Here is a 110,421-nt window from a genome sequence, read left to right on the forward strand (position 1 = left end):
GGGCAAGGGGTGGCATGAGAGGAGTGGGGGGCGGAGCCATTCCCTCGTCAGCATCCGCTGCCCGATATTCACTGTCCGCGACGCTTTACGGCAGGCGGTTGGCCTTCTGCAGCAACTGCTTGGTCTGGTCGTCGGTCAGGCCCTGCAGAAAATCGTCCATCTCCGGATCGATCAGTCCGGCGCGCCGTGCGACGACGTACCAGGCGCCGGCAAGGATCGGATCCGGATCGGTGCCGATGCCGCCCATGTATAGCTTGGCGAGGCGGTTCTGGGCGGCGACATTGCCGCCCTCGGCGGCCTGTTTCATCCAGCCGAAGCCGGACTTCAGGTCGCGGGCGCCACCGCGTCCCTCGATCATCCAGGCAGCGAGATCGATCTGCGCCGTATCGTAGTTCTGCCTTGCTGCCTGCGCCAGCAGGCCGCGCGCCTGGGCATCGTCGCGCAGCTTGCCGCCGACGCCATTGGCATAGACCTGCGCCAACGCATATTGCGCGTCGGCAAGGCCGGTCGCGGCGGCGCGCTGATAATAGGACACGGCCTTTGCGATGCCGGCATCGCCGGGGTCCTGCCGCACCAGCAGCTGCGCGAAATTGAACTGCGCCAGACGGTTGCCGGCCTCGGCGGCGGCCTGCATCAGCGCGTAAGCCCCTTTCTCGTCCTTCTTGACGTAGCGGCCGTCGAGCAGCATCAGCGCATATTGGAACTGCGATTCCGGTATCCCCTGCTCGGCGGCAAGCGCGTACCACTTGGCCGCCTCCGCCGCGTCGACCGGCACGCCAAGGCCGCGCGACAATATCTCGGCGACCAACGTCTGCGCCGCCGGATCGCCGTTCTGGGCGCGAACCAGAGCGAGGTTGTAGGCCGTCTTGTAAAGGCCGCGCTGGAAGGCGCCATAGGCAGAATCCGACGGCTTTGCACCGAAGCGGTCGGGATTAATGGCGTCGGCCGACGGCAGCGGCGCCGTGGTGGCGGGCTGCGGCAGCGGCGTGGCGATCGGCTTGTCCGTGCTTGCAGCGGTGTCGGGCTTCGGTTGCGGCAATGGGACGGTTTCCGCCACGGCGACCTGCACCGTGAGCTGCGCAAGCAAAGCACCGAAAAGGATTGTCGGCGCTGGCACGTCAGTCCTCGAAACGCGGCGCGGTTTCGTCGAGCAGCGCGTTGGCGCTGGCGACTGCCATCTTTGGGTCGATGCCCTCGGCAAAGACGGCGCTGGACAGCGCCACGAATTCGGCGCCGGTGGCAGCCACCGCTTCCACCGAAGTGATGTCGGACCCGGCCATGACGATGCAAGGGATCTGGATCACATCCGCCCACCATTGCCCCAGCGACAGGTTGCGTGGGTGCGGCTCCGGCTTGTTGTCGTAGCCGAAGCGGCCGAAGAAGATGTAGTCGGGCCTGAGTTCGCCGAGTTCCAGCGCATCGTCGCGGGTCTTGGCGCCGCCGGTGCCGACCATCATTTTTGCCTGGAAACGCTCGATCGTCTCGGCGAGTTCGGCCTTGCCGGCCTCGACATGAAGGCCATCGGCCTGGACGCGGCCGGCGATGCGGGTGTCGCCGGCAATGATGACAGCGATGCCTGCCGCTTGCGCCGCCGGCACGATCTGTTCGGCGAAGGCCTGGAAGGAGGCTTCGTCCATGTCGTTTTCGGGCAGGATCAGCGAGGCGACGTCGCCGCCCTCGAACGCCGCGCCGATGTGCTCAGCCGGCATGCCGGGCGGCGCGATCAGCACGATGCGGCAGCGATTTGGAGGCGTCGCGTCGTTCATTGGTTTTTGACCCCGGTTTTCGCCTATGCCGGGCGAAGATGGTTGCATTGCGGCATAGAGCAAAGTGCCGGCCTTGAACAGGCGGGCGGCCAGGACCGTTGGCGCATGATTGTCGCACGGCGACGTTGTTGCCTCACTTGATTGCCTGGGTGCTCTCGGCTGGGGTCTTCGATTTCCACAGCGTCCAGCCAAGATTCATGCCGGCGGCGGCGACCAGGATGGCGGCGCCGCCGACCATCTGGGCCGGATGCAGGCGGTGGCCGAAGGCGACGACATCGACCAGGATCGCGACCACAGGGTAGATGAAGGACAGCGACCCCTGCAGATAGGTTGGCAGTTTCTGAATGGCGCCGTACATCAGGATGTACATCAGGCCGGTATGGACGACGCCAAGCGTCGCCAGCATGCTCCAGCTCCACACGTCGGCGGGAAGGTGGGAAAGGTTGGCGAAGGGTGCCAGGATGACGACGCCGACGCAGACCTGGATGAGGGCGATCAGGTGCGGCGACGTGCCTTTGAGCTTCTTGGTGACGATGGCGGCGACGGCCCAGAAGAAAGCCGCACCCAGCGCCATCGCGATGCCGATAAAATAATCCGTGCCGACATTACCTGTATTGGGGCCTGCATCGGAGCCGGCATCAGGCGAGCCTTGCACGATCAGCAGCATGCCGGCGAAGGCGATGCCAAGCCAGGCCAGCTTTGTCAGGGTCAGCCGCTCTGAGAAGAAGAGCGCGCCAAAGCCGACCAGCATGAAGGGCTGCGTGTTGTAAACAGCCGTGGCGATCGAGATCGAGGCGCGGGAAAACGAGCTGAACAGCAGCAGCCAGTTGATGACGATGGCCGCGCCGCCAAGGGCCGCAATCGCCACGATGCGCAGTGACAGCGTGCCGCGCAGCAGCCCCAGGGCAGCGCAGATGATCAGCAGCGTTATAGCGCCGAAGGCGCAGCGCCAGAAGACGACGTCCATGATGGGCTCGCCCGACATGACGACGAACCATCCGATCGTGCCGAGGATCACCATTGCGGCCGTCATTTCGACCGTGCCACGCACCGCGCTGTCCATGAATATTGCCTCTCGAAACGCTGATGGTTGATAATCCCATGCCACATCAGCGCTTTCAATAATTTGCGCCGGGTGATATGCCCGTTATGCCTAATTAAATAAGGTGAAGATGGCCTTTTCCTTGGGAATGTCAAATGCTGGACGATCTGGACCGACGCCTTCTCGAAAGCCTGATCAAGGATTCGCGAACCTCATTGAAGGAACTGGCCCAGCAGGTAGGACTGTCATCGCCGAGTGTCGCGGAACGCCTGCGTCGGCTGGAGGATCGTGGCGTTATCAGGGCCTTCACCGTCGAAATCGATCCCCAAGCGCTCGGCTACACTTTGCAGGCGATCGTTCGCATCCGGCCCTTGCCGGGCAAGCTGCATATTGTCCAGAAGCTGATCGAGGAGATTCCGGAATTTGGCGAATGCGACAAGGTGACGGGCGACGACTGCTTTGTTGCCCGGCTGTTCGTGCGCTCGATCGGCGACCTCGACAAGCTTCTCGACCGTATCGCCGACAAGGCCGAAACGAGCACAGCCATCATCAAGGCGCAGCCGATCCGCAGGCGCCCGCCGCCACTCGGCGCAACTGCCTCCTCAAAACCGTGACAGGCCTCAGCACGAACGACCACAGCGTCGTGTGCGCATTTGCAGTCGCGGCGCGAAGGTTTATCGGCTATTCCAGCGTCTACACGCTTTCCCTCCAACTGCTCCCCGACGATGTCAGGCTTGCTACTCGATCCGTGGTTCTATGCCGCCGCCATTCCAGCCGTCATCCTGGTCGGTCTGTCCAAGGGCGGCTTTGGCGGCGCGGTCGGTTTCGTCGGCGTGCCGCTGATGGCGCTGGCCATGCCGCCGGTGCAGGCAGCCGCCATCTTGCTGCCCATACTGTGCCTGATGGACATCGTCTCGGTGTGGACATGGTGGGGGGTCTACGACCGCAAGATGCTTGCGGACATGATGCCTGGGGCAGTGATCGGCATCGGCCTCGGCTGGCTGACCGCGGCGCTGGTGACAGCGGAAATGGTGCGGCTGATTGTCGGCGCCGTGGCGATTATCTTCGTGCTTCGCTGGGTCTATCTACAGGTGCGGCACGGTGCGCGCCACTCGGCCGAGCCCAACCGCGCGGCTGCCGCACTCTGGGGGACGGTCGCCGGCTTCACCAGCTTCGTCGCCCATGTCGGCGGCCCGCCCTTTCAGGTCTATGCGCTGCCGATCCGGCTCGATCCGAAAGTGCTGTCGGGCACCGCCGCAATCTTCTTTGCCGCCACCAACGCGTTGAAGCTCATCCCCTATTTTGCGCTCGGACAGTTCGACACCACCAACCTGACCGCATCGGCGGTTCTGGTACCGCTGGCGCCGCTCTCGACCATCGCCGGCGCCTGGCTGGTGCGGCGGATGCGACCGGAACTGTTCTACCCCTTCACCTATGCGACCGTAGCGGTCGTCGCGGTCAAACTCCTGTGGGACGGGATCGCCGGCCTTCTCTAGATTGCCAGCCGATGGAAGTTGCCGGCAGCCGAGCCGTCAGCAGCGTCACGGCGGTTTCAGGCGGGCGCGATGCGACATCGTCCAGAAACATTGCCGATGCTAATGCGCCGATGCCGGGGACCCGGTGGCGGGGCGACCGCCTGATCTCAACCCATTCCCATGACGGGAAAAGGCAATTCGGGGCATAACATGCAAAAGGTAGCACGAAACTTCTTCACGCTGGCCGTCTTCTACGCACTCGCCGGGATGGCGCTCGGCCTACAGATGGCGATCAGCAAAGATCATGCGCAGATGCCAACCCACGCCCACATCATGGTGGCCGGATGGCTGATGTCGGCGGTGTTTGCATTCTTCTACCATCTGTTTCCGGCAGTCGCGGAAAAGACGCTTGCCACCGTCCATTTCTGGTTGACGGCAATCAGTGGCACCGGACTGTTGATCGGCCTTTGCATCATGCTTGCCGGCAACCCGGCGATCGAACCGCTGGTGGCAACATCCTCGATGGGCTTTTACGCTGGGCTGCTGCTGTTCGCTTACATCGCGCTGCCGGTGGTGTGGAAAGCCGAACGGCATGCTGAGACGCAAAAGGCCTGAGTCCAAAGGTCTGGGCCCCAAAAAGCCTGGAGTTATTGTGCTGTTACGGCACAGGCGGGCGACGCTTGATCAAAAAATATCCTCGCCGTTAAGGCTTCATTAAGCTTTACAGGCGTTTACTATGCGCATCCAGTGATCTGGATTCTTACCGAGTGGTTGGAGCCACTTTGTTTGACGCCTCCCTGTTAAACTCCTGAGAGCCGCCTTATCCGCGGCTCTTTTTTTTCGGCGACCCGGATTGCCGGTCGCCCGCGCCGCTGCGTCGCCGTTAACCGTTTGTTAAACATGTGCTTGCCTTCACCGGCGGCGAAGCGCATTTTCAAGCCTCGGTCATTTAGGGTGCAGGCGTGGCGGCGATGACGCCGATTCGGCCGGCTGTTAGGCAAGTGCAGGGCGTATCGATGAACGATCCTTCGAAGGGAAGCGCGAAAACCATCAAGCTGGCGGAGCGCCGGGTTTTCTCCCAATCCTTCAAGCCGCTCTACCAGGAAGGCATGGGCCTGGTCGAGCAGGCGGCCGAATATCTGGACGGCAAGGGCCGGGCCGAGGCGAAGAAACTGTCCAGGCTGGCGGCGACGCTCTATGCGGCCGAGTCGATGCGACTGACCACGAGGCTGATGCAGGTCGCCTCCTGGCTGCTTCTGCAGCGCGCCGCGAATTCCGGCGAAATGACTCGCGATCAGGTTGCTTCCGAAAAATCCAAGGTGCGTCTCGACACCGCTTCCGCCAACAACGATGCCGCAGGCTGGGTCGAGCTGCCCAAGGATTTTCTTGACCTCATCGACCGCTCGCTGCGCCTGCAGGCACTGGTGCGCCGCATGGACGAGGAAATCTACGGCGGCGCCGTGGCCGAGGCTGCGCCATCCGGCCGCCGCACCAATCCGGTTTCCGACCAGATCACGCTGCTCAACACGGCTTTCGCCCGCGGCTGACAGACTGCTCGATATCGAAGATGTTCGAAGGCCATCCACACTTTACGATCTTCCCCTGCGATGCCGTGGACGTGATGCCGCTTCTTGGCCCCGATCCCGACGCATGAGGGAGTGCCATGACCGAGCATCGAATCTATTCCATGAGCTTTGCCAGGGTCTATCCGCACTATGTCGCCAAGGCAGAAAAGAAAGGCCGCACCAAAGCCGAGGTCGATGAGATCATCCGCTGGCTGACGGGCTACACCCAGAAGCGGCTGGACGCCCAGCTGGGGAAGAAAACCAGCCTGAAGGATTTCTTTGATCAGGCGCCTCAACTGAATCCTTCTCGGAATTTGATCACGGGGGTGATCTGCGGTGTCCGGGTGGAAGACATCGAAGACCCGCTGATGAAGGAAATCCGCTACCTCGACAAGCTGATCGACGAGCTTGCCAGGGGCAAGGCGATGGAGAAGATCTTGCGGAAATGACGCGATCGCACGATCGCATCGACTGCGATCCGACAATGACGCGAACGAGCATCGTGGGGCCGGAAGCGGAACGTTCGCTTTCGGGATGATGGCGCTAGAAAGCCGACCTTTTCATCCAGCCGACCGCCTTGCGCCAGAAGCTGGCCTCCGTGATTTCATATCCAAATATCGCGTTTCAGATCGGATACCTGAAGAACGCCGTTGGCGAGGGTAGCGACGGCATCGACAACGATGGACACAGCGAATCGACATCGACACAGGGCGGCTTCGGCCGCCACGTTTGATGGCAACGGATGACGTTCAGGGCTAGTTGCACGGCGGCGACGAGCCCGACACGATGTCGCAGGCGAATCCACGCGACGGGCAGCAAGGGCCGTCGCCGACTCTATGTTCCCTTCACGATTCTCGGCTTTGGTGGTCGGCGGGATTGAGCCGCACTCTCAAGGGGCAAGGCCAGCCGCTTCTCGTCTTCGATGGCGCGATCGACTGCCTCGATTTCCTCTTGGAGTTCCTTTAGCTTGGCTCCGTAGCTGGAGCCGTCGCTGTCCCCGATCTGAAAGCCGCTTGCCCGCATTGCGTCGCGGGTATGGTGCACGTTACGGACTCCTTCGCGTCGAGTCGCGACCAGGATTTCCCTGAACTCTCCAAGACGTTCAACGTGATTTCGAGTCATTGCGTTCTCCTATTTCGTCGTCATCGGCGCTGACGGCGATTCAGCACGGCTAAAACTTACGGCGCAGAAGGTTTAAGCGACTCTAAAGAGATACGCTCGACAAAACATGAATGCGGAAGCTCAAATTTGACCCTTGCAATAAAGTGGAGCGCGGGAGGCGGCGTTCATCCATTGTGCGGTAGCCTTCCGGGCTCAGGAAGAACTTCGACGCGCATCGGATGCTCTCCGCGCACCAGAAGCGGCGCTGGCCCCTGGTCGAGACGCCCGAGCCGGATCAGGCCGCGCGACCACCGATAGGGACCATGAAACATCGCAAGATTGCCCAAGGGGCGTAGTAGCAAAGATCGCCAACCGCCTCGTTCCCGAAGCGACCGCCGCCTTCCGGCGCAATCGACGCTCAGCCATACAATCAAGCAGCTCGAAGCGCGCATGGGCATCCGCCTGCTGACCCGCACCACGCGCAACGTCGCAACGACGATCGCGGGCGAACGGCTGCTGCAGACAATTGCGCCGAGCATCGCCGAAATCGACGACGAGATCGCGGCGCTGACGGCGCTCCGCGACAAGCCGTCAGGCTCGATCAGGCTGACCCTGTCCGACCATGCACTCGAAAGCGTGGTCTGGCCCAAGCTCAAGCCGGTGCTTGTCGCCTATCCCGATATCAGCGTCGAACTGATCCTGGACAGCACCTTCCGCAACATCGTTGAGGAAGGCTTCGACGCCGGCGTCCGGATTGGAGAGAGCGTTGAGAAGGATATGATCGCGGTGCGCATCGGTCCCGACTGGCGTCTGGTCGCCATTGCTTCGCCTGCCTATCTCGCCGCGCATGGTGTGCCCGAGCACCCGCAAGAACTGATTCGGCATCTCTGTATCAACATGCGTCATGAAAGCGCCGGCGGCCTTTACGCCTGGGAGTTCGAGAAGGATGGGCAGGGGCTCCGCGTTCGAGTGAACGGTCAACTGACCTTCAATAATACTTATGCCATGATCGATGCGGCGGCCAGTTGATACGGCATGGCCTACGTCCCGGAGAACATCGTCGAGCAGCACATCGCACGTGGCAAACTGGTTCAGCTTCTGGACGATTGGTCGCCGTTTTTTGAAGGCTATTTCCTCTACTATCCGAGCCGTCGTCAAAATCTTCCCGCGTTCAAGGTCATCGTCGATGCGCTACGACATCGGAATTGAAGCGAGGGGATCTAAACCGTGCGATTGGCTCACGCCCTATTAGGACGCAGCGGAACCGTTTCTGGTTTGTTCACATTTCGCTGGCATCGCTGTCCGCCACGGGTAAACTTGGCGGATGGGGGAAACGATTCGCATTATCGGCATCGATCCGGGGCTGAGGCGCACCGGTTGGGGCATCGTCGAAAGCCTCGGCAACTCGCTGCGCTTCGTCGCCTCCGGCACCGTGCGTTCCGACGACAAGGCGACGCTGGCGACACGGCTTTGCCAGTTGCATGACGGACTTGCCGAGATCCTGCATGCCGCCATGCCGCACGAAGCAGCGGTTGAGCAGACCTTCGTCAACAAGGATGCGGCCGCGACGCTGAAGCTCGGCCAGGCGCGCGGCATCGCCATGCTGGTGCCGGCGCTGGCCGGCCTGGTCGTTGCCGAATATGCGCCCAACGCCGTCAAGAAGGCGGTGATCGGCGTCGGTCATGGCGACAAGAAGCAGATCCACATGATGGTCAAGGTGCTGATGCCGAAGGCGACGTTCGACACCGACGATGCCGCCGACGCGCTGGCCATTGCCATCTGCCACGCGCATCACCGGCAGAGTGTTGTCTATAGGTTGGCGGCGCTGGCATGAGGGACCACACATGATCGGCAAGCTAAAAGGCACGCTGGACGAGGTCGACGAGGATTCCTGCATTATCGACGTGCATGGCGTAGGCTATGTCGCCCACTGCTCGACGCGCACGCTGGCCGCCTTGCCGGCCCCCGGCGAGGCGGTGGTGCTGTTTATCGAGACCTATGTCCGCGAAGACATGCTGCGGCTGTACGGTTTCCAGTCGGTGCTGGAGCGTGAATGGTTCCGGCTGTTGATGAACAATGTGCAGGGCGTTGGCGCCAAGGTGGCGCTGGCCATCCTGTCGACGCTGGCGCCGGCCGATCTCGCCAATGCCATCGCATTGCGGGATATTGCCATGGTCAGCCGCGCGCCCGGTGTCGGCAAGAAGGTGGCCGAGCGCATCGTCACCGAACTGAAGAACAAGGCGCCGGCCTTTGCCGGCGCTGCCTCCGGCACCATCGGCCTGAAGCAGGAGCTTGGCGAAGGCGTCGCGCCGGCGCCAATCACCGACGCCGTCTCGGCGCTGGTCAATCTCGGCTATTCACGCGATACCGCCGCCAATGCGGTGGCGGCGGCGCTGAAAAGCGCCGGCGAGGACGCGGATGCGTCGAAGCTGATCCGCTTCGGACTGAAGGAACTGGCGCGGTGAGTCTGCGCTTGTCCCGTTCTCTGCCCTGTGCAAGGAAGGCGGCATGAGCCTTTCGCCACGCCTCATTGCTCCCGACAAGCGCGGCGAAGATGCCGAGCAGACCTTGCGGCCGCAGACGCTCGGCGATTTCGTCGGCCAGGCGGCGGTGCGGGCCAATCTCAAAGTGTTTATCGAGGCCGCCAAGGGCCGCAGCGAGGCGCTCGACCATGTGCTGTTCGTCGGGCCGCCCGGCCTCGGCAAGACGACGCTGGCGCAGATCATGGCACGCGAGCTCGGCGTCAATTTCCGCTCGACCTCCGGTCCGGTCATCGCCAAGGCCGGCGATCTCGCAGCACTGCTCACCAATCTCGAAGACCGCGACGTGCTGTTCATCGACGAGATCCACCGGCTCAACCCGGCGGTCGAGGAAATACTCTATCCGGCGATGGAGGATTTCCAGCTCGACCTGATCATCGGCGAAGGGCCGGCGGCGCGTTCGGTCAAGATCGATCTTGCCCGCTTTACCCTAGTCGCTGCCACCACCCGGCTCGGCCTTTTGACCAATCCGCTGCGCGACCGCTTCGGCATTCCGGTCCGCCTCAATTTCTACTCGGTCGAGGAACTGGAGCAGATCGTGCGCCGCGGCGCCCGCATCCTTGCCATGCCGCTCGGTGACGATGGCGCGCTGGAGATCGCGCGGCGCGCGCGCGGCACGCCGCGCATCGCCGGCCGGCTGTTGCGCCGCGTGCGTGATTTTGCCTCCGTCGCCGGCGACGGTCACGTCGACCGCCAGATCGCCGACGAGGCGCTGACGCGGCTGGAGGTCGATGCGCTCGGCCTCGACGCGCTCGACCGCCGCTATCTCTCGATGATCGCTCGGAATTTTGGCGGCGGGCCGGTCGGCATCGAGACCATCGCGGCAGGGCTTTCCGAGCCGCGCGACGCCATCGAGGACATCATCGAGCCCTATCTGATCCAGCAGGGTTTTGTTCAGCGCACGCCGCGCGGCCGCGTGCTGACCACCAATGCCTGGCGGCATCTCGGCCTCGATGCGCCGAAGGACCTGGCGCAGCAACAGATCAGCCTGTTCCAGGAAGAGTAGCGTCCGCGCGGCGTTGCGGTCTTTGTTGCTGCGCAAATTTCCTAATCCTGGTCAGCTTGCCGGCGCATTTGCGGGCTCTAACGCTTCGCTGTGGGGACCGTCGGTTCCACGAGCGACGGGGTTGAGCAATGATCACCAGACGCGGCTTCCTGCGACTCATCGGCGGTTCCTTTTTATCTGCCGTGTCGCTCAGTACTTATGCGGTTGGCCTCGAGCCGATGCTGCTGACGCATGTAAAGCGCTATTCATTGACCCCGCCAAACTGGCCTGCAGGGTTTCGGCTTCGCGTCCTCGCTCTCGCCGATATTCATGCCTGTCGGCCATGGATGACGCCGGAGCGGATCAGGTCGCTTGCCGAACGGGCGAACAGCCTGCAGCCGGATCTGATTGTCCTGCTTGGCGACTATGCAGCCGGCACACGCCTGGTCACAGACTGGGTGGCTTCCTCCGAATGGGCGCCGGCCTTGTCAGGCCTGAAGGCGCCGCTCGGCGTGTGGTCCATCCTTGGCAATCACGACTGGTGGGAGGACCTTTCCGCGCAGAAGGCCGGGTTGGGGCCGACGGTGGCGCGCCGGGCGCTCGAGAGCGCCGGCATACCGGTCCTGGAAAACGATGTGGTGCGCCTGGAAAAAGACGGGCATGGCTTCTGGGTCGCCGGACTTGCCGACCAACTTGCGCTGCGGCCGGGCAAGGCCTGGGGCCGCAGCAGGTTCAAAGGACTGGACGATCTGCACGGCACGCTGGCAAAGGTAAGCGACAAGGCTCCTGTTATCCTGCTGGCACATGAGCCGGACATTTTCCCGAAGGTCCCGCCACGGGTATCGTTGACCCTTTCGGGTCATACCCATGGCGGACAGGTGCGGTTGCTCGGCTATTCTCCGGTCGTGCCGTCCCGCTTCGGCAACCGTTTTGCCTATGGCCATGTCGTGGAGGAGAACCGTAACCTGATCGTCTCCGGAGGTCTCGGTTTCAGCATCCTGCCGGTGCGTTTCGGGATGCGCCCAGAGATTCTCTCGATCGAATTGGGTTCGGCGCTTCAATGAAGTGACCTGATCGCATCCATCACATCCGGCTCGACCTTGTCGCCGTCGAAAGCGTCGACGATGCCGAAGGCGCCGCCATAGCTCCAGACCGACCATGCGAAGTCATGGGCTTCGGCGCGCGCGATCATGTCCCTGACATAAGCGGCACGGCATTCGGCCGGCATCTCGTAGGGATTGCCGTATTCCTGGCGGATCATGCCGAATTCGCCGAGCGTGATGTTCTCCGGTTTGATGCCGTTGGCCTTTGCCCAGGCCTCGACCCTGGTGAACGGCGCCTCCATCGTCTCGCGCAGCTTCTCATCCGTGTCCAGGCTGGCGACCTGCTCGTCGAGATAGGCAAGCAGGCCGCTCTGGCGCGCCCATGGCGCCTCGGCCTTGATCCTTGCGCGGATCGTATCGAGCGCAGCATCCAGTTGGGCGCGCGGGACGGCGCTGAGCGGATAGGGCAGGCCGGTCACATAAGGGATGAAGTCGCCGGCCCAGGTCGCGCCCTGATGGGTCAGCAGGAACGGCTCGTAGGAGTGAAAGGTCCAGATGATGTTGTCGTCAGGGATCGCCTTCGGATCGATCTTTGCCAGCGATGCCGCATTGGAATAGCAGGCGCCGGTCAGGATCAGGGTGAGCCTGGTGGCTGACGAACGCGCCGCCGCGAACAGTTTCTGCTGGCGCTCCGGCCACAGGCCGGTGCCGTCGGCGTCGCAGTCGATGACCGGCTCGTTCATCGGCTCGAAAGCGACTTGGCGCGGATCCTCGTCGGCCAGCGTGCGCGCCATCTTGCGCACCATTTCGACATAGGCGTCGAACATTTGTGGATCGTCCATCACCTCGCCCATGCCGATCTTGCGGCTGCTGCCGCCAGGGATCAGGTGCATGTCGACGATCACCTTCAAGCCGGCGCGATTGATCATGCGCACCGAGGCCAGCACACTGGCATAGAGCTCGTCGCGCAGCGTCAGCGTCTCGCCGGACAGGAACGGCGACGGATCGACCGGCATGCGCAGGAAATCGAAGCCGGCGCTCTTCAGCGCCTTGAGGTCGTCGTCGTTGAGGAACTTGCGCCATTCCGGATAGGGCAGGATTGCCCGTGGGTCGCCCCATTTGTCCTCGCCCGGCCATGTCGTCCATTGGTCGAGATTGAGGCCGCGCTTCATCATAAAGCTCGCCGCCTGGCCCGACGGCACCAGCGCGGCCAGCGCAAGCAGCGCTGCCATTAAGGTCTTGATCATCGCCGTCAACAGTGCCATCGGGTTCATGCGCCAAGTTAATGTGTGTCGCCCAAACTGTGTAGCGGTTTTGGGACAACGACGCGCCCGGAACCTGAACCGCGTCGCGCTTTAGGTGCCCGGTCAGGCCAAAAAAGGAAAGCGCGATGGACGATCATGGGGAATCAGCGGCGCTCTGCGCCGGGCTTTCCGGCGCGTTGACCGAATTCGGCCACCGGCTGATGGCGCGGGTCTATTATGCCGATACCGATTTCTCGGGCGTCGTCTATCACGCGCGCTATCTCGAATTCTTCGAGCGCGGCCGTTCCGATTATCTCAGGCTTGCCGGCGTCCACCACACCGAGCTCGCCGACGGCAAGCATGGCGAAAGAATAGTCTGGGTGGTGCGGCGCATGGAGATCGACTTTCGCGGCTCCGCCCGCATGGACGATGTCTTGACCATCGAGACGCGCACCGATGACATTTCGGGCGCCCGCATCTTCATGGCGCAGCAGCTGAAACGCGGCGGCGAAGTGCTGGTCGAGGCGCGGGTCGAGGCGGCGATCGTCGGCGAGAACGGCCGGCCAAGGCGCTTTCCGAAGGAATGGGTCGCAGCCTTCATGCCCAACCAAAATCGATAAGTTCAAATCGGCAAGCTTCCGACGCCAATGATCCGCTGACCATGCCAGGCGGCCCGCCTAAAGCGCGTCAATGCGCCGCGCTGTGAGTCCTAACCCATCCTTAACCATAACGGTTCATGAAGAGAGTGGTGAAGATTGGAGGAATCCAGCGCCTTCCTTTCACCAAGATTTGCCCTGAAAAGGCCGCCAACGGTGCATTTTGGGGTTATTCCGCAAGCTTTGCGCGAACGGATTACAAGGGATGCCGATGGGCCAGCCGCCAGCCGTGCCCGGAAAATTCTTAAGGACGTAGCCATGGAAAATATCGCACTCGCCGAACCGGGCGCGCATTTGTCGATTTGGGCGCTGTTCACGCAGGCCGGCTGGGTGGTCAAGCTGGTCATGATCGGGCTGCTCTGCGCCTCGATCTGGACCTGGGCGATCATCGTCGACAAGCTCGTCGCCTACGGCCGCATGCGGCTCGCGCTCAATCGCTTCGAACAGGTGTTCTGGTCGGGGCAGTCGCTGGAAGAGCTCTACCGCACGCTCGCCGACCGCAAGACGACCGGCATGGGCGCGATCTTTGTCGCCGCCATGCGCGAATGGAAGAAGAGTTTTGAGAAGGGGGCGAAATCGCCGCTTGGCCTGCAGACCCGCATCGACAAGGCGATGGACCTGGCGCTGACCCGCGAAATGGAAAAACTGGAAGGACGGCTTGGCTTTCTCGCCACCACTGGCTCGGCGGCGCCGTTCATCGGCCTGTTCGGCACGGTGATCGGCATCATGACCTCGTTCCAGGCGATCGCCGCATCCAAGAATACCAGCCTGTCGGTGGTCGCACCCGGCATTGCCGAGGCACTGCTGGCCACGGCAATAGGCCTGCTGGCGGCTATCCCCGCCGTCATCGCCTACAACAAGCTGTCGTCGGACGCGAGCAAGATCGCCGTGCGCATGGAAGGGTTCGCGGACGAGTTCTCCGCCATACTCTCGCGCCAAATCGATGAAAAAGTCGCGCAGAAGACCTGAGGAACAATCATGGGAATGTCTGTAGGCGCGGGTGGCGGAGGACGCGGTGGTCGCGGCCACAGGCGGCGCGGCCGTCATCACGCCATGATATCGGAAATCAACGTCACGCCGATGGTCGACGTGATGCTGGTGCTGTTGATCATCTTCATGGTCGCCGCACCCTTGCTGACGGTCGGCGTGCCGATCGACCTGCCGGACACGCAGGCCAAGGCGATGAATGTCGACACGCAGCCGATCACCGTTTCCATCAACTCCGCCGGCCAGATCTATCTCCAGGAGACTGAAATCCCGGTTGAGGAGCTGGTGGCGAAGCTGCAGGCGATTTCGAAGACCGGCTATGACGAGCGCATCTTCATCCGCGGCGACAAGTCCACCGACTATGGCACGGCAATGAAGGTGATGGCCCGTATCTCGGCCGCCGGCTACAAGAACATCGGCCTGGTTTCGTTGCAGGAACAGGATCAGTAGACGCTAGATGAGAACCGGCCTCACCACATCGGTGATCTTGCATGCGGTCGCGATCGGCTTCGGCCTGTTCACGCTGTCGGCGCCGGCGGCGTTGCCGGCGTCCGATGCCGAGTCTCTGGCGGTCGAAATCGTGCCGATGGAAGCTATCGCGCAGATACAGAAAGGCGACAAGAAGGCTGCGGTGAGCGAAAAGCCGGCGCCATTGCCGACCCAGCGCCCGGATATCGTTCCCGACGCGAAGACGGTCGGTGACAACAGCGTCGATACCGACAAGCCGCCGACGCCGGAACCCAAGCCCCAACCGGTCGATATGGCTGAGGCGCCGCCGCCCGCGCCGACGCCGAAAGAGAAGCCGAAGCCCGAGGACGTGCCGAAACCGAAGGAGCAGCCGAAGCCTGTCCCGGCGACCGAGGTCGCACCGGTGCCGCAGCCGAAGGAAGAGGTCAAGCCCGAGCCGGTCAAGCAGGCGGAGCCCAAGCCGACACCGGCCAAGGAGCCGGAGCCAACGCCGCCGCAGGACAAGACCGCCGCCATCGACCCGAAGCCTGAGGTCAAGCCGGACGCCGTTGCCGAGGCCATTGCCCAGGAGCCGCCCACCGACACGACGCAGCTTCCGGACTCGGCGCCCGCCCCGCAGGCGCGGCCGAAGCCGCAGCCGGCCCAGGCCGAAAGCGCCAAGGCGCCCGAGCGCAAGGACGCCGACAAGCCGGTCAAGGAAGCCTCGTCCAAGCCGAAATCCGAGGAGAAGCAGTTTGACGCCGATGAGGTCGCTGCCCTGCTTGACAAGCGGAAGCCATCCGGCGGCGGCGCCAAGCGCTCAACCCAGCAGGCATCGCTCGGTGATGACAAGGATCAGGGCCAGAAGTTGTCGAAGTCGGAGGAAGGGGCGCTCCGAGATCAGCTTGCCGGTTGCTGGTCAATTCCTGCTGGCGTCGAGGGCTCGGAGAGCTACGTGGCCGTGATCCGCTTCAATCTGGACGCGTCTGGCAAGCTGGATGGCCGGCCTGCTGTCGAAAAATCGAGCGGAAGCCGCCCGTTCGACGAGAGTGCCGTACGCGCGGTTCAGAAATGCGACATGGCCGGTCTGCAGGTTCCCGCCGGCAAGCAGGACATCTGGGCCGACGTCCGGGTCACTTTCGATCCGAGGGAGATGCTGGGCCTGTAGGCCTGGCGCCCGTAGAATCATTGAAGAGAAGCGAGAAGACATGAAATCCATCCTCAAGCCGCTCCTGATGATCGTAGCGATGGCGCTGGGCATGACTGCCGCCGCCACCTTGCCGGCGCGGGCGCTCGTTGAGCTCAACGTCAACAAAGGCAATGTCGAGCCGCTGCCGATCGCCATCACCGATTTCCAGGGCGGCGATGCGTTGGGCGCGGAGATTTCCGGCATCGTCAGCGCAGACCTGAAACGCTCCGGCCTGTTCGCGCCGATCGACAAGAGCGCCTTCATCGAAAAGATCTCGAACCCGGATGCCACGCCCCGCTTCGAGGACTGGAAGGTGATCAACGCCCAGGCGCTGGTCACCGGCAGCGTCAGTAAGGAGGCCGATGGCCGCGTCCGTGCCCAGTACCGGTTGTGGGACACCTTTGCCGGCCAGCAGATGTCGGGCGAGCAGTTCTTCGCCAACGACGCCAACACAAGGCGCGTCGCCCACATCATCGCCGACGCTATCTACGAGCGGCTGACCGGCGAGAAAGGCTATTTCGACACGCGCGTCGTCTTCATCGACGAATCGGGCGCAAAGAACGCGCGCAAGAAGCGCCTCGCCATCATGGACCAGGACGGCGCCAATATCCGCTACCTGTCGGACGGCAGATCGATCGTGCTGACCCCGCGTTTCTCGCCAAACCGGCAGGAAATTACTTACATGTCCTATGAAAGCGGCCAGCCGAAGGTCTATCTGCTGCAGATCGAGACCGGGCAGCGCGAACTGGTCGGCGACTTTCCGGGCATGACCTTTGCGCCGCGTTTCTCGCCCGACGGCCAGAAGGTGATCATGAGCCTGCTGCGCGAAGACGGCAATTCCAATATCTTCGCCATGGATTTGCGGAGCCGCTCGACGACCAGGCTCACCAACTCGACGGCCATCGACACCTCGCCGTCCTATTCGCCGGATGGCAGCAAGGTGGTGTTCACCTCCGACCGCGGCGGCCGCGCGCAGATCTATGTGATGGGCGCCGACGGTTCGGGCCAGACCCGCATCTCCTTCGGCGACGGCGTCTATTCGACGCCGGTGTGGTCGCCGCGCGGCGATCTCATTGCCTTCACCAAGCAGACTGCCGGCGAGTTCCAGATCGGCGTCATGCGCGTCGACGGTTCGGGCGAGCGCATCCTTTCAACCGGCTTCCAGCAGGAGGGGCCGACCTGGGCTCCCAACGGCCGGGTGCTGATGTTCTTCCGCGATTCTGCCGGCGGCCCGAAACTCGTTTCGGTCGATCTCACCGGCCGCAACGAACAGTCGATCCCGACCTCGAATTTCGCTTCGGACCCGGCCTGGTCGCCGCTGCTGGAATAGGCTGGAAGGGGAATTGAGGAATTGAGGAACTGACGAGTTGAAGAGCTGAAGGATGGAGAGGGCAGCGGCCTACATCGAGCACGCGAGGGATTTGGAAGTCTATAAGCGTGCCTATGCAGTTTCCCTTGGGGTACACAGAGCCACTTGCTTTTCCGAAAATGGAGCAATACGCGCTCGCCGATCAACAACGTTCCAGCAAGGCGATCTGCGCCAATTTGGCTGAGGGTTTTGCTAAACAGACCCGCTCCAAGCCCGAATTCGCACGGTTCATTTCGATGGCGATAGGGTCATGCAGTGAAGTGGAGACGTGGATTTCGTATGCGTTCGATCTGGAGTATATCACCCAGGCGCAACGCGACGAGTGGTTGTAATCCTATGCCCGCATCTACGGAATGCTGGTCAATCTCAGAGAGAAGCTGAGGTGACCTCTTTCCTCAATTCCTCAGTTCTTCAACTCTTCAATTCGCTCTTTTCCACGGCTTGGTCGCGTTTCAGCCGCATTTCTGCCTACGGTCCGCGCGCATTGTTGCCTCCTCGGATTCCCCTTGGGCAAAACGGCTGTGGACGGCAGCCGAAACCAAATTTTAACCGTGTTTCTTGAACGCCGGTTAACTCAAACGTGGTTACTGGACGATCAACGAAATCACTCGAATTGCGAAGGAGAGGCGGCATGGGCCGTATCGCAGCACTTACCAGAAACCCGGCGATGATCGCGCTGGTGGCATTGCTCGCCATCGCCGGCTGCGCCTCGAAGAAGAACCTGAACAGCGCCGCCGATCTCGGTCTCAGCGGCGCCGGGGCGGCAACGCCCGGATCGGCCCAGGATTTTACCGTCAACATCGGCGACCGCATCTTCTTCGACACGGATTCCTCCTCGATCCGCGCCGACGCGCAGACGACGCTTTCGCGCCAGGCGCAATGGCTGAACCAGTACAGGCAGTATGCCATCGTCATCGAAGGCCATGCCGACGAGCGCGGCACGCGCGAATACAATCTGGCGCTTGGCGCCCGCCGTGCCGCCGCCACCCGCGACTTCCTCGTCGCCAGGGGTGTTTCCGCCCAGCGCCTGAAGACCATTTCCTACGGCAAGGAACGTCCGGTCGCGGTTTGCGACGACATCTCCTGCTGGTCGCAGAACCGCCGCGCCGTCACCACGATCAGCGGCGCCGGTTCCTGATCGGCAATTTTCCGATCGGCAGAAATGCAACACCTACGTGTGAAAGGCGGCTGCGGCCGCCTTTTTCATGTCCGGCGCCCGGATGTGGGACTTGAAACAAAATTTGGCCGAAGTCCTGCGTCCTTGGTAATAACCGAGGCGCCTGACGGTCCACTCCGATCGGAAGGCATGCAACAGGCAAACAATCCACGGCGAGAGGCACATGCATTTCAGATCGGTCTTGAGCGGCACGCTTGCGTTGCTGCTCGTATCAAGCGTCGCTGCCCCGGCAGTAGGCAATGAGCAAGGCACAGAAAAAAGCGGTTTTTCCTTCCGCCTGCCGACGCTCGGCATTTTCAGTGAAAAAAAGAAACCGGATCAGGTGCAATTTGCGCAGGATGGCACCGGCACTACCGCGCTGGAGGAACAACTCCGGCAAATGAACGGCAAGATCGAGGAGCTCAACTTCCAGGTGCTGCAGATGCAGGAGCAGATCCGCAAGCAGCAGGAAGATAACGAGTTCCGTTTCCAGCAGCTGGAAGGCGGCTCACAAGGCGCGCAGCAGCCACGCGAGCAGAAGAAGTCGGACGCCACCACCAACACCGACAGCAGCGTCGCCGAGGCTCCGGCGACGCATGCGCCGGCCGATGCGGGCACACCGCCCGCCGGCGGCCAGGAGGTCATCGTCGAATCACCGACAGGCGAACCCGGCGCGGTGATCCCGGGCACGCCGCCGAAGACGTTCGGCACCATCACCGTCGACAAGAACGGCAATGTGATCGACGCAGACGGCAAGACGCAGGCACATGCACCGGCGCAGAACACCGCCCCTGTCCCCGGCGACCAGGCCGCTGGCACGCAGGCCGGCAGGTCCGACGATACGGTGGTCGCGGCGCTGCCCGCCACCGACGACCCGGAGGAGCTTTACCGCAATTCCTATCAGTTCATCCTGTCGGGCGACTACGGCACTGCCGAACAGGGTTTTCGCGACCACATCGCCCGCTTCCCCAAGGACGCCAAGGCGGCGGACGCGCATTACTGGCTGGGTGAGTCGCTGCTCGGCCAGCAGAAGTATCGCGACGCGGCCGAGACTTTCCTCGCCGCCAGCAAGGACTATCCGAAGGCCAAGAAGGCTCCCGACATGCTGCTGAAGCTCGGTGTGTCGCTGGTCGGATTGAACCAGCGCGACGTGGCCTGCGCCACTTTCGGCGAGATCGGCAAGCGCTATCCGAACGTTTCCGGCGCGCTCAAGGAACGCGTCAAGCAGGAAAGGGCGCTCGCGGCGTGTTAGTTTTTCTCTTGCATGTCGTTGTCCCAAGACTTGTTGCCCCAGATCCGGGGCCACTTCTAGGCGACATGCATTGACGCCCGAAACCGAGCCTGACCGTTCGGTTTTTTCGCAGATCGACTTTACCAGCGGCGCTGTTGCGGCCGTGTCCGGCGGCAGCGACTCGACCGCCCTTCTCCTTCTCCTCAAAGATCACCTCGACCGCACCGCGCCGGCAACGAAATTGCTGGCTGTGACGATCGATCACGGTCTGCGGCCGGGCTCGGCAGCGGAAGCGCAAGCCGTGGCCAGGCTTTGCGCCGGGCGCGGCATTGCCCACCGCATCCTGGTCTGGTCCGAACGCAAGCCGTCGACCGGCCTGCCGGCTGCCGCGCGAGAGGCACGCTACCGGCTGCTGGCCGAGGCGGCGCAGGCGGAAGGTATTGGCCTTATCCTGACCGGCCACACAGCCGACGACCAGGCGGAGACCGTGCTGATGCGGCAAGCACGCCAGGAGGGAGCGCGAGAGCCAGAGCGAGGTCTGGCCGGCATGGCACCGGCCACCCTCTATGACTGGCGGATCTGGATCGCACGGCCGCTTCTCGGCACACGGCGTGCCGCGCTGCGCGAAGTCCTGCGGCGCGCGAATGTCGGCTGGGCCGAAGACCCGACCAATGAAGACGAGGCTTTCGAGAGGCCGCGTATCCGCGCAGCGCTTGCCGACCGCAATGGTGCGCGGGAAGACGCGTTGACGCTGGCCGCGCGGGCTGCGGTGGAGCGCGAGCAGCTTGGCCATCGCGCCGCCGTGCTGATCCGTGGCTTTGCCAGCAGGCCCGCAGCCGGCCTTGTCCGTCTCGATCCGGGCTTTGCGACAGCCGTCGACGAGGCGGCGGTCGTATACGCGCTGCGCATCCTGCTGGCGACTGTCGGCGGCGTTGCGTTTCTGCCCGGTCAGGCTCGCAGCGAGGCGCTGCTCAACCGGCTGAGGCCCGGACCTCCTGGCACAACCCCAATTTCGGCTGCCCCGTTTTGCGCTACTTTGTCGCGGACGGTGGTCGATGCGCGGCGTGCCGGCATCTTCCTGCGTCGCGAAACCCGCAACCTGCCGCCCGCTGCGCCTGCCGTGAACAATGCCCTCTGGGACGGTCGCCGGAGGATCACATTGGGCGACGAGCCGGGTGCATTTTTGATCGCGCCGCTCGGCGCGGCTGGTGCCGCAAGACTGGCGATTGCCGAAAACGGCACGCAGCCAAGCCTTGTCCGCGCGGCTCTGGCGGCCGAGCCGGTGCTGTGGCGCGCAAGCGAATATCCTGGCGACAGCCCGGTCGTGCCAGGAATGGCGGTATGCCCGGTCGTCGCGCCCTTTGCCCGCTTCCTGCCGTCCTTCGACCTGGCGCCGGCCGGAACTGTCGCCGCGCTGATCGGTGCGCCGCGACTTCCTGCCCCGCCCTTCGGCGGCCACACTGCCGGTTGATCATGGGCGAAAGCTTAACCGCGACATGCTGTTCTGCTTGGCAATGAAGGGCGCCATCCCTATGTTAGACCCAAGTTTCCTCTCACGACGCGTGTCCGCTGGCGGACACCAACGGGACAATTGATGAATCCGAATTATCGCAATCTCGCGCTCTGGGCGATCATAGCGGTCCTGCTCATCGCTCTCTTCAATCTGTTCCAGACGCCGCAGACGCGCGGAGCAGCGAGTGACGTCCCCTATTCGCAGTTCCTGCAGGATGTCGCGGCCGGCCGGGTCAAGACGGTGACCATCGCGGGCGCCCGCATCTCGGGCACCTATACCGACACCTCTACCGGCTTCCAGACCTATTCGCCGGGTGATCCATCGCTGGTTTCGAGACTCCAGGACAAGAACGTCACCATCAACGCGCGTCCCGAATCCGACGGTTCCAATTCGCTGTTCAGCTATCTCATCTCCTGGCTGCCGATGATCCTCATCCTTGGCGTCTGGATATTCTTCATGCGCCAGATGCAGTCCGGCTCCGGCCGCGCCATGGGCTTCGGCAAGTCGAAGGCCAAGCTTTTGACTGAAGCGCATGGCCGCGTCACCTTCCAGGATGTCGCCGGCGTCGACGAAGCCAAGCAGGATTTGGAAGAGATTGTCGAATTCCTGCGTGATCCGCAGAAGTTCCAGCGGCTTGGCGGCAAGATTCCGCGCGGCGTGCTGCTCGTCGGCCCTCCCGGGACCGGCAAGACGCTGCTTGCCCGTTCGGTCGCCGGTGAGGCCAACGTGCCGTTCTTCACCATTTCCGGCTCGGACTTTGTCGAGATGTTCGTCGGCGTTGGCGCTAGCCGCGTCCGCGACATGTTCGACCAGGCCAAGAAGAATGCGCCCTGCATCATCTTCATCGACGAAATCGACGCGGTCGGCCGCCATCGCGGCGCCGGCCTCGGCGGCGGCAACGACGAGCGCGAGCAGACGCTGAACCAGTTGCTGGTCGAAATGGACGGCTTCGAATCCAACGAAAGCATCATCCTGATCGCTGCCACCAACCGGCCGGACGTGCTCGATCCGGCGCTGCTCAGGCCCGGCCGTTTCGACCGCCAGGTGGTGGTGCCGAACCCCGACATCGTCGGCCGCGAGAAGATCCTGAAGGTGCATGTGCGCAACGTGCCGCTGGCCCCCAATGTCGACCTCAAGGTGATCGCGCGCGGCACGCCGGGCTTTTCCGGCGCCGACCTGATGAACCTCGTCAACGAATCCGCCCTGATGGCGGCGCGGCGCAACAAGCGCCTTGTCACCATGGCCGAGTTCGAGGACGCCAAGGACAAGATCATGATGGGCGCCGAGCGCCGCTCGTCGGCGATGACCCAGGCCGAGAAGGAACTCACCGCCTATCACGAGGCCGGCCACGCCATCCTGGCGCTGAACGTGCCGTCGGCCGATCCGCTGCACAAGGCGACCATCATCCCGCGCGGCCGGGCGCTTGGCATGGTCATGCAGTTGCCGGAAGGCGACCGCTATTCGATGAGCTACAAATACATGATCTCGCGCCTCGCCATCATGATGGGTGGCCGCGTCGCCGAGGAGTTCAAGTTCGGCAAGGAGAACATCACCTCGGGTGCCTCCTCGGACATCGAGCAGGCAACCAAGCTGGCGCGCGCCATGGTCACACGCTGGGGTTTTTCCGACAAGCTTGGCCACGTCGCCTATGGCGACAACCAGGAGGAAGTGTTCCTCGGCCATTCGGTGGCGCGCACGCAGAACGTCTCGGAAGAGACGGCGCAGATCATCGACGCCGAAGTGCGTCGGCTGATCGACGAGGCCTATTCGACGGCGAAATCCATCCTGACCAAGAAGAAGAAGGAATGGATTGCGCTGGCGCAGGGGCTTTTGGAATATGAAACGCTGTCCGGCGACGAGATCAAGCAGCTGATCGCCGGCCACAAGCCGGCACGCGATCTCGGCGACGACACGCCGCCGAGCCGCGGCTCGGCCGTGCCGAAGTCCGGCAGCCGCCGCAAGAAGGGCCCGGAGCCCGAAGGCGGCATGGAGCCTCAGCCGTCAAGCTAGGGTCCGGCTCAGGAGATTGATTTCGAAAACGCCGCGGCTTGGACGCGGCGTTTTTGTTCAGGAGGTGCCGACAGCCGATCGCGGCCTGAAAAACTCAATCACTTCACCCAAGTGCCGGGGACTTCTCCACATGGGAAATAGACGTTGAAGGTTTGCGGATGCCGTGATGAGGGCTGATCTCCCCGCAAGGGGGGAGATTGACAGCGGCGCCGACAGCGCCTCGCTTGCAGCGCAGATGCGGCATATCCTGGCCCTGCCTGCCACCGCCAGCAGCAAAAGGCCCGCGAACCTTCGCGAGCCTTGCTATATTCGAATGTTAATGTCGATCAGCTCTTCAGCGCGGCATTGCACAGGCTGTAGAAGCCGCCACCGGTCTGGATCCACCTGAGGCCACCGAGCGTCCCGGCCTCCTTGTTGGCGTGGTACTGGTCGCGGCAGGTGTACATACGGGCCTTGGACGGGGTTTCGCTGCTGTACTTGGTGGAGATCGCCTTCGGAAACGTCACTCCCTGGGGAGCGGCGACGGTCGGCTTTTGCGGCTGGCTGGTGAGGCTTGCCTGATCGGCTGCCGGGTTGGTGTCGTCGTCGGAAGCACTGGCACCGCACTGGCTCATGCGGAAGTCGTTCCATTTCATGCCGTTCAGCGCGTTGCTGGTCTTGGCCGCCCGATATTTGGCGCCGCACTCCGCCCTGCTGAGGCCGCTGCCTGCGTTGGCAGTTGCCGCTGCCTTGGTCGTCGCTGCGGCGGCCGCATCGGTAGTTGCAGCGCTGGTGCTGTCGGCCTTGGCTGGCATGGCGTCGGTTGCGGCGGCAACGGTGCCGCATTCTGCCTTGCGGAACTGGTTCCAGTTCTGCCCGCCAAGTGTTCCGGCGTCCTTTCCCGCGTTATACTTGGTGCTGCATTCAGCCATGGTCAGCGCATTGGCGGGCGCTGCCAGGAATAAAGTCACGACGGCAAGACCCGTTAAAGTTGCAAGTCGATGAATAAGCATGTGTCTTCTCCCTCTGATGTTCACGTTATGTACCAAGCAAGCAATAGCACTCAACGAATGGTTGCGCCAGAGGCCAAATGGCGTAAAACCCGTCGGAAAGTGCATTATTTTGGATGACTCGTTGCCAGCTCCTGCCCCCCAGGCAATTTCCTGGGCATATGCACGGAAAACTTGTATAGAGCGGACCACTCTCTGGAAACTGCCTCGCATGACGGGCAGAGCGGGTCGGCCAGTGCGGCGGACCTCTGACTGCCCGGTCCAGAGCAACACGATTTGTGGGTTCCGAGTTCAATGCCTATCGACTGACACTTGAAAGAATCGGGATGCGGTCTGAAGTCCCTGAACGCTGCTGCTGCAACCAGGGCAGGCAAAATCAAAGCACTGACGTGACACAAAACACACAAGACAACAGTTTTCTAAGGAATGGTGCCCTATAATCATGAATTGTGATGATAAGGCTCGGGCCAATGTGTGGCATGACGTGCCAGCAATGAACCATCGGGAAGCTGACTAGCATGGCAGGAAGTTATTTCGGCACGGACGGCATTCGCGGGCGCGCTAATAAATTTCCAATGACGGCGGAGATCGCCATGAGGGTCGGCATGGCCGCCGGCCTTTCGTTCCAGCGCGGCAACCATCGTCACCGCGTCGTGCTCGGCAAGGACACCAGACTTTCCGGCTACATGATCGAGAACGCGATGGTATCGGGCCTGTGCGCCGCCGGCATGGACGTGTTCCTGCTCGGCCCGATTCCGACGCCCGCGGTCGCCATGCTGGTGCGCTCATTGCGCGCCGACATCGGCGTGATGATCTCGGCCTCGCACAATCCCTACTACGACAACGGCATCAAGCTGTTCGGTCCCGATGGCTACAAGCTTTCCGACGAGATCGAGGAGCGCATCGAGGGGATGCTCGACAAGGATATCGAACTGGCGCTCGCCGACTCGGACGGACTCGGCCGCGCCAAGCGCGTCGACGGCGTTCATGACCGCTACATCGAATTCGCCAAGCGCACGCTGCCACGGTCGATGTCGCTGTCGGGCCTCCGCATCGTCGTCGATTGCGCCAATGGCGCTGCCTACAAGGTGGCGCCCGAGGCGCTGTGGGAACTCGGCGCCGAAGTTGTCGCCATCAATGTCGAGCCCAACGGCTTCAACATCAACAAGGAGTGCGGCTCGACCCATCCGGCCGGCCTGCAGAAGAAGGTGCACGAAGTGCGCGCCGATATCGGCATCGCGCTCGACGGCGACGCCGACCGCGTCGTCATCGTTGACGAGAACGGCGCGATCGTCGATGGCGACCAAATCATGGCGCTGATCGCCGAGTCCTGGCATCAGAGCGGACGGCTGGCCGGCGGCGGCGTCGTCTCGACGGTGATGTCCAATCTCGGCCTCGAACGCTTCCTCGGCGACATGAACCTGCAGTTGCACCGTACCAAGGTCGGCGACCGCTATGTCGTCGAGCACATGCGTGCGCACGGCCTGAATGTCGGCGGCGAACAGTCGGGCCACATCGTGCTGTCCGATTTTTCCACCACCGGCGACGGCCTCGTCTCGGCACTCCAGGTGCTCGCCTGCATCAAGCGGCAGAACCGACCGGTCAGCGAACTGTCGAAGAAGTTCGCGCCGGTGCCGCAATTGCTGAAGAACGTTCATATTTCCGGCGGCAAGCCGCTCGAGGAAGCCCTGGTCAAGGCGGCGATCGAAGATGGACGCCATCGTTTGGGCCAGGCTGGCCGCCTGGTCATCCGGCCGTCCGGCACGGAACCGCTCATCCGCGTCATGGCGGAAGGCGACGATCAGCAACTGGTCGAGGCCGTCGTCAACGACATCGTCGAGGTCATTTCGGAAACCCGCAGCGCCGCCTGATCCCCCAGCTTTTGCCAGCTTGAAAAGCCCGCCTTCCGGCGGGCTTTTTTTCGCGTGTTCGCACGCCAAATCATTGGCGCAAAACGTGAGAATCCTGAAAGATTTAGAGATTCATGGTTAAGCGATAGGGTTAAACGGCTTTTAACTTTTCCAATTCATTATCCACGACTGAAACCAATCAGATTCGGACGCGTTCGCTGTGCCGAGGGTTCTCAGGGGTGACAAGCATGTTCAATACAGCAAGAATGGGCCTCTTTGCCGCGCTGCTCGCGGGCGTGGCCGGACCAGTGTTGGCCGCCGACTTCGTCGAGCCGCCCGTGGTCGAGCCGGCCCCGCCGCTGCCGGTCTACGAGCAGCCGGTCGAATATGGCGGCTGGTACATTCGCGGCGATATCGACTATCACTGGTCGGAGTTTCGCGGCGGCGACTACATCACCTACGGGCCGGATCCAGGCACCGGCCGCTTTGACAGCGGCGAGCTGGACGGTGCCTTCTCGGCCGGTGCCGGCGTCGGTTACCAGATCAACCAGTATTTCCGCACCGACCTGACCGCGGACTGGATGAGCAAATCCGAATTCCGCGGCTCGACCACCGGCATCTGCCTCGATGGAGATCCCTGTACTTCGACCGACACCTCGTCCTATACCGCGCTGCTGCTGCTCGCCAACGCCTATGTCGATATCGGCACCTGGCACGGCATCACGCCCTATGTCGGCGCCGGCATTGGCGGCGCCTGGGTCAAGTGGGATAAGCTTCACAACACCATTGAAGACGGCGAATTCTCCCACAATGGCGGCAAGGGTTGGCGTTTTGCCTATGCCGCCATGGCGGGCGCATCCTACTGCCTGACCGATCGGGTCAAGCTCGATGTCGGCTACCGTTACAGCCGTATCGAAGGCGGTAAGATGTTCAACTTCGCCAGCAATGTCGGTCCTGGCCATGACGAGGGTATCAATGTGCACGAAGTGCGCGGCGGCCTGCGCTATCAGTTCGGCAACTCGGACTGCGCCCAGCCAACGCCGATCGCCTACGAACCCGAACCGGTCTACACCAAGTGATCGCTTCGAGAGCAGGTTTGCGGGCCGCCCGGCAAAAGCCGGGCGGTTTTTTTCGTTGTGGCGGCAACGCGCATCAAAATCAATTCGCTAACGCGCTGTTATCCTTAACCGCCACTTAACCACTATGGTTAACAATGCCCTGAAACGGCGCTCGCGATCGCGGATGGCGCCACCTTCGGGAGCCGGGGATCATGACATACAAATCGCGCATAGCACTGGCGCTTGCAGCAATCGCCCTGACGCCGTTGTCGCAGGCGCTTGGCGCCGACTACGATCCGCCGATCTATGTCGACCAGGCGCCGGACTATGTGCCGATCGAAGTCGGTTCGGGATGGTATCTGCGCGGCGATGTCTCCTATCTGGTGCAGAAGAGCTTCGACAATGAGGACTTCGCCTTCGCGCCAGCGAACTTCGACGAAGAAGAGGATCACATCTTCGCCAGCATCGGCTTCGGCTACCATTATAACGATTATCTGCGCGCCGATCTCAATCTCGGCTATCTGCCCGGCAACGAGATCAGCGTCAGCTATGACAACGGAACGACCGTGGCATCGGCGGACCTGGAGAACTACGCGTTCTCGGGCATGCTCAACGGCTATGTCGATCTTGGCACCTATGTCGGGATCACACCCTATCTCGGCGCCGGTATCGGTATTGTGCAGACCAGGCGGCGCCTCTCGGCGGACTACTTCACAGACAATGCCAACCCCGCCGACGATTTCGTCCGCGATGACAACGAGACCCATTACTCTTTCGCCTATACGCTGAACGCCGGCCTTGCCTACCAGGTGTCCAAGAACCTTTCAGTCGATCTGGGCTATCAATATTTCTCCGCACCCGACGCCGAATATACCACCGCACAGGATTTGGATTCCTATCAGATCGACAAAGGGATCAGCAATCATCAGGTCAAGGTCGGGCTGCGCTACGATCTCTGGTAGGCACGGCGAAAGCCTCGGGGATGCCAGCGGCGGACTTCGGTCCGCCGTTCTGTTTTTGGTCTGGGGTGCGACCAGTATCCCGTCAGCGACAAAAACTTTCCTCTTGACGCCGGAAGCCTGAACGCATATCGCCGTCCGTGGGCCACCCCTCCCCAACGAGGGGCCACTATCTGGAAGGATAGACCACGATGACGATCCATACGAAGCCCGGACTGCGCCCGGCAAATCCCAATTTTTCCTCAGGTCCCTGTGCAAAACGCCCCGGCTGGTCAGTCGAGGCGCTGGCCAACGCCGCGCTCGGACGCTCGCACCGCGCCAAGATCGGCAAGACCAAGCTCGAGCAGGCGATCGAGCTGACGCGGGAAATTCTCCAAATTCCGGCAGATTATCGCATCGGCATCGTGCCGGCGTCGGACACCGGCGCGGTCGAGATGGCGCTGTGGTCGCTGCTCGGCGAACGCGGCGTCGACATGGTCGCCTGGGAGAGTTTCGGTTCCGGCTGGGTCACCGATGTGGTCAAGCAGCTGAAGCTCGCCGACGTGCGCAGGATCGAAGCCGGCTACGGTGCGTTGCCGGATCTGACAAAAATCGACTTCGACCGCGACGTGGTCTTCACCTGGAACGGCACGACCTCAGGCGTGCGCGTGCCGAACAGCGATTTCATCCCGGCCGCCCGCAAGGGCCTGACCATCTGCGACGCCACGTCGGCGGCCTTTGCGCAAGAGCTCGATTTTGGCAAGCTCGACGTCGTCACCTTCTCCTGGCAGAAGGTGCTGGGCGGCGAAGGTGCGCATGGCATGCTGATCCTCAGCCCACGCGCCGTCGAGCGGCTGGAAAGCTACAAGCCTGGCTGGCCGCTGCCGAAAATCTTTCGCCTCACCTCGGGCGGCAAGCTCATCGAAGGCATTTTTAAGGGCGAAACCATCAACACGCCGTCGATGCTGTGCGTCGAGGATTATCTCGACGCACTGCGTTGGGCGAAGTCGATCGGCGGCCTCGACGCATTGATTGCCCGCGCCGACGCCAATGCCGCCATTATCGACGGTTTCGTCGGTAAATCCGCATGGCTCGGCCATCTGGCCACCGACCCGGCGACGCGATCGAACACGTCCGTCTGTCTTTCCTTCACCGACCCGGACGTCGCCGCGCTCGATGCCGACGGACAAGCGGCGTTCGCCAAGGGCATCGTCTCGGCGCTCGACAAGGAAGGCGTCGCCTACGATATCGGCGCCTATCGCGATGCGCCGCCGGGCCTGCGCATTTGGTGCGGGGCGACCGTCGAGACTTCCGACCTCGAAGCGCTGCTGCCGTGGCTCGACTGGGCCTTTGCCGCGCAAAAGGCGTCGCTCAAGGCGGCCGCCTGATCCCTCCCCTTCGAGGGGAGGGTGGCCCGAAGGGCCGGGTGGGGTCGCCTCCACCCAACTCAACGGTCCGCCGTCCAGAAGAAAAAGATTTCGGCCACGCCCGGCCGCAGCCACCCCACCCCGGCACTTCGCGCCAACCTCCCATCAGGGGAGGGGCGCCAATCGCAAAGGATGAAGCCCATGCCCCGCGTTCTCGTCTCAGACAAACTCTCCACCACCGCCGTGCAGATCTTCAGGGATCGCGGCATCGAGGTCGACTACCTGCCCGATCTCGGCAAGGACAAGGAAAAGCTGCTCGAAGTGATCGGCCAGTATGACGGCCTCGCCATCCGTTCGGCGACCAAAGTCACCGAAAAGCTGATCGACGCCGCCACAAGGCTCAAGGTGGTCGGCCGCGCCGGCATCGGCGTCGACAATGTCGACATCCCGGCGGCGAGCCGCAAGGGCATCATCGTGATGAACACGCCCTTCGGCAATTCGATCACCACCGCCGAGCATGCCGTCGCCATGATCTTCGCGCTGGCCCGCCAGATACCGGAAGCCAATGCCTCGACCCATGCCGGCAAGTGGGAAAAGAACCGCTTCATGGGCACCGAGATCACCGGCAAGACGCTGGGCATCATCGGCTGCGGCAATATCGGCTCGATCGTCGCTACGCGCGGCGTTGGCCTGAAGATGCACGTCATCGCCTTCGATCCGTTCCTGTCGGACAGCCGCGCCGAGGAGCTCGGCGTCGAGAAGGTGGAACTCGACGAGCTGTTCGCCCGCGCCGATTTCATCACCCTGCACACGCCCTTGACCGACAAGACGCGCAACATCATCGACGCTGCGGCGATCGCCAAAATGAAGACCGGCGTGCGCATCATCAACTGCGCCCGTGGCGGGCTGATCGTCGAGGCCGACCTGATCGCGGCGTTGAAAAGCGGCAAGGTGGCAGGCGCCGGCATCGACGTGTTCGAGGTCGAGCCGGCGGAGAAAAGCGAGCTGTTCGGCATGGAGAATGTGGTGGCGACGCCGCATCTCGGCGCATCGACGATGGAGGCGCAGGAGAATGTCGCTCTGCAGGTCGCCGAGCAGATGGCCGACTACCTGATCAAGGGCGCCGTTTCCAACGCCATCAACATGCCGTCGATCACCGCCGAGGAAGCGCCGCGCTTAAAACCTTTCGTCAAGCTGGCCGAAGTGCTCGGCGCCTTTGTCGGCCAGGTCACCGAGGATCCGATCAAGGAGGTCGAGATCCTGTTCGACGGCTCGACCGCGACGATGAACACGCGCGCGCTGATCAGCGCCACACTTGCCGGGCTGATCCGGCCGCAGGTCTCCGACGTCAACATGGTTTCGGCGCCGATCATGGTTAAGGAGCGCGGCATCATCGTCGCCGAGGTCAAGCGCGACAAATCGGGCGTGTTCGACGGCTATATCAAGCTGACGGTCAAGACCGAGCACAAGACGCGTGCGATCGCCGGCACCTGCTTCTCGGACGGCAAGCCGCGCTTCATCCAGATCAAGGGCATCAACCTCGACGCCGAGGTCGGTCAGCACATGCTGTACACGACGAATGCCGACGCGCCCGGCATCATCGGCCTGCTCGGCACGGTCTGCGGCGAGAACGGCGTCAACATCGCCAACTTCCAGCTCGGCCGCAACCGGCCTGGCGGCGATGCCATCGCGCTGCTCTATCTCGATGCGCCGTTCCCGGAGAAGGTGCTGGAACAGGTGCGGGCGCACAAGTCGATCGACTCCGCCAAGCGGCTGAATTTCGACGTCGGCGTCGCCTGAATCATGCGCGAGCGCCCCGCGGGCTTTGTAAGCCCACGGGGCGTTTCGACAACGGCGTCGAAATATCGACATAGTTTTTTGACGGCCGTTACAAGATCCGGCTGTCAAATCGCCATTTTACGTCCGCTGTATTCGGCCAGGCTGATGCCGCCGAGCACCAGCACGAGGGCCACGCCCTGATAGAGCTGGAATGTCTCACCGACGATCAGCACCGACAGCAGCGTGCCGAAGATCGGCACCAGGTTGATGAACAGGCCGGCCCGGTTGGCGCCGATCAGTTCGTTGCCCCTGATATAAAGGATCTGCGAGACGACCGAAGCGCCGATCGCAGTGTAGAACGCTATCGCCCAGCCGCGCGCATCGGGGATGATGACCTTGCCGGCAGCCACCTCCCACAGCAAGAAAGGCAGCGAGGTCACCAGTGCGGCAATCGACAGCGCCAGCATCAGGCTTTGCCAGCGTATGGCCGGCTTCAGCCGCAACCCGACCGAGTAGAAGCTGTAGCAAAGCACCGCGATCAGCATGATGGCGTCGCCGAAGTTGAGGTCCAGCTTGAGAAGCTGGCGCAGATCGCCGTGGCTGGCGGTCAGGGCGACGCCAATGATCGTCAGCACGACGCCGGCGATCTGCACCCGGTTCACACGCAGGCGAAACAGCACGAAATTGGCGAGGATGATCACGATCGGTATCGCCGCCTGCTCGATCGAGACGTTGATCGCCGTCGTGTAGTTGAGAGCCGTGTAGAAGATCGCGTTGAAAAAGGTGAAGCCGCAAGCGCCGAGCCCGCCAAGCAGCAACCAATGCCTGCGCACCACCGGCCAGTCCTCGCGCAGCGTTCGCCAGCCGATCGGCAGCATGATCAGAACGGCCAGGACCCAGCGCAGGAAGACCAGCGTCATCGGCGAAATATGGTCGACTGCCAGCTTGCCGGCCACGGAGTTGCCGCCCCACAGCAAGGTGGTGAACAGCAGGAACAGATAGGCGGTTCGATGCATCGCGAAATTCCACCTGGGGTGGGCAGGGTCATTGCCGACCTATTGTGGTGGTTCGCCCAAGTAAATGATGTCAAAGGCGAAAATTGTTGTGCCTGAGGGCGGTTTCGGCGGCAAAGAATGGTCGCGCTCGCCAGGTGTTGACGTTATAGAACGACGTACGTCCACCTGGACGCACAAAGTACGCGTCTCAAGGCTTTGAATGTTCGCGTCGTGCTTTCCGAAAATCGATTCCGATTTTCTGGCCGATGCGATAGAAGCCTGTCGTTTCGAACCATTCAAGCCGCTCGGAGCGGCGCCTCAGGGGAAAAGAAACATGGCCAATGTGGTGGTCGTCGGCTCGCAATGGGGCGACGAGGGCAAAGGCAAGATCGTTGACTGGCTGTCGGAACGCGCCGACGTCGTCGTGCGTTTCCAGGGCGGCCACAATGCCGGCCATACGCTGGTCGTCGACGGCAAGGTCTACAAGCTGTCGCTGCTGCCGTCCGGCGTGGTGCGTCAAGGCAAGCTGTCCATCATCGGTAATGGCGTCGTCTTCGATCCGCATGCCTTCGTCGCGGAAGTGGCGAAATTGCAGGCGCAAGGCGTCGAGGTCACGCCGGAGCGCCTGAAAATAGCCGAAAACACCGCGCTTATCCTGTCCTTGCACCGGGAGCTGGACGGATTCCGCGAAGACGCCGCCTCCAATTCCGGAACGAAAATCGGCACGACCCGTCGCGGCATCGGCCCCGCTTATGAAGATAAGGTGGGCCGGCGCGCGGTCAGGGTGATGGATTTGGCGGATTTGGAAACGCTGCCCTTGAAGGTCGACAGGCTGCTGACGCATCACAATGCGCTACGCCGCGGGCTCGGCCACGCCGAAGTCACGCATGACGCAATCATGAGTGAGCTGATTTCGGTCGCCGACGAGATCCTGCCCTATATGGACCGCGTCTGGAAGATCCTCGACGACAAGCGCCGCGCCGGCGAACGCATCCTGTTCGAGGGCGCGCAGGGCACGCTGCTCGACATCGACCACGGCACCTATCCGTTCGTCACCTCGTCCAACACGGTGGCTGGTCAAGCGGCCGCCGGATCCGGCGTCGGCCCGGGTGCCATCGGTTATGTGCTCGGCATCACCAAGGCCTATACGACACGTGTCGGCGAAGGTCCGTTCCCGACCGAACAGAAGAACGAGATCGGCGAGTTCCTGGGCACTCGCGGCCACGAGTTCGGCGTCGTCACCGGCCGCAAGCGCCGCTGCGGCTGGTTCGATGCCGTGCTGGTTCGCCAAGCCGTCGCCGTAAACGGCATCAAGGGCATCGCCCTGACCAAGCTCGACGTGCTCGACGGGCTGGACGAGATCAAGGTCTGCACCGGCTACCGCCTCGATGGCGAGGCGATCGACTATCTGCCGGCCAGCCAGGGTGCGCAGGCGCGCGTCGAACCGGTCTACGAGACGCTGGAGGGCTGGAAAGGCACCAGCGCCGGCGCCAGAAGCTGGAACGATCTGCCGGCCCAGGCAGTCAAATATGTCCGTCACATCGAGGAACTGATCGGCGCGCCGGTCGCACTCCTTTCCACCAGCCCTGAACGGGACGACACAATACTTGTGACCGATCCGTTTCAAGACTAGATTCCAAGCTGTTCCGGGCATCGCGGCCGATTTGCGGGGGCCGGCCCAAAAACGAAATGCAGGTCGACTGAAGCATGGCAGATTTTGTTGGTGCTCTGAAAAAGACGCTCGACGGCCTTGGAAATCCGACGCCGGAGATACGCGCCAGGGTCTATGACAAGGCCCGTTCGACAATCGCGGACAAGCTTGCCAAGAACATACCGCCGCTGGCGCCGTCGGTCGTTGCCCAGCATAAGCGCACTCTGGAAGATGCCATCGCCATCGTCGAGCGGGGCTACGCCAAGCCTGCGCCGGTATCCGATCCGCTGTCGGAGTTGGAGGACATCTTCTCCTCCATCGACCGCAACAAGAACCAACCCAGCCATGTCCGACAGCCGGTAAAGGCCGAGCCGGCATGGCAGCCGGCCAAGACCGAGCCGGAATGGCAGCCGGCACCTGCCGCCAACGCCTCGCTGAATTGGCAAAAACCGCCTCCAGAGGGCACCGATGCGGAGACTTCGGACGCGGATCTTCCAGCGGCGTACGAGAACGACGATAGCTTTAGAGACGATGTCTTCCCCAACGACGAGGAGCCGGCGCCGGACACTTTTCAGCATCCTGCCGAGCGCAGGCGCAGCTATGGCGGGCTGATCGCCGCTGTCGTCGTCTTGCTCGTCATCGCCGGCGGCGGCTACGGCATCTGGCTGAACAAGGACGCATTCAGCAACATGCTGGGTCTCAACAGCACGACGGTCGCAACCGTAGAACCGCTGGTGAAGCCGAGCCCGGCCGAGCGGCCGGCTACCCATGCCGCGGCAAGGCCCCCGGCCGCAGCGGCTCCAGCCGATGCCGAGGGCACAAAGTTCACCCAGCGGCTGACACCGGAGGGCGGTGAGGTCGATCCCGGCCCCGCTTCAGGACAAGGCGGCATCGGAGAGGGCGAATCCGTCGCAGCACTGACCACGCCGCCGCCGGCCGCACCTGCGCCTGCAGCGCCTGCCGGCACGCCAGCCACGAATGTGCCCGCACCGGGCGCGGCTCCCGCAACACCGCCTGCCGATGGCGCCACGCTGGCGCCTGCGGCGCCGACCGATAGCGCAGCCGCGCCGGCAGCGCCGGCCCCGGGTGCCGCGCCGGGTGCTGCACCGACAGCCGCGCCTGCGGAAACCGCGCTGGCGGTCGGCCAGAAGGCGATCTTCTACGAGGAGCGCACCAGCACCGCGCAAGGCTCGGCCGAGCCCGGCAGCATCGTCTGGTCGCTGGTGCAGGAATCGCCCGGCGGCAATCTGCCGCCCGAGCCGGCAATCCGCGCCGAGGCGAGCATTCCGGGCAAGGACGTGCAGTTGCGCATGACCATCCGCCGCAACACCGACCAGACGCTGCCGGCCAGCCACATCATCGAGATGATTTTCCTGACGCCCGACGGTTTCGACGGCGGCGGTGTCGACAACGTCCTGCGCGTCGCCATGAAGGGCTCTGAACAGGATGCCGGCAGTCCGCTGATCGGCATCCCGGCCAAGATCGCCGACGGCTTCTTCCTGGTCGCTCTCAACGACACAAAGCCGGACGAAGACGCCAATCTGACCCTGCTGCGGGGCCAGAAATGGATCGACGTGCCGGTCGTCTACAAGACCGGACGGCGGGCGCTGCTTACCATGGAAAAGGGCATTCCCGGCGAGAAGGTGTTCGACGAGGCGCTGAAGGCCTGGCAAACAAAAGAGGCGGGCTGAGGCCGGCTCACCAGCCTCCCTTCGGCTCAGAAGCCCTGGAACAGCATGTCGAGCGCGGCCACGATGTCGTCGTGATGCCTGGAGATATTCAGTCGACTTTCGCCCAATTCCTTGGCCGGAACCGTGGCGATCAGATGGGTGGCCACAACCAATTTTCGCCCATTGATCTCGACGAGGGGATGGAGCTTTCGCATAGGCGGCGGCGTCATTGTTGTCGGAAGCAGCGGGATCACCACCCGTGTTTTAAAATCGTCGAGCAGGTCGGATTGGACGTCCAGCAAATAGCTGCCTTCGACCCGACCCGCGAAGACATCATAGCGTGCCATCAGAACTGCCGATGTTCTTCCAACGGAATACCGTGCTTTTCGACGTATTCGTTCCACGCTTCTATTGTGGCGCGATTCTCAAGTTTCCATAGTCGGGCTTTTTCGGCAGCCACCGCCTCTGCGATACCGGCTTCGGCGGCGCGCGAGACATTCACATCGAGTCCCTTGGCTTCCTTCATGAGCTTTGAGTCGATCGACAGATTTGCCGGCTGACGAACCGCATTCATAGCTATCTTTCGCATGATAACCTCCGCAGAATGCGCATAATGTATGCGCATTGTCGTGGTGGAGCAACGGCGAAGCGTCTACCCCTCCATCTCCTCGCGCAGCATTTCAAGTTCCAGCCATTGCTCCTCGAGCGCTGCCAGCGTGGCGCGCTCCTTGTCGAGCGCTGCGATGGTCTTCTGGAATGAGGCCGGGTCGCGCTCGTAATAGGCCGGGTCGGCGATATTGTCCTCCAGCCGTGATATCGAGGCGGTCACCGCGTCGATCTTCTTGGGCAGCGATTCCAGCGCGAATTTCTGCTTGAACGACAGTTTTTTCGCCGGGCCCTTCGGCGCAGTTGCCTCGGTCCGGGCTGCCGCCGCCACTTCACTCGTCTCGGCCTTCGGCCGTGCCTTGCGGTCGTCCAGCCTGGTGCCGCCGCGCTGCGCCAGCATGTCGGAATAGCCGCCGGCATATTCGATCCAGCGGCCGCCGCCTTCCGGCGCGATCAGGCTGGTCACCGTGCGGTCGAGGAAATCGCGGTCGTGGCTGACCAGGATGACGGTGCCGGCAAAACCGGCGACCAGTTCCTGCAGCAGTTCCAGCGTCTCCATGTCGAGATCGTTGGTCGGTTCGTCCAGCACCAAAAGATTTGCCGGCCGCGCCAGCACACGGGCGAGCAGCAGCCGCGCCCGCTCGCCGCCCGAAAGCTCGCGCACCGGCGTGCGCGCCTGTTCCGGCTTGAACAGGAAGTCCTTCATGTAGGAGACGACGTGGCGCTGCTCGCCGTTGATGACAAGGTTCTCGCCGCGGCCGTCGGTGAGATACTGCGCCAGCGTCTCTTGCGGGTCGACTGCCTCGCGTTTCTGGTCGAGCGTGGCGATCTCCAGATTGGTGCCGAGTCGCACCGTGCCTGAGTCCGGCTTCAATTCGCCGGTCAGCATCTTCAGCAGCGTCGTCTTTCCGGCGCCGTTCGGGCCGACCAGGCCGACGCGGTCACCGCGCTGGATGCGGGTCGAGAAACCCCTGACCACGGTGAGGTCGCCAAAGCTCTTCTCGATGTTCCTGGCCTCGATCACCAGCTTGCCCGATTCGGCGGCTTCGCTGGCCACCATCGTCGCCGCACCCTCGGCGCCGCGATGGCCGCGAAAGCGCTGGCGCATGGTCTGCAATTCGCCGAGCCGGCGCATGTTGCGCTTGCGCCTTGCCGTCACGCCATAGCGCAGCCAGTGCTCCTCGCGCACGATCTGGCGGCCAAGCTTGTGCTGCTCGCTCTCTTCTTCTTCCAGAACGGTGTCGCGCCATTCCTCGAAATGGCTAAAGCCCTTGTCCAGCCTGCGGGTCTGGCCGCGATCGAGCCAGACGGTGGCGCGCGACACGCGCTCGAGGAAGCGGCGGTCGTGCGAGATGACGATCAGCGCCGAAGAGGTGCGGGCGAGTTCCTCCTCCAGCCATTCGATGACCGACAGGTCGAGATGGTTGGTCGGCTCATCGAGGAGGAGAATGTCGGGCTCCGGCGCCATGACGCGGGCCAGGGCAGCACGGCGGGCTTCGCCGCCGGAGAGATCGTTCGGCCGTTCCTCGCCGGACAGGCCGAGATGCTCCATCAGATAGGTGGCGCGGTAGGGATCGTCGGCGGGTCCGAGACCCGCCTCGACATAGGCGCGGACGCTGGCGAAACCATCCATGTCGGGCATTTGCGGCAGGTAGCGCACTGTTGCCGAAGGCTGGCGGAACACCTCGCCATCCTGCGGCTCGATCAATCCCGCAGCGATCTTCAGCAACCTCGACTTGCCCGAGCCGTTGCGGCCGACCAGAGCGATCTTGTCGCCCGCCGACGCCGTCAGTTCCGTCCCGTCGAGCAGCGGCGTGCCACCGAAGGTCAGTTTTATCCCGTCGAGATTGAGAAGCGGCGGCGCCATGTCAGCTTTCAGGTAGGGGGAATGGATGGGCGAGCAACAGCGCGCGGCCGCTGCCCAGCGCGACTTCGAGCCGGCCCTTGACCTCGTTGGAAATGGTCAGCGACGAGCCGAACGCCACCTCGACATGGTTCAGCGGCCATTTGGCGCCGGTCACGGTCAGACCGGCAAGGTCGGAGAAGCCGAGAATCGAAAACAGCGTGCCGTCGGCGTAGTCGAAGCCGGCCTTTCCGGGAAGCAAGGGCACGCCTTCCTGTGCGCCACTGGTCAAAAGCACCTCTGTCCCTGCCTCGGCCAGCCGGACGCCGAGCGCCAGGTGCAGGAAGGCGTGGTCGGTGCGCTTGCCGCCGAACGCGCCGGCGAGCACGAGGCTGGTCGCGCCGCGTTCGAGCGCGGCGGCGATAGCCAGTTCGCCGTCGGTCTTGTCCTTTTCTGCCGGAAACACCTGGCGCGGCACGGCGGCGAGCTCGTCCGGCAAATCCGCCGGCACCGAATCGAAGTCGCCGACCCAGAGTTCCGGCGTCAGGCGCAGAGTCCGGGCATGGCTGATGCCGGCGTCGGCGGCGATGACACGCGTGCCTTCGACCTGGCGGTCGAGCAGCGGCGTGCGGATAAGGTCGCCGCCAAGCAGGATGGTGAATTTGCTCATATGCGTGGCCCTTACCAGCCCTGCTTGCGATACGGAAGGCCGCGGTCCGGATGCCCGGCAAACTTCCGCTTGCGCCGCAGATGGGCCGGGCCTATGTGTCGAAGCGCTCTAACGGGGTGCTGGACGCGATCTTCGCGGACCGGCTGAGAGGCAACCTGCCAACCCGCTGAACCTGATCCGGTTTGTACCGGCGGAGGGATTAGACGTTTCGGACAAGCCGACGCCTCAATTCCCTTCAACGCCAACGAAGGAGGCGCCGATGCGCACGTTTTTATACACACTTGTTTCGGCAGTGCTGCTCGCGGCGACCGTTCTCGCCGGCACCGGGTCGGCATCCGCGCAGGAAAAACTCACCGTCTATACCTATGAGAGCTTCACCGCCGAATGGGGTCCAGGCCCGGCGGTCAAAAAGGCGTTCGAGGCCGAATGCGGCTGTATTCTCCAATTCGTCGCGGTCGCCGACGGCGTCGCCCTGCTCAACCGCGTCAGGCTGGAAGGGGCCGCGACCAAGGCCGACATCGTGCTCGGCCTCGACACCAATCTGACGGCGGAAGCCAAGGCCACCGGCCTGTTTTCGCCGCATGGTGCCGTCATCGACGTCAAGGTGCCGGGCGGCTGGAGCGACGATATTTTCGTGCCGTTCGACTATGGTTATTTCGCCGTCGTCTACGACACCGAAAAGCTGAAGACGCCGCCGAAGAGCCTGAAGGAATTGGTCGAGGGCAATGCCGATGAAAAGATCGTCATTCAGGATCCGCGCACCTCGACGCCCGGTCTCGGCCTGCTGTTGTGGGTGAAGTCGGTTTATCGCGACAAGGCGCCCGAAGCCTGGGCCAAGCTTAAGGCAAAGGTGCTCACCGTGACGCCGGGCTGGAGCGAGGCCTACGGCCTGTTCACCAAGGGCGAGGCGCCGATGGTGCTGTCCTATACCACGTCGCCGGCCTATCACATGGTCGCCGAAAACACCCAACGCTATCAGGCAGCGTCCTTCGACGAGGGCGCGTATCTGCAGATCGAGGTTGCCGGCATCACCAAATCAGGTGCGAAGAACCCGTTGGCGAAACAGTTCCTGACTTTCATGACCGGGCCGAAATTCCAGGATGTCATTCCCGAGACCAACTGGATGTTCCCTGCCGGCAAGACCGAGAAGCCGCTCAATCCGGCTTTCGACAAGCTCGTCAAGCCGACCAAGACGTTGCTGTTAAGCCCCGAAGAGGTCGCCGCCAACCGCAAGGCCTGGGTCGACGAATGGCTGTCGGTGATGAGCAAGTAGCTTGTGATTGAGAGATGATCACTCTACGGCGCCGGGAACTCGGCCTCAGCCATATTTTCTGCTTCGACGATCGTTGAACTAGGCAGGGCGGCATGCGTACCGGATATCCTGCCGACCCCCGCGTCACCGCCGGCACAATTGCGCTTGCCGCTGTTGCGCTGCTGATCGGCGGCGCGTTCGCCGGGCTCATCGTCGAAGGCGCCCGCGATCCGTCCGGCGCCGCGTCGGCCTTCGATTCCTACCTCTTCAGCGTCGCCCGATTCACGTTGTGGCAGGCATTGCTGTCGACACTGCTCTCCGTCGTGCCAGCGCTGTTCGTGGCGCGGGCGCTGTCGCGGCATCCGCGCTTCTTTGGTCGCGGCCTGATCCTGCAGCTCTTCGCCGTGCCGCTCGCGCTGCCGGCCATCGTCGCAGCACTCGGGATTCTGGCACTCTATGGCCGTGCAGGCTATTTTGCCGGCGTGCTCAGCGCGATCGGCGGTCAGGGCTGGCCGGGCATGTACGGCCTGTCCGGCATCCTCGTCGCCCATGTCTTCTTCAATCTGCCGCTGGCGACGCGGCTGTTCCTCGAAGCGCTTGCGACAGTGCCGGCCGACCAGTGGCGGCTGGCGAGCCAACTCGGCATGGGCGCCAGGCCCGCCTTCCGGCTGATTGAATGGCCGACGCTGCGCGCGGCGCTGCCGGGCGTCGCCGGGCTTGTCTTCATGCTCTGCATCACATCCTTTACCATCGTACTCACGCTGGGCGGCGGGCCGCGTGCGACGACGCTGGAGGTCGCCATCTACCAGGCGCTGCGTTTCGATTTCGATCCTGCCCGCGCGGTGACGCTGACAGTGCTGCAGATCGCGCTGACCTTCGTCGTCGTGCTGGCATTGATGCGGCTCGGCGCCAATACCGTCGGCGACGCCAACCTGCCGGTGGCTTCGCGCCGCTATCTTTCGGCCGGCGCCGCCGAGACCGTGCTGAACGCAGCATTGATCATCCTCGCTTTGCTGTTCGTCGCCGGGCCGATGGCGGCCACGGTGACGTCAGGCCTTGGCGCCGATCTCGGCCGGCTGGCGGGCGAGAGCGCGGTGCGGCAAGCGGCGCTGACCAGCGCCGTGCTCGCCTTGCTGGCGGCGCTGCTTGCAGTGGCGCTGTCGCTGTCGCTGGTCATGGCACGCCGGGCGCTGGCCTTGAGGCGTCGCGTCGGCGCCAGGACGCTGCTCGAATACGCCACCGATACCGGCGCCGGCTTCGTCCTCGTCGTGCCGCCCGTCGTCATCGGCGCCGGCTGGTTCCTGCTCCTGCGGACCGTCAGCGACGTCTTTGCCATCGCCCCTGTCATGGTCGTCGCCGTCAATGCGGTGATGGCGATGCCGTTTGCCATCCGCGCCATTCGCCCCGGCTATGATGCGGCGAGCGAACGCCACGAGCGGCTCTGTTTGCTGCTTGGCATTTCGGGCTGGAATCGTTTCCGGCTGGTCGACTGGCCGTCGCTGCGGCGGCCGCTCGCCACCGGTTTCGCGTTCGCGATGGCTTTGTCGCTCGGCGATCTCGGCGTCATTGCCCTGTTTGGCAGCGACTCCCTGCAGACGCTGCCTTATCTCTTGCTGGCCCGCATGGGCAGCTACCGCACGATGGACGCGGCCGGCCTGGCATTGCTGCTCGGCCTCGTCTGTCTCGCGCTTGTCCTGGCCGCGGACTGGCTGGGACGGGGAGAAAAATCATGATGCTCAACAGCGAAAACGGTACGGCTGTGCGGCTGGAAAAGGTCTCGTTCAGCTATGGCGAAGCGCCGTTTTTATTCGATGTCGAGTTCGCCGCCTCGAAGATCACCGCCATCATGGGGCCGAGCGGCTCGGGAAAATCGACACTGCTCAACCTGGTGGCCGGCTTCGAGACGCCGCGATCGGGCCGCGTGCTGATCGGTGGCGGCGAAGTCGGCGGCAAACCGCCTTCGGCGCGGCCAGTGTCGATGGTGTTCCAGGAAAACAATCTCTTCGCCCATCTTTCGGTCGAACGAAATGTCGGCCTTGGCCGCTCGCCATCGCTCAGGCTGACCGAGGCCGACCACGCTGCAATCGCCGGGGCGCTCAAGCGCGTCGGCCTTGCCGGCAAGCAACGGCGCCTGCCGCGCGAACTCTCCGGCGGCGAGCGGCAGCGCGTCGCGCTCGCCCGCGTCCTGGTGCGCGACCGGCCGGTGCTCTTGCTCGACGAACCGTTCGCCTCGCTCGGACCGGCCTTGCGCGACGACATGCTCGATCTGGTAGCCGACCTCCAAGCGGAGCGGCGCATGACGGTGCTGTTCGTCACCCATCAGCCGGAGGACGCCCACCGTATCGGCCAGGACATGGTGTTCCTGGACAATGGCACGGTTGCCGCAACCGGGACTGTCGCCGATTTTTTTACCAAGGCTGGACCGGAAGCCTTTCGGCGCTATATCGGTGCAGGTCCGTTTGGCGCAGGATCACGAGATGTTGCCCGGAAGCGGACATAATTTACGGCCAAACCGGCTTCAGGCGATGTGGCGTTTGCTTGCCAAGGTCAAAGTAGTGTGGCTAGGTCCTCCGATACTGGTCCGGCATAGGTTGTGATTTGCCACTACGGTGCCATCCGCGCTCGTGGGCTCGAAGGACGCTGTGGCAGTTGATTTTGCGCATGATCTGAAAATCGATGCCCGATTTTCGGGCCATGTGCTGAGAGCCGAAAGGAAGCTGTTCTGCCGACCGGCACAGACAGAGTGAGAAGGAAACCGCTGGCGCGCTTCCTGGCGCTGGCCGGCTTTGCCATGGCATTGGCAAGCTGCCAGATGTTCACGCCTCCGGACGTTCAGGAATCCGGCTTCCAGCCTTCCAGCAAACCGGTCACCGTCGACAATGTTGCCGCCAACAGCAAGGTCGCCGAAATGGCCAAGGCGCAGCATCCGCGCATCCTCGCGACCTATGGCGGCGAATATTCCGATCCCAAGCTCGAGCGCATGGTCGCCAAAGTCGTCGGCAGCCTGACGGTGGTTTCGGCCAACCCGAGCCAGACCTACCGCATCACGATCCTCAATTCGCCCAACGTCAACGCTTTCGCATTGCCTGGCGGCTATCTCTACATCACGCGCGGCCTGTTGGCGCTGGCCAACGATTCGGCCGAGCTCGCCGCGGTCATCGCGCATGAGATGGGCCATGTCACTGCAAACCACGGCTTGCAGCGCCAGCAGCTCGAGGCCGAGGAAGGCTTTGCGACAAAAGTCGTCTCGGATGTGCTCGGCGACAGCCCGACCGCCAAGGCGGCACTGATCCGCGGCAAGCTGCGGCTTGCCCAGTTCTCGCGCAATCAGGAGCTGGAGGCCGACGGCATCGGCATCAAGTCGATCGGCGAGGCGGGCTTCGATCCGTTTGCCGCCGGCCGCTTCCTGCAGTCCATGTCGGCCTACACCGATTTCCGCTCGATCAGCGGCGCCACCGACGCCAGCCTCGACTTCCTGGCAACGCACCCGAACACGCCGCAACGCATCGATCTGGCGCAGCGCCACGCCCGCCAGTTCGGCGCGCCCGGCGTCGGCACGCGCGACCGCGACGCCTTCCTCGCCGGCATAGACGGGCTGCTCTACGGCGACACGCCGGAGGAAGGCTATGTGCGTGGCGAAACCTTCCTGCATCCGGGGCTCGGCGTGTCGTTCTCGGTGCCCGACGGCTTCATCATCGACAACTCGGCCGCGGCGGTGACGGCAACCGGGCCGGGCGACATAGCGATCCGCTTCGACGGCGTCTCGATCGACAGGAACCGATCGCTGACCGACTACCTCCGCAGCGGCTGGGTGGCCGGTCTCGACGAAAGCAGCGTGCGCCAGGAAACAATCAACGGCAACGAGGCGGCGACGGCGCATGCCAGCGCCGAGGGCTGGCAGTTCGGCATCGCGGTGATCCGCGCCGGCGGCCAGGTCTACCGGCTGCTGACGGCAGCCCCCTCCGCCAGCACCTCGCTGGATGCGGTGGCGCGCTCGGTCAGCGGCTCGTTCCGGATCTTGAGCGCGGCCGAAAAAGCAGCGCTGAAGCCGCTGCATATCCGCGTCGTCACGGTCCGGCCCGGACAGACCATGGGTTCGCTCGCGGCGCAGATGGTCGGCGTCGACCGCAAGCTCGACCTGTTCAGGGTGCTCAATGCAATGTCGCCCGGCGCAGCCGTTTCGGCCGGCGACAAGGTCAAGATCATCACCGACAGATAGGGTGTGTCGATATTCAGGTGATGCCGGCCCGCAAACGGCAATTTCGTGCGCTTCCGACCTTCGCCGGCCGGAGCACTCATGAGCGGTCGCGGCAGTAAGGCTACGGCCGGCGTAGGCCGGTGCTCACGTACTTTATGTACGCTCCGCTCCGGTTCTCGGAAACCACCTGGTTTGGTCGCTTCGCGCCCGTCTTCGACTCCGACTCGTCCTAACCTGAATCGCAACACACCCCTAGGCGGCGGTCGCCAGAAACTCGGGGTTTTGCTTCACCAGCGCTATCTTGAGCTTTTCCATGGCGCGTGCCTCGATCTGGCGGACGCGTTCCTTGGAGATGCCAAGCGCCTCGCCGAGGGCTTCGAGCGTCGCGCCCTCGTCGCTCAGCCGGCGTTCCTCGATGATCCTGAGCTCGCGGGCATTGAGCGCGCCGAGCGCGGTTTTCAGCCAGATAGAGCGGCGTTCGACATCGATCGTGTCGCCCACGACTTCGTCCGGCAAAGGATCGTCCGAAACCAGGAAATCCATTCGCTCTGTGGCGCCCGCATCGTCGGCGAGCGGCTGGTTGAGCGAACTATCCGGGGCCGAAAGGCGCGAGTCCATCATCGCCACGTCGGCCTCGGAGACGCCAAGCGCCACCGACACCTCGCGGTAGAGCGAGGTGTTCGAGATCGGCTCGGCACCGTTCGCCAAGCGGGCGCGCAGGCGCCGCAAATTGAAGAACAGCGCCTTCTGCGCCGAACTGGTGCCGCCGCGCACGATCGACCAGTTGCGCAGGATATAGTCCTGCATCGAGGCACGGATCCACCACGTCGCATAGGTCGAAAACCGCACCTCGCGCTCCGGTTCGAAACGGGCCGCTGCCTCCAGCAGGCCGACATGGCCTTCCTGCACCAGGTCGCCGAGGGGCAGGCCATAGTGGCGGAACTTCGAGGCCATGGAAATAACCAGCCGCATATGCGCCATGGCGATTTGGTGCAGTGCCTGCTGGTCGTTGTCTTCCTTCCAGCGCAGCGCGAGAACATGCTCCTCCTCGCGCGCGAGATAGGGGGCTTTCATCGCCGCGCGGACCATGGTTCGCCCTGCCGTATCTTCCATCATGCCACGCTCCCTGTTCCGGGCGTTGCGGTGCGATCGCTCGCCCCTGAGCTGGCATCGTGGTTGAATTGGCGACGCCGCGCCCTACAACAGCCAACAAACGTGCCACCCGCGCGAATGGTTCCGCCGCTGATGTCGCGTGAATTGCACTGTTCGAAAGCTCGATGCGGCGGTCGCTCCTCGGCCGGTTGGCGTGAGTCGGTGTGGTTTTGAGAAGTGGATTTCGAAAGTGTCTCATTTTTGAAATCTGGTTCCTTATTTCGCCAGGCTGCATCTGTCAGTTTCCGGCGCTCACAAATGCGCCGGACGCCGGCCCCGGACGCCGGCCAATGACGGGATCACAGAAAAATGAAATGGCTCAAATCGCTTATCGTCGCCGCAACACTGCAGGTACTGGCAGGCACATCAGGCCATGCCGGCGCCAATCTCGATCAGATCAAGCAGGCCGGTGTCTTCAAGGTCGGCACGGAAGGCACCTATGCCCCCTTCACCTATCATGATGCCTCGGGCGAACTGGTCGGGTTCGACGTCGAAATTGCCAAGGCGATCGCCGAGCGGCTCGGCGTCAAGGCCGAATTCCTCGAAGGCAAATGGGATGGGCTGATCGCCGGCCTCGACGCCGAGCGCTATGACGCCGTTATCAACCAGGTCGGCATCACCGAGGAGCGCAAGTCCAAGTATGATTTCTCCGATCCCTATATTGCTTCCAAGGCGGTGCTGATCGTGCGCGGCGACAATACCGACATCAAGAGCTTTGCCGACCTGAAGGGCAAGAAGGCGGCGCAGTCGCTGACCTCGAATTTCGGCAAGCTCGCCGAAGCGAACGGCGCCGAACTCGTCGGTACCGATGGTTTCGACCAATCGATCCAGCTGCTTCTTACCGGCCGCGCCGATGCCACCATCAACGACAGCCTGTCCTTCCTCGATTTCAAGAAGCACAAGCCCGACGCCAACGTGAAGATCGCCGCGCAGGAAGAAAATGCCGACTATTCCGGCGTCCTCGTGCGCAAGGGCGATCCGGAACTGGTCGCCGCCATCAATCGGGCGCTGGCCGATATCAAGTCCGACGGCACCTACCAGAAGATCGCCGACACTTACTTCGGCCAGGACGTTTCGAAGTAAGCGCATTTCACGGAGCGGGCCGGTTGCCGGCCCGCATGGCAAAGCATCGCGGCGAGCCGTCTTTGACGGCCGCCGCTTTTGGCGTGATATGACGACACTATGGTCGCGCCTCGATGCTGCCGGGCCGATTTTTGGGCGGCAATCTCGCAAGGAGAGTTTTCGTGCCGCACTGGCTGCAATTGATGCTGGATTCGTTGCCCACGCTGCTATGGGCCGCGCTGATCTTCACCGTGCCGCTAACGCTGCTGTCTTTCGCATTCGGTCTCTTCGTAGGACTGGTCGCAGCGCTCGGCCGGCTGTTCGGCCAGAAGCCGCTGGTCGCCGTGGTCCGCTTCTATGTCTGGATCTTCCGTGGCACGCCGCTTCTGGTGCAGCTCTTCCTGATCTTCTACGGCCTGCCCTCGGTCGGCATCCTGCTCGACGCCTTTTCAGCCGCGTTGATCGGCTTCACACTCAATATCGGCGCCTATACGTCGGAGATCATCCGCGCCGTCATAGGCTCGGTGCCGAAGGGGCAGTGGGAGGCGGCCTATTCGATCGGCATGACCTGGGGCCAGGCGATGCGACGCACTATCCTTCCACAAGCGGGCCGCGTCGCGGTGCCGCCGCTGTCCAACACCTTCATCTCGCTGGTCAAGGATACATCGCTGGCCGCCGCGATCACGGTGCCGGAGATGTTCCAGGCGGCGCAGCGCATCGTCGCCACCACCTACGAGCCGCTGATCCTCTATGTCGAGGCGGCGGCTCTCTACCTGGCGCTGAGCTCGGTGCTGTCGGCGTTGCAGGCGCGCCTGGAAAAGCGGCTCAACCGCTATGGCGGCTTCCTCGAGGCGCGCCCATGATCGGCCTCACCGACATAGAGAAGCGCTTTGGTGACAATCTCGTGCTGAACGGTGTGACCGTCACCATCGAGGAAGGCAGCGTCACCGCCCTTGTCGGCCCCTCGGGCGGTGGGAAAAGCACGCTTCTGCGCTGCATCAACCTGCTCGAGATCCCGACCTCGGGCACGGTGCGCATCGGCGACGACGCGCTCGAATTCCATCCCGGCGGCAAGGTTCCCGGCAGGGCCATCCAGCGCCTGCGGCTTCAGACCGGCATGGTGTTCCAGAATTTCCAGCTGTTTCCGCACCGCACGGCGATCGAAAACGTCATGGAGGGGCTGGTGACGGTGTTGAAATGGCCGGCCGGGCGAGCGCGCGGGCGGGCGCTCGCCCTGCTCGAAAAGGTTGGAATGGCGCACAAGGCCGACGCCTGGCCGGCGACGTTGTCAGGCGGCCAGCAGCAACGCGTGGCAATCGCCCGGGCGCTGGCGCCATCGCCGAAAGTGCTGCTGTGCGACGAGCCGACTTCGGCGCTCGATCCGGAACTGGCGCAGGAGGTGGTCGACGTGCTCGGCCAGCTCGCCAGCGAGGGCACCACCATGGTGATGGCGACGCATGATTTGCGCCTCGCCTCCAAAATCGCCCAGGAGGTGGTGTTCCTCGACGCCGGCAGCGTCGTCGAGAAAGGCCCCGCCGCAGTTTTGTTCAGCAATCCGGAGCGCCAGCGAACCAAGCGGTTCATCGCGACGCTGAAGCAGGAGGCGGAGAAGGAAGGCGGCGGCGAAGGTTAATGCATGTCGCCCAAAACGGCGTAGCGGTTTTGGGGTGACCATCACAAACAACAAAAAAACCCGGCGCGAGGCCGGGTTTTTCCAAATTCGAAGGCGAGAAGCGCTCAGGCTGCTTCTTCCTGCTCGGCTTCTTCGTTGTCGGCCTTGGCGCCGCGCTTCGGTCCCTTGTTGAGGTTCACCTCGATGAGCCGCACCGCTTCGGTTTCCGACATGCGGTTGACGGCCGCGATCTCGCGCGCCATGCGGTCGAGTGCCGCCTCATAAAGCTGGCGTTCGGAATAGGACTGCTCCGGCTGATTGTCGGCGCGGTAGAGGTCGCGCACAACTTCCGAGATCGAGATCAGGTCGCCGGAATTGATCTTCGCATCATATTCCTGGGCGCGGCGCGACCACATGGTGCGCTTGACGCGGGCGCGGCCCTGCACGACCTTCAGCGCGCGATCGACGTAATCCTCTTCCGACAGCTTGCGCATGCCGATGGAGGTCGCCTTGGCGACCGGGACCTTCAGACGCATCTTGTCCTTCTGGAAGTCGATGACGAACAGTTCCAGCTTGTGGCCCGCAACTTCCTGCTCATCGATCGAGACGATCTGGCCAACGCCATGCGCCGGATAGACGATGTACTCGCCGGTCTTAAAACCGTGACGCGCTGCGCTGGACTTCTTCTGCGGGGTGATTGTTGCCATTACGCCATGAACTCCTTGGTGTGGAACCGGCATTCTGCCGGTCGAACTCGCGCGATCGGGTACCGATCGTTAGCCGCACAACTACGAACCCACCGGAAAAGCCGAGGGCGGCAAATCGCATAGTCGCGACTGCCTGCCCCAGATCACTCTGATCCGGATTGAAAAATTCACCTTTCAGTGATTTGGGGCGTTTGCGCCATAAATCGACGTTGTGTCACCGGCATGTTTGGTTCGTGTAGCACAAAAAGTCGGAAGAATCAAGGTTTTGCTGCACGCGCGAAGGTCAAGCGCGATCTCCGCCTGTCAAGGCAGTTAACGTGCGGTGCCTGTCAGCACGCGTGACGCCGATCAAACCGGCGTCGCCATTACGGTGCCACGCGCTCGTTTTGGACGCGCAAGGACGCTGTGACACTTTGATCTGGCGCATAGTCCTTCCGAAAATCGATTTCGATTTTCGCGGTCGAGCGCTAGTCACCCTGACCGGGCTCGGGAGAAAAATATTTTTCGAACTTGCCGGCCTCGCCATCGAAGGACTTGGCGTCGGCCGGAGGCTCCTTCTTGGCGGTGATATTGGGCCATTTATCGGCGTATTCGGTGTTGATCTGCAGCCATTTGTCGAGCCCTGGCTCGGTGTCCGGCTTGATCGCGTCGGCCGGGCATTCCGGTTCACAGACGCCACAGTCGATGCACTCGTCGGGATGAATGACGAGCATGTTCTCGCCCTCATAAAAACAGTCGACCGGACAGACCTCGATGCAGTCCATGTATTTGCATTTTATGCAATTATCGGTCACGACATAGGTCATCGGTCGGCTCCGGGACGTCCCGTTTTATCAGGGCGACGTGGCGTCCAATCGGACGCATAAGGTACGCTCTAACACTTTGAATCCACGCATCGTGCTCTTGGAAAATCGATATCGATTTGTGGGCCGATGCGATAGGCTTTCTTGGTGAGGTAACGTCTTTGCCTGCCGCTTGCAAGGGCAGCCATTGCGCGTGATGCCGGTGTTTCCGGAATGGATTTCCTGCCGGTGATGCGACGAAAGCCGGTTATGCGTCAGTCGTCGCCGAACAACCGGTCGGTTTCTCGGCGTTCCTTCTTGGTCGGGCGGCCGCTGCCGGCATCACGCAGTGCGGGGATCGCATCGCGAACGGCCTCGCCCTTTGGTGCCGGCGGCGGCGAGATATCCTCGTAGAGCAAGCGCGCTTCCTCGGCGGGACCGCGCCGGCTGCCGGTGCCGAGCACCTTCCAGACGAAGATGCGCCGCTCGAGAGTGATGGTCAGGACGTCGCCGAGGCGGACCAGATCGGAGGCCTGCGCTGCTTTGTCGCGATTGATGCGAACGCGTCCGGCCACCACCAGCTTCGCCGCCAGCGAGCGCGATTTCACCGCACGCGAAAAGAACAGCCATTTGTCGATGCGCTGGCGGGCATCAGTGACCATCGGAGCGAACGAACCTACTTCTTCAGGTGGTCGCGCAACGCGGCGAGCTTGGCGAAGGGGGAATCCGGGTCGAAGCGCACCGGACGCTCCTCGCGAGGCTTCGGCTGGAACGCGGGCTTTCCACCAGGCGCGCCGCCCTTGCCGTCCGGCCTGCCGCCTTTCCAGTCGGGCCGGCTTTCGCGACGATCGGGGCGCTCGCCCTGCGGCTTGCCGTCGCGCCGTTCGCCTGGCTCGCCCTGGGGCTTGGGCTTGAACTTGCTGCGGTCGAAGCGCGGCTTGCCGGCGCCGTCGCCGTCGCGGCGTCCTTCACGGGCGGGCCGGTCGCCTGGAGCGCCGGCCTGCTGCCCGGCCTCTGCCGGCGCGTTGCTGCGGCCATCGCGCGCGGCTTGTCCGCTGCGCGGGCGATTGTCCCTGTCACGGGGCCGGTTGTCGTGGTGGCGGTGGCGTGGGCGCTGGTCGAAGCGGCCCTGCCGCCACAACAGGATGGGTTTTGGTTCTTCTGCCTCTTTCTCGGCCGCTGGAGCAGCCTCGCCGGTGGCGGCTTCCGCCGCCGCGGCAGGTTCGGCCGAGACTGCTGCCGTTGCGGGCGAGGCTTCGGAAGCCGGCTCCGCCGGTGCGACCTCAACCTCGGCGGTTTCGGGTGCTGCCTCTCGAACTGCGGCTTCAGCTGCAGGCAGTGCCTCTACCGTGACCTCAGGCGGAGTTTGCAGCTGAGCTTCTGCGACAGGTTCCGCTTCGGCAGCGGGTTCCGCGAGAGCCTCCGCCGTGGCTTCTGCCACTGCATCCGGCTCAGAACTGTCGGCCGGCGCCTCGGCGGCTGCGTCGGCAATCGCGGCTTCAGCTGCCTTGGCCTGTTCGGCTTGTTCTTCCGCCGCCTGCTTGGCCGCGGCGGCTTCGCGCGCGGCATTGTCCTGTGCCTCGAGCCGTGCCTTCACCTCGACAGCCGGCTTCGGCTCGGCCCGGTAGCCGAGGCCTTTCAGAATCTCTTCCATGTCGTCGGCCGTGGCGCCGAGGATCGACATCATCGGCGGCGTCACCATGAAGGACTGACCATCATAGGCGCCGTCAGGGCGCTGGCCGAGGCCCGGCTTCCAGTTGGTTGCTGGCCGGATCAGGTCGGCCAGCCGTTCGAGGATGTCGACGCGCACCGCGCGACGGCCGAGATTGCGGTAGCCGGCCAGCTTGTAGAAGGTCTTGTCGAAGGTGGGATCGATGACCACCGAGGTGCGGCCGGAGGCCAGCGCGTGAACCACGTCGCCAAAGCCAGGCTTGTCCTTGCCGTCGTTCTGCAGCGCCCACAACAGAGTCACCAGTCCGGCCGGAGCCGGCTTGATCAGCGCGGGCACGAAGACGTGGTAGGCGCCGAAGCGCACGCCGAGCCGGCGCAGGGCGGCGCGGCCCTCCTGGTCGAGCGACTTCATCTCCTCGGCGATGTCGCGGCGGTTGATGAGGCCGAAATTCTCGACGAGCTGGAAGGCGATGCCGCGGCCGATGCCGGTGATCTGCTCGGCGTTCTTGAGGTCGACCAGCGGCTTCAGCAGCGACTCGATCTGGAAATTGACGAAGCGCTCGGCGCGCGCCGCGACCTTGTCGCGGGCGGGACCGGTGAGCTGCTCGTCGGCCAGCAGCACCAGGCGCGGCTTCAACGGCTCGTCGCCTGCGACCAGCGTGCCGATCGGCGCGCCGATCCAGCGCAGCGTGCCATCGGAGCCGAGCGCGATGTCGCCATTGGCCGAGGCGCCGAAGCGTTCGGCCCGCGCCTCGAATTCGGCTGCAAGCGCCTTCTGGGCTGCTGTGCGCACCGCCTTGGCGTCCTCGCCGCCGGCGCTTTGGTCCGCGGTGAAGCGGAACCCCTGCAACTCGCCGACATGATGGCCTTCGACGAGGACGGTTCCGGTTGGACTGATTTCGGCTTCAGGCATGGTATTTTCTCTAAGGCGCCGCATGAGGACGGAAGTCCTGCGGTCTACGAAGCGTTTCGTCAACCGCTCATGCAGCGCATCCGACAATCTGTCTTCGATTTCGCGCGTCTTTTCCTGCCAGTGTGCCTGATCGGCCAGCCAGCCGGGCCGGTTGGAAACGAAAGTCCAGGTGCGGATCTGGGCGATCCGGTGCGACAGCGTGTCGATGTCGCCCTCGGTGGTGTCGGCGCGGCGCACCTGCTCGGCCATGTAATTCTCATCGACATGGCCATGCCTGGCAAGGTCCATGTAGATCGAGGCGATCAGGTCGGCATGCTGAGCCGGGGCGATCTTCCTGTAATCGGGAAGGGCGCAGGCCTCCCACAACAGCGCCACGCGCCTGGCGTCGGTGGCAAGCGTCCGGATGTCCTCGTCGCGGGACAGATGTTCGAGCGCCTGCGCATCGACCGCCGGCAGCGCGCGCGTCAGGCCTTCAACCGGCGCGTTGGTCTCGATCGAGCGCTTCAGCGCGTCGAGGTTGGCGAAATCGAAACGCGCGGTGCGCCATTGCAGCACCTTCACCGGGTCGAAATCATGCGCCTCGATCTTCTTGACCAGTTCCTCGTCCAGTGGATCGACCTGGCCGGTGACGCCAAAAGTTCCGTCGCGCAAGTGGCGGCCGGCGCGGCCGGCGATCTGGCCGAGCTCGGCCGCCGTCAGGTTGCGATACTGGTAGCCGTCGAACTTGCGGTTCTGGGCGAAGGCGACGTGATCGAGATCGAGGTTAAGGCCCATGCCGATCGCATCGGTGGCAATCAGATAATCGACATCACCCGACTGGAACAGCTCCACCTGCGCGTTGCGGGTGCGCGGCGATAGCGCGCCGAGCACGACTGCCGCACCGCCCTGCTGGCGGCGGATCAGTTCGGCGATGGCATAGACCTCGTCGGCGGAGAAGGCGACGATCGCCGTACGTCGCGGCAGGCGGGTCAGCTTCTTGGAGCCGGCATAGGCGAGATGCGACAGCCGTGGCCGCGTCACCACCGACACCCCCTTCAGCAGACGCTGGAGGATGCCGTGCATGGTCGCTGCGCCGAGCAGCAGCGTCTCCTGGCGGCCGCGTAGATGCAGGATGCGGTCGGTGAAGATGTGGCCGCGCTCGAGATCGCCGGCCAGCTGGACCTCGTCGACGGCGACGAAGGCGGCGTCGGTCTCGCGCGGCATGGCTTCCACGGTGCAGACCGAATATCTGGCGCCGTCGGGCTGGATCTTCTCCTCACCGGTGATGAGCGCCACCTTGTGAGCGCCGACCTTCTCGCAGACGCGTGAATAGACCTCGCGAGCGAGCAGCCTGAGCGGCAGGCCGATAATGCCACTTTCATGCGCCACCATGCGCTCGATGGCAAGATGGGTCTTGCCGGTGTTGGTCGGCCCGAGCACAGCGGTCACGTCGCGGCCTGACAGGATCAGTGGCTCAGTGTGTTTCGGCTGGATGTTCATCGACCTGGAAACTAAGGCTCTCTGCCTCGCGTTGTCGGGAGCGCGCCCCGTGGTGGCGCGGGTGACAGCCGACACATAGGGATTTCGGGCGCGAAGCGAAAGCAGAATATTCCGATGACAGCTCGAAGCCTTCCGTCGGCGTCGACAATCCGTTCCGCCGTTCCGATTTAACAGTTGGAACGAGTCTGGAACGAATCGGCTACGAATCGCTGACTCACGCAGATTCAGGGTTTGTTCACGGCTACATCTGGATTTTTCGCCGGCGAGTCTCACCACATGCTGAATCGCCGAACTGGCCCGTTTCATGCAGGGCTGACGTCGCCGTTAACCTTTGCCGCTGAACGATCGACGCAGGTCGGCGGGCCTCATCCAACATTCTGAAATTATTAATTCTTTCCTAACGCGCCTTAACGATTTGGAGATGTTTTCAGCCTTTGTCGTTAACGGTGCGCTCAAAGCCGGAACGAAACGGCTACGAATCGGCGCTGGCGCATGTTTCCCGGTTTGTTCACCCCAATATGTTGTGTCGTGAACAGGTTTTCCACCTGTTATCCACACGCCGTGAACAGGGTTTTGCACAGGCTGCACGGCCGCCGCTAATTTTTGCGTGCCGCTTCGGCACAAATCGGCGTCACGTCCATCGGTCGGCGCAGTCGCTGCACGAGGACCAGACTGCCAGCAATGCAGTACGGCTTGGTTCAAGCCTCTCCGACGGCATAGCGCTGCAACGTAGGGCCGACGTTCTGGATAATTTCGTCGTGCGACAGGGCGACGACGGGCGGAAGCCGCAGCAGGTATCGGCACATCGCCAGACCCAGCAACTGGCTCGAAACGAGCCCGGCCCGTCGACCGGTATCGGCGGGGTCAGCGATCGCCGCAATCACCGGCCTCACCTGGTTGCCAAATACGTCGCGCAATTTTTCCGCGGCGAATTCGTTCGACGTCGCCGAACGCAGCAGAATTGCCATGCCAGGGCCGCTGGCCGGGCCCTCCCAGACTTCGAGAAAACGCCTGATCAGCGTTTCGCCGATGGCGTTTCGGTCGATCACCCGCAGTGCCGGCAATTGCAGGTCGACGACCGCCGCCCTGGCGAACAGCTCGTCCTTGCTGCGGAAATAGCGGATCACCATGGCCGGATCGATCGAGGCATGCGCCGCGACGTCACGGATCGAGGCGCCCTCATAGCCGTGCTCGGCGAACAGGAGCTTCGCGGCCTCCAGGATTTTGGCGCGCGTACGGTCCGACTTTCCGGGTTTTTTCGGCTGATTCTCGGTCATGAAATGCTTATGCCAACAGCCGTTGACAAATTCAATGGCTTCGTCTAGAAAGTCAACGACCGTTGATAAATGGAGAGAGAGATGTTGCCCGAAACCACGGAAGTCCTGATCGTTGGCGCCGGCCCGACCGGCATGGCGCTGTCCATCGTGCTGCACCAGGCCGGTGTCGATCACGTCCTGATCGACAGGCTGGAGGAGGGCCTCCAGACCTCGCGGGCTGGCGTCATCCACGCGCAGACGCTGGAAACGCTGGAGCCTCTCGGCGTTACGCAGCGGCTGAGCGAACTTGCCCTGAAGCTGCAGAATTTCACCATCCGCGACCGCAACCGGGCGCTGCTCAATCTCGATTTCAGCAAGCTTCCTTCGAGGCATCCCTATCTGATGATGCTGCCTCAGAACCTGACCGAGCAAGTGTTCGCCGAACGGATCGCTGCCCTGGGCGGCGTGATTCATCGCTCGATCGAGGCCAAGGCAGTCGTTCAGGACGCTGACGGCGCACACGTGACGGTGATCGAGAACGGCCGCCAGGAACTGATATCGGCACGCTACGTCGTTGGTGCCGACGGCATGCACAGCCTGGTGCGCAGGTCGACCGGCATCGAGTTCGACGGCGCCGCCTATGACGCGTCGTTCGTGCTCGCCGATGTTCGTCTCGACTGGCCGGTTGGCCCGACGGAAGTGTCGCTGTTCTTTGCACCGGCCGGGCTGGCGGTGGTGGCACCGCTCCCGGACGGTTCGTACCGGGTCGTCGCGACAATGGATGACGCACCGGAAAACCCCGCGGTCACCGACATCCAGGCGCTGCTCGACAGCCGTGGTCCGACCAAGAAAAGAACCCGGGTGCTCGACCTGGCGTGGAGCTCGCGTTTTCGCGTGCATCACCGCCTGGTCCGCTCGTATCGCAAGGACCGGTTGTTCCTCATCGGCGATGCCGCGCACGTGCACAGCCCGGCGGGAGGGCAAGGCATGAACACCGGCATCATCGACGCGGTCGTGCTTGGCCAGTTGCTTGGCGACGTGGTGAACGGCGTGCGCCCGGAAACCGCGCTCGACCTCTACGAAACGCTGCGCCGCCCGGCGGCCCAGGAGGTGCTTGAACTGGCGGGCATGATGACCGAGATGGCGCTTTCCCGCAATTCGGTGAAGCGGTTCGTCCGCAATCTCGTGCTTTCGGCGCTGAATCTCACTCCATTTCTGAAGCGTCGCATCGCCTTGAAACTGTCGGGCCTCAGCCGGGCGTCGCTTGCCCGCCTGCCGGCACCTTCGCGCCAGCCGGGTCCAGTCGCCCAGACCAAGCCGGCAGCCGAACCAGGGCTGAAGCGTGTCGCCTGACGGCCGGAGTAATTCGGATCCCGGCCTCGAACTCGGCCGTGTGGGCGGTTAGACCCGTGAAACAGTCGCCGGCAACAGGCCGACGCCTCAGGTGAAATAACGCCTCACGTGATATACTGGCCGCCATTGGCTGATATGGTCGAGCCGGTGATGAAACCGGCATCGTCTGACGCGAGGAAGACGACGCAGCGTGCGATCTCTTCCGGCTCGCCGAGTCGGCCGACCGGGATCTGCGGGATGACGCGCTCATTGAGCACCTTCTCGTCCATCGCCCTGACCATCTCGGTGGCGATGTAGCCGGGGCAGATGACATTGACGGTGATACCGACCCGCGCCCCTTCCTGGGCGAGCGCCTTGGTAAAGCCGATATCGCCGGCCTTCGACGCCGAATAATTGACCTGGCCGGTCTGGCCTTTCTGGCCATTGATCGAGGAGATGGTGATGACGCGGCCGAACTTGCGGTCGCGCATGCCGACCCACAGTGGGTGCGTCATGTTGAAGACGCCGGAAAGATTGGTGTCGACGACCTCTTTCCACTGCTCGCGCGTCATCTTGTGGAACATGGCGTCGCGGGTGATGCCGGCATTGTTGACCAGAACGGAAACCGGGCCGAGATCGGCCTCGATCTGCTCGATGCCGGCGGCGCAGGCATCGTAGTCGGCGACCGACCATTTGTAGACGGGGATGCCGGTCTCTGCCTTGAATTTCTGCGCCGCTTCGTCATTGCCGGCGTAGTTCGCGGCGACCTGATAGCCGGCGGTTTTCAGGCCGATCGAGATCGCGGCGCCAATGCCGCGCGACCCACCGGTGACGAGTGCTACCTTTGTCATAATATCCTCCCTTTTTCTCGATCGGCGGGCGGCGAACGGAAACGCTCTAACGGCGGAGCCTGTTCGCCACCGACTGTTTCACGGGTTGCTCGCTCTGTCCTCACGGCGCTTTGCAGATGACTTCACAGCGCTTCCACGCACATGGCGACCCCCATGCCGCCGCCGATGCACAGCGTGGCGAGACCTTTCCTGGCACTTCTGCGGCGCATCTCGTATACCAGCGTGTTGAAGATGCGGGCGCCGGAGGCGCCGATCGGATGGCCGATGGCGATGGCGCCGCCATTGACATTGACGATCGACGGATCCCAGCCCATGTCCTTGTTGACGGCGCAGGCCTGGGCGGCGAAGGCTTCGTTGGCCTCGACCAGGTCGAGATCGCCGACCGACCAGCCGGCCTTGGCCAGCGCCTTGCGCGAGGCGGGAATGGGCCCGGTGCCCATGATCTGCGGATCGACACCCGCGGTCGCCCAGGACACGATGCGCGCCAGCGGCGTGATGCCGCGCTTTGCGGCTTCCGCTTCGGTCATCAGCAGCACGGCGGCTGCGCCGTCATTGATGCCGGAGGCATTGGCGGCGGTCACCGTGCCGTCCTTGTCGAAGGCCGGTCTCAGCTTGGTCATGGCCTCGATCGTGGCGCCGTGGCGGATATATTCGTCCTGGTCGACAATGGTGTCGCCCTTCTTGCCCTTGACGGTGAAGGCCACGATCTCGTCCTTGAATTTGCCGGCCTTCTGCGCGGCCTCTGCCTTGTTCTGGGAGGCCAATGCGAGCTGGTCCTGGTCCTCGCGGGTAATCTGGAACTGGCGAGCGACGTTTTCGGCCGTGTTGCCCATGTGGTAGCCATTGAAGGCATCCCACAGCCCATCCTTGATCATGATGTCGATCATCTTGTAGTCGCCCATCTTGACGCCGGCGCGCAGGTGTTGAGCGTGCGGGGCCAGCGACATCGATTCCTGCCCGCCGGCGACGATCACCTTGGCATCGCCTGTCGCGATCTGCTGCATACCGAGAGCAATAGCGCGCAGACCTGAGCCGCAAACCTGGTTGAGGCCCCAGGCGGTGGTTTCCTTCGGCAGGCCGGCTTCGATAGATGCCTGGCGGGCGGGGTTCTGGCCCTGAGCCGCGGTCAGCACCTGGCCGAGGATGACCTCGTCGACCCCCGCCGGCTCGACACCGGTACGGGACAGCAACTCCTTGATGACGACGGCACCAAGCTCATGCGCCGGCGTGGCGGCGAAGGCGCCGTTGAAGGAACCGACGGGCGTGCGCGCCGCACTGGCGACAACGATGGCAGCGGACATGTTCTTCTCCACACTTCGAGGTATCGAGGTTTTGGTATCGCAGTTTGTATCGTCAGGGCTTTTCTTGCCCTTTCAATGATCCAAGTCAAACCGGAAATGGGCATACCGGCCATGCGCCGCAAGCAGGTTGCGCATCGTGGTGGATACAGCCGGCCCATTGCTGCGCAGCATTTTTAGCCCGCCGTGCAGCATTAATTGATGCCGCACTGCACAAACCGCTTGGAATTGTGACGCTTTTGCGCATATCCTTGAAAAGGCGCAATCGTTACCGGCAGCTTACCTCAAGTGCGCCGGTGTCCGGGAGGATGCTGATGGCCGCGAAAGACGAACCGATTATCATCAAGAAATATGCCAATCGCCGCCTCTACAACACCGGCACCAGCACCTATGTGACGCTCGAGGACCTTGCCGAAATGGTCAAGAAGGGCGTGGAGTTCACCGTCCAGGACGCCAAGACCGGCGACGACATCACCCATCCGGTGCTGACCCAGATCATCTTTGAACTGGAGAACAAGGAAGGGCAGAACATGCTGCCGATTCCGTTCCTGCGCCAGCTGATCGCTTTTTACGGCGACCAGATGCAGATGATCGTGCCGAGCTTCCTCGAACAGTCGATGATCGCCTTCTCAAAGGAGCAGGAACGCTTCCGCGAGCAGATGAAGGGTGCGTTGGGCAAGTCGCCGCTGGACATGATGAAGATCGCCACGCCGATCAAGGCGCTGGAAGAGCAGACGCGCCGCAATATGGAGATGTTCCAGAACGCCATGCGCCTGTTCACGCCCTTCCCACCCGCTGGCCCACCCGCAGGCTCGAATGGCACTTCCGCAGCGCCGGCGGAGCCGGCCAGGAAAGAGACGTCGGAAAAGCCCGACGACCTTCAGGAACTGAAGGAACAGATCGCCGCCATGCAGCGCAAGCTCGACACGATGTCGTGATCGCCGGCCGGACCAAGCCCGGCCGAAATCTCTCATCAGCAGGCCGTATCAGAAATCTCCGCTCGAATGCGGCTGAGTCCCGCCCGACCCGCGCTATTTCGTCGTCACCGTCACCAGAGCCGTAACGGGTTTGCCGTCGACGAGAATGGGCTTGTGATGATCATCGGCAAGTAGGACGCCGATCACATGCTTGCCGGCGGCATCCGGGCAATGGCCGAAACGAGCCTTGACAAGATCGCCGCCAAAGTCGCTGTTCATGCTGTTGTACGGCTTGCCGGGTATGTTGCAGGTATCTCCGGCGGGATCGATCTTCATATGCAAATGGCCGCATTGGCTGACGCCGTCGCATTCACCCGCTGGCAGAAGCGTGAAGTTGCTGCTGACGACGACGCCTATCGCCTTCTCTGGGTCATTGCCGAGTTCGATGACCGAACCGGCCGCCGGCCAGGCGATTTGCAGGGTTGGCCGATCTTCGGCCTGGGCAGACCCGAGCGACAGTAAAGAGAAAGCAAGGGCAGTCGTTGCGATGGTGCGAAGCATGGTATCATCGATTACATGTCGGCGTCGTGCTATTGGCAGGCATGACCAGCCCAACGGATACCGGCGAAGCCGCCAACCCCAAGCGCTATCATCACGGCAATCTGGTCGAGGCCTTGATCGCTGCCACCGTAGAGATCATCGAAGAGCGCGGAGCAGAGCATGTCTCGGTGCGCGAGGCGGCAAAACGTGCCGGCGTTTCGCCCGGCGCGCCATTCCGGCATTTCCGCTCGAAATCAGCACTGCTGACCGCCGTCGCCGAACAGGCGATGAACCGGCTGACCGAGGCCGTTGCCGATGCACAGTCCAAAGTCGGCAGCGCAGATCCCATTGTGGCCTTCGAAGCGATCGGGCAAGGCTATCTGGAGTGGGCGATCAGCAATCCCACGCATTTCCAGATCATCAGTTCTCGGACGCTGATCGATTTCGACGCGTCGGACAGTCTTCGTGATCAGAATGAAGCCGTTCGCCGGAAAATGATCGACCTGCTGACCCAAGCGCAACAACAAGGTCGGCTTGCCCCGGACACCGACTTCGATCATCTGGTGCTTGCCGCCCGCGCATTTGTCTATGGCCTGGCACGCATCGCGATCGATGGTCATTTCCCGGAGTGGCATCCGTCCGAGCCGCCATCGCTCGCCATACGGAAAGCTCTGCGTCTTTTCATCAGCCAGATGACAAATCCCGAAACGCAATCTTACGAGCGCCCTGAAGTGGCTTCCGGGGATCGCTGACAAAACTGTCTTCGCACTGCAAAACCTGTCTTCGCACTGGTGTCAGGCGTACAGCTTTGAGTGAGGGTGTCCTCTTTCATGACAAAAATTTCCTGTCATCGCCACTGAGTGCCGCTGTTTTTGCGCCACACGAGGCATATATGCTGCACTGCAATATGGTCCGTTAGCGCCGTAATGAAGGATTTCGCCTTGCCCAGCAGAAAAACCGCCATCGTCACCGGTTCCACCTCGGGCATCGGCCTGGCAATCGCCCATGCCCTCGCGGCCGATGGCTGCAACATCGTCGTCAATTCCTTTTCAGACACGGCCGACGACCAGGCCGTCACCGATGCGATCGCCAAGCATCACGGCGTGAAGACTGTCTACATCAAGGCAGATATGTCGAAGCCGGCCGAATGCCGGGCGCTGGTCCCAAAGGCAGCCGAGAGCTTCGGCTCGGTCGACATCCTGGTCAACAATGCCGGCATCCAGCATGTCGCGCCGGTGGAAGAATTTCCCGTCGAGAAGTGGGACGCCATCATCGCCATCAATTTGTCGTCGGCCTTTCACACCATCGCCGCCGCCATCCCGCTGATGAGAGAAGCCGGCGGCGGCAGGATCGTCAACATCGCCTCGGCCCATGGGCTGGTCGCCTCGCCGTTCAAATCGGCCTATGTCGCGGCCAAGCACGGCATCATGGGACTGACCAAGACGGTCGCTTTGGAACTGGCGCGCGACAAGATCACCTGCAACGCCATCTGTCCCGGCTATGTGCTGACGCCGCTGGTCGAGGCGCAGATCCCCGACCAGATGAAGGCGAACAAGATGGACCGCGACACGGTGGTCCGCGAGGTCATGCTCGACAGGCAGCCGACCAAGGAATTCGTCACGGTCGAGCAAGTTGCCGCTGCCGCGGTATTCCTGTGCTCGGATGCGGCAGCGCAGATCAACGGCACGCAAATCTCGGTCGACGGCGGCTGGACCGCGCAGTGATCCATCCAATGGCTCTCTACAGATCAAGGACAACGCCATGACGACAAACGGCAAGGCGGAGGAGCCCAAGAAGATCAACGTCGCGCTGCAGGGCGGCGGCTCGCACGGCGCCTTTTCCTGGGGCGTGCTCGACCAGCTGCTGGAGGACGGACGGCTCGACATCGCGGCGGTTTCGGGCACCAGCGCCGGCGCCATGAACGCCGTGGCGCTGGCCGACGGCTTCGTCCGCGGCGGCGTCGAGGGCGCGCGGCAGAAGCTCGACGATTTCTGGCGCGCGGTGGCGCGGAAGGGCCGGTTCAGCCCGGTGCAGCGCATGCCGTGGGACGTCGCCTGGGGCAACTGGTCGATCGAGAACACGCCGGGCTATCTGTTTTTCGACACGATGTCGCGGGTGTTTTCGCCCTATGTCGCCAACCCGCTCGGCCTCAACCCGCTGCGCGACGTGATCGAACAGGAGATCGATTTCGGCAATGTGCGCGCCTGCAAATCGATGGAGCTGTTCATCTCCGCGACCAATGTCGAGACCGGGCAGTTACGCGTCTTTTCCGATGGCGAGATCGATCTCGACACGGTGATGGCGTCGGCTTGCCTGCCGCAGCTGTTCCGCGCCGTCGAGATCAAGGGTGTGCCCTACTGGGATGGCGGCTATGGCGGCAATCCGGCGCTGTTCCCGTTCTTCAAGACGACTGCCACCGAGGACGTGCTTTTGGTGCAGATCAATCCGGTGGTCCGCGAGGGGACGCCGAAGAGCGCCAACGAAATCCAGAATCGCATCGACGAGATCACCTTCAACGCCGGACTCTTGCGCGAATTCCGCTCGATCGCCTTCATCAAGGAGCTGATTGCCGCCGGCCGGCTGCCGCATGGCGAATACCGCGACATCCGCATGCACCGCATCGATGCCGACGAGGCATTCAAGGACCTGTCGGCATCGTCCAAGGTCAATGCCGAATGGGCGTTCCTGACCTATCTGCGCGACCTTGGCCGCACCGCCGCCAGCGACTGGCTGGAGGAGAATTACGACGCCGTCGGCAAGCGGCCGACGCTTGACCTCTCAGGCGAGCTCGACGACGGCTTCAAGCCGATGCGTGGGCCGGCACCGGGCCGGCGGGTCAAGGAGTTCCTTGCAGCACGCAAGAAGCCCGAGGCAGCGCGTCGCCGAGCCTGAGGCGTTTTGTTTGTCAGTTTTTTTGCAAGGCTAGATCGATCACCTTGATCAGCGCGGCCGCAGCCCGCCGCTGCTCGTCCGGATCGCTGATGCGCATCTTCATGCCTTCCAGCCCGTCGAGCAGCATGTCGGCCAGCAATTTTGCCGACAAGCCCTTGGCGGTGAGATCGACGCCATTGCGTCCGGCCTCGCTCTGGATCGCTGCCGCGACATGCTCGGAAAACCGGCTGCGCCAGCAGCCGATCAGGTCGGCGAGACTCGATTTCATGTCAAGGAGTTCGGCGCCATGCGGCGAGGCGTGGACGGTGCGCGTCATCGAGATCAGCGCTTCGTCGATGGCCCGCATCGTGCGCTCGGCAAATGGTTCTTCGCCGGCGAGTGCCGTTTTCGCCTGCTCGAGCGAGCGGGATAGCAGCATCAACGCAATGGCGCGATAAATATCGGTCTTGTTCTTGAACTGGAGATAAAGCGCCGGCCGCGACATGTCGGCGGCACGCGCAATGTCGTCCATGGTGGTGCGGGCGAAACCATAGGCCAGAAACACCTTCATCGCGCTGTCCAGAATGCGGGCGCGCTTGGGGTCGGTGGCGATGTCCTCGATCTCGATCATGGCGCGACTTTATCCTGCAAAAGCTCTATTGACAAAATGACGTAATTTGTCAACATGTATAAGGGCGAATGACCGACCGGCCTTTTGCCCCGGGCTGTGGACCACAACAAAGGGTATCCCCATGCGCCTCACCGTCGACGGGCAGGCATTCGACGTCAATGCCGATCCCGAAATGCCGCTGCTGTGGGCGCTGCGCGATTTCATGGGCAAGACCGGGCCGAAGTTTGGCTGCGGCATCGCCGCCTGCGGCGCCTGCACAGTGCATGTCGACGGCCAGCCGGTGCGCTCCTGTTCATTGCCTGTCGGTGAGGTCACCGGCGCGGTCACCACGATCGAAGGCATCGGCACCGAAGGCAGACTGCATCCGGTACAGCAGGCATGGCTGGAAGAGCAGGTCGCCCAGTGCGGCTACTGCCAGGCCGGCCAGATCATGAGCGCGGTGGCGCTGCTCGACCAGGTTGCCGACCCGACCGATGCCGACATCGACGATGCCATGGGCGGCAATCTCTGCCGCTGCGGCACCTACCCGAAGATCCGTGCGGCGATCAGACGAGCGGTCGTCCTCAAGACGGCGGGAATCTGACCATGGCCAGTGTCGGAAAGATCGCCCGCCGTACGTTTCTCATCGGCACCGCTGCCATCGCGGGCGGCGTCGCCGTCGGCTATTACTACTACCGCAAGCCCTTCCCGAATCCACTGGAAGACGACCTCGCCGCTGATGAAGCGACCTTCAACCCCTACGTGAAGATCGGCGCCGACAACACCATCACCATCGTCGCGCCGCGCGCCGAGATGGGCCAAGGCATCTCGACGACGCTTGCTGCCATGGTTGCCGAAGAGCTCGATGTCGGGCTCGACCAGATCAAGGTCGAGCACGGCCCGGCCTCCTACGCCTATTTCAATGCGGCGATCCTGGAAGAGGGCGGTCCGTTCGCCTTCTTCGACGAAAGCATGACCGCGGAAATAGTGCGCGCCGGCATGGGCGTGGTCGGAAAATTCCTCGCCCTGCAAGGCACCGGCGGTTCGACCTCGACGCTCGATGGTTTCGGCAAGATGCGGCAGGCAGGCGCCGCCGCGCGGCAGATGCTGATTGCAGCGGCCGCGCAAAAGCTCGGTATAGCTGCCGCCGATCTGGAAACAGCCAACGGCTCGATCCTGCACAAGGCGTCGGGCAAGTCGCTGACCTATGGCGCGGTCGCCGCGACCGCCGCGACAATGGCGCCGCCCGCGGAAATCAGGCTCAAAGACAAAGCCGGCTGGAAACTGCTCGGCAAACCGCAAAGACGCATCGACATGCTGGCCAAGGTCACCGGGGCGCCGATCTTCGGCATCGACGTGACGCTGCCGGAGATGCTGTACGGCACGGTCAAGATGAGCCCGCGCTTCTGGGCCAAGCCGGTCAAGGCGGATTTCTCCAACGCCGAGAAAATGCCTGGCGTGATCAAGATCGTGCCGATCGACACGAATTACGGCCACGGCTTCGGCATCATCGCCGAAAACACCTGGGCGGCGTTCAAGGCGGCGGAGGCGATCGACGCCGAATGGGCCGATCCCGAATATCCGCTGGACAGCGCCGGCATTTCCGAGGTGCTGAAGCAGGCGCTCGGCACCAAAGGGTCGGTGATGCGCGACGATGGCGATGTCGATACCGCTTTCGCCGACGCGCCGCGCGAAAGGATCGTCGAGGCCGACTATACGGTGCCTTATCTGGCACATGCGACGATGGAGCCGATGAACGCCACGGCGCGGCTGAAGGACGGCGTCCTCGACATCTGGTGCGGCAACCAGGCGCCGACCTTGGTGCGGCAGCTTTGCGCCAATGCTGTCGGCATTGAGCAGGACAAGGTCAGCGTCCACACCACCTTCATGGGCGGCGGCTTCGGCCGACGTATCGAGGTGGATTATGCGCTCTGTGCCGCGCTGATGGCGAAAGAAACGGCAGGCCGGCCCATCAAGGTGATTTGGACGCGCGAGGAGGACATGCGCCACGACGCCTACCGGCCGGCTTCGGTCGGCAAATTCCAGGCGCGGCTTGGCAACGACGGCATACCGGTCGCCGTCGACATGACAATCGCCTCGCCATCGCCGATAGCCAGCACCTTGCGCCGGCTGTTTCCCTCGATCCCGCCGCTTGGCCCCGACAAGTCCATTGTCGATGGGGCCTTCGACCAGCCCTACACCATCCCGAATTACCGGGTCAGCGGCATTGCTGCGCCCGCCTCCATCCCGGTCGGCTTCTGGCGATCGGTCGGCTGCTCGATCAACGGCTTCTTTCATGAGGGCTTCATGGACGAGATCGCCACCGCCGGGAAAACCGATCCGGTCGAACTGCGCAAGACGCTGATGGCTGCCTATCCGGCAGCGGTGAAGGTGGTCGAGAAGGTCGCCGAAATGGCGAAGTGGGGCGAGGCGCTGCCCGCCGGCAAGGCCAAGGGCATGGCGTTCACGCTGTCCTTCGGCAGTTGGGTCGGCGAGATCGTCCAGGTCGCCGACACGCCGTCCGGGATCCGCATCGAGAAGATGTGGATCGCCGCCGATGTCGGCACCGCGCTCGATCCTGATATCATCGAGGCGCAACTCATCTCCGCCGCCATCTACGGCCTGTCGGCAGCGATGGGTCAGGAGATTACTTTCGCCGACGGCATGGTCGAGCAGTCGAATTTTCATGACTACGACGCCATGCGCATCTCCCAGTGTCCGGCGTTCGAAGTCGCCATCCTGGAGAATTTTCACAAGATGGGCGGCGTTGGCGAAGTCGGCACGCCGCCGGCGGCACCGGCACTCGCCAATGCCATCTTCGCACTAACAGGCAAGCGCATCCGGGCACTGCCCCTGTCGAAGGAGGTGACCTTTGCATGAAGTATACCCATCATGCTGACAGTTGCTGCCATGCTGTTTCGATGGCGCCTCCCCAGCGGCAGAGGAAAGCCAAGGCACGGCACCGATGACGGTCGATGCAGCCAAGGGTTTGCCCGAGGGACGCGGTCTGGCGGTTGCTTTCGCATCCGCGCTGCGCCGAGTGTTATGTCGCAGATAAAAGGCCGCGCTGGTCCGGCGCGCTTCACGGCGGCCGCACCCTGCCCATCGAAGTATTACCCATCAACATTTCTGACTATATTGCGGTGCAACTTTGATGTAGAAGCTCGTTCGCCGATCACGGCAAGTTGAACACGGCCTTGCGCGCACCCATATCGGCGACGCGCCCGAGTTACAAGACGCGGCCTGGTCGAATCCCGCGCACTGGAAAAATGACGATGCCGAAGTACAGGTTTCACAAGCTTGCAGCCATTGTTGTGCTTGTCGGGTTCGCTGCGTGGATGGCGACGGGCGAGTTCTCGTCCGTCGGCAGCGCGGCCGCCGACAAACCCAAGGCGGGGGAGGTCGAGCAGCCAAAGGCGCCTGACGCCGGCAAGGCCAAGCCCGCTGAGGCAGAGCAGCCCAAGGCGCCGTTGCGCACCGTCGCGATCTTAACCCCGCCCAGGCGTACCTATGCGCGCGCCATCCGCATTTCCGGACTGACCGAAGCCGACAAGCGCGCGGTGCTGGCGACCCGGGTCGACGGCATCATCGACAAGCTGCCGGTCAAGCAAGGACAGCACGTCAAGACGGGCGACCTCGTGCTGATGCTTGCCACCGAGGAAAAGCTTTCGGCGCTCAGCAACGCCAAGCAGCTTGTCGCGCAGCGTCAGGCCGAACTCGATGCGGCCTCGCGGCTGGCGAAAACCGGCAATCTGCCCAAGCTGCAGCTCGACAACGCTCGCTCCACCCTGACCTTAGCGCAGTCGATGCTGGAAGCGATGCAAGCCCAGCTTGATCGCAATGAGGTGAGGGCTCCGTTCGACGGCGTCATCGACCGGGTGCCGGTGGAGCTTGGCAGTTCCGTGATGCAGGGCGGCGAGGTGGCAACCATTCTGAGCCTCGACCCTGTGATCGCCCGCGGCGAGGTCAGCGAGCGTGATCTCGGCTATCTGAAGATCGGCGACAAGGCGAATGTACGGCTGGTCAGCGGCCAGATCGTCGAGGGCACCGTGCGCTACATCAGCCGCGACGCGTCGTCCGCCACCCGCACCTTCCGGGTCGAGATCGCAATCCCTAATCCTGAGGGCACCATTCCTGCCGGGATGACGGCCGAGATCGGGCTCAGCGCGCAGCCGACCGACGCAGTCATGCTGCCGCGCTCCGTGGTGACGCTCGGCGACAAGGGCGATCTCGGCATCCGCGCCGTCGACAAGGACAACAAGGTCGTGTTCTTCCCGATCGATCTGGTCGACGATACGCCAACCGGCCTGGTGCTCGGCGGCATCCCTGCCGATGCGCGCATCATCGTCGCCGGCCAGGAACTGGTGAAGGAAGGCGAAGTGGTCAAGCCGGTCGAGGCCGACCAGGCGACCATCCAGAAGCTGCTGGGCGAAGCGACGGCCGGGACGCAGTAATCATGGATATCGTCAAACTCGCAATCAGCAATGCCAGGCTGACCATCTCGGTGCTGGTGTTCCTCATCCTTGCCGGTGCGGTCGCCTATCAGTCGACACCGAAGGAAGCGGAACCCGACGTTCCGATTCCGATGATGTATGTCAGCCTGATCTATCAGGGCATCTCGCCCGAGGATTCGGAACGCCTTCTGCTGCGGCCGATGGAAGCCAAGCTGAAGAGCCTCAAGGGGCTCAAGGAGATGCGTTCGGCCGCCTTCCAGGGCGGCGGTTACGTGCTGGTCGAATTCCACCCGCAGACGGATCTGGCGACGGCGCTGCAGGACACGCGCAGCAAGGTCCAGGACGGCAAGGCCGACCTGCCGCAGGCAGCCGAGGAGCCTGTGGTCTCCGAAGTCAACGTCTCCGAATTCCCCGTCCTTGTCGTGACGCTGTCGGGCGAAGTGCCCGAGCGCGTTCTGACGACGGCGGCGCGCGAGTTGCGCGACCGCATCGAGGAAGTGCCGGGCGTGCTGGAGGGCTCGCTGCAGGGCGCCCGCGACGATCTCGTCGAAGTCGTCATCGATCCGATGAAACTGTCTTCCTACGGGCTGCAGCTCGAGCAGCTGATCGGTGCGGTCGGCGATTCCAACAGTCTCGTCGCCGCCGGCAACATCGAAGGGTCCGAGGGCAAATACGCGGTCAAGGTGCCGTCGCTGATCGAAACGCCACAGGACGTGGCGGCGCTTCCGATCGTCGCCGGCCCCAATGCCGTGGTGCAGGCCCAGGATATCGCCACCGTCCGCTCCACCTTCAAGGACGCCGAGACGGTGACCCGTCTCGACGGCAAGCCGGCGATCGCCATCGAGGTGAAGAAGCGCATCGGCTCCAACCTGATCGACACGATCGCCCAGGTGAGGGCCGTGTCCGATGCCTTCATAAAGACCATGCCGGAAGGCATGCACGTCACCTACACGCAGGACAAATCGGTCTTCGTCAACCAGTTGCTCGGCGATCTGCAGAACCACGTCATGATCGCCGTGATCCTGGTGTTCATCGTCATTCTCTACGCGCTGTCGGGCCGCGCCTCGCTGCTGATCGGCCTCGCCATTCCATCGTCCTTCCTGATCGGCATCCTGCTGTTGGCGATGATGGGCTACACGATCAACATGATCGTGCTGTTCAGCCTCATCCTGGCGGTCGGCATGCTCGTCGACGACGCCATCATCGTCACCGAATTCGCCGAGCGGCGGATGAGCGAAGGCATGCCGAAGGCAGAGGCCTTCGCGCTTGCCGCCAAGCGCATGGCCGGTCCGGTCATCGCGGCAACGATGACGCGCATCGCCGCCTTCTCGCCGCTGCTGTTCTGGCCGGGCATCATCGGCGACTTCATGAAATACATGCCGATCACGCTGATCGTCACACTCTCGGCCTCGATGCTTTACGCACTGGTCTTTGCACCGGCGCTGGGCGCCTTGTTCGCCAAGGCGCCGCCGCATCACGAGAACGACAACCGCGACGGCTGGTACATGGCGGTGGTCAAGCAGGCGGTTCGCTTTCCCATCACCGTCATTCTGCTCACCGTCGTGCTTTTGTTCGGTGTTGGCTTTGCCTATTCGAAATACGGCGCCGGCGTCGAGTTCTTCCCGAATGTCGAGCCCGACTACGGCCTGCTTTATGTGCACGCCCGCGGCAATCTTTCGCTCGCCGAAATGGATGCCGCCACGACGACCGCGGAAAACCGGCTTCTCGGCTGGCCAGGGGTGAAATCGGTCTATACCCGAGTCGGCAAGACGCAAGGCGGCGGCCAGGACATTCCTGAAGACGTGGTCGGCGTCATCCAGTACGAGTTCGTCGACTGGCGCGAGCGCAAATCGGCGAACGCCATCCTGGACGAACTGCGCGGCGTCATGGCCGGCATTCCCGGTGTCGACGTCGAGGTTCGCGTGCCCGAGGCCGGCCCGCCCACCGGCAAGCCGATCCAGATCAGGCTTTCGGCCGTCGACCCGCAAGGCCTCGACGACAAGGCGCGCGCCGTCGCCGCGCGCATTGCCAAGGTCCCTGGTGTCATCGATATTTCCGACGGCCTGCCGCCGCCGGGCGTCGACTGGGCGCTCGACGTCGACCGCGCCAAGGCGGCACAATACGGCATCAGCCCGACCTCGGTCGGAACGGTGGTGCAACTGGTGACGAACGGGCTGAAGCTCAGCGAATACCGGCCGGCCGGTGCTGACGACGCCGTCGACATCAGGCTGCGCCTGCCCGAGGACCGGCGCACGCTGTCGACGCTCGACGACCTCAGGGTGCAGACGTCGCAAGGGTCGGTGCCGCTCTCGAATTTCGTCGCGCGCAAGCCCGAGCCGACCGTCGGCATCCTCAACCGCATCGACGGCGCGCGCACCGTGGTCGTCCAGGCCAATGTCGCCGCCGGCGAGCAGGTCGCTTCCGTCCAGCAGCAGGTCACCCAGGCGGTCGCCGAGATGGATCTCGGCAGCGGCATACGCTGGAAGCTTGCCGGCTCGAACGAGGACAGCGCCGAGGCCAGCGCTTTCCTCAGCAAAGCCTTCGGCGCCGCGATCTTCCTGATCTTCCTGGTGCTGCTGATGCAGTTCAACAAGTTCACCAGCGTTTGGCTGGTGCTGTCCTGCGTGGTCATGGCGACGGTCGGCGTGTTCCTGGGATTGCTGTTGACCGGAGAGGCGTTCGGCATCGTCATGTCGGGCATCGGCGTCATCGCGCTGGCCGGCGTGGTGGTGAACAACAACATCGTGCTGATCGACACCTATGACCGGCTGCGCGAAGAAGGCTGGGACAAGATGGACGCGGTTTTGCAGACCTGCCGCGAACGTGCCCGCCCGGTCGTGCTGACGGCGGTGTCGGCGATCCTCGGCGTGCTGCCGATCGCCTTCGGCCTCGGTCTTGAAATCTTCCATCACGAGACGACGATCAACGCGCCGTCGACGCAATGGTGGATTTCTCTGTCGTCGGCAATCGTCTTTGGCCTGTCCTTCGCCACCTTGCTGACGCTGGTGGTGACGCCGTCGATGCTGATGGTGTTCACGCGCAGCAAGAACAGCCGCTTCTATGCATTCTTCCGTCGGCTGTTCCGGCGCGGAACGCCAGCCGATGCGACTATGGAGGCCTCCGCCAGGCCCGGCTTGCTCAACGAGCCGGCGATCGACTTCCCGAGGGCCGCCGAATAGGTCGCTCGCTTCACATTTCAGCCCCAGGGTAGAAAAGGCCGCCGGGAACAACCCAGCGGCCTTTTGCATTGTCCTGTCATGGAATGCCTCAAAGCGGGGAGTTTCTCATGACGCTCAGCACCATTCTCGTCATCATTCTGATCCTCATCCTGATCGGCGCGATACCGGCATGGCCTCATTCGCGTTCCTGGGGTTATGGCCCCTCCGGCATCGTCGGGGTCATCCTGGTCGTGCTGCTGATTTTGCTGCTGATGGGCAGGATTTAACCCCGGAGATTGGTGCGCGCGGAACCTGCAGCGCTGCTCGTCCTCCAGGACTCGCAGCGCTGTAGCGTTTGATTTGCTCGCCATGCATCGCAACGTGCGCACCAGCGTGCGCATTCGCCGTGCTGCGAATTTCCTCTACGAGGCGTTGAAGCGCTATTCGGCCGGGGCCGCGTCAGGCGCGAATTCGGCGCGGTGAGCGAGCCCGGCCATCAAGAATACGACGACCAGCAGTCCCGACAAAGCGACAAAGATCGGACCGAAGCTTGAATGCTCGGCGATGAAGCCGATTGCCGACGGCGCCACCAGAATGCCGGAATAGCCCATTGTGGTGACGACGCTCATGCCGGTGCCGGACGACATGCCTTCCTGGTTGCCGCCGGCCGAAAACAGAATCGGCACCATATTGGCGATGCCGAAGCCGCAAAAGGCAAAAGCTGAGATGGCGAGCCAGGGCGAGGGCGCCAGTCCCGCCACCAGCATGCCGGCAGCGGCGACAAGCGCCGAAACGCGCAGCGTCGTCACGGCGCCGAAACGGTTGCGGACGCCGTCGCCAACGAAGCGCATGACTGCCATGACGCCGGAAAAAGCGGCGTAGGCCAAACCAGCTACGGCGAGGTCGGTGCCGAGTTCCTGTTGCAGGTAAAGCGCTGCCCAGTCGAGCACCGCACCCTCGGAGATCATCGTCATCAGCGCCATCAGCCCGACCAGATAGACCAGCGGATTTCCAGGCAGCGCGAACTTGCGATGCCCGATTACCCCCGAGGATGCTTGGACTGGCTTGTCCTCGGCGATCAGGTAGCGGACTGCCACTGCAATCACGGCAAAAGCGAGCGCCGTCACCACCGCCGCATGGGCGAGATGACCGTAATTCTGTATGGCGAGGCCACCGAGAGCGCCGCCGGCGAAACCGCCTAGACTCCAGAAGCCGTGCGAGGACGACATGATGGCCCGGGACAAGCGCCGTTCCACCGTCACCGCATTGGCGTTCATGGCGACATCCATGCCGCCGATCGAACCGCCAAAGATGAACATGGCGATGGCCGCCAGCGGCACGTTGGGAGCCAGCGCCACAACCAGCAGGCCGGAGCTGCCGATGAGACCGAACCAGCGCAGCACGGTGCGCGACCCATGCCTGGAGATCAGGTGGCCGCACCAGGTCATCGCTGTGACCGCGCCGGCGCCGAACAGCAGGATCAGCAGGCCAAGCGTGAACTTGCTGATATCCAGCCGGGTCAGCACCACCGGGATCTGCGGCGCCCAGGCGCCGGTCAGAAAGCCATTGGCCAGGAAGATGGCAGCCACCGCCCATCGTCCACGAATGGCAGCCTGCATGCGGTTTAGCGTGTCCATCGTGTAGAATCCGATGCGAAAAATAGTTTCGCGCCGCAAATTAGATCGATTCAATCCTCAGTCAAGCGCTCGTTCTTGAAAAGTGCTTGGGCCAAACGGCTCGCTTGCACCCAGGTTGATGAAGCCGATCTGGTCGGGCTTTGTTCGACCACGATCTTATCCGAAAACCGGTTTCCACTTTCGGGATCGTGGTCTCAGTGATCCCTGGGGCGTCTTGCCTCGAACTCGGCCTTCTTGGCATTGGAGGCGTCGGTCTGGTTGAGCGCCTGCCATTCGGCATAGGGCATGCCGTAGATGATCTCGCGCGACTGGTCCTTGCTGAGATCGACACCCTCGGCCTCCGCGGCATCGCGATACCAGTTGGAGAGGCAATTGCGGCAGAAGCCGGCGAGGTTCATCAGGTCGATGTTCTGTACGTCCGTGCGTTCGCGCAGATGCGCGACCAGTCGGCGGAAGGCGGCGGCTTCGAAATCGCGTTTCTGCTCGTCGCTGAGTTCGGTCATGTGTTCTGGGCCTCCTTGGGCCTCCTTAGAGCGGCCCGGTGCGCGAGCCGAATCGTTTGACCCAATGTATATCGGGACGGCGATTGATCGCGTCAACGATCGGCGCCAGCCGTTCGGCCCAGGCGACCGCATCCTGCCGATCGGCGATCAGGTCCTGACGGATTTCGATCAGCGCATGGGCAAAGCCGTTGACGATGGCATGTCTGAACATGGTGTCGCCGCGCAGCGCGCCGTCGTAGGGCTCATTGTCGCCGACGACAAGGCTTTTGTCCTCGGCGAGCATGTCGATCAGCGGTCGCGCCACCCGGTCGTCGCGATCCCACAAGATGCCAACATGCCAAGGGCGCACGAATCCCTGCATGAACGGGGTGAAGGAATGCACCGAAAGGATAAAGGGGGCGTTTGCGCAAGCCTGCGTCACCGAGGCGATCATGGCTCCGACCGCATCGTGATACGGTCGATAGAAGCGGTCGAGCCGCCTTTCACGTTCTTTCAAGGTAAGTGGATAATTCCCCGAAATGACGGTGCCGTCATAGAGTTGGCGGATCAATGTCGGATCGTCTTCGCCGCGATTGGGATCGATCAGAAGCCGCGAAAAATTGGCGAGTACCGCCGGCACGCCGAGCAAAGCGGCCAGTTCGCGCGTCACCGTCTCGACACCGATGTCGTAAGCGATATGGCGGTCGAATTCCGCCGCCGGCAGGCCGAGGCTGCCATACTCTTCCGGCAGGTCGCGACGGGCGTGATCGGCCAGGAGCACGATGCCTCGCTTGCGATCGCCTTCGACGACGTCGAAAGGCGCGAAAACTGTGGATCGGGTCATCGGCGGGAAATGGTCGGTTCGCTGGCTTCGGGGGAGGATGGTATCGTCTTTCCACGAAGGGGACGATTACGCAATGCCGTCGTTTGGCCACGGTTTCTGCGGAAATCTGGCAGAAGGCGACTGACCGTGCGCTAGAGGCCTTTCTAAATCGATTGGAATTGAGCAGAAGGGCGCGTTGACATGCGCCCGGACTTTTCCGAAAAGGGGCGTTGAGAGATGCAAATGTGGTTCTTGAGAGGTTTCAGGATGGGTTCCGCCGGCAGGCCGCGTGTGCGCCATGCCTTCGCCATGCCGTTCCTGACCTTCGCTGTGGGCCTCGCCGCGATGGTTGCTGCCTCGCCGGCGCGCGCCGATTTCCGTGTTTGCAACGCCACGCAGAACCTGGTAGGCGTCGGCATCGGCTATCGCGCCAAGGCCGGCTGGATCACCGAAGGCTGGTGGCACATCGAGGGATCGAGCTGCAAGACGCTGATCGAAGGGCCGCTGTCATCAAGATTTTACTATCTTTATGCAGAAGACGCCGAGCGCGGCGGGCGCTGGGATGGTCCGATCAACATGTGCGTGGCCGAAAAAGAGTTCAAGATCGCCGGCGTTAGCGATTGCGTCGCCCGGGGCTTCCAGCGCGCCGGATTCCAGGAATATGACACGGGCGAGCAGGCAAGCTGGATGGTCCAGCTGACCGATGACCCCGCAACGGGGGGCGTTCCAGCCGCCCCGGGAACAAACAGTCAATGAGACGCAGCCGCAAGGTCAAGATACTCGCCACCATCGGTCCGGCCTCCTCCTCCGAGGACATGCTGAAGAAGCTTTTCGAAGCCGGCGCCGACGTGTTTCGCATCAATATGAGCCACACCGATCATGAATTGATGCGCACACTTGTCGGTCGCATCCGCACCGTCGAGAAAGCGGTCGGCCGGCCGATCGGCATTCTCGCCGACCTGCAGGGACCCAAGCTTCGGGTCGGCAAGTTTGCCAACGGCAAGGAGACGCTGACACTCGGCCAGACCTTCACGCTCGACGACAATCCCGAGCCCGGCAACTCGACCAGGGTCTATCTGCCCCATCCGGAAATCCTGAGATCGGTCGAGGCCGGTCACCGTCTTTTGATCGACGACGGCAAGCTCGAGCTGAAGGCGGTGGAGAGCGACGGACAGGCGATCGCCTGCACCGTCGTCGCCGGCACCAGCATCTCCGACAAGAAGGGCGTCAGCCTGCCCGACACCGACCTGCCGGTCGGCGCGCTGACCGAAAAGGACCGCAGCGATCTCGATGCTGTGCTGGCCACCGGCGTCGACTGGGTGGCGCTGTCGTTCGTGCAGCGGCCGGAGGATCTGGCGGAAGCGCGCAAGATCGCGCGCGGCCGGGCGCTGATCATGGCCAAGATCGAAAAGCCGCAAGCCGTCGCCAGGCTGGCCGAGATCATCGAACTTTCGGATGCACTGATGGTTGCCCGCGGCGATCTCGGCGTCGAAATGCCGCTCGAAGCCGTGCCCGGCATCCAGAAGCAGATCACCCGCGCCGCGCGCCGCGCCGGCAAGCCGGTGGTGATCGCCACGCAGATGCTGGAATCGATGATCACCGCGCCGGTGCCGACCCGCGCCGAGGTGTCGGACGTCTCGATCGCCGTGTTCGAAGGCGCCGACGCCATCATGCTCTCGGCCGAATCCGCGGCCGGCGCCTACCCGGTCGAGGCGGTGGCGATGATGAACCGCATAGCCAGCAAGGTCGAAACCGACCCGACCTATGCCGGCATCATCAATGCGCAGCGCTCGGAGCCGGAAGCGACCGGCGCCGACGCCATTTCGCTTGCCGCCCGCGAAATCGCCGAGACGCTGAAACTGTCGGCGATCATCAGCTATACGGCGTCCGGCACGACCGGCCTGCGCGCCGCGCGCGAGCGGCCGCAGGTGCCGATCGTCGCCCTGTCGCCGATCGTCAACACGGCGCGGCGGCTGTCGCTTTTGTGGGGCACGCATTGCGTCGTCTCGCCCGACGCCATCGACCTCGACGACATGGTCGACCGCGCCTGCCGCATCGCTTTGGACGAGGGGTTCGGCAAGCCCGGCGACCGGGTCATCATCACCGCCGGCGTGCCGTTGAGGACGCCCGGCTCCACCAACATGCTGCGCATCGCCTATGTCGGATCGGACGTGCAGGCCCGCCGCTAGGCTTAGCCGTCGCTTCGAATGATTTCGGTTGCTCTAAATTGGCGCGAGTTCGGCTTCCGGCGCTGTGATGTCGGCGCATTTGCCGGCGCCGTAGGTGTCGCCGGCAATCCTGATTTCCACGGCCTTCGCCATTGCCTGGAGGTCCACGTCCCTGCCGGCGACCTTTTCGATCGCGCCGACAACGAGATCGGGTGCTATCCAGTCCGGCTTGTGGCCGAGATTGCGGACCCAGACCAGTTCGGCCCCGGCGATGTCGCGGACGAGGCCGACCGAATGGATCGTTGCATAGACCACCTTGTCGCGGTCGCCCGAGATGACCACAGTCGGCGCCTTGATATCGCGGTAGTGCGGTGCGGCATCGAGCGTGTAGCGATAAAGCCCGGCGACATCGGTGGCGTTGGCACGAAAGGCGTTCGGCCGAAGCACCAGCGGGATCGCGACCTCGGCGACATAGAAGTCCGGCACCTTGTTGGGGGCAAAGACGCAGGCGGTGGCGGCATTCATCTGCAGCGTTCCCGACGGATAGGTCAGCGTTTCGGAAAAAAGCCGGCCGACGATCGGAATGGTCGTCAAATTGTAGTACCAGGCGGTCGCGCCGCCCGACCAGGGATGGGTGGCAGGCGCCATGAACACCAGGCCGAGCGTCTTGTCGGGATGCTCGCGGCCGAAGGCGGTGGTCACCGAGCCGCCGAAGGAATGGCCGGCGATGATGGCTTTCCTGATGCCGAGATGGTCCATCAGCGCTGCGATGGTGCTGGCCTGCGCCGATGGGGTCTCGTTGTTGCCGGGGCCGCGCGCCGACCAGCCTGCACCCGGGCGGTCGAAGAACAGCATCTCGGCACGGCCTTCCAGCAAGGGCCTCCAACGGCAGCATCTGATCCCTGAGATTGGCGCTGGCGCCGTGGATAAAGACAATCGGCGGCAGTTCGGCGTTTTCCCGCGCCGGAACGTGAACATAGTGGATGTGGGCACCGTTTATATCCGCGAAGTCGCCGCTCGGCGGATTGCGGCGCTCGATCAGCCATGAACCGGCGCGGGTGACACCTGCAAGGGTGAACACAAGCGCCAGGAGGAAGGCGAGCGCGGCGTAGATCGGGTTCATGGAGAGAGGTACGGACCGGAGCGAAATTAGTTCACAGTCTAGCTAAAAAGGCTTTCACTTAAGTGGAATTGTCCGCCAACTGGGAATTCAGATCCCTTCGCCGGCAAGTTCTTCCGAAAGCGTGCCGACCTGATCCTGGGCGCTGCGCATCATCGGATAGATGCTGAGCACGCGCTGCCAGGCTTCCAGCGCCGACTGCTTGTGGCCGGTTACCGCCATGATCTGCGCCAGGCCGGACAGCGCGCCGAAATGGCGCGGCTCGAGCTGCAGCGTGCGGTCGATGTCCGCCATCGATTTCCCAAAGTTATTCATCATGAAATGCACGGTGGCGCGCCGGTTCCAGCCTTCGGCATAGGCCGGTTGCAACGTCACCACCTGGTCGAGGAAGTCGAGCGCCACGTCGAACTTCTTGTCTTCGGCCGCCTTTTGCGACCATTGCATCATCAGGTCGATCGAGGCGCTGCCGGATTGCGACCACTCGTGCGAGATGCGCGCCGCGATGCGCTCGGCGGCTTTTTCATTGAGCTCGCGCTTCAGGTCGACAAACAGCTGGTCGAGCCTTTCCTCCCTGGTCGTGGCAACCGGAGGGGTGACCGGGTCTTCCGCTTGAGCCGGAAGCGGGGCGACACCGAAAAGAAAAAGCGCCGCGAAGAATGCAAAATGAATCCGCATGACCGGAATCTAACCCCGGACAGCGGATCGTCAAACTGAATTTAGCGTGAAAGGGCCGGCAGGCCGGTATTAGAGCGCCACGCGTCCTTTTGGACGCGTAAAGGCCGTTCCAGCATTTTGAATTCCTGGCATCGTGCTTTCCGAAAATCGATTCCGATTTTTGGATCGATGCGGTACATCATGCAGGCGCGGAGGCAGGCGCCCCCAACGCGAAAAGGCTCAGCCCTGGCGCGCCTTGTAGCGCGGAGCGGTCTTGTTGATGATGTACACGCGGCCCTTGCGGCGAACCAGCTGGTTGTCGCGGTGACGCGCCTTGAGCGCCTTGAGCGAATTCTTGATCTTCATGGTCTTGCCCGTCGGTCTGGGCCCGCTTGGGCCGAATTATTAAGGCGCGCTCGGAAAGCGCGCCTCTCAACTTGTGCGTGGCTCATAAACGAGGAGCCTTGCCCGTGTCAACCAAGCATGTGGCGGAGTTTGAGTTTCTGCCCTATCGACGGCATTGGAGCGGCGCCGTCCAATAGCCTCAACGGTGGCGGCTCATTCGCGTAAAATGGCCCATCTTGCGGCCGGGACGTGCCTCGGCCTTGCCATAGAGATGCAGCATCAGATCGGGCTCCACGAGCAGGGCCGGGACGCGCAGGATATCGTCGCCGATCAGGTTTTCCATGACGCAGTCAAAATGGCGGCCGGTGTTTCCCAACGGCAGGCCGGCGACGGCGCGAATGTGCTGCTCGAACTGCGAGACGAGGCAGGCGGCTTCCGTCCAGTGGCCGGAATTGTGAACACGCGGCGCGATCTCATTGGCCAGCAGCGCGCCGTCGGCAAGGACAAAGAACTCGATGCCGATGACGCCGACATAGTCGAGCGCGGCAAGTATCTCTGCTGCCGCCGCCTGCGCTGCAGCGGCGGTTTCGGACCCTATCCTGGCCGGCAGGGTCGAGCTGTGCAGGATGCCGCTGCCGTGGATGTTTTCTGCCGGATCGTAGGCGGCGAGCGAACCGTCCATGCCGCGCGCCGCGATCACCGAAATCTCGCGTTCGAAGGCGACGAAGGATTCGAGGACCAGCGGCACGTTGCCCATTGCCTCGCAGGTGCCGGCACAGCCCCCTGTTTCCATATTGCGGAACACGCGCTGGCCCTTGCCGTCATAGCCCATGCGTCGCGTCTTCAATATGCCGCTGCCGTCGAACTTTTTCAGCGCCGCCGTCAATTCGTCGTCATTGTCGACGGGGCAGAAATCCGCGGTGGGAATGCCGATGCCGTTGAGGAATTTTTTCTCCGCCACCCGGTCCTGCGCTACTTCCAGCGCGCGCGCCGGCGGGTAGACGGGGACCGTGATGGCAAGCGCGCTGGCGGCCATGACCGGAACGTTCTCGAACTCGTAGGTGACGACGGCGCTGACTGCAGCCAGTTCGGCGAGCGCGGCCGTGTCGTCATAAGCGGCAGTGATCTGCCGGTTGGCGACCTGTGCCGCCGGACAATCCGGCTGCGGCTCCAGCACGACCGTGCGGTAGCCGAGGCGCGCCGCGGCCATCGCCAGCATGCGGCCGAGCTGGCCGCCGCCGATGATGCCGATGGTCGATCCGGCGGCCAGGCTCATGGCGTGTCCGTGGGCTCGGCGGCGACCTTGGCGGTCTGGGCGGCGCGCCAGGCATCGAGCCGGGCGGCGAGCTTTTCGTCGGTCAGCGCCAGCACGGCCGCAGCCAGAAGGGCGGCATTGGTGGCGCCCGCCTTGCCGATGGCCAGCGTGCCGACCGGAATGCCGGCCGGCATCTGCACGATGGAGAACAGCGAATCCTGCCCGGAAAGCGCCTTCGATTCCACCGGCACGCCAAAAACCGGGAGCGGCGTCATCGCCGCCGTCATGCCGGGCAGGTGTGCCGCACCGCCGGCGCCGGCGATAATCACCCGAAAGCCGGCCGCCTTGGCGCCCTTGGCGAAGTCATAGAGCCGGTCGGGGGTGCGATGAGCCGAGACGATCAGCCGCTTGTGCGGGATGCCCAGCGCCTCCAGCGTTTCGGCGGCATGGCGCATCGTCGCCCAGTCGGACTGGCTGCCCATGATGATGGCGACGTCGGCGCGGTGATCGTCCAAGCTTGTGCTCCCGGCGGCAAAGGCGCGCCTTAGCGGAATTCGGGATCGACGGCAAGGATGCGCTGCCTCTGCGCAAGCGTTCTGGCACGAGGCGCCTAATCCGGCCAGCGCAAGGCGCCGGCGCTATCCTTGCGGGCCGACTTCATCGCATCCGCCGGACGCTCGGCCACGCTCAACACGGCCCGCAGGCGTTCGGCGACGATTTCCGCCTCGCCGGGATGGAGATTGCACGGATCGAGGAAGAAATGCCCGCGCTCGACCTCGTGGTTGCGCACGATAATGGGAGGCACGCCTGCCGCCAGCGTCGACGCAAGGCCGGCGGCGGTGAACCTGCTCTCAGCGGTAACGAACACCTGCAGGCGGTCGAGCGGATTGCCGGTCGGATCGGGAATGACATGCGCGGCGATGCCCGGCAGGCCCTGCAATGCGCCCTTCCACAGATCGAGCGCCGCTTCTTCCCGCTTGCGGATGCCGGCGTGATCGCGCCGCTCCCAGGCCTCCAGTGCGGCCATGGTGCCGGCGATGCTTTCCTTGCCGACCTTCATCGCCCGCGCAACGCCACGGACCTGCAGATAGGCGGCGCGCACCAGATCCTTGCGCCCGGTGACGATGCCGCTTGTCGGTCCCGAGAGGAATTTGTGCCCGCTATAGACGACGATGTCGGCGCCGCGCGCGAGAAAGCCGCGTAAATCGTATTCGGAGGCGGCGTCAACGATCACCGGGACGCCCTTGGCGTGGCAGATCTCGCAGAACTCCTCGAGCGAGAGCATGCCGTATTGCACCGTGTGATGGGCAACGACATAGAGGCCTGCTGCGGTGCGGTCGCGGATCGCCTCGCGCACATGATAATCCTGAGTCACGCTGACCGTACCGGCCGGTACGGTTCTTGCCCCGGCGAGCCGGATCGACTGGTCGATCGGCGCGCCGTAATTGACGATGTGGCCGAGTTGAACGATGACCTCGGACTTGAGGCCCTCGGTGTCGTCCGGCAGCCGCTCGATCGCCAGAAGGTTGGTGCCGGTCATCGTGCCGGCAATGGCCATGGTGATGCCGCTGGCGCAGCACGCGGTGATGAAGCCGGCCTCGCCGCCGGTGAGGCGCGCGATGACCGTGCTTGCAGCGCGCTGCAGATCGTCCATCTCCACCCACTGCGAGGCGATCTCCGACATGGCGGCGATCGCTTCCGGGACGATGATCGAGGCGCCGAGCGCCGTCATCGTGCCGGAGACATTGATGATCGGGCGAAGGCCGAGCCGTTCGCGGATTGTCGTGTTGGAGCCGTTTGCGGAATAGGTTTTCATCTCTGGAGGTCCCATTGGTAGACTTCAGGCGGCGATCTCGACGACCGCCTCGATTTCCACGGTGATGTTGCCCGGCAGGGAGCCGACACCAATCGCCGAACGGGCGTGCCCGCCGATACTATCAAAAACAGCGGCGAAAAGATCGGAACAGCCATTCACCACCTTCGGATGGTCGCCGAAGGTCGGGATCGCGTTGACGAAGCCAAGCAGCTTGACGACGCGCACGATACGGCTGAGGTCGCCTGCCGCAGCGTGCATGACGGCGAGCAGGTTCAGACCGGTGAGACGGGCATGCTTATAGGCCTCTTCAACCGTGACGTCCTCGCCGACCTTGCCGGTGCAAAGCGTGCCGTCGGCGCGCAACGGCCCTTGGCCGGAGAGGAAGATCAGCCGTCCGCTTTCGGCGTGCGTGACGAAGTTGGCGATCGGCATCGGCGGCTCGGGCAGTGTCAGGCCCAATTCGGCGAGCCGGATGTAAGGCGTCATGAAAAGGCTCCTTTGCGACAGCTTTCGCCGTCCGATGTCAGAAATGCGAGGCACGGAACCGCGCCAGGAAACTGCGGAGACGCTCATTGTCGATCTCCGCGCCCAGAATCTCGGCGGGCGGCCCTGCGGCGCTGACGCCGCCATCTGCCATGAAGATGATTCGGCTCGAGGCATCGCGGGCAAAGGCCATCTCGTGCGTGACCATCACCATCGTCATGCCGTCCTCGGCCAGGCTGCGCACGACCTCGAGCACCTCGCCGACGAGTTCCGGGTCGAGCGCGGAGGTTATCTCGTCAAGAAGCAGGATTTTTGGCTCCATCGCCACCGCGCGGGCGATGCCGACACGCTGCTGCTGGCCGCCGGAAAGCTCGGCCGGCAGGCTGTCGGCCTTGTGGGCAAGGCCGACCCGGCCGAGCCAGTGCTCGGCAATGGCGCGGGCCTCGGTACTGCTCTTGCCGCGCACCTTGCGCAGGCCAAGCATGATGTTGCCGGCCGCCGTCAGATGCGGAAACAGATTGAAACTCTGGAACACCATCCCGGTTTCGGCCCGCATCTTCGCCAGGTCACGCTCGCTGCGGCGCTGGCGTGGTCCCGTGTCGCGGAAGCCGACCTCCTTGCCGTCGATGCGGATGGAGCCGCTGTCGTAGCTCTCCAGGAAGTTGACGCAGCGCAGCAGCGTGGTCTTGCCGCTGCCGGAAGGCCCGATGACAGTCACCACCTCGCCGCGCGTCACCTGCAGGCTGACGGAGCGCAGGACCGCGACGGATCCAAAGGATTTGGAAACCTCGGAGACATCGAGAAGCGCCGGATTGGCGGGCGTGGCGATGGGCATCTTGCTATTCCCGGATGAAGGAGAAACGCCGCTCCAACCGTCGGCTGGCCAGGGAGAGCGCGTAATTGACGGCGAAATAGATGACCGCGCCGAGGATGTAGAGCGGCATCGCTTCGTAGGTGCGGCCGATGACCTGGTTGATGGCGTGCATCAGGTCGGTGATGCCGAGCAGCGAGACCAGCGCGCTGCCCTTCACCGCATCGGTGACGCCATTGATCCATGGCGGCAGGAAACGCCTGAACGCCTGCGGGAAGATGACGTAGGCCAGTCGCTGGCGAAAGGTCAGCCCGATCGCCATCGCCGCTTCGGACTGCCCCTTCGGTATGGAACCGACCGCACCGCGCAGATACTCGATGACCTGCGCCGTCTTGAACAGGGTGAGCGCCAGCACGGCTGCCCAGAAGGATTCCAGATGGAGGCCGACGGCAGGCAGGCCGTAATAGACGAAGAAGATGAGCACCAGGATCGGAATGCCGCGAATGGTATCGCTGAAAATGCGCACTGCCCAGCGCAGCGGAGCCGGGCCATAGACAAGGCCGACGCCCATCATCACGCCAGCGACCAGCGACAACACCACGACCAGCAGCGACACCCATAGCGTCACGGCAAAACCCTGGGCCAGGAAGGGCAAGGCATAGGCGATCTGGCCAAGCATCCTAGTGCGCTGCCCTGAACCGGCGCTCGACAAGCCGAAGTGCAAAAAGAAGCGCGTAGCCCGTCAAGAGATACATCGCCGTCACCACAAGGTAGACCTCGACGATGCGGAAGGTGTTGAAGTTGATCCACTGGGCGCCGTAGGTGAGCTCGGGCACCGAAATGACCGAAGCAACGGACGTGTCCTTGAACAGCGACAGGAACGTGTTTGAAAGCGCGGGCAGCGTTATGCGCAGCATCGTCGGCAGGCGCACATGAACCAGCCTTTGCCATGGCGTCAGGCCGATCGCCTTGCCGGCGTCGAGCTGTCCGCGCGGAACCGCTTCGAGCCCCGAGCGGAACACCTCGACCAGATAAGCGCCGCTATAGAGCGACAGCGTGGCAATGAACGAGGTCTGCGCGCTGTAGGCGATGTCGACCACCGTCGGCAGGCCGTAGAAGACGAGATAGACGAGCAGGATCAGCGGCACGTTGCGGATGAACTCGACATAGGCGGCGATGACGGTCCGCACCGCACGCCCGGCCGACACGTACCAGACCGCCAGAAGCAGTCCGATGAGGATGCCGATCGCGATGGAGATCACGGCCAGCTCGAGGCTGAGCAGCAGCCCGCCCCAAAGCTTGTCGAAATGCCGCCAGATCAGGTTGAAGTTCAGGGTATAGCCCATGTGTCCCTGTCATTATCGAGGGCTGTCGACGATAAGCCGCGGAAGGGCGCAAGCCCTTCCGCTTGCTTGCATCAGATGACCGGGAAGCCGGGATGGCGCGCCGGCGGCTCCTGTCCAAAATAGTCCTTGAATGCAGCGTCGTAGAGCGCCGTCTCATGGCCGAACATGGCGGTGGTGAAGGTCGTGTTGACGAAGGTCAGCCAGTCGAGGTCGCCTTGCCGAAGTGCGGCGCCGTAAAGCATCGAGAACCAGCTCTTGCCGGCATCGAAGTATTTGTCCGGATTACGCGAGGCGAGCCAGCGAACCGTCGACAGATCGACGGCGGCGGCGTCGACGCGTTTCGATTCCAGTGCCTGCAGCACGTTGGCCTGCGTGTCTATCTGCATCACCTGCGACTCCGGCAGGACGATGTGCACATTTGCCTCGGCATCGACATTCTGCAGGATGGAAACCCGCGTCGCCGAACCGCCGGCAAGCAGCTTGTCGAAGGTCTTGTTTTCGGCGTTCGGAAGGGTCAGCAAGGCGATGCCTTCGACGTAATAGGGCCGGGAGAAGTGGATCAACTGCGAGCGCTGGGCGGTCATGGTCATGAACTGGATCGAAATGTCGACCTTGTTGGTGGTCACGTTCGGAATGCGCTGGGCCGGATCCTGCATGACGAACTCGACCTTGGTCGTATCGTCGAAAAGTCCCTTGGCAAGAATGCGCCCCATGGTGATGTCCATGCCGACCAGTTCGCCGGCATCGTTTTCAAAGTGCCAGGGCGCGTTGGTGCTGCCGGTGCCGACGATCACCTTGCCGCGATCGAGAACGGTGCGCAGCAGGCTGTCCGGTGCCGCCTGCGCCGCCGCCTTCTGAACATCGACTGTTGTCGCTGCGCCCACCACTCCGGCCGTTGCAAGCCCGGCCAGTTTCAGAAAATCACGTCTTTTGGATGTGTCGTTCACGGCGACCTCCTTTTCGTGTTGTGTTCCCCTTTGCCGATACATGCATCGGTAATCTGCTGGATTGTCTCTTACAAAAGACACATGTATCCTGTACGAGACAGATACTAACACCAGGAATCAGCAATGCAAGATGGCAATGGCTTGGCAGTTCGGCCGGACGCTGGTCCGGACGAAGACAGGATTGCGGGCTCCCGCGAGAAGGGTCTCAACCGCGTGCTCCATATCCTGGAGTTTCTTCATGCGAACCAGCGAGCGATCGGGATTGGCGATCTCGCCAAGGGAGTGAATGCGCCGCGCTCGACGATCTACACGCTTGTGCGCTCGCTCGTGGATGCGGGCCTGCTGGAAATGGCCGGCGACGGCAATCGCGTCTATTTCGGGAAGAAGCTTTATCTCTACGGAATGGACTATGTGCGCGGCAACGACCTGCTCAGGAGAGGGCGTCAGGAAGTCGACGATCTTTCGCGCGAGACAGGCGAGACCTCCGAATTGTGCATGCTGCAAAGCGGCCGCTACACGATTGTCCATTCAAGCCCGGGCACCAGGCCGTTCCGGATCAGTTCGGCCACGGGTCTGCAGATACCGCTTCCCTGGACCGCTTCCGGGCGGTTGCTTCTCGCCGGTTTCGAACGGGCTGTGATCGAAGACATGGTGTCCGAAGACGATCTCGTCCTGCCGGATGGCCGCAGATTGCTGCTGTACGACTTCATAGAAGATATCGCTACGGCCGGGGCTGCCGGCTACTGTGTGACTTCCGGTCTTGTCGACGCCTATACAAAGTGCCTTGCCGCGCCGGTCTTTTCAGCTGCCGGCAAGGTCGAGGCGACGATATGCCTGGTGGTTCCCATCGACACTTCCGAGGAAAAGACCGGCGATCTCATCGCCCTGCTGCGCGAACGCGCCGCGAGGCTTTCGATCACGGGATGAGCAGGATTTGTCGCGACCGTAAGTGGGATTCGCTCACGCGATGATGTCGGGGATGATCCGGTCTTCCAGCGCCATCAGCCGGTCTTTCAGGAAGAGCTTTTTCTTCTTCATGCGCTGGATCTGCAGAGGGTCGCAGCCCATGGCGATCATCGCGTTGATCGCCGCGTCGAAATCGGCGTGTTCCTGCTTCAGCCGAGAATATTCGAGGCGGATATCGGCCTGTTCCTGTTCGGACATTATTTACCGTCTGCACGTCTGCGGCGCCCAAAAATGGGCCTGATTGGGCGAGGCCGGAGGTATCTTGCACCGGCGCGCAGCCAATACCACATTTCGTATTGTCGTGGAATGCTACCACGCAGCATTCGACATCGGTGCCCGATAGTGGCACACTGTCATTATGCCGTCACAGAAGCGAAATTGCGGTGGGACGCGCCTTGACGGCTGCAATCGAGGAAACCATGAAAGGGAGAACCAATCATGTCTCTTGCATCCCATCTTGATGAGCTGCAGCGGAAACACGGCGACATCGAACGCGAAATCGATGATGCGATGAACCATCCATCGGTCGACGACCTCGAAATCGTGAATCTCAAGCGGCGCAAGCTGGCGCTCAAGGACGAGATTGAGAAATTGAAGGCGAAGCCGAAACCCACCACGCACTGACGCTCATCTACGGCGCTGCGCGTCCTTTGGACGCGCAAAGGGCGCTGTCGTGCTTCTGATTTCGGCGCATGGTCCTTTCCGAAAATCCTTTCGGTTTCGGGGTCATGCAGGGAACAGTGCGCGCTTTGCCCGACCATCTTCTCCGGTGGCAACCAATGCCGCCGGAGCGTTTCCCTGTTGTCCGGCGGTTCGATTTGACAGGTTTGCCTGCCTATCGCCATTGACAAGCCACCTTTGCTCCTGCACCTCATGCCGGGACCTTCTATAGCGCCGCGCCTCCTTTCGGACGCGCAATGGACGCCGTATTTTGATTTTTGCGCAGATTGTTTCCGGAAACCGATTCCGGAATTCGGCGCTAACAAAGGGCAGCCGGCCATGACCGGATATTTTTCTTCACCCTTCTCGCGCCGCACGTCCGTCGGTGTCGACGTCGGCGGCGTGATGGTCGGCGGGGGCGCCCCTGTCGTCGTTCAGTCGATGACCAACACCGACACCGCCGATGTCGACCAGACAGTCGCTCAAGTTGCCGCGCTGCATCGCGCCGGCTCCGAGATCGTGCGCATCACCGTCGACCGCGACGAGAGTGCCGCCGCCGTGCCCGCCATCCGCGAGCGGCTCGAACGGCTCGGCATAAATGTGCCGCTGGTCGGCGATTTTCATTATATCGGCCACAAGCTGCTCGCCGACCACCCGGCTTGCGCCGAGGCGCTGGCCAAATACCGCATCAATCCCGGCAATGTCGGCTTCAAGGACAAGAAGGACCGGCAGTTCGCGGCGATCGTCGAGATGGCGATCCGGTACGACAAGCCGGTGCGAATCGGCGTCAACTGGGGGTCGCTCGACCAAGAGCTTTTGACCAGGCTGATGGACGACAACCAGCGCCAGGGCTTTCCGCTGACCGCGCAGGAGGTAACGCGCGAGGCGATCGTGCAGTCGGCGATTCTGTCGGCCGAAATGGCCGAGGAGATCGGCCTTGGCCGCGAGAAGATCATCCTGTCGGCCAAGGTCAGCGGCGTGCAGGATCTGATCGCGGTCTACACCGAGCTTGCCACCCGCTCCAACCACGCGCTGCATCTCGGCCTCACAGAGGCCGGCATGGGTTCGAAAGGCATCGTCGCCTCATCCGCAGCGATGGGCATTCTTCTCCAGCAAGGCATTGGCGACACGATCCGCATCTCGCTGACGCCGGAGCCGAACGGCGACCGCACCCGCGAGGTGCAAGTGTCGCAGGAACTCCTCCAGACCATGGGGTTTCGGCAGTTCGTACCGATCGTCGCCGCCTGCCCCGGTTGCGGCCGCACCACCTCTACCGTGTTCCAGGAACTCGCGCAGGATATCCAGGCGGATCTGCGCAAGAACATGCCGGTGTGGCGTGAAAAATACCCCGGCGTCGAAAACCTCAAAGTCGCGGTGATGGGCTGCATCGTCAACGGTCCGGGTGAATCCAAGCATGCCGATATCGGCATTTCGCTGCCCGGCACCGGCGAGACGCCGACGGCGCCGGTATTCGTCGACGGCAGGAAGGCGGCGACGCTGCGCGGCCCTTCGATCGCCGCCGACTTCGAGAAAATGGTCGCCGACTATATCGAGCAGCGGTTTGGGCAACCTGGCAAGGCTGCGGCGGAGTAGGTCGATGCGGCGCTTCCCTTGGGCGACGCCGATTTTGCTTGGTGTTTTACTTGGTGGGCTGGGCTGGGCGACAGCCGTCCACGCCGATCCGCCGCGCCCTGCCAAGCAGCGGCTGCTCGACCGGGTTTGCAACCTGATCGAGGCGCATGCCGATCAAAACGGCCTGCCCAAAGATTTCTTTGCCCGGCTGATCTGGAAGGAAAGCCGCTTCGACCCCAATGCGGTCAGTCCGGTCGGCGCCGAAGGCATTGCCCAGTTCATGCCGGGCACCGCCAAGATACGCGGCCTCGCCAATTCCTTCGATATCGAGCAGGCCATTCCGGCCTCGGCAAAATATCTCGCCGAGATGAAAACCGGCTTTGGCAATCTGGGCCTGGCCGCCGCCGCCTACAATGCCGGCGAAAGCCGGGTGTCGCGCTGGCTGAGTTCCGGCGGCTTCCTGCCGATGGAGACCGAAAACTACGTCCTGGACATCATGGGCGAGCCGGCCGACAGGTTCACCGACACCGCCTATGCCGGCAGCATCCAGCCGCTCGACAAGAAAGCGAGCTTCGCGGTCGCCTGCCGCAGGCTGCCGGTCATCAAGTCCCAAACCGTGGCCATGGCGTCGATCAACGTCAAGCCGTGGGGCGTGCAGGTGGCCGGCAATTTCCGCCGCGCCGCGGCGCTCAATCAATGGACTGGCGTGAAGCGCCGGTTTCCGGCCTTGCTTAAGGGCCATGATCCGGTGGTCAGCCGGGTGCGCTCGCCGATCGGCAGGCGCGGGATCTATGCTGTCCGCATCGGCGCCGACTCCAAAGCCAAGGCCGACAACATCTGCCGGAAACTGCAAAGCGTCGGCGGTGCATGCATTGTGGTGCGGAATCGGTGATGGCTGCCGACTGATTTTCCCGACAAACCATCGAAGCTGCGCTTTTATTCCACGAATTCTGCTGGTCCACGGCTTCAGCTACAGGCTTACCATGACCGACCGTCTCTACAACGATCCCGGCCTCGTCCAGTTCTATGATATGGGAACGAAGGCGGCGTGGACTTCGAACGATTTCCGCCACAATCCCGCTACCGGTGTCGTCACTTACTCCACCCGTTACGAAATGCCCGGCTGCGGACGCGTGCTCAGCGCCGAATCGAAAATCGCCGTGCCGACAAAGGAAAGCCTTGCGCAGATGCTGGACCAGACCGGGCTGGTCGTCGAAGAATGGCTCGGCAACTGGCGTGGCGAGCCATACGCTCCAACATCGCCAGAAATCATTCCGATCGGCCGGTTGCGCTAGCCCGGACGTTGCTTCGCCTTGACCGTTTTCCCATTCCTTGACGTGACCGATTGAGCGTACGGATAAGCCAAAGACACCACCGCCCAATTGCGGCGCTGCGCTGACGACGTGCCCACCGATGCACGTCGTGAGCATCTCGCAGGTTTACGTGTTCTGAACCCATGGCACCTCCTCGCCAGCCTTTGCATGCTGAAGAGGAAAACATATTATGGTTCGCATCTGCTGATAATCGGTGATAGTTTCCGTTCATCTGTGACGAATTGGAATAGATATCATCGACCGGCAAGAGACGATGGGTGTGTACCTGGCAATTGTCGAGGAAGGCGACTTCTCGGCAGCGGCACGCCGGCTGCGGATGACACCTTCGGCCGTCAGCAAAATCATCGGTCGGCTTGAGTCCCGCCTTGGCGTGCGCTTGCTGCAGCGCTCGACGCGGCGCATCAGCTTGACGGCGGAAGGCAGCACCTATGCCGAGAGCGCTCGCCGCATCCTGAACGACATCAAAGAGGCTGAAATCGCGGTTCAACCCGGAGCAGAACCGCGCGGCCGGCTGCGCGTCAGTCTTCCGAGCGCCTTCGGCCATCGCTTGATCGTGCCGATGTTGCCGGCCTTCATCGATCGCTACCCGGCCGTCGAGCTCGAGCTGATGTTCACAGATGCGATTGTCGACCTGTTGGCTGAGGAAACCGACGTCGCCGTGCGCGTTGCCGCACACAGCGATTCCAGGCTGGTGGTGCGGCGGCTGGCGCCCAATCGCCGTGTCATTTGCGCATCACCTCGATATCTCGAAAGACATGGCATGCCGACAACGCCAGACGACCTTCAAGGTCATATCTGTCTTGGCGTCACAGCACGCGGCGGTCTCAATATCTGGGAGTTCGATGGCCCGGACGGTCTGCAAAGCATGCGTATCCGCAGCCCGATAGAGGCCAACAGCACCGAAGCGCTACGCCGGCTGGCGCTCGCCGGTATAGGCATCATCCGCATGTCCGAGATCTTGGTCGGGCCGGATATCGAGGCAGGCAGACTGACCGCGCTGCTCACCGGATACAATCATCCTGACGGAGCGCCAATCTGCGCTGTCTATCCGCCTGGCCGAATTCTGTCGCCGCGCGTGCGCGTGTTCGTGGATTTCCTGGCCGAACAGTTCGCCAACCCTCCTTGGCTACACGGCGCGGCATAGGACGGGAGTACAGCTTGGAACAGCGTCAGCTGTTGCGGGCCGCCACGAATTCCGCTGCCTGCTTCAGAAGCACGGCGTCTTCGCCATAGGGACAAAGCAAGGCGTGGGCCTGGTCGACGAGGCCTTGAAGCTGGTCCCGCGCCCAGTTGGCGCCGTGCAGCGCCACCAGCGTCGCCTTGCCGGCGGCTGCGTCCTTGCCGGTCGCTTTGCCCATCTGGCGCGCATCCGCCGTCAGATCGAGCAGGTCGTCGGCAAGTTGAAAGGCAAGCCCGATCGCCGAGCCGAATTCCGCCAGTCTTTCACGGTCGGCCGCCGGCGCGCCGGCAACAATTGCGCCCGCCTCGCAGGCGAAGCGGATCAGCGCGCCGGTCTTCATCGCCTGAAGTCGGATTATGCCGGCTTCCTCCGGCCGTATACGCTCGGCTTCGAGATCGAGCATCTGGCCGCCGACCATGCCGCCGGCTCCGGCGGCGCGGGCCAGCGCCAGCACCAGCGCCGCCCGACGTTCGGCCGGCAGCATCGTCGCTTCGTCGGCAATGATGTCGAAGGCGAGCGCCAGCAAGGCGTCGCCGGCGAGGATGGCGGTCGCCTCGTCGAAGGCCTTGTGAACGGTCGGCTGGCCTCGGCGCAGATCGTCGTCGTCCATGGCCGGCAGATCGTCATGGATCAGCGAATAGCAATGCACGCATTCGAGCGCCGCCGCCACGCGCAGCGCCGGCTCGCCGTCGGCGGAAAACAGCGCGGCGCTTTCCATGACCAGGAAAGGGCGCAGGCGCTTGCCGCCATTCAGCACGCCGTGGCGCATCGCCTCCATCAGACGCTGCGGCCGCGCGATCTCGCCTGAAAGCGGGCGGTCGTCGAGCAGCCGCCTGAGCAGCGCCTCAATCGGCCCGGTGCGTGCGAGAAGCGCTGCCTCGAACGGTATGTGATCATCTTTCGCCATGCCGGGGACGGGTAGCCGACACTCAGACGTTGCGCAAGAAGCCAAGCGCCATTATGCCGGGGGCAGGGAGCAGCATGGATTGAGCGGCTTGGCGGAACCGATCGTCGATCACGAAACCGAAGGGCTGGACATGGTGAGGCCGAAACGCGGCAACCGCATCGGTCTCAAACGCTGGCCTCGGCACTGGGTCCGGCGCGCTATCTCCGTCGCCGTGGTGCTGGCGCTGATGCCGGTGGTGCTGACCTTTCTGTACCTGCCGCCGGTCGTGCATCCGGTATCGACACTGATGCTGAAGGATCTGGCGACGTTTTCCGGCTATGACCGGCGCTGGGTCTCGATCGACGATGTCGCGCCGGCGCTGGCGCATTCGGTCATTATGTCGGAGGACGGGCAGTTCTGTTTCCATCGCGGCATCGACCTCGGCGAGTTGAGGGGCGTCGTCGACGACGCGCTGGCCGGCGAGATGACGCGCGGCGCCTCGACCATCACCATGCAGAGCGTCAAGAACCTCTATCTGTGGTCGCGGCCGCTGGGCTCGGTCCGGAAAGTCGTCGAGCTGCCGCTGGCTGTCTATCTCGACATGGTGATGTCGAAACGGCGCATCATGGAAATCTATCTCAATATCGCCGAATGGGGGCCGGGCATCTATGGCATCGAGGCCGCCGCCCAGCACCATTTCGGGGTTTCGGCAAAACGATTGTCGCGTCGCCAGGCGGCGCTGCTTGCCGTCACCCTGCCGAACCCGATCGCCCGCAACCCGGCGAAGCCCGGGCCGGGGCTGAGACGGCTGGCCTCGCTGATCGAGCGGCGCGCGGGTCGGTCCGGCGCCTATGTCGGCTGTCTGCGATAGCTTAAAAAAATTCGCGGCGGCGCTGGCCAAAACGGCGCAGGGCGTGTATAGGCACCCGACTTTCTCAGATTCCGGCCCTGACGCGGCCCTTTCACGAGGGCAGCCGGGGCATTTTGACCATGTAGTGGAGCATATCCATGGCCGTACCGAAACGAAAAACCTCCCCGTCGAAGCGCGGCATGCGCCGCTCGGCCGATGCGCTGAAGGCCCCGACCTATGTCGAGGACAAGAATTCCGGCGAGATGCGCCGCCCGCACCATATCGACCTGAAGACCGGCATGTATCGCGGTCGCCAGGTTCTGGAGCCGAAGGAAAGCTGAGAACGCTTTCGACGGTTTGGGACTATCGAAGGACCGGCCATCGCGCCGGTCTTTCTGCGTTTTGCGCAGATGATCGCCCCTCGAATTGTTGTCAAATACGCCAGCAGCCATGCCTATGGCAGCCGTACCGGCTGGTACTGTTATTTCGCACGGTCTTTGTCCGTGTTCGCGGTCGCATGCGAAAATTCTTGACGGCGAACGCCGAGCGCATACTAGAGAAGGCTGTCCAACCGGAGCCTTCTGATGTTCGGTGCCATCCCGCTGCTGATCGTACCCTTCGTCCTCTATAATCTTGGGCTTCTGGGAATATTCGGCGGCGGCGACGATCCTTGGGCAATCCAAATGTTCTCGATCCGCATGATGTCGGGCGGAGTGTTCTCGATGACGCTCGGCGATCTGATCGTGCTGATCGGGCTGCTTCTCTTCTTCGTCGAAATCTTGAAATCGACGCGCACGACGAGCGCCTCGATCATGGACCACCTGTTGTCGACCTTCGTCTTCGTGGCCTTCCTGGTCGAGTTCCTGCTGGTGAAGGGCGCGGCGCACTCGGTTTTCTTCATTTTGATGGTCATCGCACTGGTCGACGTCCTGGCCGGCTTCTCAGTATCGATGCGAGCAGCCAGCCGCGACATAACCATGAGCTAATGCATGTCGCGCAAAGCATGCCTCGGGCTTGAACGAGGGTGCGAAGCGGTTTTGGTGTAACGACATGCATAAAGGCGGTGAAGCAGCCGCCTCGTTGTCAGCACCTGCCGACGGCAGGACAGGCCCGCCCGACACGCCGGACCGCTATTTTTTCTTGGCGCGTGTCGGCTTCTTCACCGGAGCAGCCGGCGCATTGGCGAGGTCTTCCGCTTCCTTGGCAAGGCGGAGCGCCCTCAGCTTGTTGGTCTTTATCTGGCGGGCATCGCTCTCAGCGACATATTCCGCCATCGCCTTCTGACGAACCGTGGCTGCCTCTTCCTGCTTCTTGAAACGCAAATCGGCCCGCGCGCGGGCAGTATCCTTAGAGTTCTCAACCAAGGGCTTTTCCAATCCCGTAAATTATAGTTTTCCATGGCTTTAATAGCAGAGCCGCCCTGTGATGGGGGAAATAAGTTGGTCAGGCGCCGGCATCGCACCCGGCGCCCGGCGCCTTTCGGGCGACAACCGCCTCGTATCCGGCCTGCAACGTCGCACGCACGGTGGCATCCGGCGGCGTGTCGGAAGGCGTGCCCAGATGTTCGTGGCGCAGTTCGTCCATGAACTTTTCCCACATCGGCGGGCCGCCCTTTTCCAGAAGCTCGGCGCGGATCGAGAGCTCCTCGCTGACCGGCAGCCAGACGCGACCCCAGGCGCCGAGATGCGCCAGGATCGGCACCAGCGTTATCGCCATTTCGGTCAGGCTGTAGATCGCCTTCTGCTTGTGGGTGGGATCGTCAGCCCTGGTCAGCATGCCGAGTTCCATCAGCCGCTTCAGCCGATCGGCGAGGATGTTGGAAGCGATGCGTTCCAATGACCCGTTGAGCAAGTCGCGAAAGTGGCGTTTGCCGCCGAAAATCATGTCGCGGAGGATGATCAGGCTCCACCGATCGCCGAACACTTCAAGCGACAGGTTGATCGGGCACCCAGACCGATGATCGATGCTCATGCGATTCTCCGATAGAAACCGGTTGCATTATGATATCAGTTCTATTATCGTGCAACTGATTGCGAAATGCAATCGGTTTTGCAGAGAGGAGACGGCGACCATGACCAAGGCAGCGGAACCGGAAATCGTGTCGCAGACGTTTGGCGATCCCGCGCATCCGCCGATGCTGCTGATCATGGGCGCGATGGCTTCGATGCTCTGGTGGCCTGAGGCGTTCTGCCGGAAACTGGCCGGCAACGGCCTGTTCGTGATCCGCTATGACAATCGCGATACCGGCCGTTCGACCAAATATGCGCCGGGCGAACCGCCTTACACTTTCGACGACATGGTGGACGACGCCATTCGCGTCCTCGACAATCATGGCATCGCGAAAGCGCATGTCGTCGGCATGTCGATGGGCGGCATGATCGCGCAGCTCGTGGCGTTGAAATATCCGTCGCGGATCATCTCGCTAACGGCGATCAGCACTTCACCAGTCGGGATCGACACCTCGCATCTGCCAGGGACGATAGAAGCCTATATGGAGCATTCGGCCGAAGGCGCCAAGGTCGACTGGTCGGACCGAGCCCAGGTGGTCGACTACATCGTCAAGGACGCGCACGCGATCGCCGGCACCGCGCATCCCTTCGACGGGAAGCGGACGAGGGCCTTCGTCGAACAGGACTACGACCGGTCCGGCGGTTTTCTAAGCGCGACCAATCATTTCATGCTCAAGACCGGTGAAGATCAGGGCGGCGAGGATCGGGGCAGCGAGGATCGGAAGGGTCGACTGCACGATTTGAAGGTTCCGCTCCTCGTCATCCACGGCACCGCGGATCCGATCTTTCCGGTCGAGCATGGCGCCGCTCTGGCCGAAGCAGTTGCCGGCGCGAGGCTTGTCCGCATTGAAGGCGGCGGCCACGAACTCCATCCCGACGATTGGGCCACGATCGTTGATGCCATCGTCGCCCATAGCCAAGCCAGGTAAGCTGCGGGTCGCGCCTGGTGCGTCGCTGGCCGGGACGGCGCAGCTCAGCTTCCGGGCGAGCCAAGCTGCTCGGCTTCCCAGAACTGGTCGAGCCAGATGTTGAGCTTCAGGAAGCCGGCACTGCTGACCGTATAGACGCGCCTTGTCCCTTCCGGCTTGGCGTTGACCAGCCCGGCGTCGAGCAGCACTTTCAGATGCTGCGAAACCGCCGGGCGCGAGACCGGCAACCCGGCGGCCAGTTCGTTGACAGTCTTCGGGCCGCGCCGAAGCTCTTCCAAGAGATAGCGCCGGTTGGGATCGGCAATCGCCATGAAGGCGTCGGAAAACATCATGCCTTATTTGTGAGGCAAAGCTTTCCAAATCTCAACCGTTGGTTTCAGGCTTTCTGCGTGGATCGAGCCGCAAGGCTTCCGGGGTGATCGAACGCTCGGCCGGTTGCGTCTTGAAGGCGTCGCGGTCTTCGATTGGCACCGGTGCGCGCCGGCTGATGCGCAGCAGCGTATAGCCTGCCAGGCAGAGATGCGCGAGGGCCGTTGCAAGGAACAGGCTTTCCGGACGCATCCAGCCCATCAGGCCGGCGGCCAGCAGCGGCCCGATCATCGTGCCGAAACCATAGAGCAGCAGCAGGCCGCCGGACACTTTGACGAAATCCTCCGCCCGGGCGTGGTCGTTGGCATGGGCCACGGCGATCGAATAGAGCGTGTAGGCAAAGGCCCCGTAGGCGGCGGTGCAGACGATGACGAAGACGCCGGAGCGCGGCTCGAACAGGAACAGCGCGATGGCGAACAGCGCCGCGCCGAAGGCCAGGCCCGCCAGCACGAAGCGGCGGTCGGTCTTGTCGGAGAGACGCCCGGCCGGAAGTTGCATGGCGGCGCCGGCGACGACCACCAGGCTCATCATCAGCGCGATCTCCGCCGTGGAAATGCCGATGCGGGCGCCATAGACGGCGCCAAGCGTGCCCCAGGCGCCGTTGGCGACGCCGATCAGAACGCAGGCGATCGCCGACACCGGCGAATTGACATAGAGCCCCTTGACGTCGAGCGAGACGTCCTGCAGCGGCTTGGGATGCGAAGCCGTCGACACTGCGGTCGGAATGAGCGACAGGCAGAACAGGATACCGGTGATCATGAACAGCGAGGCCGACTTCACATCACCGCCGGCAACGATCATCTGGCCGCCCATGATCGAGGCATAGGTGACCATCATGTAAAGGCCGAAGACGGCGCCGCGGTTCTCGTTGGTGGACTTCTCGTTGAGCCAGCTTTCGATGATCATGAAGGCGCCGGCCATGGTGAAGCCGGTGAAGGCGCGCAGCAGGATCCAGATATATTCGTCGATGATCAGGCCGGTGAGCAGTGCGACGATGGCTCCCGATGCCGCAAAGGCGCCAAAAGCGCGTACGTGACCGGCGCGGCGCACCAGGCGCGGCGCAAAGAAGCAGCCGGTGACGAAGCCGCCGGCCCAGGCCGTGCCCATCAGGCCGAGCGATGCGGTCGAGAAACCCTCCAACTGGCCGCGCAGCGGCAACAACAGCCCGTGCAGTCCGGTTGCCGCAAGCAGGAAAGCGGTGCCGCGAAGCAGCGAAAGGATCGGTCGGTAGCTTGCAAACATTTAGCTGATCCGGCTGGAATTTGGGGAGGGTCTGAAGACAGTCGCATTCGAGCTTTTCGGCGGCGGGCGCTTCGGCTCTGGAAACTATCCGCGGCGAAACAGCGCCTCGGCCGCTGATTTGGTGGTGCTCTTGGTCTCGAGCTCGGCTTCGAGCCGGGCGATCTCGTCGCGCAAGATGCCGATCCGCTCGGACAGTTCATCGACGGAAAGCAGCGACAGATCCTGCCCGATCTCATGCGGGCGCGCTTTCTTTTTGGGTTCGTCGTCGAAGATCGCCATCGTCGCTCCTCGCTCATGCGTCAAAATTAAACGGCTACAGCGTCCTTGGCGCGTCCATCGCACGCCCAGCGCTGCAGTGGCCATTTGCCTGATTTGGCAATCAGCATACATAGGGCAAGGGCATGGATGCAAACAGTCGGCAAGAAAACCGAGAGCTGGCAAGAAACTGGCGAAGCGAGACGGGAAAAAATTCATGGCGAGCGGACAGGACAGAATTCCGGCGAAGATGACGGCCATCGCGATCTCGGAACCCGGCGGACCGCGGGTGCTAAAACCGGAAACGCGTGACGTGCCGGTGCCCGGTCCCGGCGAAATCCTGATCCGGGTGCGCGCCGCCGGTATCAACCGGCCGGATGTGCAGCAACGCAAGGGGGTCTACCCGCCGCCGCCTGGTGCGTCGGACCTGCCGGGCCTCGAAGCGTCAGGCGAAGTTGCCGCTCTTGGCGACGAGATATCGCGCTGGCGCGTCGGCGACCGGGTCTGCGCGCTGACGCCCGGCGGCGGCTATGCCGAATACGTCAAGGTGCATGCCGGCAGCGTGCTGCCGCTGCCCGCCGGCTTTACCCACACCGAAGCGGCGGCGGTACCGGAAAACTACTTCACCGTCTGGCATAATGTCTTCGAACGCGGCGCCCTAAAGAGCGGCGAGACGCTGCTCGTGCATGGCGGCTCGTCCGGGATCGGCACCACGGCGATCCAGCTCGCCTCGGCCTTCGGCGCCCATGTCATTACCACTGCCGGCAGCCAGGAGAAGTGTGACGCCTGTCTGAAGCTCGGCGCCGACCGGGCGATCAACTACCGCGAGGAGGACTTCGTCGCGGCGGTCAAGGACGCGACCGGCGGCAAGGGCGCCAACGTCATCCTCGACATGGTCGGCGGCGACTATGTGGCGCGAAACTACGAGGCCGCGGCGGTGGAAGGCCGCATCATCCAGATCGCCACGCAGAGCGGGACGGTGGCAAGCACCGACTTCTCGAAGATGATGGCCAAGCGGCTCACCCACACCGGCTCGATGCTGCGGCCGCGCACCGTCGAATTCAAGGCGGCGATCGCCGCAGCGCTGGAGGCGCAGGTGTGGCCGCTGCTCGGCACCCGCAAGGTAGCACCGGTCATGGACATGATCTTTCCGCTCAGGGAAGCGTGGCGGGCGCATGAGCGGATGGAGGACGGCGACCACATCGGCAAGATCGTGCTCGATGTCGGCTGACGGTCGGCAAGCAAGCTGAACAAAACCTTAATTGCGCAATGCAACAAACGCATTGCCGCCATGCAAAAGCGTCTGTTCAACTTTTCATCAACGGTGCCTATTTGAGCGGCATCGAAACGATGGAGGACTACCATGAACCCGATCCGTGCTTTCCGTAACTGGCGCATGTACAATGAAACCGTGCGCGAACTGAACCGCTTGAACGCCCGCGAGCTCAACGACCTCGGCATCAACCGTGGTGACATCGAGTGGATCGCCCGCAAGACGCTTTGATCCGCCAAGCAAGAGCCGAGGCAGGCGGATTTCCCGCCGCCGGTTCCGAGCCCGCTAGTCCGGCGGGTTTTGTCGTTTTTAAGTCCGAGGCTACAGCGGCGGCTGCTATGATGGCCGCTATCCAGATCCGAATACAACTCGACCGCAATCTGCGGTTGACTCCAGTTTCAGCGTGGGCATTTTGATCGCGCGGGACTAGGTCAGAGGGTGGGAGCGCTGATCCGGGCCAGTAGCGTGCTGACTCTGAAACAGGCTTGCGCCCATGTTCGACGATCTGACGGACAAGATCTACGAGGCGGCTTTCGTGCCGGAACTTTGGGGCGATGCGCTCGAAGCTGCCGGCAGTCTTTCAGGTTCGGCCACCGGCGCCATCTTCCTGTTCAGTGCCGATTCTCCGGTTCGCGGCAGATTGAGCGACGTTTCTCCGGTTCACGGCAACTCGCTGCGATCCGTGTTTGATGAATTTGTCGCCAGCGACGGCTGGAAATTCTCTGACGCCGTTCAGCGTATGTGCAGCATGCAGCCGGCGAGCTTCGTTCAGGTCGAAGATTTCCTGACAGCCGAAGAGGTCGAGCGTGATCCGGTACGATACAGCTGAGAGCGGCCGGTATCGGCGCACATGTTTGTTCGGCAGTCGCGATGCCGAGTGGCGAGCTCGTCACTTTCGTCTTTCAACGGTGGATGAAGGATGGCACCTACGATCGGGCGTCGGTCGATCGGCTGGACCAGCTTCGCCCGCATTTCGCGCGGGCCGGCATGGTCTCGGCGCGATTGGGGTTGGAACAGGCCAGGGCGACCGTCTCGGCACTCGAGACCATCGGGCTGCCGGCCGCGGTCATGGCTGCATCGGGACGCGTGCTGACGGCCAACAGCCTGCTGGAAGAAATGACCGAGATGTTTCTGCCAACCGCCTATGGCGGCATGGCGATCGCCAATGCCTCCGCCAATGCGCTTTTCCAGCGGGCCATTCTCGAGAACCGAAACGATTTCGCGATCCGATCCATTCCTGTTGCTGCGAACGAAAGCCGGCCGGCTCTGGTCATCCATCTTTTGCCGCTGCGCCGCGCCGCACATGATATTTTCTCCGGCGCGGACATCCTGGTTGCGGCGACGGCGGTAAGCGCCAGTTCCGTCGTGCCTTCACCAACCCTCCTCGCGGGCCTGTTCGACCTGACGCCCTCCGAGGCTCGTCTGGCCGCCGCGCTTTCGCAGGGACGACCCTTGAAAGATGCGGCATCCGACTTGAAGATCACCGTAAAGACCAGCCGGACCTATCTTGAGCGGATTTTCGCCAAGACCGGGACACGCCAGCAAAGTCAGCTGGTCGCCTTGCTCAAGAGCACAGAACCGCTCAATCGCAGATGACGATCGGCCTAAAGCGCGTCGCGTTCGACCGGCCTCATGCGACGCGCTTAAGGTTGTTGTTTTATGCATGTCGTTATCGCAAAACCGCTGCACACTTTTGCGCGACATGCATTAAATCGGTGGAACGCCGCCTATTTGTCGCTTCAATGGCTAAGCGTGGCAAAACCAATCGCTATCAAGGCGCCTCCCAGCACGATGTCCACGTGCTTGCGGAAACGGTTGTAGAATTCGCGCATGGCTGGCTGGGAAATAGCCAGGCCGACAAGGCCAAACCAGGCGATTGCAATGGCAAAAACCAGCGCGACCACGGATATCTGAATTGCCCCGCGCGTATTCAAGCCTAGAGTAGAGGATGCAAAAAACAATGCGGTGGCCGGATTTGCCGCCGCCGTGACAAACCCCAGCCGGAAGTACCGAACGATTGGAACCGGCTTCGGCTCGTCGGCGCCGATCGTGATCGACAGCGCCCGCCGCATCGAATTCCAGCCGATGAAGACCAGCATTGCGCCGTAAAGGCTGGCGGCTATCTGGTGCGCAATGCCCCCCGGCGGCAGCGCAGCGGCGCCCGCCGCGACGACCATCGCCAGCGAACTCGCGCCCAAGGCAATGCCGGCGGCTGCCGAAAGCGCTGTAGTACGCGAAGCGATTAGCCCGGCCTGCGCGACGACAGCAAAATTGGCGCCCGGCAGCATTGCCAGAACCGAATAGGAAATGGCGAACGGAAACAACCCCGCCGCGACAGCGTGCCCGGTTTCCAACATCGATCAGCCCACATCGGCGGCGGCTTGCTCTCCCAAAGCAGGTCGCCGCTACCGAAGCGAAATGTGGATGAAACATGTTCCCACTAACAGTCGGCAAATGCCGACAGAAGGACGTTTTGTTGCCGGGCTAGCGGCTGCGGCCGCTGAGCGGCTCACCGAAGGCGCGATGCTGAAGCCGACAAGGCTGCCTTGACAGGTTCGATATCTCCCGCCATCTCGCGACTACCTTCCAAAAACGTTGCGGAACGGCAACGGAGCGGCTATATAAACGGCGATTTTCCCATTTTGGTGGCTCTAAAACCACCGCCCGCGCGGGAACGCGGGCGAACGAGAAGGATATTTGCAATGGCCAATACGCTGCTGATGCCCAAGGCGACCGCCGTCTGGCTGGTCGACAACACCGCGCTGTCCTTCGAGCAGATCGCGCAGTTCTGCGGACTGCATCCGCTCGAGGTCAAGGCGATCGCCGACGGCGAATCGGCGCAAGGCATCAAGGGCATGGACCCGATCATGACCGGCCAGCTGAGCCGCGACGAGATCGCACGCGCCGAGAAGGATCCGAACCATCGGCTGAAGCTGTCAGACCCCAAGGTGCGGGTGCCGGAATCCAAGCGCAAGGGTCCGCGCTACACGCCGCTGTCGAAGCGCCAGGACCGGCCCAATGCCATCCTCTGGCTGGTGCGCAACCATCCCGAGTTGAAGGACGCGCAGATCGCGCGCCTCGTCGGCACCACCAAGTCGACGATCGACCAGATCCGCGACAGAAAGCACTGGAACTCAGCCAACCTGCAGCCGATGGATCCGGTGACGCTGGGGCTCGCCTCGCAGATCGACCTCGACATGGAAGTCAACCGCGCCTCGCGTGGCCGCGAACAGGCACAGCCGGCCGGCGACACGCTGCTGCCGGCGGCATTGACCGAGCGCCTCGTGCCGGCGCCGGAGAAGCCAAGGGACGAGGATGCGGAACTCGACGCCAACGCCGTCTTCGCCAAGCTCTCGGCGCTGAAGTCGAAGGACGAGGACAAGGACGACGAGGAGTGAGGCGCCTCTTCCTTCTCCCCTTGTGGGAGAAGGTGGATCGGCGCGCAGCGCCGAGACGGAAGAGGGGTGTTGGAAGAAATGAGGCGTCGGCGTTCCCTGGAACATCCGGCCGCTTCGCGGCCACCTTCTCCCACAAGGGGAGAAGGCAAGAAGCGCCGCGGCTAGGTTCGCGCGGCCCGGTCCGGCGCCATGCCGTAGTCCTCGCTGCGCTCCACCGCACGGTAAAAATCGGCGAGCTGCTTGCCGCGCTCCGGCTTGAAGACGCGGCCGGCTATGACCACTGAAGCAATGCGGTCGATGCGGAAAGCGCGAAAGTCGTCGCGCATCTCGCACCAGGCGACCAGCGTCCACACCTTGCCCCAGAACCACAGGCCCAATGGCCTGATGTCGCGCACCGTGCTGCGGCCTGCTTCGTCGGAGTAGTCAATGGTCAGCACCTGGCGTTTTTCCACCGCGCGCTCGATCAGGTCGATGGCTTCGCGGGCGGCGTCGCTCACCACCCACATCGGCGTGTGGATCTCGGTGCGGGCGATGCGGTCCTTCTCGGCATCGGGCAGCACGGCGCCGATCTTGACCAGCGCCTCGTCGGCGGCCCGCGCCATGGCAGCGCCGCCAAATGCGCGCACCATGCGGGCGCCGGCGACCAGCGCGACGATCTCGTCACGCGTGAACATCAGCGGCGGAAGGTCGAAACCCTCCCTCATCATGTAGCCGACGCCGGCCTCGCCGTCGATCGGCACGCCCGTCGACTGCAGGTCGGCGATGTCGCGGTAGATGGTTCGCTCGGAAACCTCGAGCCACGTGCCCAGCTTCTGGGCGGTGACCAGACGGCCACCGCGCAGATGCTGCACGATCTGGAAGAGCCTGTCGGCGCGGCGCATCGTACGGTCCCTCGATGTTGTTTTTAGCCTGTCGTTGTCCCCAAACCGGTTCCAGCTTTCGGGCGATGCATTATGGCTCAAGCCCTTCGCGCTTGCGCTGCGCGGCGACGAATGCCGCGCCGAAGGACAACTTCCCTGTTGTCGGCGTCTTTGCATCCAGCACCCGCCAGAACGGCGCGATGTCGCTCAGCGTCATGCCGCGTTCCAGATCCTCGTTGGCGGCCTCGGCGACAGTGCGCAGATGATAGCCGATGGTGACCGGACATGTCACTTCGGCGCCGTGCTCAATGGCGAGCACGGTGCGCAAGGCGCCGACATCCATGGCCACGCCCTTTGGAATGGAGCGGATGAAATCATCGACCTGCCGTTCCGTCGGCACCAGCATCGGCTGGCCCTCGACGACGTCGCCAACAGTGCGCGGCGTCGGCTTGATGCCATTGATGCCCGGCGTGTTCAGCCTGTCGCTCCAGCTCTTTACCATGCGTCACCTAGACGAAGAGCCCGAAGCTGTTGCAGGGATGAAGGCCATGTCTGTCTCCTTGTACTTTCGAATTATTGCACGCCGCTCCTGACATCATACTGTCAGGAGGCTTCAGCATATTCCCCTTCTGCATACTCCTTGGCGAACAGCGTGCGCATCTCAGCGAGATCGCTGCTTCTCTGGGGATAGAGCGTCTTCAAATAGGCAAGAGCGAAGGTGCCGGGAGCCGAACCCGGCGCGGACACGATGCCACCGTCGGCGACGGCATAGGGCACGTCCTGATAGTTCTGGGCGCCCGGATAGCCCGGTTCCTTTTCGTTGATCCAGTCACGACCATTGCTGGTGTGTTTGGCGTTGCCGAACAGGCCGGCACGCGCCAGTGCCAGCGTGCCCGCACAGATGCCGCCGACCACACCGCCGCGCGCTGCGACCGCTGTCAGCAGTGCGGAGACGTCAGGCGGAGCATCGACCCACTGGTCGGAGCCGATGACCGCGACGGCGTCAAGATCGGTGTTTTCATCAACTGCGGTGGAGCGGTCGGGCGTCAGCATAAATCCGCTGGCCGAAGTCACCGGTTTGCCGTTCGGCGCCAGCGAAACCGCGCGTGCGCCGAACCATTCGACCGCCGAAGCCGCCAGCAGCCCGTATTCCCAGTCGGCGAAGCGATCGATGAAAAGAACGCCGATAGTTTTCTGTTCCGACATTTGCTGCTCCGTCTTTCGGTCCGGCTGACCTGTTTATCTGGGCGCGTGGCGTCGGCATGCAACCGCTGCCGCAAAAAATCGCCTCAATGGCCGCGGCCGTGGCGGCCTTCATAATTATCCGGCCAACCGATGTCCTTGCGGATGCTCTGCGGCAACCCGTTCATCAAACGCCGGGTGCGGATCTCGTTGCGCATCGTCCGGATCTTGCCGACATAGTGCTGAACGCTACGCAGAATGGTAAAACCGTTCATGGCTGGTCTCCTCTCTTTCGATGGAGACACTATCGCACAGCCCTCCTGACAGCAGTCTGTCAGGAGGCTGAGCGGTCTTTAGTGAGCGTGCCAGGTTTTGCCGGTTCTGATCCGTTTGCCCGAGTGAAGCAGGCTTTCTCGTCGCCGGGATCAAGTCTTTCATCTGCCAACGACGGACCGTCGGAATCCGCAGCAGCGACAGGGCCGGGGTTCTGATATCTAAGGAGAAAAATTTCCAGAAATCAGGGAGATGACAATGAGCCTGCAACTGACAGGAATTCACCATCTGACCGCAATCACGGCCAATGCACCCGGAAACCTTCGTTTCTACACCAGGACCCTGGGCCTGCGACTGGTCAAGAAGACGGTCAATCAGGACGACACGTCGGCCTATCACCTTTTCTATGCCGACGCCGAGGCGACGCCTGGCACCGATCTTACCTTCTTCGATTGGCCGGTAGGACGCGAGCGGCGCGGCACCAACAGCATCGTGCGGACCAGCCTGAGGGTCGCCAGCCCTGAAAGCCTTGCCTGGTGGAAGCAACACTTGTCCGGCGAGACCGTCGCGACGGGAGAGACCGGCGATATCGGCGGCTACCCGTCGCTGGACTTCGAAGACCCGGAAGGCCAGCGCCTGCGTCTCGTCAGCGATGGCGGCAAGGGCGACAGTCACCCCTGGGTGCAAAGCCCGGTCCCAGTCGAGCACCAGATACGCGGGCTCGGGCCTATCGTCGTCAGCGTTCCCGACATCACCAACACTGAAACCGTGCTGACCAGGGTGATGAACATGCGCAAGGCGCGGGACTATGCCTCGCCGGATGGTCAGGGCCAGGTTTACGTCTTCGAGATGGGAGAAGGCGGCCCGGCGGCGGAGCTTCATGTCGCCGTGCAGCCGGGCCTTGCGCCGGCACGGCAGGGCGCCGGTGCAGTCCACCACGTGGCATTCAGGGCGCCGGACCAGGAGATTTTGCATCAATGGACGGCGCGGCTGGCCGAGTTCCGCCTTCCGTCAAGCGGTGAGGTCGAGCGATACTACTTCCGCTCGCTCTATTTCCGCGAGCCAAACGGCATACTATTCGAGATTGCGACAGACGGCCCGGGATTCACGGCCGACGAGCCGCTGGAAACGCTGGGCGAAAGGCTGGCCTTGCCACCGTTCCTCGAACCGAAACGGGCTGCGATCGAGGCCAATCTCAAGCCGCTGGCATAGTGCTCCCGTGAGGGAGCGAAAGGAGCGCTTCGACAGCTGAGCGCGATGCCGGAGCGCCGCGTCCTTTTTGACGCGCAAAGGACGCTACAGCACCTTCTACGGATCGTGCTTTCCGAAATCGATTTCGATTTGCGGGCCGATGCGCTAGTCAAAAGCGGCCATGTCGAAACTCCTCGCGCTCGTTATCATTGCCATGATGGTCATCCAGTTGATCAAGCCGCTCGGCTGGCCGGGGCTGAAGCGGCGCAGCGATTTTTGGAAGCTGGCGGTGCTGGCGATGGCGGCAATTTCGATTACAGCGGCGCTGGGCCATTGGGCCTAAAACGCGTCGCGTTCGACCGACCTCACGCGACGCGCTTTAGGTTGTTGTTTTATCGCAAAACCGCTGCACACCCTCGGTTCAAGCCCGAGGGCATGCTTTTGCGCGACATGCATTAGGGCTGGCGGGCCGCTACGCGAGGCGTGGTTCGTTGGCCAGCACCAAGTCGACCAGATGTTCCGCCCAGGCCCGGTAGCCGGCTTCCGAGGCATGAAATCCGTCGGAGGCAAAACCGGCTTCGGCATCGGTGATCGGCAGGCGCGGCGCCGGCACAGCGCCGCGTTCGAGGCAAAGGCGCTCGCCCATCCGGTTCATCTCGGCGGCGCGGATCTCCAGGATCTTTCCGAGCAGCGGCGGCATTGCCGGTGCGCGGGTGAATTCCAGCACCGGCGACCACACCACGCGCGCCTCCGGCCATTTGGCGCGCAGCGCGTAGAGCAGGCCGCCAAAATCGCTTTTGAAGCGTGGCACCGAGTGAAAGTTCTTGGTGTCGTTGGTGCCGATGGCGAGCACGATATGCGTCCAGGGATCGGCCGACAGATTGGGCAGCACATGGTCGCGGATCTGGCCTGAGGTCGCCGAGTTGAACCCGGCTGCCCGCCAGCGCACGGCGCGGCCGGTGCGTTTTGAGATCAGCTCGGCCAGTTGCGCGGCCAGCCCGTATTCGGAATTGCCGATGCCGACCGAGGCGGCGGAAGAATCGCCAAGCATCAGCAGCGAGATCGCCGGCGCCTGGCCCGAAATCTCGTGCATGACCGGACCTTGCGCCGGCAGCATGCGGCTGGTGCGGCGGCGCACGCCAAGCCCCTGCCAGACATAGACCGGAAAGGCGAGCCAGGTGAGGAGGGCAAGAAAGCGCTGCATCGCAAACCGTTTAATGGCAAACGACTTTCGGGCTCAACGCAAGCCGACAGCGCGCCGCATTTTTTTGGAGCATTTTGGAGCGGATGGAACCCGGGCCATGGCCCGGGTTCGGACGAGGAAAAAAAAACCGGTCAGGCGGCCTGTTCCAGTTCCGGCTGCCATTTGCCTAGCGCTGCCAGGTGGTTCATGTGGGCGCGGTGGGCGAAAGCGGCCTGGGCCGCGGCGACGTTGGCCGCCTTGCCGGCCCAGGCCTTCTGTGGCGCCGCCTGCAAGGCGCGGCCATAGGAGAAGGTCAGCTTCCATGGATGCGGGCCGATGGCGTTGATGGCGTTGAGGTTGGCGGTCGCCTCCTCGTCCGATTGTCCGCCGGAGAGAAAGGCGATGCCGCCAATCGCTGCCGGCACCGTCTCGCGGAACAGTTTTATGGTCTTTTCTGCGACCTCTTCGGGGCTGCTGGTGTTGCCAGACTTCTTGCCGGCGAGAACCATGTTCGGCTTCAGAATGGTGCCTTCGAGGACGACGCGGGCGGCGTAGAGCTCGGTGTAGAGTTTCGTCAGCGTTGCCTTGCTGATCTCGTAGCAGGTGCCGATGTCGTGGGCGCCGTCCATCAGCACCTCCGGCTCGACGATCGGCACGATGCCGGCCTCCTGGCAGAGCGCCGCATAGCGGGCGAGCGCATGAGCGTTCGAGCCGATCGACGTGGCGGAAGGCACGCCTTTGGCGACGTCGATGTCGATCACCGCGCGCCATTTGGCGAAACGGGCGCCGAGCTTATAGTAGTCGGCGAGCCGCTCGCGCAGGCCGTCGAGGCCTTCGGTGATGGTGTCGCCGGGATACCCGGCCAGAGGCTTGGCGCCTGCATCGACCTTGATGCCCGGAATCGCGCCGGTCGCCTTGATGATGTCGACCAGCGGCGTGCCGTCCGCGGCTTTCTGACGAATGGTTTCGTCAAAAAGGATGACGCCGGAGATGTATCGGGTCATCGCCTCCTTGGCGCGGAACATCATCTCGCGATAGTCGCGGCGGCTGTCGGCGGTCGATTCGACGCCGATGACGTCGAAGCGCTTCTTGATGGTGCCGGAACTCTCGTCGGCGGCCAATAGACCCTTGCCGTCGGCCACCATCGCAGCGGCAATGTCCTCGAGACGTTCGCTCATTGTGCATCCTCCTGAACCGGTTGTTCCAACAGTGAAATATCCGGGCTAGCAGACCACCAGAGCAAGGCGGGTTCAAGTCGAACCATTCCGAGTGGAAAACTCGAATCGATTGAAACGCGCAAACGCCGTCGTCCGCCTGTTGCCCAGGGCATTCTATCGCTTCAGGACATCGACACCGGGAAGCGGCTTGCCCTCCATCCATTCCAGGAAGGCGCCGCCGGCAGTCGAGACATAAGTGAAGTCCTCGGCGACGCCGGCATGGTTGAGGGCGGCCACCGTGTCGCCGCCACCTGCCACCGAGATCAATTTGCCGGCCTTGGTGCGGGCCGCGGCGTGCCTGGCCGCCGCCACCGTCGCCCGGTCGAACGGCTTGATCTCGAACGCGCCGAGCGGGCCGTTCCAGACCAGCGTCGCGGCGCGGTCGATCCAGTCGGCAACGGTCTTCACGGTGTTTTCGCCGACATCGAGGATCATGGCGTCGGCCGGCACCTCTGCTATGGCGACGGTTTCGCTGGCGGCGCCCGCCTTGAATTCCCTGGCGACGACACCGTCGACCGGCAGGATGACGGCGCAGCCGGCTTCGGCCGCCTCGATCATGATCTGCTTGGCGGTGCTGGCGAGATCATGCTCGCACAGCGATTTTCCGACGGCGGTGCCGCGCGCGGCGAGGAAGGTGTTGGCCATGCCGCCGCCGATGACCAGCGCGTCGACCTTCTTCACCAGGTTCATCAGGAGGTCGATCTTGCTCGAGACCTTGGCGCCGCCGACGATGGCTACGACAGGGCGGACGGGATTGCCGAGGCCCTTTTCCAGCGCGTCGAGTTCGGCTTGCATGGTACGGCCGGCGAAGGCCGGCAGCAGGTGCGCAAGCCCTTCCGTCGACGAATGGGCGCGGTGGGCGGCGGAAAAGGCGTCGTTGACGAAGATGTCGCCATTGGCGGCGAGCTTTTCGGTGAAGGCCGGGTCGTTCTTCTCCTCGGCCTTGTAGAAGCGGGTGTTTTCGAGCAGCAGCACGTCGCCGTTGTTCATGGCGGCGACGGCGCTCGCGGCCTTGTCGCCGATGCAATCGGCCGCGAAGCCGACAGGGCGGCCAAGCACCTCCGCGGCCGCCCTGGCGATCGGCTCAAGCGAGAATTCGGGCGAAGGTCCATCCTTGGGCCGGCCGAAATGGGCAAGCAGGATGACCTTGGCGCCCTTGCCGGAAAGCTCGGCGATGGTCGGCGCGATGCGCTCGATGCGGGTGGCGTCGGTGACCTTGCCGTCGGCGACGGGAACGTTGAGGTCGACGCGCACCAGCACACGCTTGCCGTCGATATTGCCGATGTCGTCCAGTGTCTTAAAGCCGGCCATGCTGTTCCCTTTCGCGAAAAATCGCGGGGACCTTACCCCGCATCAACGACGATGCAAGACCTGCGTGGGAGTTCACGGAAAATATGATCCGCGCCTCGGGTCGCAAGCAGTCAGCCCTCGCCGGTTGTTTTTTCCATCACTGGCTGTGGAGCCGGTTCCGCGTCGTCCGGCGCCTCGGCATCCTGCTTTTTGGTCCGCTTGCGCCAATTGCGAACAAAGCCAACGATGCGGTCGGCGATCTCGCCGGCACTCAGGAACACTGGCACCCGCGCCACCGGCGCGGTCGGCTCCAGGGAAAGACCGAGACCGGTGATCCTGCCCTTGTCGTCGACGTCGCGGACGATCAGCTCGATCGGACCAATCAGCACGCGGTCGGCATATTCGGCATGGCCGCCGAGCCGCGCCGTCACCAGGTCGCCGACGGTCAGCTTGCGTTCCTCCTCGGTCAGGCCTGGCGCGTAAGCGGCTTCCAGTTCCGCGGCGGAGCGCGCCGGATCGACGGCGAAGGCGCCGAAGAAGTCGGCATCCTCGGGATCGACCACGGCGCGGCTGGCGAACAGCTTGTCGAGCAGGGCCGGATAGCGATCCGGCACGAAGATGTAGACATGGTCGCCGGCGGCGAGCCTGCCCATGTCCTGGAAGCGCATCGAGCGGCCGTCGCGCAGCACCAGCGACGGCCGCGCCCAGCGCGGAATGCGCTCGCCGCGCGCCACCGGGCTGCCTGGTGCCACGCGGTAGGCGAGCAGCTCGTGATGGGCGGAGCCAGGCAGTTCGAGCTCGACCTTGTCCAACGGACCCAGGCGGGCGGGCACGATCAGGCCGAGGCGGCGCGCCAGCGGTCCGACGGTCCATCCCTGGATGACCAGCGATACCAGCACCACGATGAAGGCGGTGTTGAAGATGAAGCGGCCATTCTCAAGACCGCCAAGCAGCGGCGTGATGGCGAGCAGGATCGACACGGCGCCACGCAGACCCACCCATGAGACGAAGGCGACTTCCGGGCGCGGCAGACGAAACGGCATCAGGCAAAGCCAGACGGCGATCGGCCGCGCCACGAATATCAGGAACAGGCCCAGCAGCACCGCCGGCAGCAGGATCGCCGGAAATTGCGAGGGCGTCGCGAACAGGCCGAGGATCAGGAACATGATGATCTGCGCCAGCCACGACATGCCGTCCTGGAAGCGCTTGAGGATGGTGACGGCGCGGATGTCGGAATTGCCGGCAATGAGGCCGGCGAGATAGACCGCCAGAAAGCCGGACCCGCCAATGGCGCCGGCGGCGGCGAACACCATCAGCGACAGCGTCAGCACGAAGATCGGCAGCAGCCCGTGGTCGAGATTGAGCCGGTCGACGAGGCGAACGATGGCGAGGCCGCCGAAAATGCCGACGATGGCGCCAAGCCCCATGTTGATAAGGAAGCCGAGGACGAGGTCGGTAACCAGCACCCTGGCCTCGGGGCTGGCGTTGGCGGCGATGATCTCGACCAGGCTTATGGTCAGGAAGATGGCGATCGGGTCGTTGGTGCCGGATTCCACCTCGAGCGT

113 protein-coding genes, 3 pseudogenes and 1 riboswitch (1 of these 117 only partly in view) are annotated in these 110,421 nt (G+C 63.1%); of the genes and pseudogenes, 64 read left to right on the forward strand and 52 right to left on the reverse strand.

Annotated elements, in window-relative coordinates:
- Nucleotides 1-85: 85 nt before the first annotated feature.
- From AC0L2K_RS22635 to AC0L2K_RS22645, 3 genes are all read right to left on the reverse strand, one after another.
- Entirely contained in the window at nt 86-1,117 is a 1,032-nt protein-coding gene (locus tag AC0L2K_RS22635) for a tetratricopeptide repeat protein (RefSeq protein WP_473532369.1), read from the reverse strand.
- A 1-nt stretch (nt 1,118) separates the two neighbouring features.
- Nucleotides 1,119-1,766 (reverse strand): thiamine phosphate synthase, encoded by a 648-nt coding sequence (locus AC0L2K_RS22640; RefSeq protein ID WP_091593557.1) that lies wholly within the window; start codon nt 1,764-1,766, stop codon nt 1,119-1,121.
- 133 nt (nt 1,767-1,899) lie between these two features.
- Nucleotides 1,900-2,829, reverse strand: a complete 930-nt coding sequence (locus AC0L2K_RS22645) for a DMT family transporter (RefSeq protein WP_473532370.1) — start codon at nt 2,827-2,829, stop codon at nt 1,900-1,902.
- Between the two features lie 134 nt (nt 2,830-2,963).
- Between AC0L2K_RS22645 and AC0L2K_RS22650 the strand changes: the two genes are divergently transcribed.
- From AC0L2K_RS22650 to AC0L2K_RS22675, 6 genes are all read left to right on the forward strand, one after another.
- Nucleotides 2,964-3,422, forward strand: a complete 459-nt coding sequence (locus AC0L2K_RS22650) for an Lrp/AsnC family transcriptional regulator (RefSeq protein ID WP_091593435.1) — start codon at nt 2,964-2,966, stop codon at nt 3,420-3,422.
- Nucleotides 3,423-3,533: 111 nt separating this feature from the next.
- Nucleotides 3,534-4,304: a sulfite exporter TauE/SafE family protein gene (locus AC0L2K_RS22655; RefSeq protein WP_473532371.1), complete on the forward strand. Its 771-nt coding sequence runs from the start codon at nt 3,534-3,536 to the stop codon at nt 4,302-4,304.
- A gap of 189 nt (nt 4,305-4,493) precedes the next feature.
- Complete coding sequence (locus AC0L2K_RS22660; protein WP_473532372.1) at nt 4,494-4,898, forward strand: hypothetical protein; 405 nt, start codon at nt 4,494-4,496, stop codon at nt 4,896-4,898.
- A 401-nt stretch (nt 4,899-5,299) separates the two neighbouring features.
- Nucleotides 5,300-5,830, forward strand: a complete 531-nt coding sequence (gene rcdA, locus AC0L2K_RS22665) for a protease adaptor protein RcdA (protein WP_287067967.1) — start codon at nt 5,300-5,302, stop codon at nt 5,828-5,830.
- Between the two features lie 116 nt (nt 5,831-5,946).
- Complete coding sequence (locus AC0L2K_RS22670) at nt 5,947-6,297, forward strand: DUF2200 domain-containing protein (protein WP_128245951.1); 351 nt, start codon at nt 5,947-5,949, stop codon at nt 6,295-6,297.
- A 128-nt stretch (nt 6,298-6,425) separates the two neighbouring features.
- Nucleotides 6,426-6,581 carry a hypothetical protein gene (locus AC0L2K_RS22675; protein ID WP_473532373.1) on the forward strand — a complete coding sequence of 52 codons (156 nt, stop codon included), beginning with the start codon at nt 6,426-6,428 and terminating at the stop codon, nt 6,579-6,581.
- A gap of 101 nt (nt 6,582-6,682) precedes the next feature.
- Here the strand turns inward: AC0L2K_RS22675 and AC0L2K_RS22680 are convergent, their stop codons facing one another.
- A complete protein-coding gene (locus tag AC0L2K_RS22680; protein WP_128172642.1) occupies nt 6,683-6,970 on the reverse strand; it encodes a hypothetical protein in 288 nt (95 codons plus the stop codon).
- Between the two features lie 164 nt (nt 6,971-7,134).
- Nucleotides 7,135-7,361, reverse strand: a pseudogene (locus AC0L2K_RS22685) (cyclophilin-like fold protein); the annotation flags it as partial.
- Between AC0L2K_RS22685 and AC0L2K_RS22690 the strand changes: the two are divergent.
- From AC0L2K_RS22690 to AC0L2K_RS22710, 5 genes and pseudogenes are all read left to right on the forward strand, one after another.
- Nucleotides 7,355-8,158: pseudogene (locus AC0L2K_RS22690) on the forward strand (LysR family transcriptional regulator); the annotation flags it as partial. The pseudogenes AC0L2K_RS22685 and AC0L2K_RS22690 sit on opposite strands and share 7 nt — an antisense overlap.
- 115 nt (nt 8,159-8,273) lie before the next feature.
- Nucleotides 8,274-8,783, forward strand: coding sequence for a crossover junction endodeoxyribonuclease RuvC (gene ruvC / locus AC0L2K_RS22695; protein ID WP_023799993.1), 510 nt, complete (start codon nt 8,274-8,276; stop codon nt 8,781-8,783).
- 10 nt (nt 8,784-8,793) lie between these two features.
- Nucleotides 8,794-9,414, forward strand: a complete 621-nt coding sequence (gene ruvA, locus AC0L2K_RS22700) for a Holliday junction branch migration protein RuvA (protein ID WP_287175883.1) — start codon at nt 8,794-8,796, stop codon at nt 9,412-9,414.
- A gap of 43 nt (nt 9,415-9,457) precedes the next feature.
- On the forward strand, nt 9,458-10,495 hold the full coding sequence (ruvB, locus tag AC0L2K_RS22705; protein WP_473532374.1) for a Holliday junction branch migration DNA helicase RuvB: 1,038 nt from the start codon (nt 9,458-9,460) through the stop codon (nt 10,493-10,495).
- Between the two features lie 128 nt (nt 10,496-10,623).
- Nucleotides 10,624-11,538, forward strand: a complete 915-nt coding sequence (locus AC0L2K_RS22710) for a metallophosphoesterase (RefSeq protein ID WP_473532375.1) — start codon at nt 10,624-10,626, stop codon at nt 11,536-11,538.
- On the opposite strand, the gene AC0L2K_RS22715 is transcribed toward AC0L2K_RS22710, so the two are convergent.
- Nucleotides 11,532-12,782: a glycoside hydrolase family 5 protein gene (locus AC0L2K_RS22715; protein ID WP_473532376.1), complete on the reverse strand. Its 1,251-nt coding sequence runs from the start codon at nt 12,780-12,782 to the stop codon at nt 11,532-11,534. The genes AC0L2K_RS22710 and AC0L2K_RS22715 overlap by 7 nt on opposite strands.
- Before the next feature lie 125 nt (nt 12,783-12,907).
- Here AC0L2K_RS22715 and ybgC point away from each other — a divergent pair, with 125 nt between their 5' ends.
- The 10 genes from ybgC (at nt 12,908) to ftsH (ending at nt 23,319) form a co-directional block, all read left to right on the forward strand.
- A complete protein-coding gene (ybgC, locus tag AC0L2K_RS22720) occupies nt 12,908-13,381 on the forward strand; it encodes a tol-pal system-associated acyl-CoA thioesterase (protein ID WP_473532377.1) in 474 nt (157 codons plus the stop codon).
- A gap of 294 nt (nt 13,382-13,675) precedes the next feature.
- Nucleotides 13,676-14,386 (forward strand): protein TolQ, encoded by a 711-nt coding sequence (gene tolQ, locus AC0L2K_RS22725; RefSeq protein ID WP_292488509.1) that lies wholly within the window; start codon nt 13,676-13,678, stop codon nt 14,384-14,386.
- A 9-nt stretch (nt 14,387-14,395) separates the two neighbouring features.
- The gene (gene tolR / locus AC0L2K_RS22730) at nt 14,396-14,854 is read left to right on the forward strand and encodes a protein TolR (RefSeq protein WP_065011259.1); all 459 of its coding nucleotides are present in this window, start codon (nt 14,396-14,398) and stop codon (nt 14,852-14,854) included.
- A gap of 7 nt (nt 14,855-14,861) precedes the next feature.
- A complete protein-coding gene (locus AC0L2K_RS22735) occupies nt 14,862-16,019 on the forward strand; it encodes an energy transducer TonB family protein (protein ID WP_473532378.1) in 1,158 nt (385 codons plus the stop codon).
- A gap of 67 nt (nt 16,020-16,086) precedes the next feature.
- The gene (gene tolB, locus AC0L2K_RS22740) at nt 16,087-17,370 is read left to right on the forward strand and encodes a Tol-Pal system beta propeller repeat protein TolB (RefSeq protein WP_413468453.1); all 1,284 of its coding nucleotides are present in this window, start codon (nt 16,087-16,089) and stop codon (nt 17,368-17,370) included.
- Between the two features lie 113 nt (nt 17,371-17,483).
- Nucleotides 17,484-17,741 (forward strand): four helix bundle protein, encoded by a 258-nt coding sequence (locus AC0L2K_RS22745; protein ID WP_473532379.1) that lies wholly within the window; start codon nt 17,484-17,486, stop codon nt 17,739-17,741.
- A 299-nt stretch (nt 17,742-18,040) separates the two neighbouring features.
- Nucleotides 18,041-18,547: a peptidoglycan-associated lipoprotein Pal gene (gene pal / locus AC0L2K_RS22750; protein ID WP_027152911.1), complete on the forward strand. Its 507-nt coding sequence runs from the start codon at nt 18,041-18,043 to the stop codon at nt 18,545-18,547.
- Between the two features lie 202 nt (nt 18,548-18,749).
- A complete protein-coding gene (gene ybgF, locus AC0L2K_RS22755) occupies nt 18,750-19,817 on the forward strand; it encodes a tol-pal system protein YbgF (protein WP_473532380.1) in 1,068 nt (355 codons plus the stop codon).
- Nucleotides 19,818-19,887: 70 nt separating this feature from the next.
- The gene (gene tilS / locus AC0L2K_RS22760; protein ID WP_473532381.1) at nt 19,888-21,267 is read left to right on the forward strand and encodes a tRNA lysidine(34) synthetase TilS; all 1,380 of its coding nucleotides are present in this window, start codon (nt 19,888-19,890) and stop codon (nt 21,265-21,267) included.
- Between the two features lie 123 nt (nt 21,268-21,390).
- Complete coding sequence (gene ftsH / locus AC0L2K_RS22765) at nt 21,391-23,319, forward strand: ATP-dependent zinc metalloprotease FtsH (protein WP_023799979.1); 1,929 nt, start codon at nt 21,391-21,393, stop codon at nt 23,317-23,319.
- Between the two features lie 326 nt (nt 23,320-23,645).
- On the opposite strand, the gene AC0L2K_RS22770 is transcribed toward ftsH, so the two are convergent.
- Nucleotides 23,646-24,311, reverse strand: a complete 666-nt coding sequence (locus AC0L2K_RS22770) for a hypothetical protein (protein ID WP_473532382.1) — start codon at nt 24,309-24,311, stop codon at nt 23,646-23,648.
- A gap of 515 nt (nt 24,312-24,826) precedes the next feature.
- Between AC0L2K_RS22770 and glmM the strand changes: the two genes are divergently transcribed.
- From glmM to serA, 5 genes are all read left to right on the forward strand, one after another.
- Nucleotides 24,827-26,179 (forward strand): phosphoglucosamine mutase, encoded by a 1,353-nt coding sequence (gene glmM / locus AC0L2K_RS22775; RefSeq protein ID WP_287075060.1) that lies wholly within the window; start codon nt 24,827-24,829, stop codon nt 26,177-26,179.
- A gap of 227 nt (nt 26,180-26,406) precedes the next feature.
- Nucleotides 26,407-27,237 carry an outer membrane protein gene (locus AC0L2K_RS22780; RefSeq protein ID WP_473532383.1) on the forward strand — a complete coding sequence of 277 codons (831 nt, stop codon included), beginning with the start codon at nt 26,407-26,409 and terminating at the stop codon, nt 27,235-27,237.
- Between the two features lie 191 nt (nt 27,238-27,428).
- Nucleotides 27,429-28,178: an outer membrane protein gene (locus AC0L2K_RS22785; RefSeq protein ID WP_473532384.1), complete on the forward strand. Its 750-nt coding sequence runs from the start codon at nt 27,429-27,431 to the stop codon at nt 28,176-28,178.
- A 188-nt stretch (nt 28,179-28,366) separates the two neighbouring features.
- Entirely contained in the window at nt 28,367-29,542 is a 1,176-nt protein-coding gene (locus tag AC0L2K_RS22790) for a phosphoserine transaminase (protein ID WP_473532385.1), read from the forward strand.
- A gap of 180 nt (nt 29,543-29,722) precedes the next feature.
- Nucleotides 29,723-31,321, forward strand: a complete 1,599-nt coding sequence (gene serA / locus AC0L2K_RS22795; protein ID WP_473532386.1) for a phosphoglycerate dehydrogenase — start codon at nt 29,723-29,725, stop codon at nt 31,319-31,321.
- 104 nt (nt 31,322-31,425) lie between these two features.
- Here serA and AC0L2K_RS22800 read toward each other — a convergent pair whose 3' ends face one another.
- Complete coding sequence (locus AC0L2K_RS22800; RefSeq protein WP_287068006.1) at nt 31,426-32,316, reverse strand: DMT family transporter; 891 nt, start codon at nt 32,314-32,316, stop codon at nt 31,426-31,428.
- 313 nt (nt 32,317-32,629) lie between these two features.
- Here AC0L2K_RS22800 and AC0L2K_RS22805 point away from each other — a divergent pair, with 313 nt between their 5' ends.
- Both AC0L2K_RS22805 and AC0L2K_RS22810 read left to right on the forward strand, forming a co-directional pair.
- The gene (locus AC0L2K_RS22805) at nt 32,630-33,928 is read left to right on the forward strand and encodes an adenylosuccinate synthase (RefSeq protein WP_254019532.1); all 1,299 of its coding nucleotides are present in this window, start codon (nt 32,630-32,632) and stop codon (nt 33,926-33,928) included.
- Between the two features lie 74 nt (nt 33,929-34,002).
- On the forward strand, nt 34,003-35,637 hold the full coding sequence (locus tag AC0L2K_RS22810; RefSeq protein ID WP_473532387.1) for a hypothetical protein: 1,635 nt from the start codon (nt 34,003-34,005) through the stop codon (nt 35,635-35,637).
- Nucleotides 35,638-35,663: 26 nt separating this feature from the next.
- Here the strand turns inward: AC0L2K_RS22810 and AC0L2K_RS22815 are convergent, their stop codons facing one another.
- The 4 genes from AC0L2K_RS22815 to AC0L2K_RS22830 form a co-directional block, all read right to left on the reverse strand.
- A complete protein-coding gene (locus AC0L2K_RS22815; protein ID WP_023803907.1) occupies nt 35,664-35,963 on the reverse strand; it encodes a CcdB family protein in 300 nt (99 codons plus the stop codon).
- The gene (locus AC0L2K_RS22820) at nt 35,963-36,205 is read right to left on the reverse strand and encodes a type II toxin-antitoxin system CcdA family antitoxin (protein ID WP_091593381.1); all 243 of its coding nucleotides are present in this window, start codon (nt 36,203-36,205) and stop codon (nt 35,963-35,965) included. Before AC0L2K_RS22820 ends, AC0L2K_RS22815 begins: the two co-directional genes overlap by 1 nt.
- 63 nt (nt 36,206-36,268) lie before the next feature.
- Nucleotides 36,269-38,089: an ABC-F family ATP-binding cassette domain-containing protein gene (locus tag AC0L2K_RS22825; RefSeq protein WP_473532388.1), complete on the reverse strand. Its 1,821-nt coding sequence runs from the start codon at nt 38,087-38,089 to the stop codon at nt 36,269-36,271.
- Nucleotide 38,090: 1 nt separating this feature from the next.
- Complete coding sequence (locus AC0L2K_RS22830; RefSeq protein ID WP_023803904.1) at nt 38,091-38,735, reverse strand: thiamine diphosphokinase; 645 nt, start codon at nt 38,733-38,735, stop codon at nt 38,091-38,093.
- A gap of 102 nt (nt 38,736-38,837) precedes the next feature.
- A riboswitch (TPP riboswitch) is annotated at nt 38,838-38,951 on the forward strand.
- Nucleotides 38,952-38,994: 43 nt separating this feature from the next.
- Between AC0L2K_RS22830 and thiB the strand changes: the two genes are divergently transcribed.
- The 4 genes from thiB (at nt 38,995) to AC0L2K_RS22850 (ending at nt 44,206) form a co-directional block, all read left to right on the forward strand.
- Entirely contained in the window at nt 38,995-40,008 is a 1,014-nt protein-coding gene (gene thiB / locus AC0L2K_RS22835; protein WP_473532389.1) for a thiamine ABC transporter substrate binding subunit, read from the forward strand.
- Between the two features lie 92 nt (nt 40,009-40,100).
- On the forward strand, nt 40,101-41,720 hold the full coding sequence (gene thiP / locus AC0L2K_RS22840; RefSeq protein ID WP_473532390.1) for a thiamine/thiamine pyrophosphate ABC transporter permease: 1,620 nt from the start codon (nt 40,101-40,103) through the stop codon (nt 41,718-41,720).
- Nucleotides 41,717-42,487, forward strand: a complete 771-nt coding sequence (gene thiQ / locus AC0L2K_RS22845) for a thiamine ABC transporter ATP-binding protein (protein WP_473532391.1) — start codon at nt 41,717-41,719, stop codon at nt 42,485-42,487. Before thiP ends, thiQ begins: the two co-directional genes overlap by 4 nt.
- 291 nt (nt 42,488-42,778) lie before the next feature.
- Nucleotides 42,779-44,206, forward strand: coding sequence for a M48 family metalloprotease (locus tag AC0L2K_RS22850; protein ID WP_236369087.1), 1,428 nt, complete (start codon nt 42,779-42,781; stop codon nt 44,204-44,206).
- Nucleotides 44,207-44,437: 231 nt separating this feature from the next.
- Here the strand turns inward: AC0L2K_RS22850 and AC0L2K_RS22855 are convergent, their stop codons facing one another.
- A complete protein-coding gene (locus AC0L2K_RS22855) occupies nt 44,438-45,301 on the reverse strand; it encodes an RNA polymerase factor sigma-32 (RefSeq protein ID WP_287065664.1) in 864 nt (287 codons plus the stop codon).
- A 345-nt stretch (nt 45,302-45,646) separates the two neighbouring features.
- Here AC0L2K_RS22855 and AC0L2K_RS22860 point away from each other — a divergent pair, with 345 nt between their 5' ends.
- The 3 genes from AC0L2K_RS22860 to AC0L2K_RS22870 all read left to right on the forward strand — a co-directional run bounded on the left by AC0L2K_RS22860 (nt 45,647) and on the right by AC0L2K_RS22870 (nt 48,032).
- Nucleotides 45,647-46,420 carry an amino acid ABC transporter substrate-binding protein gene (locus AC0L2K_RS22860; protein WP_473532392.1) on the forward strand — a complete coding sequence of 258 codons (774 nt, stop codon included), beginning with the start codon at nt 45,647-45,649 and terminating at the stop codon, nt 46,418-46,420.
- 161 nt (nt 46,421-46,581) lie between these two features.
- Nucleotides 46,582-47,262: an amino acid ABC transporter permease gene (locus AC0L2K_RS22865; protein ID WP_473532393.1), complete on the forward strand. Its 681-nt coding sequence runs from the start codon at nt 46,582-46,584 to the stop codon at nt 47,260-47,262.
- Nucleotides 47,259-48,032 carry an amino acid ABC transporter ATP-binding protein gene (locus AC0L2K_RS22870; protein WP_473532394.1) on the forward strand — a complete coding sequence of 258 codons (774 nt, stop codon included), beginning with the start codon at nt 47,259-47,261 and terminating at the stop codon, nt 48,030-48,032. Before AC0L2K_RS22865 ends, AC0L2K_RS22870 begins: the two co-directional genes overlap by 4 nt.
- 104 nt (nt 48,033-48,136) lie before the next feature.
- On the opposite strand, the gene AC0L2K_RS22875 is transcribed toward AC0L2K_RS22870, so the two are convergent.
- The 5 genes from AC0L2K_RS22875 to AC0L2K_RS22895 all read right to left on the reverse strand — a co-directional run bounded on the left by AC0L2K_RS22875 (nt 48,137) and on the right by AC0L2K_RS22895 (nt 55,014).
- A complete protein-coding gene (locus tag AC0L2K_RS22875) occupies nt 48,137-48,718 on the reverse strand; it encodes a CarD family transcriptional regulator (protein WP_027152934.1) in 582 nt (193 codons plus the stop codon).
- Nucleotides 48,719-49,185: 467 nt separating this feature from the next.
- Nucleotides 49,186-49,524 carry a ferredoxin FdxA gene (gene fdxA / locus AC0L2K_RS22880; RefSeq protein WP_023803892.1) on the reverse strand — a complete coding sequence of 113 codons (339 nt, stop codon included), beginning with the start codon at nt 49,522-49,524 and terminating at the stop codon, nt 49,186-49,188.
- Nucleotides 49,525-49,775: 251 nt separating this feature from the next.
- Nucleotides 49,776-50,162: an RNA-binding S4 domain-containing protein gene (locus AC0L2K_RS22885; protein WP_027152935.1), complete on the reverse strand. Its 387-nt coding sequence runs from the start codon at nt 50,160-50,162 to the stop codon at nt 49,776-49,778.
- A gap of 14 nt (nt 50,163-50,176) precedes the next feature.
- The gene (locus AC0L2K_RS22890) at nt 50,177-53,563 is read right to left on the reverse strand and encodes a helicase-related protein (protein WP_473532395.1); all 3,387 of its coding nucleotides are present in this window, start codon (nt 53,561-53,563) and stop codon (nt 50,177-50,179) included.
- A gap of 698 nt (nt 53,564-54,261) precedes the next feature.
- The gene (locus AC0L2K_RS22895) at nt 54,262-55,014 is read right to left on the reverse strand and encodes a TetR/AcrR family transcriptional regulator (RefSeq protein WP_473532396.1); all 753 of its coding nucleotides are present in this window, start codon (nt 55,012-55,014) and stop codon (nt 54,262-54,264) included.
- Between AC0L2K_RS22895 and AC0L2K_RS22900 the strand changes: the two genes are divergently transcribed.
- The gene (locus AC0L2K_RS22900) at nt 54,973-56,172 is read left to right on the forward strand and encodes an FAD-dependent oxidoreductase (protein WP_473532397.1); all 1,200 of its coding nucleotides are present in this window, start codon (nt 54,973-54,975) and stop codon (nt 56,170-56,172) included. The genes AC0L2K_RS22895 and AC0L2K_RS22900 overlap by 42 nt on opposite strands.
- Before the next feature lie 104 nt (nt 56,173-56,276).
- Here the strand turns inward: AC0L2K_RS22900 and phbB are convergent, their stop codons facing one another.
- Nucleotides 56,277-57,002: an acetoacetyl-CoA reductase gene (gene phbB / locus AC0L2K_RS22905; RefSeq protein WP_473532398.1), complete on the reverse strand. Its 726-nt coding sequence runs from the start codon at nt 57,000-57,002 to the stop codon at nt 56,277-56,279.
- Nucleotides 57,003-57,124: 122 nt separating this feature from the next.
- Nucleotides 57,125-58,303 carry an acetyl-CoA C-acetyltransferase gene (locus AC0L2K_RS22910; RefSeq protein WP_419695044.1) on the reverse strand — a complete coding sequence of 393 codons (1,179 nt, stop codon included), beginning with the start codon at nt 58,301-58,303 and terminating at the stop codon, nt 57,125-57,127.
- A 311-nt stretch (nt 58,304-58,614) separates the two neighbouring features.
- Between AC0L2K_RS22910 and phaR the strand changes: the two genes are divergently transcribed.
- Nucleotides 58,615-59,238 (forward strand): polyhydroxyalkanoate synthesis repressor PhaR, encoded by a 624-nt coding sequence (phaR, locus tag AC0L2K_RS22915; protein ID WP_091593551.1) that lies wholly within the window; start codon nt 58,615-58,617, stop codon nt 59,236-59,238.
- 93 nt (nt 59,239-59,331) lie between these two features.
- Here phaR and AC0L2K_RS22920 read toward each other — a convergent pair whose 3' ends face one another.
- Entirely contained in the window at nt 59,332-59,778 is a 447-nt protein-coding gene (locus AC0L2K_RS22920; protein WP_473532399.1) for a hypothetical protein, read from the reverse strand.
- Between the two features lie 41 nt (nt 59,779-59,819).
- Between AC0L2K_RS22920 and AC0L2K_RS22925 the strand changes: the two genes are divergently transcribed.
- From AC0L2K_RS22925 to AC0L2K_RS22935, 3 genes are all read left to right on the forward strand, one after another.
- Nucleotides 59,820-60,509 (forward strand): TetR/AcrR family transcriptional regulator, encoded by a 690-nt coding sequence (locus AC0L2K_RS22925; RefSeq protein ID WP_473532400.1) that lies wholly within the window; start codon nt 59,820-59,822, stop codon nt 60,507-60,509.
- A gap of 174 nt (nt 60,510-60,683) precedes the next feature.
- A complete protein-coding gene (locus AC0L2K_RS22930; RefSeq protein WP_473532401.1) occupies nt 60,684-61,481 on the forward strand; it encodes a 3-hydroxybutyrate dehydrogenase in 798 nt (265 codons plus the stop codon).
- A gap of 37 nt (nt 61,482-61,518) precedes the next feature.
- On the forward strand, nt 61,519-62,649 hold the full coding sequence (locus tag AC0L2K_RS22935; protein ID WP_027152943.1) for a patatin-like phospholipase family protein: 1,131 nt from the start codon (nt 61,519-61,521) through the stop codon (nt 62,647-62,649).
- A 13-nt stretch (nt 62,650-62,662) separates the two neighbouring features.
- On the opposite strand, the gene AC0L2K_RS22940 is transcribed toward AC0L2K_RS22935, so the two are convergent.
- On the reverse strand, nt 62,663-63,259 hold the full coding sequence (locus tag AC0L2K_RS22940) for a TetR/AcrR family transcriptional regulator (protein ID WP_287050904.1): 597 nt from the start codon (nt 63,257-63,259) through the stop codon (nt 62,663-62,665).
- Nucleotides 63,260-63,380: 121 nt separating this feature from the next.
- Here AC0L2K_RS22940 and AC0L2K_RS22945 point away from each other — a divergent pair, with 121 nt between their 5' ends.
- The 5 genes from AC0L2K_RS22945 (at nt 63,381) to AC0L2K_RS22965 (ending at nt 71,137) form a co-directional block, all read left to right on the forward strand.
- Complete coding sequence (locus tag AC0L2K_RS22945) at nt 63,381-63,842, forward strand: (2Fe-2S)-binding protein (RefSeq protein WP_287238293.1); 462 nt, start codon at nt 63,381-63,383, stop codon at nt 63,840-63,842.
- A gap of 2 nt (nt 63,843-63,844) precedes the next feature.
- Nucleotides 63,845-66,118: a xanthine dehydrogenase family protein molybdopterin-binding subunit gene (locus AC0L2K_RS22950; RefSeq protein ID WP_473532402.1), complete on the forward strand. Its 2,274-nt coding sequence runs from the start codon at nt 63,845-63,847 to the stop codon at nt 66,116-66,118.
- A gap of 395 nt (nt 66,119-66,513) precedes the next feature.
- Entirely contained in the window at nt 66,514-67,692 is a 1,179-nt protein-coding gene (locus AC0L2K_RS22955) for an efflux RND transporter periplasmic adaptor subunit (protein WP_419695037.1), read from the forward strand.
- Between the two features lie 2 nt (nt 67,693-67,694).
- On the forward strand, nt 67,695-70,871 hold the full coding sequence (locus tag AC0L2K_RS22960; RefSeq protein ID WP_473532403.1) for an efflux RND transporter permease subunit: 3,177 nt from the start codon (nt 67,695-67,697) through the stop codon (nt 70,869-70,871).
- 107 nt (nt 70,872-70,978) lie between these two features.
- On the forward strand, nt 70,979-71,137 hold the full coding sequence (locus AC0L2K_RS22965) for a DUF3309 family protein (RefSeq protein ID WP_023797018.1): 159 nt from the start codon (nt 70,979-70,981) through the stop codon (nt 71,135-71,137).
- 153 nt (nt 71,138-71,290) lie between these two features.
- Here AC0L2K_RS22965 and AC0L2K_RS22970 read toward each other — a convergent pair whose 3' ends face one another.
- The 3 genes from AC0L2K_RS22970 to AC0L2K_RS22980 form a co-directional block, all read right to left on the reverse strand.
- Entirely contained in the window at nt 71,291-72,487 is a 1,197-nt protein-coding gene (locus tag AC0L2K_RS22970) for an MFS transporter (protein WP_023797019.1), read from the reverse strand.
- Nucleotides 72,488-72,681: 194 nt separating this feature from the next.
- On the reverse strand, nt 72,682-72,990 hold the full coding sequence (locus AC0L2K_RS22975) for a DUF1244 domain-containing protein (RefSeq protein WP_023797020.1): 309 nt from the start codon (nt 72,988-72,990) through the stop codon (nt 72,682-72,684).
- Between the two features lie 25 nt (nt 72,991-73,015).
- Complete coding sequence (locus AC0L2K_RS22980; protein WP_473532404.1) at nt 73,016-73,813, reverse strand: N-formylglutamate amidohydrolase; 798 nt, start codon at nt 73,811-73,813, stop codon at nt 73,016-73,018.
- Nucleotides 73,814-74,059: 246 nt separating this feature from the next.
- Between AC0L2K_RS22980 and AC0L2K_RS22985 the strand changes: the two genes are divergently transcribed.
- Together AC0L2K_RS22985 and pyk are read left to right on the forward strand one after the other, a co-directional pair.
- Nucleotides 74,060-74,548 carry a DUF1036 domain-containing protein gene (locus AC0L2K_RS22985; protein ID WP_473497235.1) on the forward strand — a complete coding sequence of 163 codons (489 nt, stop codon included), beginning with the start codon at nt 74,060-74,062 and terminating at the stop codon, nt 74,546-74,548.
- Nucleotides 74,545-75,981: a pyruvate kinase gene (gene pyk, locus AC0L2K_RS22990; protein ID WP_128176197.1), complete on the forward strand. Its 1,437-nt coding sequence runs from the start codon at nt 74,545-74,547 to the stop codon at nt 75,979-75,981. The genes AC0L2K_RS22985 and pyk overlap by 4 nt, the downstream gene beginning before the upstream one ends.
- A 33-nt stretch (nt 75,982-76,014) precedes the next feature.
- Here the strand turns inward: pyk and AC0L2K_RS22995 are convergent.
- The 11 genes and pseudogenes from AC0L2K_RS22995 to AC0L2K_RS23045 form a co-directional block, all read right to left on the reverse strand.
- Nucleotides 76,015-77,083 (reverse strand): annotated as a pseudogene (locus AC0L2K_RS22995) (alpha/beta fold hydrolase).
- An 87-nt stretch (nt 77,084-77,170) separates the two neighbouring features.
- The gene (locus AC0L2K_RS23000) at nt 77,171-77,755 is read right to left on the reverse strand and encodes a tetratricopeptide repeat protein (RefSeq protein WP_023797025.1); all 585 of its coding nucleotides are present in this window, start codon (nt 77,753-77,755) and stop codon (nt 77,171-77,173) included.
- Nucleotides 77,756-77,974: 219 nt separating this feature from the next.
- On the reverse strand, nt 77,975-78,100 hold the full coding sequence (ykgO, locus tag AC0L2K_RS23005) for a type B 50S ribosomal protein L36 (protein ID WP_006327841.1): 126 nt from the start codon (nt 78,098-78,100) through the stop codon (nt 77,975-77,977).
- Nucleotides 78,101-78,278: 178 nt separating this feature from the next.
- The gene (locus AC0L2K_RS23010; RefSeq protein WP_473532405.1) at nt 78,279-79,355 is read right to left on the reverse strand and encodes a 5-(carboxyamino)imidazole ribonucleotide synthase; all 1,077 of its coding nucleotides are present in this window, start codon (nt 79,353-79,355) and stop codon (nt 78,279-78,281) included.
- Nucleotides 79,352-79,849, reverse strand: a complete 498-nt coding sequence (purE, locus tag AC0L2K_RS23015; protein WP_128245990.1) for a 5-(carboxyamino)imidazole ribonucleotide mutase — start codon at nt 79,847-79,849, stop codon at nt 79,352-79,354. The genes AC0L2K_RS23010 and purE overlap by 4 nt, the downstream gene beginning before the upstream one ends.
- 95 nt (nt 79,850-79,944) lie before the next feature.
- Nucleotides 79,945-81,150, reverse strand: a complete 1,206-nt coding sequence (locus tag AC0L2K_RS23020; RefSeq protein WP_473532406.1) for an aminotransferase class V-fold PLP-dependent enzyme — start codon at nt 81,148-81,150, stop codon at nt 79,945-79,947.
- Between the two features lie 24 nt (nt 81,151-81,174).
- On the reverse strand, nt 81,175-81,636 hold the full coding sequence (locus AC0L2K_RS23025; RefSeq protein WP_287229995.1) for a RidA family protein: 462 nt from the start codon (nt 81,634-81,636) through the stop codon (nt 81,175-81,177).
- A gap of 37 nt (nt 81,637-81,673) precedes the next feature.
- Nucleotides 81,674-82,468 carry an amino acid ABC transporter ATP-binding protein gene (locus AC0L2K_RS23030; protein ID WP_473532407.1) on the reverse strand — a complete coding sequence of 265 codons (795 nt, stop codon included), beginning with the start codon at nt 82,466-82,468 and terminating at the stop codon, nt 81,674-81,676.
- A 4-nt stretch (nt 82,469-82,472) separates the two neighbouring features.
- Nucleotides 82,473-83,123 (reverse strand): amino acid ABC transporter permease, encoded by a 651-nt coding sequence (locus AC0L2K_RS23035; RefSeq protein ID WP_077380470.1) that lies wholly within the window; start codon nt 83,121-83,123, stop codon nt 82,473-82,475.
- A 1-nt stretch (nt 83,124) separates the two neighbouring features.
- On the reverse strand, nt 83,125-83,790 hold the full coding sequence (locus AC0L2K_RS23040) for an amino acid ABC transporter permease (protein ID WP_023797032.1): 666 nt from the start codon (nt 83,788-83,790) through the stop codon (nt 83,125-83,127).
- Between the two features lie 71 nt (nt 83,791-83,861).
- Nucleotides 83,862-84,737 carry a transporter substrate-binding domain-containing protein gene (locus AC0L2K_RS23045; RefSeq protein WP_091593538.1) on the reverse strand — a complete coding sequence of 292 codons (876 nt, stop codon included), beginning with the start codon at nt 84,735-84,737 and terminating at the stop codon, nt 83,862-83,864.
- A 123-nt stretch (nt 84,738-84,860) separates the two neighbouring features.
- On the opposite strand from AC0L2K_RS23045, the gene AC0L2K_RS23050 reads away from it, so the two are divergent.
- Entirely contained in the window at nt 84,861-85,664 is an 804-nt protein-coding gene (locus AC0L2K_RS23050) for an IclR family transcriptional regulator (RefSeq protein ID WP_023797034.1), read from the forward strand.
- Between the two features lie 33 nt (nt 85,665-85,697).
- Here the strand turns inward: AC0L2K_RS23050 and AC0L2K_RS23055 are convergent, their stop codons facing one another.
- On the reverse strand, nt 85,698-85,901 hold the full coding sequence (locus AC0L2K_RS23055) for a YdcH family protein (protein WP_023797035.1): 204 nt from the start codon (nt 85,899-85,901) through the stop codon (nt 85,698-85,700).
- A gap of 240 nt (nt 85,902-86,141) precedes the next feature.
- On the opposite strand from AC0L2K_RS23055, the gene AC0L2K_RS23060 reads away from it, so the two are divergent.
- The 5 genes from AC0L2K_RS23060 (at nt 86,142) to AC0L2K_RS23080 (ending at nt 90,413) form a co-directional block, all read left to right on the forward strand.
- On the forward strand, nt 86,142-86,327 hold the full coding sequence (locus AC0L2K_RS23060; RefSeq protein ID WP_023797036.1) for a YdcH family protein: 186 nt from the start codon (nt 86,142-86,144) through the stop codon (nt 86,325-86,327).
- Nucleotides 86,328-86,702: 375 nt separating this feature from the next.
- Nucleotides 86,703-87,956, forward strand: a complete 1,254-nt coding sequence (gene ispG, locus AC0L2K_RS23065) for a flavodoxin-dependent (E)-4-hydroxy-3-methylbut-2-enyl-diphosphate synthase (protein ID WP_027152966.1) — start codon at nt 86,703-86,705, stop codon at nt 87,954-87,956.
- Nucleotides 87,957-87,960: 4 nt separating this feature from the next.
- The gene (locus AC0L2K_RS23070) at nt 87,961-88,827 is read left to right on the forward strand and encodes a lytic transglycosylase domain-containing protein (RefSeq protein ID WP_236368886.1); all 867 of its coding nucleotides are present in this window, start codon (nt 87,961-87,963) and stop codon (nt 88,825-88,827) included.
- Nucleotides 88,828-88,918: 91 nt separating this feature from the next.
- Nucleotides 88,919-89,230, forward strand: a complete 312-nt coding sequence (locus AC0L2K_RS23075; protein ID WP_287065608.1) for a hypothetical protein — start codon at nt 88,919-88,921, stop codon at nt 89,228-89,230.
- 292 nt (nt 89,231-89,522) lie between these two features.
- Nucleotides 89,523-90,413 (forward strand): LysR family transcriptional regulator, encoded by an 891-nt coding sequence (locus tag AC0L2K_RS23080; RefSeq protein ID WP_473532408.1) that lies wholly within the window; start codon nt 89,523-89,525, stop codon nt 90,411-90,413.
- Between the two features lie 25 nt (nt 90,414-90,438).
- Here AC0L2K_RS23080 and AC0L2K_RS23085 read toward each other — a convergent pair whose 3' ends face one another.
- On the reverse strand, nt 90,439-91,356 hold the full coding sequence (locus AC0L2K_RS23085) for a polyprenyl synthetase family protein (RefSeq protein ID WP_473532409.1): 918 nt from the start codon (nt 91,354-91,356) through the stop codon (nt 90,439-90,441).
- A 79-nt stretch (nt 91,357-91,435) separates the two neighbouring features.
- On the opposite strand from AC0L2K_RS23085, the gene AC0L2K_RS23090 reads away from it, so the two are divergent.
- From AC0L2K_RS23090 to AC0L2K_RS23100, 3 genes are all read left to right on the forward strand, one after another.
- Nucleotides 91,436-92,206 carry a biosynthetic peptidoglycan transglycosylase gene (locus tag AC0L2K_RS23090; RefSeq protein WP_287065604.1) on the forward strand — a complete coding sequence of 257 codons (771 nt, stop codon included), beginning with the start codon at nt 91,436-91,438 and terminating at the stop codon, nt 92,204-92,206.
- 137 nt (nt 92,207-92,343) lie between these two features.
- Nucleotides 92,344-92,526, forward strand: a complete 183-nt coding sequence (gene rpmF, locus AC0L2K_RS23095; protein WP_006203806.1) for a 50S ribosomal protein L32 — start codon at nt 92,344-92,346, stop codon at nt 92,524-92,526.
- Nucleotides 92,527-92,769: 243 nt separating this feature from the next.
- Complete coding sequence (locus AC0L2K_RS23100; protein WP_091593310.1) at nt 92,770-93,171, forward strand: hypothetical protein; 402 nt, start codon at nt 92,770-92,772, stop codon at nt 93,169-93,171.
- Nucleotides 93,172-93,315: 144 nt separating this feature from the next.
- Here the strand turns inward: AC0L2K_RS23100 and AC0L2K_RS23105 are convergent, their stop codons facing one another.
- Both AC0L2K_RS23105 and AC0L2K_RS23110 read right to left on the reverse strand, forming a co-directional pair.
- The gene (locus AC0L2K_RS23105; protein ID WP_023797044.1) at nt 93,316-93,549 is read right to left on the reverse strand and encodes a hypothetical protein; all 234 of its coding nucleotides are present in this window, start codon (nt 93,547-93,549) and stop codon (nt 93,316-93,318) included.
- Nucleotides 93,550-93,628: 79 nt separating this feature from the next.
- Nucleotides 93,629-94,156, reverse strand: coding sequence for a winged helix-turn-helix transcriptional regulator (locus AC0L2K_RS23110; RefSeq protein ID WP_236368879.1), 528 nt, complete (start codon nt 94,154-94,156; stop codon nt 93,629-93,631).
- A 100-nt stretch (nt 94,157-94,256) separates the two neighbouring features.
- Here AC0L2K_RS23110 and AC0L2K_RS23115 point away from each other — a divergent pair, with 100 nt between their 5' ends.
- Entirely contained in the window at nt 94,257-95,123 is an 867-nt protein-coding gene (locus AC0L2K_RS23115) for an alpha/beta fold hydrolase (protein ID WP_287282382.1), read from the forward strand.
- 44 nt (nt 95,124-95,167) lie between these two features.
- Here the strand turns inward: AC0L2K_RS23115 and AC0L2K_RS23120 are convergent, their stop codons facing one another.
- From AC0L2K_RS23120 to AC0L2K_RS23130, 3 genes are all read right to left on the reverse strand, one after another.
- A complete protein-coding gene (locus AC0L2K_RS23120; protein WP_027152975.1) occupies nt 95,168-95,455 on the reverse strand; it encodes an ArsR/SmtB family transcription factor in 288 nt (95 codons plus the stop codon).
- A gap of 31 nt (nt 95,456-95,486) precedes the next feature.
- Complete coding sequence (locus AC0L2K_RS23125; RefSeq protein ID WP_023797051.1) at nt 95,487-96,734, reverse strand: MFS transporter; 1,248 nt, start codon at nt 96,732-96,734, stop codon at nt 95,487-95,489.
- A gap of 84 nt (nt 96,735-96,818) precedes the next feature.
- Nucleotides 96,819-97,013 carry a DUF1192 domain-containing protein gene (locus AC0L2K_RS23130; protein ID WP_287065598.1) on the reverse strand — a complete coding sequence of 65 codons (195 nt, stop codon included), beginning with the start codon at nt 97,011-97,013 and terminating at the stop codon, nt 96,819-96,821.
- 193 nt (nt 97,014-97,206) lie between these two features.
- Between AC0L2K_RS23130 and AC0L2K_RS23135 the strand changes: the two genes are divergently transcribed.
- From AC0L2K_RS23135 to AC0L2K_RS23150, 4 genes are all read left to right on the forward strand, one after another.
- Nucleotides 97,207-98,220: an NAD(P)H-quinone oxidoreductase gene (locus tag AC0L2K_RS23135; RefSeq protein ID WP_473532410.1), complete on the forward strand. Its 1,014-nt coding sequence runs from the start codon at nt 97,207-97,209 to the stop codon at nt 98,218-98,220.
- 132 nt (nt 98,221-98,352) lie between these two features.
- Nucleotides 98,353-98,493 carry a DUF1127 domain-containing protein gene (locus AC0L2K_RS23140; RefSeq protein WP_473532411.1) on the forward strand — a complete coding sequence of 47 codons (141 nt, stop codon included), beginning with the start codon at nt 98,353-98,355 and terminating at the stop codon, nt 98,491-98,493.
- 262 nt (nt 98,494-98,755) lie between these two features.
- The gene (locus AC0L2K_RS23145; RefSeq protein ID WP_473532412.1) at nt 98,756-99,091 is read left to right on the forward strand and encodes a hypothetical protein; all 336 of its coding nucleotides are present in this window, start codon (nt 98,756-98,758) and stop codon (nt 99,089-99,091) included.
- Between the two features lie 41 nt (nt 99,092-99,132).
- Complete coding sequence (locus AC0L2K_RS23150) at nt 99,133-99,858, forward strand: helix-turn-helix transcriptional regulator (RefSeq protein WP_473532413.1); 726 nt, start codon at nt 99,133-99,135, stop codon at nt 99,856-99,858.
- A gap of 143 nt (nt 99,859-100,001) precedes the next feature.
- On the opposite strand, the gene AC0L2K_RS23155 is transcribed toward AC0L2K_RS23150, so the two are convergent.
- Entirely contained in the window at nt 100,002-100,619 is a 618-nt protein-coding gene (locus tag AC0L2K_RS23155; RefSeq protein ID WP_473532414.1) for a LysE family transporter, read from the reverse strand.
- Between the two features lie 345 nt (nt 100,620-100,964).
- Here AC0L2K_RS23155 and AC0L2K_RS23160 point away from each other — a divergent pair, with 345 nt between their 5' ends.
- The gene (locus AC0L2K_RS23160; RefSeq protein ID WP_027152980.1) at nt 100,965-101,660 is read left to right on the forward strand and encodes a DUF1013 domain-containing protein; all 696 of its coding nucleotides are present in this window, start codon (nt 100,965-100,967) and stop codon (nt 101,658-101,660) included.
- A 161-nt stretch (nt 101,661-101,821) separates the two neighbouring features.
- Here the strand turns inward: AC0L2K_RS23160 and AC0L2K_RS23165 are convergent, their stop codons facing one another.
- From AC0L2K_RS23165 to AC0L2K_RS23180, 4 genes are all read right to left on the reverse strand, one after another.
- The gene (locus AC0L2K_RS23165) at nt 101,822-102,541 is read right to left on the reverse strand and encodes a helix-turn-helix transcriptional regulator (protein WP_023797058.1); all 720 of its coding nucleotides are present in this window, start codon (nt 102,539-102,541) and stop codon (nt 101,822-101,824) included.
- Nucleotides 102,542-102,611: 70 nt separating this feature from the next.
- A complete protein-coding gene (locus tag AC0L2K_RS23170) occupies nt 102,612-103,022 on the reverse strand; it encodes a hypothetical protein (RefSeq protein ID WP_473532415.1) in 411 nt (136 codons plus the stop codon).
- A 101-nt stretch (nt 103,023-103,123) separates the two neighbouring features.
- Nucleotides 103,124-103,726: a DJ-1/PfpI family protein gene (locus AC0L2K_RS23175; protein WP_473532416.1), complete on the reverse strand. Its 603-nt coding sequence runs from the start codon at nt 103,724-103,726 to the stop codon at nt 103,124-103,126.
- Between the two features lie 83 nt (nt 103,727-103,809).
- On the reverse strand, nt 103,810-103,977 hold the full coding sequence (locus tag AC0L2K_RS23180) for a hypothetical protein (protein ID WP_419695014.1): 168 nt from the start codon (nt 103,975-103,977) through the stop codon (nt 103,810-103,812).
- A gap of 256 nt (nt 103,978-104,233) precedes the next feature.
- On the opposite strand from AC0L2K_RS23180, the gene AC0L2K_RS23185 reads away from it, so the two are divergent.
- Nucleotides 104,234-105,187, forward strand: coding sequence for a ring-cleaving dioxygenase (locus tag AC0L2K_RS23185; RefSeq protein ID WP_473532417.1), 954 nt, complete (start codon nt 104,234-104,236; stop codon nt 105,185-105,187).
- Nucleotides 105,188-105,347: 160 nt separating this feature from the next.
- The gene (locus AC0L2K_RS23190; protein WP_128170600.1) at nt 105,348-105,509 is read left to right on the forward strand and encodes a hypothetical protein; all 162 of its coding nucleotides are present in this window, start codon (nt 105,348-105,350) and stop codon (nt 105,507-105,509) included.
- Between the two features lie 129 nt (nt 105,510-105,638).
- On the opposite strand, the gene AC0L2K_RS23195 is transcribed toward AC0L2K_RS23190, so the two are convergent.
- The 4 genes from AC0L2K_RS23195 to AC0L2K_RS23210 form a co-directional block, all read right to left on the reverse strand.
- Nucleotides 105,639-106,370, reverse strand: a complete 732-nt coding sequence (locus tag AC0L2K_RS23195; RefSeq protein WP_236368861.1) for an SGNH/GDSL hydrolase family protein — start codon at nt 106,368-106,370, stop codon at nt 105,639-105,641.
- A 131-nt stretch (nt 106,371-106,501) separates the two neighbouring features.
- On the reverse strand, nt 106,502-107,527 hold the full coding sequence (locus AC0L2K_RS23200; protein ID WP_287068431.1) for a class I fructose-bisphosphate aldolase: 1,026 nt from the start codon (nt 107,525-107,527) through the stop codon (nt 106,502-106,504).
- A 153-nt stretch (nt 107,528-107,680) separates the two neighbouring features.
- A complete protein-coding gene (locus AC0L2K_RS23205; protein WP_473532418.1) occupies nt 107,681-108,877 on the reverse strand; it encodes a phosphoglycerate kinase in 1,197 nt (398 codons plus the stop codon).
- A 110-nt stretch (nt 108,878-108,987) separates the two neighbouring features.
- A protein-coding gene (locus AC0L2K_RS23210; protein ID WP_473532419.1) for a potassium/proton antiporter crosses the window boundary here: on the reverse strand, nt 108,988-110,421 show its 3' portion. It continues 456 nt past the right edge of the window; only the last 1,434 of its 1,890 coding nucleotides appear in the window; its start codon lies beyond the right edge, outside the window — the gene reads right to left on this strand; it ends in the stop codon at nt 108,988-108,990.

The organism is Mesorhizobium sp. WSM4817 (assembly GCF_055811135.1).

Bases quoted from the DNA above. Each gene is read 5' to 3' on its own strand.
- AC0L2K_RS23200 (WP_287068431.1), bottom strand. From the start codon at position 107,527: ATGAGCGAACGTCTCGAGGACATTGCCGCTGCGATGGTGGCCGACGGC.
- AC0L2K_RS22850 (WP_236369087.1), top strand. From the start codon at position 42,779: ATGGCATTGGCAAGCTGCCAGATGTTCACGCCTCCGGACGTTCAGGAA.
- AC0L2K_RS23085 (WP_473532409.1), bottom strand. From the start codon at position 91,356: ATGGCGAAAGATGATCACATACCGTTCGAGGCAGCGCTTCTCGCACGC.
- AC0L2K_RS22640 (WP_091593557.1), bottom strand. From the start codon at position 1,766: ATGAACGACGCGACGCCTCCAAATCGCTGCCGCATCGTGCTGATCGCG.
- ruvB (WP_473532374.1), top strand. From the start codon at position 9,458: ATGAGCCTTTCGCCACGCCTCATTGCTCCCGACAAGCGCGGCGAAGAT.
- AC0L2K_RS23160 (WP_027152980.1), top strand. From the start codon at position 100,965: ATGGCCAATACGCTGCTGATGCCCAAGGCGACCGCCGTCTGGCTGGTC.
- ruvA (WP_287175883.1), top strand. From the start codon at position 8,794: ATGATCGGCAAGCTAAAAGGCACGCTGGACGAGGTCGACGAGGATTCC.
- AC0L2K_RS22780 (WP_473532383.1), top strand. From the start codon at position 26,407: ATGTTCAATACAGCAAGAATGGGCCTCTTTGCCGCGCTGCTCGCGGGC.
- AC0L2K_RS22785 (WP_473532384.1), top strand. From the start codon at position 27,429: ATGACATACAAATCGCGCATAGCACTGGCGCTTGCAGCAATCGCCCTG.
- AC0L2K_RS22900 (WP_473532397.1), top strand. From the start codon at position 54,973: ATGGCGCTGTCCATCGTGCTGCACCAGGCCGGTGTCGATCACGTCCTG.
- AC0L2K_RS22920 (WP_473532399.1), bottom strand. From the start codon at position 59,778: ATGCTTCGCACCATCGCAACGACTGCCCTTGCTTTCTCTTTACTGTCG.
- ybgC (WP_473532377.1), top strand. From the start codon at position 12,908: ATGGACGATCATGGGGAATCAGCGGCGCTCTGCGCCGGGCTTTCCGGC.
- AC0L2K_RS22670 (WP_128245951.1), top strand. From the start codon at position 5,947: ATGACCGAGCATCGAATCTATTCCATGAGCTTTGCCAGGGTCTATCCG.
- rcdA (WP_287067967.1), top strand. From the start codon at position 5,300: ATGAACGATCCTTCGAAGGGAAGCGCGAAAACCATCAAGCTGGCGGAG.
- AC0L2K_RS22660 (WP_473532372.1), top strand. From the start codon at position 4,494: ATGCAAAAGGTAGCACGAAACTTCTTCACGCTGGCCGTCTTCTACGCA.
- AC0L2K_RS22925 (WP_473532400.1), top strand. From the start codon at position 59,820: ATGACCAGCCCAACGGATACCGGCGAAGCCGCCAACCCCAAGCGCTAT.
- AC0L2K_RS23150 (WP_473532413.1), top strand. From the start codon at position 99,133: ATGCCGAGTGGCGAGCTCGTCACTTTCGTCTTTCAACGGTGGATGAAG.
- AC0L2K_RS23070 (WP_236368886.1), top strand. From the start codon at position 87,961: ATGCGGCGCTTCCCTTGGGCGACGCCGATTTTGCTTGGTGTTTTACTT.
- AC0L2K_RS22710 (WP_473532375.1), top strand. From the start codon at position 10,624: ATGATCACCAGACGCGGCTTCCTGCGACTCATCGGCGGTTCCTTTTTA.
- AC0L2K_RS22935 (WP_027152943.1), top strand. From the start codon at position 61,519: ATGACGACAAACGGCAAGGCGGAGGAGCCCAAGAAGATCAACGTCGCG.
- AC0L2K_RS22800 (WP_287068006.1), bottom strand. From the start codon at position 32,316: ATGCATCGAACCGCCTATCTGTTCCTGCTGTTCACCACCTTGCTGTGG.
- thiQ (WP_473532391.1), top strand. From the start codon at position 41,717: ATGATGCTCAACAGCGAAAACGGTACGGCTGTGCGGCTGGAAAAGGTC.
- AC0L2K_RS22965 (WP_023797018.1), top strand. From the start codon at position 70,979: ATGACGCTCAGCACCATTCTCGTCATCATTCTGATCCTCATCCTGATC.
- AC0L2K_RS22745 (WP_473532379.1), top strand. From the start codon at position 17,484: ATGCAGTTTCCCTTGGGGTACACAGAGCCACTTGCTTTTCCGAAAATG.
- AC0L2K_RS22870 (WP_473532394.1), top strand. From the start codon at position 47,259: ATGATCGGCCTCACCGACATAGAGAAGCGCTTTGGTGACAATCTCGTG.
- AC0L2K_RS23055 (WP_023797035.1), bottom strand. From the start codon at position 85,901: ATGTCCGAACAGGAACAGGCCGATATCCGCCTCGAATATTCTCGGCTG.
- AC0L2K_RS22770 (WP_473532382.1), bottom strand. From the start codon at position 24,311: ATGCTTATTCATCGACTTGCAACTTTAACGGGTCTTGCCGTCGTGACT.
- AC0L2K_RS22645 (WP_473532370.1), bottom strand. From the start codon at position 2,829: ATGGACAGCGCGGTGCGTGGCACGGTCGAAATGACGGCCGCAATGGTG.
- AC0L2K_RS23120 (WP_027152975.1), bottom strand. From the start codon at position 95,455: ATGATGTTTTCCGACGCCTTCATGGCGATTGCCGATCCCAACCGGCGC.
- AC0L2K_RS22805 (WP_254019532.1), top strand. From the start codon at position 32,630: ATGGCCAATGTGGTGGTCGTCGGCTCGCAATGGGGCGACGAGGGCAAA.
- AC0L2K_RS23145 (WP_473532412.1), top strand. From the start codon at position 98,756: ATGTTCGACGATCTGACGGACAAGATCTACGAGGCGGCTTTCGTGCCG.
- AC0L2K_RS23020 (WP_473532406.1), bottom strand. From the start codon at position 81,150: ATGAAAACCTATTCCGCAAACGGCTCCAACACGACAATCCGCGAACGG.
- AC0L2K_RS22930 (WP_473532401.1), top strand. From the start codon at position 60,684: ATGAAGGATTTCGCCTTGCCCAGCAGAAAAACCGCCATCGTCACCGGT.
- AC0L2K_RS22940 (WP_287050904.1), bottom strand. From the start codon at position 63,259: ATGATCGAGATCGAGGACATCGCCACCGACCCCAAGCGCGCCCGCATT.
- AC0L2K_RS23180 (WP_419695014.1), bottom strand. From the start codon at position 103,977: ATGAACGGTTTTACCATTCTGCGTAGCGTTCAGCACTATGTCGGCAAG.
- AC0L2K_RS22820 (WP_091593381.1), bottom strand. From the start codon at position 36,205: ATGCGAAAGATAGCTATGAATGCGGTTCGTCAGCCGGCAAATCTGTCG.
- tolQ (WP_292488509.1), top strand. From the start codon at position 13,676: ATGGAAAATATCGCACTCGCCGAACCGGGCGCGCATTTGTCGATTTGG.
- AC0L2K_RS22810 (WP_473532387.1), top strand. From the start codon at position 34,003: ATGGCAGATTTTGTTGGTGCTCTGAAAAAGACGCTCGACGGCCTTGGA.
- glmM (WP_287075060.1), top strand. From the start codon at position 24,827: ATGGCAGGAAGTTATTTCGGCACGGACGGCATTCGCGGGCGCGCTAAT.
- AC0L2K_RS23185 (WP_473532417.1), top strand. From the start codon at position 104,234: ATGAGCCTGCAACTGACAGGAATTCACCATCTGACCGCAATCACGGCC.
- AC0L2K_RS22945 (WP_287238293.1), top strand. From the start codon at position 63,381: ATGCGCCTCACCGTCGACGGGCAGGCATTCGACGTCAATGCCGATCCC.
- phaR (WP_091593551.1), top strand. From the start codon at position 58,615: ATGGCCGCGAAAGACGAACCGATTATCATCAAGAAATATGCCAATCGC.
- AC0L2K_RS22735 (WP_473532378.1), top strand. From the start codon at position 14,862: ATGAGAACCGGCCTCACCACATCGGTGATCTTGCATGCGGTCGCGATC.
- AC0L2K_RS23050 (WP_023797034.1), top strand. From the start codon at position 84,861: ATGCAAGATGGCAATGGCTTGGCAGTTCGGCCGGACGCTGGTCCGGAC.
- fdxA (WP_023803892.1), bottom strand. From the start codon at position 49,524: ATGACCTATGTCGTGACCGATAATTGCATAAAATGCAAATACATGGAC.
- AC0L2K_RS22885 (WP_027152935.1), bottom strand. From the start codon at position 50,162: ATGGTCACTGATGCCCGCCAGCGCATCGACAAATGGCTGTTCTTTTCG.
- thiB (WP_473532389.1), top strand. From the start codon at position 38,995: ATGCGCACGTTTTTATACACACTTGTTTCGGCAGTGCTGCTCGCGGCG.
- AC0L2K_RS23010 (WP_473532405.1), bottom strand. From the start codon at position 79,355: ATGAGCCTGGCCGCCGGATCGACCATCGGCATCATCGGCGGCGGCCAG.
- AC0L2K_RS22950 (WP_473532402.1), top strand. From the start codon at position 63,845: ATGGCCAGTGTCGGAAAGATCGCCCGCCGTACGTTTCTCATCGGCACC.
- AC0L2K_RS23100 (WP_091593310.1), top strand. From the start codon at position 92,770: ATGTTCGGTGCCATCCCGCTGCTGATCGTACCCTTCGTCCTCTATAAT.
- AC0L2K_RS22715 (WP_473532376.1), bottom strand. From the start codon at position 12,782: ATGGCACTGTTGACGGCGATGATCAAGACCTTAATGGCAGCGCTGCTT.
- AC0L2K_RS23130 (WP_287065598.1), bottom strand. From the start codon at position 97,013: ATGGCGATCTTCGACGACGAACCCAAAAAGAAAGCGCGCCCGCATGAG.
- AC0L2K_RS22875 (WP_027152934.1), bottom strand. From the start codon at position 48,718: ATGGCAACAATCACCCCGCAGAAGAAGTCCAGCGCAGCGCGTCACGGT.
- ykgO (WP_006327841.1), bottom strand. From the start codon at position 78,100: ATGAAGATCAAGAATTCGCTCAAGGCGCTCAAGGCGCGTCACCGCGAC.
- AC0L2K_RS23165 (WP_023797058.1), bottom strand. From the start codon at position 102,541: ATGCGCCGCGCCGACAGGCTCTTCCAGATCGTGCAGCATCTGCGCGGT.
- AC0L2K_RS22890 (WP_473532395.1), bottom strand. From the start codon at position 53,563: ATGAACATCCAGCCGAAACACACTGAGCCACTGATCCTGTCAGGCCGC.
- AC0L2K_RS23205 (WP_473532418.1), bottom strand. From the start codon at position 108,877: ATGGCCGGCTTTAAGACACTGGACGACATCGGCAATATCGACGGCAAG.
- AC0L2K_RS23000 (WP_023797025.1), bottom strand. From the start codon at position 77,755: ATGCGGATTCATTTTGCATTCTTCGCGGCGCTTTTTCTTTTCGGTGTC.
- AC0L2K_RS22980 (WP_473532404.1), bottom strand. From the start codon at position 73,813: ATGACCCGATCCACAGTTTTCGCGCCTTTCGACGTCGTCGAAGGCGAT.
- AC0L2K_RS22955 (WP_419695037.1), top strand. From the start codon at position 66,514: ATGCCGAAGTACAGGTTTCACAAGCTTGCAGCCATTGTTGTGCTTGTC.
- AC0L2K_RS22680 (WP_128172642.1), bottom strand. From the start codon at position 6,970: ATGACTCGAAATCACGTTGAACGTCTTGGAGAGTTCAGGGAAATCCTG.
- AC0L2K_RS23110 (WP_236368879.1), bottom strand. From the start codon at position 94,156: ATGAGCATCGATCATCGGTCTGGGTGCCCGATCAACCTGTCGCTTGAA.
- AC0L2K_RS22985 (WP_473497235.1), top strand. From the start codon at position 74,060: ATGGGTTCCGCCGGCAGGCCGCGTGTGCGCCATGCCTTCGCCATGCCG.
- AC0L2K_RS23190 (WP_128170600.1), top strand. From the start codon at position 105,348: ATGTCGAAACTCCTCGCGCTCGTTATCATTGCCATGATGGTCATCCAG.
- AC0L2K_RS23060 (WP_023797036.1), top strand. From the start codon at position 86,142: ATGTCTCTTGCATCCCATCTTGATGAGCTGCAGCGGAAACACGGCGAC.
- AC0L2K_RS22825 (WP_473532388.1), bottom strand. From the start codon at position 38,089: ATGGCGCCGCCGCTTCTCAATCTCGACGGGATAAAACTGACCTTCGGT.
- AC0L2K_RS22960 (WP_473532403.1), top strand. From the start codon at position 67,695: ATGGATATCGTCAAACTCGCAATCAGCAATGCCAGGCTGACCATCTCG.
- pyk (WP_128176197.1), top strand. From the start codon at position 74,545: ATGAGACGCAGCCGCAAGGTCAAGATACTCGCCACCATCGGTCCGGCC.
- AC0L2K_RS23175 (WP_473532416.1), bottom strand. From the start codon at position 103,726: ATGTCGGAACAGAAAACTATCGGCGTTCTTTTCATCGATCGCTTCGCC.
- AC0L2K_RS23030 (WP_473532407.1), bottom strand. From the start codon at position 82,468: ATGCCCATCGCCACGCCCGCCAATCCGGCGCTTCTCGATGTCTCCGAG.
- AC0L2K_RS22860 (WP_473532392.1), top strand. From the start codon at position 45,647: ATGAAATGGCTCAAATCGCTTATCGTCGCCGCAACACTGCAGGTACTG.
- tolB (WP_413468453.1), top strand. From the start codon at position 16,087: ATGATCGTAGCGATGGCGCTGGGCATGACTGCCGCCGCCACCTTGCCG.
- AC0L2K_RS23115 (WP_287282382.1), top strand. From the start codon at position 94,257: ATGACCAAGGCAGCGGAACCGGAAATCGTGTCGCAGACGTTTGGCGAT.
- serA (WP_473532386.1), top strand. From the start codon at position 29,723: ATGCCCCGCGTTCTCGTCTCAGACAAACTCTCCACCACCGCCGTGCAG.
- AC0L2K_RS22655 (WP_473532371.1), top strand. From the start codon at position 3,534: ATGTCAGGCTTGCTACTCGATCCGTGGTTCTATGCCGCCGCCATTCCA.
- AC0L2K_RS23170 (WP_473532415.1), bottom strand. From the start codon at position 103,022: ATGGTAAAGAGCTGGAGCGACAGGCTGAACACGCCGGGCATCAATGGC.
- AC0L2K_RS22650 (WP_091593435.1), top strand. From the start codon at position 2,964: ATGCTGGACGATCTGGACCGACGCCTTCTCGAAAGCCTGATCAAGGAT.
- AC0L2K_RS23080 (WP_473532408.1), top strand. From the start codon at position 89,523: ATGGGTGTGTACCTGGCAATTGTCGAGGAAGGCGACTTCTCGGCAGCG.
- ispG (WP_027152966.1), top strand. From the start codon at position 86,703: ATGACCGGATATTTTTCTTCACCCTTCTCGCGCCGCACGTCCGTCGGT.
- ftsH (WP_023799979.1), top strand. From the start codon at position 21,391: ATGAATCCGAATTATCGCAATCTCGCGCTCTGGGCGATCATAGCGGTC.
- AC0L2K_RS22910 (WP_419695044.1), bottom strand. From the start codon at position 58,303: ATGTCCGCTGCCATCGTTGTCGCCAGTGCGGCGCGCACGCCCGTCGGT.
- phbB (WP_473532398.1), bottom strand. From the start codon at position 57,002: ATGACAAAGGTAGCACTCGTCACCGGTGGGTCGCGCGGCATTGGCGCC.
- tolR (WP_065011259.1), top strand. From the start codon at position 14,396: ATGGGAATGTCTGTAGGCGCGGGTGGCGGAGGACGCGGTGGTCGCGGC.
- AC0L2K_RS22970 (WP_023797019.1), bottom strand. From the start codon at position 72,487: ATGGACACGCTAAACCGCATGCAGGCTGCCATTCGTGGACGATGGGCG.
- ybgF (WP_473532380.1), top strand. From the start codon at position 18,750: ATGCATTTCAGATCGGTCTTGAGCGGCACGCTTGCGTTGCTGCTCGTA.
- AC0L2K_RS22975 (WP_023797020.1), bottom strand. From the start codon at position 72,990: ATGACCGAACTCAGCGACGAGCAGAAACGCGATTTCGAAGCCGCCGCC.
- AC0L2K_RS23035 (WP_077380470.1), bottom strand. From the start codon at position 83,123: ATGCTTGGCCAGATCGCCTATGCCTTGCCCTTCCTGGCCCAGGGTTTT.
- rpmF (WP_006203806.1), top strand. From the start codon at position 92,344: ATGGCCGTACCGAAACGAAAAACCTCCCCGTCGAAGCGCGGCATGCGC.
- AC0L2K_RS22815 (WP_023803907.1), bottom strand. From the start codon at position 35,963: ATGGCACGCTATGATGTCTTCGCGGGTCGGGTCGAAGGCAGCTATTTG.
- AC0L2K_RS23140 (WP_473532411.1), top strand. From the start codon at position 98,353: ATGAACCCGATCCGTGCTTTCCGTAACTGGCGCATGTACAATGAAACC.
- pal (WP_027152911.1), top strand. From the start codon at position 18,041: ATGGGCCGTATCGCAGCACTTACCAGAAACCCGGCGATGATCGCGCTG.
- AC0L2K_RS22855 (WP_287065664.1), bottom strand. From the start codon at position 45,301: ATGATGGAAGATACGGCAGGGCGAACCATGGTCCGCGCGGCGATGAAA.
- ruvC (WP_023799993.1), top strand. From the start codon at position 8,274: ATGGGGGAAACGATTCGCATTATCGGCATCGATCCGGGGCTGAGGCGC.
- AC0L2K_RS23195 (WP_236368861.1), bottom strand. From the start codon at position 106,370: ATGCAGCGCTTTCTTGCCCTCCTCACCTGGCTCGCCTTTCCGGTCTAT.
- AC0L2K_RS23025 (WP_287229995.1), bottom strand. From the start codon at position 81,636: ATGACGCCTTACATCCGGCTCGCCGAATTGGGCCTGACACTGCCCGAG.
- AC0L2K_RS23135 (WP_473532410.1), top strand. From the start codon at position 97,207: ATGGCGAGCGGACAGGACAGAATTCCGGCGAAGATGACGGCCATCGCG.
- AC0L2K_RS22790 (WP_473532385.1), top strand. From the start codon at position 28,367: ATGACGATCCATACGAAGCCCGGACTGCGCCCGGCAAATCCCAATTTT.
- AC0L2K_RS23075 (WP_287065608.1), top strand. From the start codon at position 88,919: ATGACCGACCGTCTCTACAACGATCCCGGCCTCGTCCAGTTCTATGAT.
- AC0L2K_RS22830 (WP_023803904.1), bottom strand. From the start codon at position 38,735: ATGAGCAAATTCACCATCCTGCTTGGCGGCGACCTTATCCGCACGCCG.
- AC0L2K_RS23125 (WP_023797051.1), bottom strand. From the start codon at position 96,734: ATGTTTGCAAGCTACCGACCGATCCTTTCGCTGCTTCGCGGCACCGCT.
- AC0L2K_RS23155 (WP_473532414.1), bottom strand. From the start codon at position 100,619: ATGTTGGAAACCGGGCACGCTGTCGCGGCGGGGTTGTTTCCGTTCGCC.
- AC0L2K_RS23040 (WP_023797032.1), bottom strand. From the start codon at position 83,790: ATGGGCTATACCCTGAACTTCAACCTGATCTGGCGGCATTTCGACAAG.
- thiP (WP_473532390.1), top strand. From the start codon at position 40,101: ATGCGTACCGGATATCCTGCCGACCCCCGCGTCACCGCCGGCACAATT.